This window comes from Methylomarinum sp. Ch1-1 (assembly GCF_030717995.2).
Taxonomy (GTDB): Bacteria; Pseudomonadota; Gammaproteobacteria; order Methylococcales; family Methylomonadaceae; genus Methylomarinum; species Methylomarinum roseum.
In genome coordinates this window covers 173014-286085 of the sequence record NZ_CP157743.1, presented here as the reverse complement: position 1 = coordinate 286085, position 113072 = coordinate 173014, and the positions used below count along the sequence as shown (strand labels likewise).

Annotated in this window: 116 protein-coding genes, 4 tRNA genes and 1 pseudogene (1 of these 121 running past the window's edge); 79 read left to right on the top strand and 42 right to left on the bottom strand. The window is 51.1% G+C overall.

What is annotated here, in order from left to right; all coding sequences use genetic code 11:
• From Q9L42_RS01715 to rplQ, 48 genes are all read left to right on the top strand, one after another.
• A protein-coding gene (locus tag Q9L42_RS01715; RefSeq protein ID WP_305906356.1) for a ribose-phosphate diphosphokinase crosses the window boundary here: on the top strand, nucleotides 1-621 show its 3' portion. Its footprint begins 333 nt before the window's first position; only the last 621 of its 954 coding nucleotides appear in the window; the start codon falls outside the window, past its left edge; its stop codon occupies nucleotides 619-621.
• Between the two features lie 43 nt (nucleotides 622-664).
• Nucleotides 665-1291, top strand: a complete 627-nt coding sequence (locus tag Q9L42_RS01710) for a 50S ribosomal protein L25/general stress protein Ctc (protein ID WP_305906357.1) — start codon at nucleotides 665-667, stop codon at nucleotides 1289-1291.
• A gap of 3 nt (nucleotides 1292-1294) precedes the next feature.
• A complete protein-coding gene (gene pth, locus Q9L42_RS01705; RefSeq protein ID WP_305906358.1) occupies nucleotides 1295-1855 on the top strand; it encodes an aminoacyl-tRNA hydrolase in 561 nt (186 codons plus the stop codon).
• A gap of 151 nt (nucleotides 1856-2006) precedes the next feature.
• Nucleotides 2007-2091, top strand: a tRNA-Tyr gene (locus tag Q9L42_RS01700).
• A gap of 18 nt (nucleotides 2092-2109) precedes the next feature.
• Nucleotides 2110-2183 (top strand) — tRNA-Gly (locus Q9L42_RS01695).
• A gap of 18 nt (nucleotides 2184-2201) precedes the next feature.
• Nucleotides 2202-2277, top strand: a tRNA-Thr gene (locus Q9L42_RS01690).
• A gap of 42 nt (nucleotides 2278-2319) precedes the next feature.
• The gene (gene tuf, locus Q9L42_RS01685; RefSeq protein WP_305906359.1) at nucleotides 2320-3510 is read left to right on the top strand and encodes an elongation factor Tu; all 1191 of its coding nucleotides are present in this window, start codon (nucleotides 2320-2322) and stop codon (nucleotides 3508-3510) included.
• A gap of 47 nt (nucleotides 3511-3557) precedes the next feature.
• Nucleotides 3558-3633 (top strand) — tRNA-Trp (locus tag Q9L42_RS01680).
• A 39-nt stretch (nucleotides 3634-3672) separates the two neighbouring features.
• Nucleotides 3673-4050 carry a preprotein translocase subunit SecE gene (secE, locus tag Q9L42_RS01675; protein ID WP_349431781.1) on the top strand — a complete coding sequence of 126 codons (378 nt, stop codon included), beginning with the start codon at nucleotides 3673-3675 and terminating at the stop codon, nucleotides 4048-4050.
• Nucleotides 4051-4053: 3 nt separating this feature from the next.
• Nucleotides 4054-4587, top strand: a complete 534-nt coding sequence (nusG, locus tag Q9L42_RS01670; RefSeq protein ID WP_305906361.1) for a transcription termination/antitermination protein NusG — start codon at nucleotides 4054-4056, stop codon at nucleotides 4585-4587.
• 102 nt (nucleotides 4588-4689) lie between these two features.
• Entirely contained in the window at nucleotides 4690-5121 is a 432-nt protein-coding gene (rplK, locus tag Q9L42_RS01665) for a 50S ribosomal protein L11 (RefSeq protein ID WP_349431780.1), read from the top strand.
• Complete coding sequence (gene rplA, locus Q9L42_RS01660) at nucleotides 5121-5816, top strand: 50S ribosomal protein L1 (RefSeq protein WP_305906363.1); 696 nt, start codon at nucleotides 5121-5123, stop codon at nucleotides 5814-5816. Before rplK ends, rplA begins: the two co-directional genes overlap by 1 nt.
• A 188-nt stretch (nucleotides 5817-6004) precedes the next feature.
• A complete protein-coding gene (gene rplJ, locus Q9L42_RS01655) occupies nucleotides 6005-6532 on the top strand; it encodes a 50S ribosomal protein L10 (RefSeq protein WP_305906364.1) in 528 nt (175 codons plus the stop codon).
• Between the two features lie 48 nt (nucleotides 6533-6580).
• On the top strand, nucleotides 6581-6958 hold the full coding sequence (gene rplL / locus Q9L42_RS01650) for a 50S ribosomal protein L7/L12 (RefSeq protein WP_349431779.1): 378 nt from the start codon (nucleotides 6581-6583) through the stop codon (nucleotides 6956-6958).
• Nucleotides 6959-7090: 132 nt separating this feature from the next.
• Nucleotides 7091-11167 carry a DNA-directed RNA polymerase subunit beta gene (gene rpoB, locus Q9L42_RS01645; protein ID WP_349431778.1) on the top strand — a complete coding sequence of 1359 codons (4077 nt, stop codon included), beginning with the start codon at nucleotides 7091-7093 and terminating at the stop codon, nucleotides 11165-11167.
• A gap of 73 nt (nucleotides 11168-11240) precedes the next feature.
• A complete protein-coding gene (rpoC, locus tag Q9L42_RS01640; RefSeq protein WP_432648888.1) occupies nucleotides 11241-15440 on the top strand; it encodes a DNA-directed RNA polymerase subunit beta' in 4200 nt (1399 codons plus the stop codon).
• A gap of 166 nt (nucleotides 15441-15606) precedes the next feature.
• Nucleotides 15607-15981 carry a 30S ribosomal protein S12 gene (gene rpsL / locus Q9L42_RS01635; RefSeq protein ID WP_305906366.1) on the top strand — a complete coding sequence of 125 codons (375 nt, stop codon included), beginning with the start codon at nucleotides 15607-15609 and terminating at the stop codon, nucleotides 15979-15981.
• Nucleotides 15982-15991: 10 nt separating this feature from the next.
• Nucleotides 15992-16462: a 30S ribosomal protein S7 gene (gene rpsG, locus Q9L42_RS01630; protein WP_305906367.1), complete on the top strand. Its 471-nt coding sequence runs from the start codon at nucleotides 15992-15994 to the stop codon at nucleotides 16460-16462.
• Between the two features lie 26 nt (nucleotides 16463-16488).
• The gene (gene fusA, locus Q9L42_RS01625) at nucleotides 16489-18585 is read left to right on the top strand and encodes an elongation factor G (RefSeq protein ID WP_305906368.1); all 2097 of its coding nucleotides are present in this window, start codon (nucleotides 16489-16491) and stop codon (nucleotides 18583-18585) included.
• 28 nt (nucleotides 18586-18613) lie between these two features.
• The gene (gene tuf, locus Q9L42_RS01620) at nucleotides 18614-19804 is read left to right on the top strand and encodes an elongation factor Tu (RefSeq protein ID WP_305906359.1); all 1191 of its coding nucleotides are present in this window, start codon (nucleotides 18614-18616) and stop codon (nucleotides 19802-19804) included.
• A 7-nt stretch (nucleotides 19805-19811) separates the two neighbouring features.
• On the top strand, nucleotides 19812-20123 hold the full coding sequence (gene rpsJ, locus Q9L42_RS01615) for a 30S ribosomal protein S10 (RefSeq protein ID WP_305906369.1): 312 nt from the start codon (nucleotides 19812-19814) through the stop codon (nucleotides 20121-20123).
• Between the two features lie 30 nt (nucleotides 20124-20153).
• Nucleotides 20154-20804, top strand: coding sequence for a 50S ribosomal protein L3 (gene rplC / locus Q9L42_RS01610; RefSeq protein ID WP_305906370.1), 651 nt, complete (start codon nucleotides 20154-20156; stop codon nucleotides 20802-20804).
• Nucleotides 20805-20807: 3 nt separating this feature from the next.
• Nucleotides 20808-21428, top strand: coding sequence for a 50S ribosomal protein L4 (rplD, locus tag Q9L42_RS01605; protein WP_305906371.1), 621 nt, complete (start codon nucleotides 20808-20810; stop codon nucleotides 21426-21428).
• Complete coding sequence (rplW, locus tag Q9L42_RS01600; protein WP_349431776.1) at nucleotides 21425-21724, top strand: 50S ribosomal protein L23; 300 nt, start codon at nucleotides 21425-21427, stop codon at nucleotides 21722-21724. Before rplD ends, rplW begins: the two co-directional genes overlap by 4 nt.
• Nucleotides 21725-21766: 42 nt before the next feature.
• A complete protein-coding gene (gene rplB / locus Q9L42_RS01595; RefSeq protein WP_349431775.1) occupies nucleotides 21767-22594 on the top strand; it encodes a 50S ribosomal protein L2 in 828 nt (275 codons plus the stop codon).
• A gap of 12 nt (nucleotides 22595-22606) precedes the next feature.
• The gene (gene rpsS, locus Q9L42_RS01590; RefSeq protein WP_305906372.1) at nucleotides 22607-22879 is read left to right on the top strand and encodes a 30S ribosomal protein S19; all 273 of its coding nucleotides are present in this window, start codon (nucleotides 22607-22609) and stop codon (nucleotides 22877-22879) included.
• 9 nt (nucleotides 22880-22888) lie between these two features.
• Nucleotides 22889-23224: a 50S ribosomal protein L22 gene (gene rplV / locus Q9L42_RS01585; RefSeq protein ID WP_305906373.1), complete on the top strand. Its 336-nt coding sequence runs from the start codon at nucleotides 22889-22891 to the stop codon at nucleotides 23222-23224.
• Between the two features lie 10 nt (nucleotides 23225-23234).
• Nucleotides 23235-23906, top strand: coding sequence for a 30S ribosomal protein S3 (gene rpsC, locus Q9L42_RS01580; protein ID WP_349431774.1), 672 nt, complete (start codon nucleotides 23235-23237; stop codon nucleotides 23904-23906).
• Nucleotides 23907-23922: 16 nt separating this feature from the next.
• Nucleotides 23923-24336: a 50S ribosomal protein L16 gene (gene rplP / locus Q9L42_RS01575; protein WP_305906374.1), complete on the top strand. Its 414-nt coding sequence runs from the start codon at nucleotides 23923-23925 to the stop codon at nucleotides 24334-24336.
• A complete protein-coding gene (gene rpmC / locus Q9L42_RS01570; RefSeq protein ID WP_305906375.1) occupies nucleotides 24336-24533 on the top strand; it encodes a 50S ribosomal protein L29 in 198 nt (65 codons plus the stop codon). Before rplP ends, rpmC begins: the two co-directional genes overlap by 1 nt.
• Nucleotides 24530-24790 carry a 30S ribosomal protein S17 gene (rpsQ, locus tag Q9L42_RS01565; protein WP_305906376.1) on the top strand — a complete coding sequence of 87 codons (261 nt, stop codon included), beginning with the start codon at nucleotides 24530-24532 and terminating at the stop codon, nucleotides 24788-24790. Before rpmC ends, rpsQ begins: the two co-directional genes overlap by 4 nt.
• Before the next feature lie 42 nt (nucleotides 24791-24832).
• Complete coding sequence (gene rplN / locus Q9L42_RS01560) at nucleotides 24833-25201, top strand: 50S ribosomal protein L14 (protein WP_305906377.1); 369 nt, start codon at nucleotides 24833-24835, stop codon at nucleotides 25199-25201.
• Nucleotides 25202-25215: 14 nt separating this feature from the next.
• Nucleotides 25216-25533, top strand: coding sequence for a 50S ribosomal protein L24 (gene rplX / locus Q9L42_RS01555; protein WP_305906378.1), 318 nt, complete (start codon nucleotides 25216-25218; stop codon nucleotides 25531-25533).
• Nucleotides 25534-25543: 10 nt separating this feature from the next.
• Nucleotides 25544-26083 carry a 50S ribosomal protein L5 gene (gene rplE, locus Q9L42_RS01550; RefSeq protein WP_305906379.1) on the top strand — a complete coding sequence of 180 codons (540 nt, stop codon included), beginning with the start codon at nucleotides 25544-25546 and terminating at the stop codon, nucleotides 26081-26083.
• A gap of 15 nt (nucleotides 26084-26098) precedes the next feature.
• Entirely contained in the window at nucleotides 26099-26404 is a 306-nt protein-coding gene (gene rpsN / locus Q9L42_RS01545; RefSeq protein WP_305906380.1) for a 30S ribosomal protein S14, read from the top strand.
• A 32-nt stretch (nucleotides 26405-26436) separates the two neighbouring features.
• Nucleotides 26437-26832 (top strand): 30S ribosomal protein S8, encoded by a 396-nt coding sequence (rpsH, locus tag Q9L42_RS01540; RefSeq protein WP_305906381.1) that lies wholly within the window; start codon nucleotides 26437-26439, stop codon nucleotides 26830-26832.
• Nucleotides 26833-26847: 15 nt separating this feature from the next.
• Nucleotides 26848-27381 (top strand): 50S ribosomal protein L6, encoded by a 534-nt coding sequence (rplF, locus tag Q9L42_RS01535; RefSeq protein WP_305906382.1) that lies wholly within the window; start codon nucleotides 26848-26850, stop codon nucleotides 27379-27381.
• A gap of 9 nt (nucleotides 27382-27390) precedes the next feature.
• Nucleotides 27391-27744, top strand: a complete 354-nt coding sequence (rplR, locus tag Q9L42_RS01530) for a 50S ribosomal protein L18 (RefSeq protein ID WP_305906383.1) — start codon at nucleotides 27391-27393, stop codon at nucleotides 27742-27744.
• Nucleotides 27745-27754: 10 nt separating this feature from the next.
• Nucleotides 27755-28261, top strand: a complete 507-nt coding sequence (gene rpsE, locus Q9L42_RS01525) for a 30S ribosomal protein S5 (protein ID WP_349431773.1) — start codon at nucleotides 27755-27757, stop codon at nucleotides 28259-28261.
• Nucleotides 28262-28266: 5 nt separating this feature from the next.
• Complete coding sequence (gene rpmD / locus Q9L42_RS01520; protein WP_349431772.1) at nucleotides 28267-28452, top strand: 50S ribosomal protein L30; 186 nt, start codon at nucleotides 28267-28269, stop codon at nucleotides 28450-28452.
• Nucleotides 28452-28886, top strand: a complete 435-nt coding sequence (gene rplO / locus Q9L42_RS01515; protein WP_349431771.1) for a 50S ribosomal protein L15 — start codon at nucleotides 28452-28454, stop codon at nucleotides 28884-28886. The genes rpmD and rplO overlap by 1 nt, the downstream gene beginning before the upstream one ends.
• Nucleotides 28887-28909: 23 nt before the next feature.
• Nucleotides 28910-30211 (top strand): preprotein translocase subunit SecY, encoded by a 1302-nt coding sequence (secY, locus tag Q9L42_RS01510; protein WP_305910120.1) that lies wholly within the window; start codon nucleotides 28910-28912, stop codon nucleotides 30209-30211.
• Nucleotides 30212-30235: 24 nt separating this feature from the next.
• Nucleotides 30236-30349 (top strand): 50S ribosomal protein L36, encoded by a 114-nt coding sequence (gene rpmJ, locus Q9L42_RS01505; protein ID WP_305906385.1) that lies wholly within the window; start codon nucleotides 30236-30238, stop codon nucleotides 30347-30349.
• A 75-nt stretch (nucleotides 30350-30424) separates the two neighbouring features.
• The gene (rpsM, locus tag Q9L42_RS01500; RefSeq protein WP_305906386.1) at nucleotides 30425-30781 is read left to right on the top strand and encodes a 30S ribosomal protein S13; all 357 of its coding nucleotides are present in this window, start codon (nucleotides 30425-30427) and stop codon (nucleotides 30779-30781) included.
• Nucleotides 30782-30803: 22 nt separating this feature from the next.
• Nucleotides 30804-31190 (top strand): 30S ribosomal protein S11, encoded by a 387-nt coding sequence (gene rpsK / locus Q9L42_RS01495; RefSeq protein ID WP_305906387.1) that lies wholly within the window; start codon nucleotides 30804-30806, stop codon nucleotides 31188-31190.
• A gap of 18 nt (nucleotides 31191-31208) precedes the next feature.
• Nucleotides 31209-31829 (top strand): 30S ribosomal protein S4, encoded by a 621-nt coding sequence (gene rpsD / locus Q9L42_RS01490; RefSeq protein ID WP_305906388.1) that lies wholly within the window; start codon nucleotides 31209-31211, stop codon nucleotides 31827-31829.
• Between the two features lie 19 nt (nucleotides 31830-31848).
• Nucleotides 31849-32856 carry a DNA-directed RNA polymerase subunit alpha gene (locus Q9L42_RS01485; protein ID WP_305906389.1) on the top strand — a complete coding sequence of 336 codons (1008 nt, stop codon included), beginning with the start codon at nucleotides 31849-31851 and terminating at the stop codon, nucleotides 32854-32856.
• Between the two features lie 22 nt (nucleotides 32857-32878).
• Nucleotides 32879-33265, top strand: coding sequence for a 50S ribosomal protein L17 (rplQ, locus tag Q9L42_RS01480; RefSeq protein ID WP_305906390.1), 387 nt, complete (start codon nucleotides 32879-32881; stop codon nucleotides 33263-33265).
• A gap of 633 nt (nucleotides 33266-33898) precedes the next feature.
• On the opposite strand, the gene fdxA is transcribed toward rplQ, so the two are convergent.
• From fdxA to Q9L42_RS01465, 3 genes are all read right to left on the bottom strand, one after another.
• Nucleotides 33899-34222: a ferredoxin FdxA gene (gene fdxA / locus Q9L42_RS01475; RefSeq protein WP_305906391.1), complete on the bottom strand. Its 324-nt coding sequence runs from the start codon at nucleotides 34220-34222 to the stop codon at nucleotides 33899-33901.
• 492 nt (nucleotides 34223-34714) lie between these two features.
• On the bottom strand, nucleotides 34715-35431 hold the full coding sequence (locus tag Q9L42_RS01470; protein ID WP_349431770.1) for a hypothetical protein: 717 nt from the start codon (nucleotides 35429-35431) through the stop codon (nucleotides 34715-34717).
• A 48-nt stretch (nucleotides 35432-35479) separates the two neighbouring features.
• Complete coding sequence (locus Q9L42_RS01465; RefSeq protein WP_305906393.1) at nucleotides 35480-35959, bottom strand: CYTH domain-containing protein; 480 nt, start codon at nucleotides 35957-35959, stop codon at nucleotides 35480-35482.
• 172 nt (nucleotides 35960-36131) lie between these two features.
• Here Q9L42_RS01465 and sodB point away from each other — a divergent pair, with 172 nt between their 5' ends.
• A complete protein-coding gene (sodB, locus tag Q9L42_RS01460) occupies nucleotides 36132-36713 on the top strand; it encodes a superoxide dismutase [Fe] (RefSeq protein WP_305906394.1) in 582 nt (193 codons plus the stop codon).
• A 112-nt stretch (nucleotides 36714-36825) separates the two neighbouring features.
• Here sodB and fusA (Q9L42_RS01455) read toward each other — a convergent pair whose 3' ends face one another.
• The 6 genes from fusA (Q9L42_RS01455) to arsC all read right to left on the bottom strand — a co-directional run bounded on the left by fusA (Q9L42_RS01455) (nucleotide 36826) and on the right by arsC (nucleotide 42207).
• Nucleotides 36826-38910, bottom strand: a complete 2085-nt coding sequence (gene fusA / locus Q9L42_RS01455; protein ID WP_305906395.1) for an elongation factor G — start codon at nucleotides 38908-38910, stop codon at nucleotides 36826-36828.
• A gap of 373 nt (nucleotides 38911-39283) precedes the next feature.
• A complete protein-coding gene (locus tag Q9L42_RS01450) occupies nucleotides 39284-40228 on the bottom strand; it encodes a ketopantoate reductase family protein (RefSeq protein WP_305906396.1) in 945 nt (314 codons plus the stop codon).
• On the bottom strand, nucleotides 40218-40922 hold the full coding sequence (hda, locus tag Q9L42_RS01445) for a DnaA regulatory inactivator Hda (RefSeq protein ID WP_305906397.1): 705 nt from the start codon (nucleotides 40920-40922) through the stop codon (nucleotides 40218-40220). Before hda ends, Q9L42_RS01450 begins: the two co-directional genes overlap by 11 nt.
• Before the next feature lie 5 nt (nucleotides 40923-40927).
• Nucleotides 40928-41272, bottom strand: coding sequence for a DUF2069 domain-containing protein (locus tag Q9L42_RS01440; protein WP_305906398.1), 345 nt, complete (start codon nucleotides 41270-41272; stop codon nucleotides 40928-40930).
• Nucleotides 41269-41856 (bottom strand): NAD(P)H:quinone oxidoreductase, encoded by a 588-nt coding sequence (gene wrbA, locus Q9L42_RS01435; protein ID WP_305906399.1) that lies wholly within the window; start codon nucleotides 41854-41856, stop codon nucleotides 41269-41271. Before wrbA ends, Q9L42_RS01440 begins: the two co-directional genes overlap by 4 nt.
• A gap of 3 nt (nucleotides 41857-41859) precedes the next feature.
• Nucleotides 41860-42207 carry an arsenate reductase (glutaredoxin) gene (arsC, locus tag Q9L42_RS01430; protein ID WP_305906400.1) on the bottom strand — a complete coding sequence of 116 codons (348 nt, stop codon included), beginning with the start codon at nucleotides 42205-42207 and terminating at the stop codon, nucleotides 41860-41862.
• Nucleotides 42208-42277: 70 nt separating this feature from the next.
• Between arsC and hldE the strand changes: the two genes are divergently transcribed.
• The 3 genes from hldE (at nucleotide 42278) to Q9L42_RS01415 (ending at nucleotide 47108) form a co-directional block, all read left to right on the top strand.
• Entirely contained in the window at nucleotides 42278-43699 is a 1422-nt protein-coding gene (gene hldE / locus Q9L42_RS01425; RefSeq protein ID WP_349431769.1) for a bifunctional D-glycero-beta-D-manno-heptose-7-phosphate kinase/D-glycero-beta-D-manno-heptose 1-phosphate adenylyltransferase HldE, read from the top strand.
• Between the two features lie 2 nt (nucleotides 43700-43701).
• Nucleotides 43702-44568 carry a 4-hydroxybenzoate octaprenyltransferase gene (gene ubiA, locus Q9L42_RS01420; protein ID WP_305906401.1) on the top strand — a complete coding sequence of 289 codons (867 nt, stop codon included), beginning with the start codon at nucleotides 43702-43704 and terminating at the stop codon, nucleotides 44566-44568.
• 275 nt (nucleotides 44569-44843) lie between these two features.
• Nucleotides 44844-47108 carry a multiheme c-type cytochrome gene (locus Q9L42_RS01415; protein ID WP_305906402.1) on the top strand — a complete coding sequence of 755 codons (2265 nt, stop codon included), beginning with the start codon at nucleotides 44844-44846 and terminating at the stop codon, nucleotides 47106-47108.
• Nucleotides 47109-47236: 128 nt separating this feature from the next.
• On the opposite strand, the gene Q9L42_RS01410 is transcribed toward Q9L42_RS01415, so the two are convergent.
• From Q9L42_RS01410 to Q9L42_RS01380, 7 genes are all read right to left on the bottom strand, one after another.
• Nucleotides 47237-49438 carry a putative bifunctional diguanylate cyclase/phosphodiesterase gene (locus Q9L42_RS01410; RefSeq protein WP_349431768.1) on the bottom strand — a complete coding sequence of 734 codons (2202 nt, stop codon included), beginning with the start codon at nucleotides 49436-49438 and terminating at the stop codon, nucleotides 47237-47239.
• A 177-nt stretch (nucleotides 49439-49615) separates the two neighbouring features.
• Complete coding sequence (locus tag Q9L42_RS01405; RefSeq protein ID WP_305906406.1) at nucleotides 49616-50245, bottom strand: response regulator; 630 nt, start codon at nucleotides 50243-50245, stop codon at nucleotides 49616-49618.
• 584 nt (nucleotides 50246-50829) lie between these two features.
• Entirely contained in the window at nucleotides 50830-50970 is a 141-nt protein-coding gene (locus tag Q9L42_RS01400) for a hypothetical protein (protein ID WP_305906407.1), read from the bottom strand.
• A gap of 97 nt (nucleotides 50971-51067) precedes the next feature.
• On the bottom strand, nucleotides 51068-51469 hold the full coding sequence (locus Q9L42_RS01395; RefSeq protein WP_305906408.1) for a VOC family protein: 402 nt from the start codon (nucleotides 51467-51469) through the stop codon (nucleotides 51068-51070).
• Nucleotides 51470-51503: 34 nt separating this feature from the next.
• Nucleotides 51504-52292, bottom strand: a complete 789-nt coding sequence (locus Q9L42_RS01390) for a hydroxypyruvate isomerase family protein (protein WP_305906409.1) — start codon at nucleotides 52290-52292, stop codon at nucleotides 51504-51506.
• Nucleotides 52292-53170, bottom strand: a complete 879-nt coding sequence (locus tag Q9L42_RS01385) for an NAD(P)-dependent oxidoreductase (protein WP_305906410.1) — start codon at nucleotides 53168-53170, stop codon at nucleotides 52292-52294. The genes Q9L42_RS01390 and Q9L42_RS01385 overlap by 1 nt, the downstream gene beginning before the upstream one ends.
• Nucleotides 53171-53410: 240 nt before the next feature.
• On the bottom strand, nucleotides 53411-54397 hold the full coding sequence (locus Q9L42_RS01380; protein ID WP_349431767.1) for a hypothetical protein: 987 nt from the start codon (nucleotides 54395-54397) through the stop codon (nucleotides 53411-53413).
• Nucleotides 54398-54626: 229 nt separating this feature from the next.
• On the opposite strand from Q9L42_RS01380, the gene ggt reads away from it, so the two are divergent.
• Both ggt and Q9L42_RS01370 read left to right on the top strand, forming a co-directional pair.
• Nucleotides 54627-56306: a gamma-glutamyltransferase gene (gene ggt, locus Q9L42_RS01375; protein ID WP_305906413.1), complete on the top strand. Its 1680-nt coding sequence runs from the start codon at nucleotides 54627-54629 to the stop codon at nucleotides 56304-56306.
• 11 nt (nucleotides 56307-56317) lie between these two features.
• Nucleotides 56318-57013 carry a 4'-phosphopantetheinyl transferase family protein gene (locus tag Q9L42_RS01370; protein ID WP_305906414.1) on the top strand — a complete coding sequence of 232 codons (696 nt, stop codon included), beginning with the start codon at nucleotides 56318-56320 and terminating at the stop codon, nucleotides 57011-57013.
• Between the two features lie 101 nt (nucleotides 57014-57114).
• On the opposite strand, the gene topA is transcribed toward Q9L42_RS01370, so the two are convergent.
• From topA to Q9L42_RS01350, 4 genes are all read right to left on the bottom strand, one after another.
• A complete protein-coding gene (topA, locus tag Q9L42_RS01365; protein WP_349431766.1) occupies nucleotides 57115-59442 on the bottom strand; it encodes a type I DNA topoisomerase in 2328 nt (775 codons plus the stop codon).
• Nucleotides 59443-59466: 24 nt separating this feature from the next.
• Complete coding sequence (locus tag Q9L42_RS01360; RefSeq protein ID WP_305906415.1) at nucleotides 59467-59934, bottom strand: DUF494 family protein; 468 nt, start codon at nucleotides 59932-59934, stop codon at nucleotides 59467-59469.
• A gap of 9 nt (nucleotides 59935-59943) precedes the next feature.
• Nucleotides 59944-60996, bottom strand: a complete 1053-nt coding sequence (gene dprA / locus Q9L42_RS01355; RefSeq protein ID WP_349432726.1) for a DNA-processing protein DprA — start codon at nucleotides 60994-60996, stop codon at nucleotides 59944-59946.
• Nucleotides 60997-61120: 124 nt separating this feature from the next.
• Complete coding sequence (locus Q9L42_RS01350) at nucleotides 61121-62146, bottom strand: LysM peptidoglycan-binding domain-containing protein (RefSeq protein ID WP_349431765.1); 1026 nt, start codon at nucleotides 62144-62146, stop codon at nucleotides 61121-61123.
• 104 nt (nucleotides 62147-62250) lie between these two features.
• On the opposite strand from Q9L42_RS01350, the gene def reads away from it, so the two are divergent.
• From def to Q9L42_RS01270, 16 genes are all read left to right on the top strand, one after another.
• Nucleotides 62251-62754 carry a peptide deformylase gene (gene def, locus Q9L42_RS01345; protein WP_305906416.1) on the top strand — a complete coding sequence of 168 codons (504 nt, stop codon included), beginning with the start codon at nucleotides 62251-62253 and terminating at the stop codon, nucleotides 62752-62754.
• 14 nt (nucleotides 62755-62768) lie between these two features.
• Nucleotides 62769-63695: a methionyl-tRNA formyltransferase gene (gene fmt / locus Q9L42_RS01340; protein WP_305906417.1), complete on the top strand. Its 927-nt coding sequence runs from the start codon at nucleotides 62769-62771 to the stop codon at nucleotides 63693-63695.
• Nucleotides 63692-64987, top strand: coding sequence for a 16S rRNA (cytosine(967)-C(5))-methyltransferase RsmB (rsmB, locus tag Q9L42_RS01335; RefSeq protein ID WP_305906418.1), 1296 nt, complete (start codon nucleotides 63692-63694; stop codon nucleotides 64985-64987). Before fmt ends, rsmB begins: the two co-directional genes overlap by 4 nt.
• A complete protein-coding gene (locus Q9L42_RS01330) occupies nucleotides 64962-65522 on the top strand; it encodes a DUF4390 domain-containing protein (RefSeq protein ID WP_305906419.1) in 561 nt (186 codons plus the stop codon). Before rsmB ends, Q9L42_RS01330 begins: the two co-directional genes overlap by 26 nt.
• Complete coding sequence (locus Q9L42_RS01325) at nucleotides 65504-67645, top strand: sensor histidine kinase (RefSeq protein ID WP_305910121.1); 2142 nt, start codon at nucleotides 65504-65506, stop codon at nucleotides 67643-67645. The genes Q9L42_RS01330 and Q9L42_RS01325 overlap by 19 nt, the downstream gene beginning before the upstream one ends.
• A gap of 18 nt (nucleotides 67646-67663) precedes the next feature.
• The gene (locus Q9L42_RS01320) at nucleotides 67664-69028 is read left to right on the top strand and encodes a sigma-54-dependent transcriptional regulator (protein ID WP_305906420.1); all 1365 of its coding nucleotides are present in this window, start codon (nucleotides 67664-67666) and stop codon (nucleotides 69026-69028) included.
• 76 nt (nucleotides 69029-69104) lie between these two features.
• Nucleotides 69105-69533: a 50S ribosomal protein L13 gene (rplM, locus tag Q9L42_RS01315; RefSeq protein ID WP_305906421.1), complete on the top strand. Its 429-nt coding sequence runs from the start codon at nucleotides 69105-69107 to the stop codon at nucleotides 69531-69533.
• A gap of 10 nt (nucleotides 69534-69543) precedes the next feature.
• A complete protein-coding gene (gene rpsI / locus Q9L42_RS01310; RefSeq protein WP_305910122.1) occupies nucleotides 69544-69936 on the top strand; it encodes a 30S ribosomal protein S9 in 393 nt (130 codons plus the stop codon).
• 253 nt (nucleotides 69937-70189) lie between these two features.
• Nucleotides 70190-70438 (top strand): hypothetical protein, encoded by a 249-nt coding sequence (locus Q9L42_RS01305; protein WP_305906422.1) that lies wholly within the window; start codon nucleotides 70190-70192, stop codon nucleotides 70436-70438.
• 77 nt (nucleotides 70439-70515) lie between these two features.
• Complete coding sequence (locus tag Q9L42_RS01300) at nucleotides 70516-70701, top strand: heavy metal translocating P-type ATPase metal-binding domain-containing protein (RefSeq protein ID WP_349431764.1); 186 nt, start codon at nucleotides 70516-70518, stop codon at nucleotides 70699-70701.
• A gap of 114 nt (nucleotides 70702-70815) precedes the next feature.
• Nucleotides 70816-71157 carry a hypothetical protein gene (locus Q9L42_RS01295; protein WP_305906424.1) on the top strand — a complete coding sequence of 114 codons (342 nt, stop codon included), beginning with the start codon at nucleotides 70816-70818 and terminating at the stop codon, nucleotides 71155-71157.
• 116 nt (nucleotides 71158-71273) lie between these two features.
• Entirely contained in the window at nucleotides 71274-71891 is a 618-nt protein-coding gene (locus tag Q9L42_RS01290) for a hypothetical protein (RefSeq protein WP_305906425.1), read from the top strand.
• Nucleotides 71892-71960: 69 nt separating this feature from the next.
• A complete protein-coding gene (locus Q9L42_RS01285) occupies nucleotides 71961-74411 on the top strand; it encodes a heavy metal translocating P-type ATPase (RefSeq protein ID WP_349431763.1) in 2451 nt (816 codons plus the stop codon).
• A gap of 8 nt (nucleotides 74412-74419) precedes the next feature.
• Nucleotides 74420-75250, top strand: coding sequence for a sulfite exporter TauE/SafE family protein (locus tag Q9L42_RS01280; RefSeq protein WP_305906426.1), 831 nt, complete (start codon nucleotides 74420-74422; stop codon nucleotides 75248-75250).
• Nucleotides 75250-76083 (top strand): EcsC family protein, encoded by an 834-nt coding sequence (locus Q9L42_RS01275; RefSeq protein ID WP_305906427.1) that lies wholly within the window; start codon nucleotides 75250-75252, stop codon nucleotides 76081-76083. Before Q9L42_RS01280 ends, Q9L42_RS01275 begins: the two co-directional genes overlap by 1 nt.
• Before the next feature lie 119 nt (nucleotides 76084-76202).
• Nucleotides 76203-76601 (top strand): glycine zipper 2TM domain-containing protein, encoded by a 399-nt coding sequence (locus Q9L42_RS01270; protein ID WP_305906428.1) that lies wholly within the window; start codon nucleotides 76203-76205, stop codon nucleotides 76599-76601.
• Between the two features lie 50 nt (nucleotides 76602-76651).
• On the opposite strand, the gene lpxD is transcribed toward Q9L42_RS01270, so the two are convergent.
• The 4 genes from lpxD to Q9L42_RS01250 all read right to left on the bottom strand — a co-directional run bounded on the left by lpxD (nucleotide 76652) and on the right by Q9L42_RS01250 (nucleotide 81226).
• Nucleotides 76652-77686 (bottom strand): UDP-3-O-(3-hydroxymyristoyl)glucosamine N-acyltransferase, encoded by a 1035-nt coding sequence (gene lpxD / locus Q9L42_RS01265; RefSeq protein ID WP_305906429.1) that lies wholly within the window; start codon nucleotides 77684-77686, stop codon nucleotides 76652-76654.
• Nucleotide 77687: 1 nt separating this feature from the next.
• Nucleotides 77688-79919 (bottom strand): fused MFS/spermidine synthase, encoded by a 2232-nt coding sequence (locus Q9L42_RS01260; RefSeq protein ID WP_349431762.1) that lies wholly within the window; start codon nucleotides 79917-79919, stop codon nucleotides 77688-77690.
• A 161-nt stretch (nucleotides 79920-80080) separates the two neighbouring features.
• Nucleotides 80081-80581, bottom strand: a complete 501-nt coding sequence (locus Q9L42_RS01255) for a hypothetical protein (protein ID WP_349431761.1) — start codon at nucleotides 80579-80581, stop codon at nucleotides 80081-80083.
• A gap of 75 nt (nucleotides 80582-80656) precedes the next feature.
• Complete coding sequence (locus Q9L42_RS01250) at nucleotides 80657-81226, bottom strand: c-type cytochrome (protein WP_305906433.1); 570 nt, start codon at nucleotides 81224-81226, stop codon at nucleotides 80657-80659.
• Nucleotides 81227-81302: 76 nt separating this feature from the next.
• Here Q9L42_RS01250 and Q9L42_RS01245 point away from each other — a divergent pair, with 76 nt between their 5' ends.
• Entirely contained in the window at nucleotides 81303-81800 is a 498-nt protein-coding gene (locus Q9L42_RS01245; protein ID WP_305906434.1) for an NUDIX hydrolase, read from the top strand.
• A gap of 4 nt (nucleotides 81801-81804) precedes the next feature.
• Here Q9L42_RS01245 and Q9L42_RS01240 read toward each other — a convergent pair whose 3' ends face one another.
• Nucleotides 81805-82272 (bottom strand): YiiD C-terminal domain-containing protein, encoded by a 468-nt coding sequence (locus Q9L42_RS01240; protein ID WP_305906435.1) that lies wholly within the window; start codon nucleotides 82270-82272, stop codon nucleotides 81805-81807.
• A gap of 404 nt (nucleotides 82273-82676) precedes the next feature.
• Between Q9L42_RS01240 and Q9L42_RS01235 the strand changes: the two genes are divergently transcribed.
• A complete protein-coding gene (locus Q9L42_RS01235; protein ID WP_305906436.1) occupies nucleotides 82677-84065 on the top strand; it encodes an IS4 family transposase in 1389 nt (462 codons plus the stop codon).
• A 154-nt stretch (nucleotides 84066-84219) separates the two neighbouring features.
• On the top strand, nucleotides 84220-85380 hold the full coding sequence (locus Q9L42_RS01230; RefSeq protein WP_349431760.1) for a DUF5610 domain-containing protein: 1161 nt from the start codon (nucleotides 84220-84222) through the stop codon (nucleotides 85378-85380).
• 4 nt (nucleotides 85381-85384) lie between these two features.
• Here Q9L42_RS01230 and Q9L42_RS01225 read toward each other — a convergent pair whose 3' ends face one another.
• From Q9L42_RS01225 to Q9L42_RS01185, 9 genes and pseudogenes are all read right to left on the bottom strand, one after another.
• A complete protein-coding gene (locus Q9L42_RS01225) occupies nucleotides 85385-85567 on the bottom strand; it encodes a hypothetical protein (protein ID WP_305906439.1) in 183 nt (60 codons plus the stop codon).
• Nucleotides 85568-85849: 282 nt separating this feature from the next.
• Complete coding sequence (locus Q9L42_RS01220; RefSeq protein WP_305906440.1) at nucleotides 85850-86440, bottom strand: electron transport complex protein RnfA; 591 nt, start codon at nucleotides 86438-86440, stop codon at nucleotides 85850-85852.
• A gap of 82 nt (nucleotides 86441-86522) precedes the next feature.
• Complete coding sequence (gene rsxE, locus Q9L42_RS01215) at nucleotides 86523-87197, bottom strand: electron transport complex subunit RsxE (protein WP_305906441.1); 675 nt, start codon at nucleotides 87195-87197, stop codon at nucleotides 86523-86525.
• 9 nt (nucleotides 87198-87206) lie between these two features.
• A complete protein-coding gene (locus Q9L42_RS01210; RefSeq protein ID WP_305906442.1) occupies nucleotides 87207-87899 on the bottom strand; it encodes an FMN-binding protein in 693 nt (230 codons plus the stop codon).
• 16 nt (nucleotides 87900-87915) lie between these two features.
• Nucleotides 87916-88953: an RnfABCDGE type electron transport complex subunit D gene (locus tag Q9L42_RS01205; RefSeq protein WP_305906443.1), complete on the bottom strand. Its 1038-nt coding sequence runs from the start codon at nucleotides 88951-88953 to the stop codon at nucleotides 87916-87918.
• A complete protein-coding gene (rsxC, locus tag Q9L42_RS01200; protein ID WP_349431759.1) occupies nucleotides 88946-90292 on the bottom strand; it encodes an electron transport complex subunit RsxC in 1347 nt (448 codons plus the stop codon). The genes Q9L42_RS01205 and rsxC overlap by 8 nt, the downstream gene beginning before the upstream one ends.
• A 152-nt stretch (nucleotides 90293-90444) precedes the next feature.
• The gene (locus tag Q9L42_RS01195) at nucleotides 90445-90624 is read right to left on the bottom strand and encodes a hypothetical protein (protein ID WP_349432725.1); all 180 of its coding nucleotides are present in this window, start codon (nucleotides 90622-90624) and stop codon (nucleotides 90445-90447) included.
• Between the two features lie 872 nt (nucleotides 90625-91496).
• A pseudogene (locus Q9L42_RS01190) lies at nucleotides 91497-95288 on the bottom strand (2-oxoacid:acceptor oxidoreductase family protein); the annotation flags it as partial.
• A 685-nt stretch (nucleotides 95289-95973) separates the two neighbouring features.
• Complete coding sequence (locus Q9L42_RS01185; protein ID WP_349431758.1) at nucleotides 95974-96858, bottom strand: RnfABCDGE type electron transport complex subunit B; 885 nt, start codon at nucleotides 96856-96858, stop codon at nucleotides 95974-95976.
• Nucleotides 96859-97096: 238 nt separating this feature from the next.
• Between Q9L42_RS01185 and Q9L42_RS01180 the strand changes: the two genes are divergently transcribed.
• The 3 genes from Q9L42_RS01180 (at nucleotide 97097) to Q9L42_RS01170 (ending at nucleotide 100762) form a co-directional block, all read left to right on the top strand.
• The gene (locus tag Q9L42_RS01180; protein ID WP_305906448.1) at nucleotides 97097-97333 is read left to right on the top strand and encodes an OadG family protein; all 237 of its coding nucleotides are present in this window, start codon (nucleotides 97097-97099) and stop codon (nucleotides 97331-97333) included.
• Between the two features lie 241 nt (nucleotides 97334-97574).
• Nucleotides 97575-99347, top strand: coding sequence for a sodium-extruding oxaloacetate decarboxylase subunit alpha (oadA, locus tag Q9L42_RS01175; RefSeq protein ID WP_305906449.1), 1773 nt, complete (start codon nucleotides 97575-97577; stop codon nucleotides 99345-99347).
• Between the two features lie 287 nt (nucleotides 99348-99634).
• Nucleotides 99635-100762 (top strand): sodium ion-translocating decarboxylase subunit beta, encoded by a 1128-nt coding sequence (locus Q9L42_RS01170; RefSeq protein ID WP_349431757.1) that lies wholly within the window; start codon nucleotides 99635-99637, stop codon nucleotides 100760-100762.
• 421 nt (nucleotides 100763-101183) lie between these two features.
• On the opposite strand, the gene Q9L42_RS01165 is transcribed toward Q9L42_RS01170, so the two are convergent.
• From Q9L42_RS01165 to Q9L42_RS01145, 5 genes are all read right to left on the bottom strand, one after another.
• Nucleotides 101184-101771 (bottom strand): hypothetical protein, encoded by a 588-nt coding sequence (locus Q9L42_RS01165; protein WP_349431756.1) that lies wholly within the window; start codon nucleotides 101769-101771, stop codon nucleotides 101184-101186.
• Between the two features lie 117 nt (nucleotides 101772-101888).
• Complete coding sequence (locus tag Q9L42_RS01160; protein ID WP_305906451.1) at nucleotides 101889-103562, bottom strand: formate--tetrahydrofolate ligase; 1674 nt, start codon at nucleotides 103560-103562, stop codon at nucleotides 101889-101891.
• Between the two features lie 101 nt (nucleotides 103563-103663).
• The gene (gene glyA / locus Q9L42_RS01155) at nucleotides 103664-104923 is read right to left on the bottom strand and encodes a serine hydroxymethyltransferase (protein ID WP_305906452.1); all 1260 of its coding nucleotides are present in this window, start codon (nucleotides 104921-104923) and stop codon (nucleotides 103664-103666) included.
• Between the two features lie 23 nt (nucleotides 104924-104946).
• Complete coding sequence (locus tag Q9L42_RS01150) at nucleotides 104947-106308, bottom strand: glycerate kinase type-2 family protein (protein WP_305906453.1); 1362 nt, start codon at nucleotides 106306-106308, stop codon at nucleotides 104947-104949.
• Between the two features lie 19 nt (nucleotides 106309-106327).
• Nucleotides 106328-107185 (bottom strand): NADP-dependent methylenetetrahydromethanopterin/methylenetetrahydrofolate dehydrogenase, encoded by an 858-nt coding sequence (locus Q9L42_RS01145; protein WP_305906454.1) that lies wholly within the window; start codon nucleotides 107183-107185, stop codon nucleotides 106328-106330.
• 415 nt (nucleotides 107186-107600) lie between these two features.
• Between Q9L42_RS01145 and Q9L42_RS01140 the strand changes: the two genes are divergently transcribed.
• A complete protein-coding gene (locus Q9L42_RS01140) occupies nucleotides 107601-108578 on the top strand; it encodes a malate dehydrogenase (protein ID WP_305906455.1) in 978 nt (325 codons plus the stop codon).
• 87 nt (nucleotides 108579-108665) lie between these two features.
• Here the strand turns inward: Q9L42_RS01140 and Q9L42_RS01135 are convergent, their stop codons facing one another.
• Nucleotides 108666-109637 (bottom strand): 2-hydroxyacid dehydrogenase, encoded by a 972-nt coding sequence (locus Q9L42_RS01135; protein ID WP_349431755.1) that lies wholly within the window; start codon nucleotides 109635-109637, stop codon nucleotides 108666-108668.
• 415 nt (nucleotides 109638-110052) lie between these two features.
• Complete coding sequence (locus Q9L42_RS01130; protein ID WP_305906456.1) at nucleotides 110053-110226, bottom strand: hypothetical protein; 174 nt, start codon at nucleotides 110224-110226, stop codon at nucleotides 110053-110055.
• A gap of 253 nt (nucleotides 110227-110479) precedes the next feature.
• On the opposite strand from Q9L42_RS01130, the gene Q9L42_RS01125 reads away from it, so the two are divergent.
• On the top strand, nucleotides 110480-110719 hold the full coding sequence (locus tag Q9L42_RS01125; protein WP_305906457.1) for a type II toxin-antitoxin system ParD family antitoxin: 240 nt from the start codon (nucleotides 110480-110482) through the stop codon (nucleotides 110717-110719).
• Nucleotides 110719-111021, top strand: coding sequence for a type II toxin-antitoxin system RelE/ParE family toxin (locus Q9L42_RS21415; protein WP_432648865.1), 303 nt, complete (start codon nucleotides 110719-110721; stop codon nucleotides 111019-111021). The genes Q9L42_RS01125 and Q9L42_RS21415 overlap by 1 nt, the downstream gene beginning before the upstream one ends.
• A gap of 611 nt (nucleotides 111022-111632) precedes the next feature.
• Here the strand turns inward: Q9L42_RS21415 and Q9L42_RS01120 are convergent.
• The gene (locus tag Q9L42_RS01120) at nucleotides 111633-112799 is read right to left on the bottom strand and encodes an aminotransferase class V-fold PLP-dependent enzyme (protein WP_349431754.1); all 1167 of its coding nucleotides are present in this window, start codon (nucleotides 112797-112799) and stop codon (nucleotides 111633-111635) included.
• Nucleotides 112800-113072 lie beyond the last annotated feature (273 nt).

Here is a 113072-nt window from a genome sequence, read left to right as displayed (position 1 = left end):
GCGAGATTGGTGGCGGATATGATCGCCAATGCGGGAGCCGATAGGGTGTTGACGGTTGATCTGCATGCTGATCAGATTCAAGGTTTTTTTGCGATACCGGTTGATAATGTTTATGCTTCGCCTATTTTATTGGGCGATGTATGGCGTCAAAAATATGATGATTTGATCGTGGTCTCTCCGGATGTTGGCGGGGTGGTCAGGGCTAGGGCTTTGGCGAAGCGGTTGGATGATGCGGATCTCGCGATCATAGATAAGCGTCGTCCTCGTGCTAATGTTTCTGAGATTATGCATATCATTGGCGATGTTGAGGGGCGGACCTGTGTCATGATCGATGACTTGGTCGATACGGCCGGGACATTGTGTCATGCGGCGGAGGCGTTGAAGGATCATGGCGCGCTTAGGGTTGTTGCCTACTGCACGCATCCGGTATTGTCCGGGGCGGCGGCGGATAACGTAAGCAGTTCGGTGTTGGATGAGTTGGTGGTAACCGACACGATACCGTTGACCGAAGAATTGCAGCAGATAGGTAAAATTAGGCAGTTAAGTATAGCCGAGATGTTGGCTGAAACGATTAGGCGAATAGCGGTCGGCGAATCTGTCAGTTCGCTGTATGTAGATTAACAAATGAAAGTAGCGCTTGTGGGAGCAAGCTTTGGAGAAAGAGATGTCTAACGTATTTGAATTTGTCGCAGAAACTCGCGATATGTCAGGTAAAAATGCAGCGAAAGCGGCTCGCCGTGAGGGCAAGGTGCCTGCGGTAATATACGGTGGAGAAAGTGCTCCTGAAATGTTGGTGTTGGAGCATAACGAGATTCTAAAGCATCTTGATCATGAGGCGGTTTACTCGCACATTCTCGATGTTAAGGTCGACGGTAAAACTCAAAAGGCGTTGTTGAAAGATATTCAGCGCCATCCGGCTAAGCCGCAAGTGTTGCATATGGATTTCATGAGAGTGGATGAATCTCATCAAGTTAAAATGCATGTGCCGCTGCATTTCATTAACGAAGAGACTTGTGTCGGCGTTAAGACGGGTGGCGTGGTGACTCATGCAATGGTGGATGTTGAGGTTTCTTGTATGCCGTCGGCATTGCCGGAATATCTTGAGGTCGATCTCGCTGATGTCGAGTTGGGTGCTGTTGTCCATATGTCTGATATCAAGTTGCCGGCTGGCGTGGAGATTCCAGAGCTGGCGCACGGCGAAGATCATGATCATCCGATTGCTCAGGTCGTGAAGACTCGTGGCGCCGGAGAAGAAGCTGAGGCTGCTGAAGAAGAAGGTGCGGCCGAATAATAAATGATCAGGTTGATCGTTGGTCTGGGTAATCCTGGCCGAAAATATGAGAAAACCCGGCATAACGTCGGGTTTTTGTTTTTGGAACGTTTGGCTGGGGTCGGCGTCTGGTCAAATGAGGCGAGGTTTCAGGGCTTGCTGGCTTCTTGCCGATTGGGTGCGCATCAGGTGGTGTTGTTGAAGCCACAAACCTATATGAATAATAGTGGCGCTTCCGTGGGTAAGGTGGCTCGCTATTATAAGATTGCGCCGGAAGAAATCCTGGTCGTGCATGATGAGTTGGATTTTGATGAGGGAGTCATCAGGGTCAAGAAGGGCGGCGGTCATGCCGGGCATAATGGTTTGCGCGATATTGTCGCTCATCTCGGTAGTCGCGATTTTATGCGCTTAAGGGTGGGGATAGGTCGTCCGCCCGTGGGGCAAGCGGTTTCTGATTATGTGTTGTCGAGGCCTACGTCAGAGGGTTGCGCCCGTATCGAGCGCGCATTCGATGAGGTTGAGAGCCTGATCGGCTCTGTCGTAGACGGCGACATCGACTTGGTTATGCGTGAGTTGCATGGCTGATGGCGATATTTGCAATATTGGCTTGCGCTAGTAAGTTCAATTCTGTATGATGATCAGCTCTGTCAGGGTTTGGCAGAGTTTGATGAGAAAAAATCAAAAAAAAGTTGACTATTATGTTTTTTGCCTTCATAATGGCCAGCTTTCCGGTTCAGGAGGGGTTCCCGAGTGGCCAAAGGGATCAGACTGTAAATCTGACGGTTCTACCTTCGGAGGTTCGAATCCTCCCCCCTCCACCATCCCCAATTTGGAATACCGCGGGTGTAGTTCAATGGTAGAACTCCAGCCTTCCAAGCTGATTACGTGGGTTCGATTCCCATCACCCGCTCCATTCGCAAATCCGGTTAAAGCTCATATAGCTCAGTAGGTAGAGCACTTCCTTGGTAAGGAAGAGGTCACCGGTTCAAATCCGGTTATGAGCTCCAGTTGTTAAGTATAGATAGTGTTTGCTAGTAAGGTTTTTTAAGATGGCTAAAGAAAAATTTGAAAGAACGAAACCGCACGTAAACGTAGGAACCATTGGCCACGTTGACCACGGTAAAACAACATTAACAGCGGCGTTAACTAAGGTAATGGCTGAATTGCGAGGCGGCGAAGCCAGAGCCTTCGATCAGATCGATAACGCACCGGAAGAACGTGAGCGCGGTATCACCATCGCGACGTCACACGTAGAATATGAGTCAGAAACGCGTCACTATGCGCACGTCGACTGCCCAGGTCACGCCGACTATGTTAAAAACATGATTACCGGTGCGGCGCAGATGGACGGCGCGATCCTGGTGTGTTCGGCGGCTGACGGTCCGATGCCACAAACTCGTGAGCACATCCTGCTGTCTAGACAGGTCGGCGTCCCATACATCGTTGTGTTTTTGAATAAAGCCGATATGGTCGATGATGAAGAATTGATCGAATTGGTGGAAATGGAAGTTCGTGAATTGCTGGATGCTTATGAATTCCCAGGCGACGATACGCCTATCATCGTGGGTTCTGCGCTGAAAGCGTTGGAAGGCGATACTAGCGAAATCGGTGTACCTGCCGTGGTGAAACTGGTTGAAGCGCTGGATAGTTACATTCCGGAGCCTAAACGTGCAGTAGACGGTCCATTCCTGATGCCTATCGAAGACGTGTTCTCGATCTCCGGTCGCGGCACCGTAGTCACGGGTCGTGTCGAGCGCGGCGTAATCAAGGTCGGTGAAGAAATCGAGATCGTCGGCATTAAGGAAACGACTAAAACCACGTGTACGGGCGTGGAAATGTTCCGCAAGCTGCTGGATCAAGGTGAAGCGGGCGACAACGTCGGTGTCCTGTTGCGCGGCACCAAGCGTGACGAAGTCGAGCGTGGTCAGGTATTGGCGCACGTTGGCACCATCACTCCACATACGCATTTCAAAGCAGAAATCTATGTACTGTCTAAAGACGAAGGCGGTCGCCATACGCCTTTCTTCAACGGTTACCGTCCGCAGTTCTACTTCAGAACGACTGACGTGACCGGTGCGGTTGAATTGCCGGAAGGCGTGGAAATGGTGATGCCGGGCGACAACGTGACCGTTGAAGTTAAACTGATTGCGCCAATTGCGATGAACGATGGTCTGCGTTTCGCGGTCCGTGAAGGTGGTCGTACCGTCGGTGCGGGTGTTGTTGCTTCAATTATTGAATAATTAAAAGGGCTGGTGTATAATCACCAGCTCAACCAGGTTTTCTGAATAGGTCAGTAGTTCAATTGGTAGAGCAGCGGTCTCCAAAACCGCAAGTTGGGGGTTCGAGTCCCTCCTGGCCTGCCATTCAGAGGATTGTCTTAAATACACTTCATGTTGGTCTAAATGAACGCACAGGCACAAGAAGCGACCTCGATAGTTGATATCGTCAAGCATTTCTTTTCGGTAGTCATTGTTATCGCCGGGATAACCGCTTTTTATCATTTCTCGGAATTTATGTTGCTTTATCGGGTGTTAGGCCTGGTTGCAATTGTTATAGTCGCTCTGGGTTTGCTTTTAACGACGGCGTTAGGGCGAAATGTGTGGGGCTTTGCGCTAGAGTCTAAGCAGGAAGTTAGAAAGGTTGTTTGGCCAACTCGTGAAGAGACGATACGGACGACTTTGCTGGTTTTTGGCATGGTGTTTGTCGTGGGTTTGGTGCTGTGGTTGCTCGACATGTTCTTGTTCTGGGGTGTTCGTCTCCTGACAGGTCAGGGGGGTTAGGGCATGGCGCTTCGTTGGTATGTGGTTCATGCTTATTCGAATTTCGAGAACAAGGTAAAGCAGGCTTTAGAAGAAAGGATAGAAAGGGAGGGTCTGCAGAAGTATTTTGGAAAAATACTGGTTCCAACCGAAGAGGTTGTTGAGATGCGGATGGGGCAACAACGGAAAAGCGAAAGAAAGTTTTTTCCCGGCTATGTTTTGGTTCAAATGGAGTTGACTGATGAAACTTGGCATTTGGTGCGAAATGTGCCAAGGGTTTTGGGTTTTATCGGTGGTACGTCGGATCGTCCGGCGCCTATATCGGAAAAAGAAGCTAATTCTATCCTGAATAGGGTGGAAGAGGGTGTTAACAAGCCTAGGCCTAAGGTGTTGTTTGAGGCGGGTGAGGTTGTCAGGATTATAGATGGGCCGTTTAAGGACTTTAACGGCAATATCGAAGAAGTCAATTACGAAAAGAGTCGCCTGAGGGTTTCGGTTCTGATTTTTGGTCGTTCGACCCCGGTGGAGCTGGAATTTGGTCAGGTTGAGAAAATATAAGATTGACTAAATTAAGTTTGTACGAATCCCTGTCCATAAGGTGGCGGGGATTTTTGTTTGTAAGGGGAGCTGAAATGCGTCTGAACCCAATTGGAGTAAATAATGGCAAAAAAAATTGAAGCGTATATTAAGCTGCAAATTAAAGCCGGCGAGGCAAATCCAAGTCCTCCGGTAGGTCCTGCGCTGGGTCAGCGCGGCGTCAACATCATGGAGTTTTGTAAGGCGTTTAACGCCAAGACACAGGATGTGGAAAAAGGCCTGCCGATTCCCGTCGTGATCACCGTTTATAATGATAAGAGCTTTACTTTTATCACTAAAACACCTCCTGCGTCAATCTTGTTGATGAAGGCGGCCGGGATTAAAAAAGGCAGCAGCACTCCGAATTCCGCTAAGGTTGGCAGCGTCACGCGTGCGCAGTTGGAAGAAATCGCTAACACCAAAATGGAAGACCTGAATGCTGCAGATTTAGAGGCGGCAGTCAGGATCATTGAGGGTAGTGCGAGAAGCATGGGGCTGACAGTGGAGGGAGCATAATGGCTAAATTAAGCAAGAAAGCTAAATTAATACAGGCGAAAGTCGACAAGACTCAGCAATACAGCATCTCTGAAGCCGTTGCCTTATTGAAGGAATTCGCCAATAGCAAGTTTGATGAAGCGATCGATGTCAGTGTGAACCTGGGGGTTGATCCAAGAAAATCAGACCAGAATGTGCGCGGCGCCTCGGTGCTGCCAAACGGAACCGGTAAAACGGTTCGTGTCGCTGTGTTTACCCAGGGACCTAATGCCGACGCCGCAAAAGAAGCGGGCGCCGATATCGTAGGCATGGAAGATCTGGCGGATCAGGTTAAGAAGGGTGAGATGGACTTTGATGTCGTCATTGCTTCTCCTGATGCGATGCGTGTCGTCGGTCAATTGGGTCAGATCTTGGGGCCTAGAGGCTTGATGCCTAACCCTAAAGTCGGCACGGTAACGCCTGATGTGGCGACTGCGGTCACCAATGCCAAGTCCGGTCAGGTCAGATATCGCGCAGATAAAGCCGGTATCGTGCATTGTTCCATCGGTAAGGTTTCGTTCGATGAAACTGCGCTTGTACAAAATCTGGAATATCTGGTCGCCGACTTGAAAAAAGCCAAGCCAGCAGCGGCAAAAGGCGTGTATTTTAAAAAGATTTCACTGTCATCAACCATGGGTCCAGGCCTGTGTATTGATCAGAACAGCATTCAAATCTGATTATCAAGAAACTTTGGGTTGCCGGTATTCTGGCAACCGTCAAAGACCGTAGGGGCAAATGCTTAATAGCCTACGCAGACGGAAGCTTTAACCGGCTTGACTGGTAAAGGGACCGTAAAAGGGGTATCCATCGGATACATATTGTTAATTCCGGAGCAGAGCTCTGGAACCATGCTCGGAGGTAAACTGTGGCATTAAGATTAGATGACAAAAAAACAGTCGTCGAAGAAGTTGCTGCAATCGCCGCTCAGGCTCACTCTGCTGTCGCAGCGGAATATCGTGGTTTAACGGTGACTGAATTAACTCAGTTGCGTAAGACTGCGAGAGAGACGGGCGTTTATCTGCGTGTGGTCAAAAACACATTGGCTAAGAAAGCTGTCGAAGGAACTGAATTTGAATGCATGCAAGAAGGGATGGTGGGTCCACTCATTCTTGCTTTTTCAATGGAAGATCCGGGTAGCGCAGCTCGACTGGTCAGTGATTTCTCCAAAGAACATGACAAGTTAGTCGCCAAGCTTGTTTCAATCGGTGGTCAACTCTATGACGCATCCGAATTGAAACGCCTGGCTTCTCTGCCGACTTACGATCAGTCCATCAGCATGCTGATGTCTGTGATGAAGGCGCCGGTCGAGAAATTTGTTCGTACTTTGGCGGAGCCTCACGCAAAATTGGTCCGCACAGTGGCTGCGATTAAAGACCAGAAAGAAGCGGCATAAGCTAACTTTTACACCAGTTTTAAACCTAATATTATAGAGGAAACAATAATGGCACTTTCACAAGAAGATATCTTGGAAGCGATCTCAAACATGAGCGTTATGGAGGTCGTTGATCTGATCTCTGCAATGGAAGAAAAATTCGGCGTTTCTGCAGCAGCCGCTGTTGCTGTTGCTGCGCCTGCTGCTGGCGGTGAAGCCGGCGCTGCGGCGGAACAAACTGAATTCGATGTTGTCATGACATCATTCGGTTCTAACAAAGTTGCCGTCATTAAAGCGGTGCGCGGCATGACAGGCCTGGGTCTGAAAGAAGCGAAAGAAGCCGTTGAAGGCGCGCCAACGACACTGAAAGAAGGTGTCAGCAAAGAAGATGCCGAAGCAGCTAAGAAAGAGCTGGAAGATGCAGGCGCTTCAGTCGAAATTAAATAACTATTTTGACTGACCGATCAGGCTGTAAAGCCTAATTAAACAGGGCTGGTGGCATTTCTGTCGCCGGCCTTTTGCTGTTTGCAATAGACAAGCAGTAGTAAATAATCTTTGACGAAAAGGTTTGGAAGCAATATGGCCTATTCTTTTACCGAAAAAAAGCGTATCCGTAACAACTTTGGGAAAGGTACTGAAGTACTGGAAGTTCCCTATCTTTTAGCAACACAAATCGATTCTTATGCTAATTTTTTGCAAGATGGCGTAGCTCCCGACAAAAGGGAAGATCGTGGTTTGCATGCGGCATTTTTAAGTGTTTTTCCAATTGTAAGTCATTCTGGGTATGCCGTCCTGGAATATGTTAAATATCGCTTAGGAGAGCCTACTTTCGATGTAAGAGAATGCCAGCAACGCGGTGCGACCTATGCGGCGCCGCTGAGGGTGTTGGTGCGCCTGGTCATCTATGATAAAGATGCGCCGGCCAATGCCAAAGTCGTCAAAGATATCAGGGAGCAAGAAGTCTACATGGGTGAATTACCCTTAATGACAGATAACGGCACATTTGTCATTAATGGTACGGAACGGGTCATCGTGTCCCAATTGCACCGGTCTCCGGGCGTATTTTTTGACCATGACAAGGGTAAGACTCACTCATCCGGTAAGCTGCTGTTCAATGCCCGTGTAATCCCTTATCGCGGCTCCTGGTTGGATTTCGAATTCGACCATAAGGATGCACTTTACGTCAGAATAGACAGACGCCGTAAAATTCCGGCTACGATCTTATTGAGAGCCTTGGGCTATGAAAACGAAGAGATGATCGATATCTTCTTCGAAACCAATAAGTTCAGTATCAGCCCTGATAAATTCCTCTACCATATCATCCCTGAGCGTCTGCGTGGTGAAATGGCGGTATTCGATATCAAGCATGACGGCAAGGTGCTGGTCGAAGAAGGACGAAGGATTACCGCGAAGCATATTCGCCAGATGAACAAGGCGAATGTCGATGTTATCGAGGTTCCGAGGGATTATTTATACGGTAAAATTCTTGGCCACAACATCATCGATGAGTCCACCGGTGAGCTGGTTGCCGAAGTCAATGCCGAACTGACCGAAGAATTGTTGCAAAAATTGATCGATGCCGGCATCACCGAAATTAATACGCTGTTTGTTAATGATTTGGACAAAGGTCCGTATATTTCCAACGCGATGTCGTTGGATACGACGACCAACCGTCTAGAAGCGTTGGTCGAAATTTACCGAATGATGCGTCCAGGCGAGCCGCCCACCAAGGAATCGGCTGAAAACTTGTTTGAAAATCTGTTCTTCACCGAAGAGCGCTACGATTTATCGGCAGTGGGACGGATGAAATTCAACCGTCGCTTAGGTCGCGAAGAAATTATCGGCTCCGGCACGTTGAGCAAAGAAGATATCATCGATGTGCTGAAAGAATTGATCGATATCCGCAACGGCAACGGCAATGTCGACGACATCGACCACCTCGGTAACCGTCGTGTCCGTTCGGTCGGCGAGATGATTGAAAACCAGTTCCGCGTGGGCTTGGTCAGAGTCGAGCGTGCGGTGAGAGAAAGATTGACGCTGGCCGATTCCGAAGGCTACATGCCACAGGAAATCATCAATGCCAAGCCAGTGTCGGCATCGGTCAAGGAATTTTTTGGTTCGAGTCAGTTGTCGCAGTTCATGGATCAAAACAACCCATTGTCACAGGTGACGCACAAGCGTCGTGTCTCCGCATTGGGCCCGGGCGGTCTGGCGAGAGAGCGCGCCGGCTTCGAGGTGCGAGACGTACATACCACTCATTACGGTCGTGTGTGTCCGATCGAAACACCCGAGGGTCCGAATATCGGTCTGATCAACTCCTTGTCGGTGTATGCGCGCACTAACTCCTACGGTTTCCTGGAAACCCCTTATCGTAGAGTGGTGGACGGCGTGGTGACCGACCAGGTCGATTATCTGTCGGCGATCGAAGAAGGCGAATACGTCATTGCGCAATCGAGTGTGGCCGTCGATGAAAACTTCAAGCTGATTGAAGGCTTGGTTTCTTGTCGCTATAAAGACGAATTCACGTTGGCCTCGTCGGATACCGTGCAATATATGGATGTTTCCTCGAAACAGATTGTTTCTGTGGCTGCATCGATTATTCCATTCCTGGAGCATGACGATGCTAACCGCGCGTTGATGGGGTCAAACATGCAGCGTCAAGCGGTGCCTACGTTGCGTGCGGAAAAACCCTTGGTCGGAACCGGCATGGAACGTGTCGTTGCTAAAGATTCGGGCGTCGCCGTGGTTGCGACGCGCGGAGGAAGCATCGAGGCAGTCGATGCGGCGCGTATCGTGGTGCGCGTCAATGACGAAGAAACTGTTTCCGGCGTACCCGGCGTGGATATTTACAACCTGACTAAATACACGCGTTCCAACCAGAATACCTGTATCAATCAGAAGCCACTGGTTAAACCGGGCGATAGCGTGCGGGCCGGCGATATATTAGCCGACGGACCGTCCACCGATATCGGCGAGTTGGCGTTAGGTCAAAACATGTTGATAGCGTTCATGCCGTGGAATGGTTATAACTTCGAGGACTCCATTCTGGTCTCGGAACGCGTAGTTAAAGAAGATCGCTTCACGACGATACATATCGAAGAAAAAACCTGTGTCGCTCGTGAAACCAAGCATAGTCCCGAAGAAATTACCGCCGATATTCCTAATGTCAGCGAAGAGGCGTTATCGAAACTGGATGAATCCGGTATCGTTTATGTCGGCGCCGAAGTCAAAGGCGGTGATATTTTGGTCGGCAAGGTCACGCCGAAAGGCGAGACCCAGCTGACGCCGGAAGAAAAGCTGCTGCGTGCTATTTTTGGCGAAAAAGCCGCCGATGTTAAAGATACCTCGTTGCGCGTTCCCGGCAATATCCGTGGTACTGTGATCGACGTACAGGTCTTCACTCGCGACGGCGTCAAGAAGGACAAGCGCGCCTTGGAAATCGAGGAAGCGGAAATCCAACGTTTTCGCAAAGACCTGGACGATCAATTGAAAATTTTGGAAAAGGATATTTTCAGTCGTGTGGCCAATCTGTTGATCGGGAAAAAAGCGGAGAAAGGTCCCGCCGGATTGAAAAAAGGCGCGGAAATCAGCCGAGAATATTTGGATGGTTTGAGACAATCCGAATGGTTGAAAATCAGAACTCAAGACGAGGATGTCAATGTTCAGTTGGAGAAGGTCGCTGAACAGATCGAGCAACAACGTAAGCAGTTCGATGAGCGTTTCGAACAAAAACGTAAAAAGATCACGATGGGTGACGATTTGGCCCCGGGTGTGCTGAAAATGGTCAAGGTCTATCTGGCGGTTAAGAAATGCATACAACCAGGTGACAAGATGGCGGGCCGTCACGGAAACAAGGGGGTCATCTCGCAAATCGTGCCGATCGAAGACATGCCGTACACAGCCGATGGTACGCCGGTCGATATCTTGCTGAATCCTCTAGGGGTGCCCTCTAGGATGAACGTCGGGCAGGTGCTGGAAACCCATTTGGGATGGGCTGCTAAGGGTCTGGGGATCAAGATCGGCAAGATGTTGGAAGCGCAGGCAAAAGTCGCCGAAATTCGACAGTTTTTGGAGAAAATCTACAACAGTAGCGGTAAGAAAGAGAATCTGGATGTGTTCTCCGATCAGGAAATTTTGGAAATGGCGGCTAATTTGGTCGGTGGTGTGCCGATGGCGACTCCGGTCTTCGATGGCGCCGGCGAAGATGAAATTCGTACAATGCTGAAATTGGCCGACTTGCCGGAACATGGTCAAACGAGGCTTTATGATGGCTTGACCGGTGAACCGTTTGAACGGGAAATCACCGTCGGCTATATGTATATGCTGAAACTGAATCACTTGGTGGATGACAAGATGCATGCGCGTTCGACCGGTCCATACAGTTTGGTCACCCAGCAACCGCTGGGCGGTAAGGCGCAGTTCGGTGGCCAGCGTTTCGGCGAGATGGAGGTTTGGGCGCTAGAAGCATACGGTGCGGCTTATACCTTGCAGGAAATGCTCACGGTTAAGTCTGATGACGTGACAGGTAGAACCCGTATGTATAAAAACATTGTTGATGGTAATCATACAATGGAAGCCGGTATGCCGGAATCATTCAACGTACTGATTAAAGAAATACGTTCGCTGGGTGTAAACATCGAATTGGAGCAGGAATAATCGCTCCACTCGGCCAGTCAGAATCCGGTAACTATCAGGTAGTAACAGAGAGGACAAGCTCTTGAAAGATTTAATGAATTTCCTAAAACGTCAAGGTCGGACAGACGACTTTGACTCAATTCGTATTGGTTTGGCATCGCCGGATATGATCCGTTCATGGTCTTATGGCGAAGTCAAGAAACCTGAAACCATCAACTATCGTACCTTTAAACCCGAGCGCGACGGTTTGTTTTGCGCGAAAATTTTCGGGCCAGTCAGCGATTATGAATGCTTGTGCGGCAAATACAAGCGGCTGAAGCATCGCGGGGTGATCTGTGAAAAATGCGGCGTTGAGGTAACACTGTCCAAAGTGCGCCGTGAAAGAATGGGGCATATCGATTTGGCCAGCCCCGTGGCGCATATCTGGTTCCTGAAGTCGTTGCCGTCCAGGATCGCCTTGTTGCTGGATATGACGCTGCGCGCGATCGAACGTGTATTGTATTTTGAATCCTTTGTCGTGCTCGATCCGGGCATGACGCCGATGGAGCGGGGACAGCTGCTAACCGACGATGAGTATCTCGATGCAGTGGAAGAATATGGCGATGACTTTGACGCCAAAATGGGTGCGGAAGCGATTTATGACTTACTGAAATCGATCGATTTGCAGGAAGAGGTCAAAATACTGCGCGAAGAGATCAATTCGACTAACTCGGAAACCAAGATCAAGAAGTTTTCGAAACGTCTGAAAGTCATCGATTCGCTGTTGGCGTCGAACAACCGTCCTGAATGGATGATCATGACGGTCCTGCCGGTCTTGCCACCGGAATTGCGCCCCTTAGTACCATTGGATGGCGGACGTTTCGCAACGTCGGATCTGAACGATCTATATCGTCGAGTCATCAACAGAAACAATCGCTTGAACCGTTTGTTGGACTTGAATGCGCCGGATATCATCGTGCGCAACGAAAAGCGTATGCTGCAGGAGTCGGTCGACGCGTTATTGGATAATGGACGCCGCGGTCGCGCGATTACCGGCACTAACAGAAGACCGCTGAAATCGCTGGCCGATATGATTAAAGGCAAGCAAGGTCGTTTCAGACAGAACTTGTTGGGTAAACGGGTCGATTATTCCGGTCGTTCGGTGATCGTCGTCGGTCCGACTCTGAGATTGCATCAATGCGGCTTGCCTAAGAAAATGGCGCTGGAGCTGTTCAAGCCCTTTATTTTCAGTAAATTGCAATTGCGCGGTTTGGCGACAACGATTAAAGCCGCCAAGAAAATGGTGGAGCGCGAAGGCGCCGAAGTCTGGGATATCCTCGAGGAAGTGATACGCGAGCACCCGGTATTGCTGAACCGTGCTCCGACTCTACATAGATTGGGTATTCAGGCCTTCGAGCCTATCTTGATCGAGGGTAAGGCGATTCAGCTGCACCCATTGGTTTGTAGCGCCTTCAACGCCGACTTCGATGGCGACCAAATGGCCGTGCATATTCCTTTGTCCATCGAGGCGCAATTGGAAGCGCGCACCTTGATGATGGCGACCAATAATATATTGTCTCCCGCAAACGGCGAGCCGGTGATCAATCCATCTCAGGACGTGGTTTTGGGCTTGTATTTCATCAGCCGTGAGAAAGTTAATGCTCGCGGTGAGGGCGGTATCTTTGCCGATGTCGAAGAAGTGTTCAAGGCGCTGGACAGCAGACAGGTTGAATTGCAGAGCAAAATTCAGGTGCGTGTGACCGAAAAAGTCACCAATGAAGATGGTGAGGTCGCAGAGAAAGTCAGTCGTAAAGAAACCACGGTCGGTCGGGCCTTGATTTGGGATATCGTCCCGGACGGCATGCCGTTTGATGTGGTCAATGTCGACATGACGAAAAAAAATATTTCCAAGCTGATCAACTACAGCTATCGTCATCTAGGGATCAAGGATACCGTTATTTTGGCCGATAAGCTGATGTATCTGGGCTTCAAATGGGCGACGCGTTCCGGCGTTTCATTTGGTATCGAAGACATGGAAATTCCGGCTAAAAAAGCCGAAATTATCAGCAATGCGGATATGGAAGTGAATGAAATCCAAAGTCAGTATGCCTCCGGCCTGGTGACCGACGGTGAACGCTATAACAAGGTCGTCGATATTTGGTCGCATGCCAACGATCAAGTCGCCAAGGTGATGATGGAAGGTCTAGGTCAGGATGAAGTCGTCAACGCCGACGGAGAAACGGTCTTGCAGAAATCGTTCAACTCGATCTTCATGATGGCGGAATCTGGGGCGCGGGGCTCCGCTGCGCAGATTCGTCAGTTAGCTGGGATGCGGGGGTTGATGGCGAAGCCGGATGGCTCGATTATCGAAACGCCGATTACCGCTAACTTCAGGGAAGGTTTGGACGTATTGCAATACTTTATTTCCACGCACGGTGCGCGTAAAGGCCTGGCCGACACCGCATTGAAAACTGCTAACTCCGGTTATTTGACCAGACGTTTAGTGGATGTGGCGCAGGATTTGGTTATTTCTGAAGATGATTGCGGCACCGAGAATGGCTTGACGTTGATGCCGATCATTGAGGGCGGTGATGTTGTCGAACCGTTGTCCGAACGAGTCTTGGGACGGGTCAATGCGCTGGATGTCACCGATCAATCCGGAGAAAAAGTACTGATTCCGGCCGGCACGATGATTGATGAGCACCTGGTTATGGTGCTGGAACAAAACGGTATCGATCAGTTGCTGGTGCGCTCGATCATCACTTGTGAAAGTCGTTATGGCGTGTGTTCTAAGTGTTACGGTCGAGATTTAGGCCGTGGCCATTTGGTCAATATCGGTGAGGCGGTCGGCGTCGTCGCGGCGCAATCGATTGGCGAGCCGGGCACGCAGTTAACGATGCGGACCTTCCATATTGGTGGTGCAGCGTCACGGTCGGCGGCGATCAGCAATGTACAGGTCAAGTCGGCTGGTATCGTTAAGCTGAGCAACCTGAAAACGGTTAAGAACCGTGAAGGTAACTTGGTGGCGGTATCGAGATCGGGCGAAGTCGGCATCGTCGATGATTACGGCAGGGAAAGAGAGCGCTATAAGATTCCTTATGGTGCGGTGCTGTCGGTCGAGGATGGTAGCGAAGTTAAGGGCGGCGATATAGTCGTCAACTGGGATCCGCATACTCATCCGGTCATCACCGAGGTTAACGGCTTTATCCAGCTGAAAGAGTTTATCGATGGCCTGAGTGTTCAAGAGCAATCGGATGAGGTAACTGGCTTGACCTCGCGCGTGGTGATCGATCCTAAACAGCGTAGTGCGGCTGGTAAGGAATTGCGGCCGATGGTAAGATTGGTCGATGAGCATGGCGAGTTGATCAACCTGCCGGGAACCGATATTCCGGCGCAATACTTCTTGCCGACCGGCGCGATCGCCAGTATCAAAGATGGCGGTGAAGTGATGGTCGGTGATGTCTTGGCTAGGATTCCTCAGGAATCCAGTAAAACCCGTGATATTACCGGGGGTCTGCCGCGTGTCGCCGACTTGTTCGAGGCTCGTAAAACCAAAGACCCTGCGATCTTGGCGGAAGCGACCGGTATGGTTTCTTTCGGTAAAGAGACCAAGGGTAAGCAGCGTATTATTATTACCGACTCCGAAGGCGAGCAACATGAAACGCTGATACCTAAATGGCGCCATATTACCGTGTTCGAAGGGGAATTTGTCGATAAAGGTGAAACGATTGCCGAAGGTGAGTTAACGCCGCATGATATTCTGCGTCTCAGAGGCATCGAAGATTTGGCCAATTACCTGGTTAAAGAGATCCAGGATGTTTACCGTCTGCAAGGGGTGAAAATCAATGATAAGCATATTGAGGCGATTATTCGTCAAATGCTGAGAAAAGTTGAAATTACCGCTTCCGGTGAAACCGACTTCGTCAAGGGCGAGCAAGTTGAGCGCACATTGGTCAATGCGATCAATATGCAGATGGAAAAAGAAGGAAAAATACCGGCGAGCTTTGAATCATTGCTGTTGGGCATCACCAAGGCATCGTTGGCTACGGAATCCTTCATTTCTGCAGCATCGTTCCAAGAAACGACACGGGTGTTGACGGATGCGGCAGTTAGAGGGATTAACGACGGTCTGAATGGGCTGAAGGAAAATGTCATCGTAGGGAGATTGATTCCTGCCGGGACCGGTTTGGCCTACCACGAGCAGCGCCGTAAAAAACGACAAGCCGAGATGGTCCCTGAGGTTGAGCCTCCAGTGCAAGCGGTCGATACCGATGAAGTCGAAGAAGCATTAAAACAGGCATTAAATACTGAATAATCAATAAGTTTAAATAATACTTGACCATGATTTTAAATGGGGTTACTATACTCTGCTCACATGAGTCAAGGGCTCAGGCTATGATTATTAAGAACCGCTATGCGTTTGTTTAGCGGTTCTTTTTCTTATCTGGCGGTTAAAATTTGTATATCGGAGTGATAAAGATATGGCCACGATCAATCAGTTGGTTCGTAAGCCTCGCGCTAAAAAAGTAGAAAAAAGCAATGTTCCTGCATTGGAAGCATGCCCTCAAAGAAGAGGTGTGTGTACACGTGTATACACGACGACGCCTAAAAAACCAAACTCGGCATTGAGAAAGGTTGCTAGGGTAAGGTTGACTAATGGCGCCGAAGTCAGTAGCTACATCGGCGGTGAGGGGCATAATCTGCAAGAGCACTCCGTGGTTTTGATCAGAGGTGGTCGTGTCAAGGATTTGCCTGGTGTTCGTTATCACGTCGTTCGTGGCAGCCTGGATACCTCAGGCGTAGATGGTAGAAAGTGTGGTCGTTCCAAATATGGTGCGAAGAAGCCAAAAGGTTAAGGGTTGAAAGATGTCTAGAAGAAGAGTAGCGGCAAAAAGAGATATAATTCCTGATCCTCGCTATGGTAGCGAGATGTTGTCCAAATTCATGAACATGATTATGGTGGACGGCAAGAAATCAATCGCCGAGAAAATCGTATATGGCGCCTTGAGTGTCATCGAAAGCAAAGGGCATGAGGAGTCTTTGGAAGTTTTGTCGAAGGCTTTGGAAAATGTTCAGCCGCGCGTCGAAGTGAAGTCTCGTCGTGTCGGCGGCGCGACTTATCAGGTTCCTGTCGAAGTGCGTCCTTCCAGAAGATTGGCGTTGTCGATGCGTTGGTTGATCGAGGCGGCGCGTAAGAGGAATGAAAGAACCATGGCGGCTAAGTTGGCTGGCGAGTTATTGGATGCTTTCGAAGGTCGTGGCGCGGCGGCGAAGAAACGTGAAGATACTCATAAAATGGCGGAAGCGAACAAGGCGTTCTCTCATTATCGCTGGTAATGCGGCATCTGGATTAGGACAAGTTTGTGGCTCGTAAAACACCAATAAGTCGCTATCGCAATATCGGTATCATGGCGCACATCGATGCCGGTAAGACGACGACGACCGAGCGCATACTTTACTATACCGGTGTTTCTCACAAGATCGGTGAGGTGCATGATGGGGCCGCAACCATGGATTGGATGGCGCAGGAGCAGGAGAGAGGGATTACTATCACCTCGGCTGCGACCACTTGTTTTTGGTCCGGCATGGGGAAGCAGTACCCCGAGCACCGTATCAATATCATCGATACGCCGGGGCACGTTGATTTTACGATCGAGGTGGAGCGCTCTCTGCGTGTGCTTGACGGTGCATGTGCGGTGTTTTGCGCAGTAGGCGGGGTTGAGCCCCAATCTGAAACGGTATGGCGACAGGCGAATAAATATCATGTCCCAAGAATGGCTTTTGTTAATAAAATGGATCGTTCTGGTGCTGATTTTCTGCGTGTGGTTGAACAGATTAAAGTAAGGCTAGGCAGTAATCCGGTTGCGATGCAATTGCCTATCGGCGCCGAAGATAGCTTTGTCGGGGTGGTTGATCTGGTCAAGATGAAGGCTATCTATTGGGAAGACGCTAACATGGGGATGGCGTTTGAGGAAAAGGAAATTCCACAGGACATGCAGGCGATCGCCGATGAATGGCGCGAGCATATGATCGAGGCGGCGGCCGAGGCATCGGATGACTTGATGGAAAAGTATCTGGAAGCGGGCGAGCTGAGCAACGAAGAAATTAAGCAAGGGATGCGACGATTGACATTGGCCAATCAGGCGGTGCCGGTATTTTGCGGTTCCGCGTTTAAAAACAAGGGCGTTCAAAGTCTGCTCGATGGCATCGTTGATTTTATGCCGTCGCCTGCTGAGGTGGAGGCGATCAAAGGGCATCTCGAAGGCTCTGAAGAAGAGGTCTCGAGGCCGGCCGATGATGAAGCGACTTTTTCTGCGTTAGCTTTTAAGATAGCGACTGACCCGTTCGTCGGGTCCTTGGCTTTCTTCAGGGTTTATTCAGGCGTGCTGAAGTCTGGGGACGCGGTGTTTAATTCCGTCAAGGGGAAAAAAGAGCGCATCGGAAGGTTGGTGCAAATGCATGCAAACAGCCGAGAAGAAGTTAAGGAAGTCAGGGCGGGAGATATCGCCGCGGCGATCGGCTTAAAAGATGTGACTACCGGGGATACTCTATGTCAAATAGGTGATTCTATCATCTTGGAAAGAATGGAGTTTCCAGAGCCGGTTATTGCGGTTGCGGTGGAGCCGAAAACTAAGGCGGATCAAGAGAAAATGGCTAATGCCTTGGGCAAGTTGGCGCAGGAAGATCCTTCGTTCAGGGTTAATACCGATGAGGAGTCGGGGCAGGTGATCATTTCCGGGATGGGAGAGTTGCATCTGGAGATTATCGTTGATCGCATGCAAAGAGAATTTAATGTGGAAGCAAATGTAGGTGCTCCACAAGTTGCTTACCGTGAGACGGTGAAGAAAACAGTTGAATGTGAAGGGAAGTTTGTAAGGCAGTCTGGTGGTCGAGGGCAATATGGTCATGTCTGGCTTAGGATAGAGCCTTTAGAGCAGGGAGCAGGGTATGAGTTTGTCAATGAGGTCGTCGGTGGCGTCGTTCCAAAGGAATATATCCCGGCGGTAGACAAAGGCATACAAGAACAGATGGAAAATGGTATACTAGCGGGTTTCCCGGTTGTTGATGTAAAGGTTAGTTTGTTCGATGGTTCATATCATGATGTCGATTCGAATGAAATGGCTTTCAAAATAGCAGGATCTATGGGTTTCAAGGAAGGGGCTAAGACTGCAAATCCTGTGTTGCTTGAACCTATTATGAAGGTTGAAGTGGTAACCCCGGAGGAATATATGGGGGATGTTGTCGGCGATATTAATAGACGTCGAGGAATGATCCATGGCATGGATGATTCTCCAGCCGGTAAATTGATTGAATGTGAAGTGCCGCTGGCTGAAATGTTTGGTTATGCAACTGATTTGCGTTCAGCGACTCAAGGTCGGGCAACATACAGTATGCAGTTTGATAAATATAATGAAGCACCTGCAAATATTGCGGAAGCGATTATTAAAAAAGTATCTTAACTCATTATTAATTATTAGGTATTGACTCATGGCTAAAGAAAAATTTGAAAGAACGAAACCGCACGTAAACGTAGGAACCATTGGCCACGTTGACCACGGTAAAACAACATTAACAGCGGCGTTAACTAAGGTAATGGCTGAATTGCGAGGCGGCGAAGCCAGAGCCTTCGATCAAATCGATAACGCACCGGAAGAACGTGAGCGCGGTATCACCATCGCGACGTCACACGTAGAATACGAGTCAGAAACGCGTCACTATGCGCACGTCGACTGCCCAGGTCACGCCGACTATGTTAAAAACATGATTACCGGTGCGGCGCAGATGGACGGCGCGATCCTGGTGTGTTCGGCGGCTGACGGTCCGATGCCTCAAACTCGTGAGCACATCCTACTGTCTAGACAGGTCGGCGTCCCATACATCGTTGTGTTTTTGAATAAAGCCGATATGGTCGATGATGAAGAATTGATCGAATTGGTGGAAATGGAAGTTCGTGAATTGCTGGATGCTTATGAATTCCCAGGCGACGATACGCCTATCATCGTGGGTTCTGCGCTGAAAGCGTTGGAAGGCGATACTAGCGAAATCGGTGTGCCTGCCGTGGTGAAACTGGTTGAAGCGCTGGATAGTTACATTCCGGAGCCTAAGCGTGCAGTAGACGGTCCATTCCTGATGCCTATCGAAGACGTGTTCTCGATCTCCGGTCGCGGCACCGTGGTCACGGGTCGTGTCGAGCGCGGCGTAATCAAGGTCGGTGAAGAAATCGAAATCGTCGGCATTAAGGAAACGACTAAAACCACGTGTACCGGCGTGGAAATGTTCCGCAAGCTGCTGGATCAAGGTGAAGCGGGCGACAACGTCGGTGTCCTGTTGCGCGGCACCAAGCGTGACGAAGTCGAGCGTGGTCAGGTATTGGCGCACGTTGGCACCATCACGCCACATACGCATTTCAAAGCAGAAATCTACGTTCTGTCTAAAGACGAAGGCGGTCGCCATACGCCTTTCTTCAACGGTTACCGTCCACAGTTCTACTTCAGAACGACTGATGTGACCGGTGCGGTTGAGTTGCCGGAAGGCGTGGAAATGGTGATGCCGGGCGACAACGTGACCGTCGAAGTTAAGCTGATTGCGCCAATTGCGATGAACGATGGTCTGCGTTTCGCGGTCCGTGAAGGTGGTCGTACCGTCGGTGCGGGTGTTGTTGCTTCAATTATTGAGTAAGTAAGAAATGTCAAATCAAACTATCAGAATCCGCTTAAAAGCATTCGATCATAAATTAATCGATCAGTCTGCTGGTGAGATAGTAGAAACTGCAAAAAGAACGGGCGCCCAAGTAAAGGGCCCCATTCCTTTGCCTACTAGAAAAGAGCGCTTTACTATATTGATTTCTCCGCACGTCAACAAAGACGCGCGGGATCAATATGAGTTGAGAACTTATAAGAGGTTGCTTGATATAGTCGAGCCAACAGATAAAACCGTTGACGCATTGATGAAGTTGGATCTTGCGGCTGGGGTAGATGTTCAAATTAAGCTGAAATAACAGCTAGATAGATAATAGAGGGATTGGCAGATGTCAATAGGTCTTATTGGTCGTAAAAGTGGTATGACCCGAGTTTTTTGTGAAGATGGTTCTTCAGTTCCAGTAACTGTTCTTCAAATAGACTCAAACAGAGTCATTCAGGTTAAGAGCTTGGAAAAAGATGGTTATCGCGCCGTGCAAATTACTGCAGGTGATAAAAAATCATCGAAAGTCAATAAAGCCATGGCGGGACATTATGCGGCGGCAAATGTAACCGCTGGCCGTGGTTTATGGGAATTCAGGCTGAACGACGGTGAGGGCGAAGACTTATCTGCCGGTGCCGAGCTTGGTCTGGATATTTTTTCGGAAGGTCAGATTGTCGACGTGCGTGGCACCAGTATAGGTAAAGGCTATCAAGGTGGCGTGAAGCGACACAACTTCAGAACTCAAGATGCGACTCACGGCAACTCGTTGTCTCACAGGGCGCCAGGTTCGAGCGGTATGTGTCAAACGCCGGGTCGTGTATTCAAAGGCAAGAAAATGGCTGGCCACATGGGGGCGGTTAAAACAACTGCACAGAATCTGACGATTCACGCCGTTGACACCGATAGAAATCTAATTTTAGTAAAAGGTGCAGTGCCTGGTGCTAAAGGTGGGGATGTTGTAATCACTCCTGCGGTTAAGAAGCAAAATAAGGGTTAAGATATGACATTGCAAGTACCTGCAATCAGTGACCAGGATTCAGCGGCTGCCGTCGAGGTGGCTGAGCAAGTCTTCGGTCAGGAATTCAATGAAACATTGGTGCATCAACTGGTTGTTAAATATCAGGCTGGTGCGCGTGCTGGAACAAAAGCGCAAAAAAATCGCTCCGCTGTCAGCGGCGGCGGTATTAAGCCGTTTAGACAAAAAGGGACAGGTCGTGCCAGATCTGGTACAATACGCAGTCCACTATGGCGCACCGGTGGCGTCACATTTGCTGCTCAGCCTCGCTCCTACACGCAAAAGCTGAATAAGAAAATGTATAAGGCGGGTATCCGCTCGATATTTTCTGAATTACTGCGCCAAGAACGGTTGGTAGTCAGTAACGATATTGTTCCAACGACAGTGAAAACTAAGGAATTTTTCGCAAAAATCAAAGGATTGGATGCAAAGCGCATATTGCTGGTCGCCGATGAAATCAATGAGAATCTGATTTTGGCAACTAGGAATATTCCTTATGTTGCGGTCGCGACCGCTGACTCTGTGGATCCTGTAGCTTTGGTTTCGGCGGATAAGGTCATAGCGACTTCAGCGGCGCTGAAGCAAATTGAGGAGCGTTTGTCATGAGTATTGAGCAAAGTCAATTAGCTAACGTATTGTTGGCGCCCATCGTGTCCGAAAAAAGCTCTCTTGCGGCGGAGCAAGACAACAGCTTCGTTTTCAAGGTGCAAAAATCGGCGACAAAATTACAGGTCAAAAAGGCTGTCGAATTGATGTTCGAGGTCGAAGTTGACTCCGTTCAAGTGTTGAACGTAAAGGGTAAGGTAAAGCGATTTGGTCGTACATTAGGCAAGCGATCCGACTGGAAAAAAGCTTATGTAAAGCTTAAAGCCGGACACGACATCGAATTCGCGGCAGCTTAATTTAGTTTTAGTTTTAAGAATCAATAGGAACGGTAGTAAAGCATGGCTATTCTAAAATCTAAGCCGACATCGCCAGGTTCTCGGTTTGTAGTACGTGTTAAAAATGATGAATTGCATAAAGGTAAGCCATTTGCACAGTTACTCGATAAAAAAAGCAAAAGCGGCGGTCGCAATAATCAAGGCAGAATTACAACACGTCATGTCGGTGGTGGTCATAAACAGCACTACCGTATCATTGATTTTAAGCGTAATAAGCTTGATATTCCCGCGGTCGTTGAGCGTATCGAGTATGATCCTAACAGGACGGCGAATATAGCGCTGTTGCTGTATAAAGATGGCGAACGCAGATATGTGATTGCGCCGAAAGGACTGGAAAAAGGTCAGGAAGTACTGACTGCAGAAGCGACTCCGGTTAAAGTGGGTAACTGCATGGTGTTGCGAAATGTGCCGCTGGGTACAACGATCCACTGTGTTGAGTTGAAGCCCGGTAAAGGCGCTCAATTGGCAAGAAGTGCGGGGGCTTCCGCGCAATTGGTGGCGAAGGAAGGCTCACATGTGACATTGCGTTTACGCTCCGGTGAAATGCGGAAGGTTATGGCTGACTGTAAGGCAGTCGTTGGCGAGGTTTCAAACTCCGAGCATAACCTGATTTCGCTAGGTAAGGCGGGTGCGTCACGTTGGCGAGGCGTAAGGCCGACTGTCAGAGGTGTGGCGATGAACCCTGTTGATCACCCCCATGGCGGTGGTGAAGGTAGAACCTCCGGTGGTAGACATCCTGTATCGCCTTGGGGTACTCCGACTAAGGGTTACAAAACTAGAAAAAACAAACGTACTGATAATGTGATTGTCAGACGCCGTAAGCAAAAATAAGAGGTATTAAGCGTGCCACGTTCAATTAAAAAAGGTCCATTTATTGATCATCATCTGCTGAAGAAAGTAGAAGAAGCAGCTAAGAGCAATAGCCGGAAACCGATTAAAACATGGTCAAGAAGGTCGATGATCAGCCCCGATATGCTGGGTTTGACAATTGCAGTACATAACGGCCGTCAACATGTGCCAGTACTGATCTCCGAAAATATGGTCGGACACAAGTTGGGTGAATTCGCCCCAACGCGTACATATAAAGGCCATATCGCAGACAAGAAATCAAGATAAGAGGGAAAGATGGAAGTATCAGCTAAATTAAGTAATGCCCCTTTATCTGCGCAAAAGGCGAGATTGGTAGGTGATCAAATACGTGGTTTGCCAGTTGAGAAAGCACTGAACACATTACAATTCAGTTCTAAGAAAGCTGCAGCAATCATCAAGAAAGTATTGGAATCTGCTATTGCAAATGCTGAGCACAATGAAAGTGCCGATATCGATGAGTTAGTCGTGTCGACAGTCTATGTCAATGAGGGTTCAACATTAAAGCGGGTTCGGGCCAGAGCAAAAGGTCGGGCAAACCACATCTTGAAAAGAACCTGTCATATCACAGTTAAAGTAGCAGAATACGAGTAGAGGCAAGAAAATGGGTCAAAAAGTACATCCAACGGGTATACGCCTTGGGATTGTTAAAGATTGGACTTCAAGATGGTATGCAAACAGCCAAAACTATCCGGTATTTCTGCTGCAGGACCTGAAGGTTCGCGAGTATATTAAGAAAAAGCTGTCGCATGCTTCTGTTAGTCGCATACAGATCAACCGTCCGGCGAACAATGCTCATATTACCGTATACACGGCTAGACCAGGCATCGTGATCGGTAAAAAAGGGGAAGATATCGACAGATTGAGACAAGAGATTTCTGCCATGATGGGCGTCCCTGTTCAACTTAATGTCGAAGAAATCAGGAAGCCTGAGTTGGACGCTAAGCTGGTAGCCGAGAGTATCGCTCAGCAGCTGGAAAAAAGGATTATGTATCGTCGCGCGATGAAGCGTGCGGTGACGAATACCATGCGTCTAGGCGCCGAAGGAATCAAAATCAACGTTGGCGGTCGTCTGAACGGTGCGGAAATCGCTCGTAGCGAGTGGTATAGAGAAGGTCGTGTGCCCTTGCATACACTGCGTGCCGATATCGATTACGGCACGGCCGAGGCGAACACCACCTATGGAATCATCGGCATCAAGGTGTGGATTTTCAAAGGTGAAGTATTCGAAATGGATGCTGATTCGGCATCTGTAAACACTGAAACTAAAAAATAGTTGAAGGGAAAAGAATATGCTTCAACCAAAAAGAACGAAATTTCGAAAGCAGCATAAAGGCAAAAACAACGGAACCGCATTACGAGGTTCTTCGGTAAGTTTTGGAGAGTATGGCCTTAAAGCCACTACTCGTGGTAGAATTACCGCCCGCCAAATTGAGGCTGCACGTAGAGCGATCACAAGACACGTAAAACGTGGCGGTAAGATTTGGATCAGAGTGTTCCCAGACAAGCCGATTACCAAAAAACCCTTAGAAGTTCGTATGGGTAAAGGTAAAGGTAGTGTAGAATTGTGGGTTGCACAAATTAAGCCAGGTACCATGTTATATGAGATTCAGGGGGTTCCTGAAGAATTAGCGCGTGAAGCTTTCAAGCTGGCCGCTGCTAAATTACCTGTCAGAACAACTTTTGCGGCGCGGACGATACTGTAATGAATGCAAGTGAATTACGTCAAAAGACGAAAGAAGAATTAGGCACAATGCTGCTTGAATTGTCTCGTGAACAATTCAACCTGAGAATGCAGAAGGGGACTGGACAGCTGTCTAGGCCCGATCAGGTTAAAAAAGTAAAACATGATATTGCACGTATTCATACTGTTTTAAATGAAATGGCGAGAGCACAAGCATGAGCGAAAATACAGAGAAATTGCGTACCCTAAGAGGTCGTGTCATCAGCAATAAAATGGATAAAACCATTTCTGTGCTTGTGGAAAGAAGGGTAAAGCACCCTGTATACGGCAAGATTGTCAGACGTTCGACAAAATTCCTGGTTCATGATGAGCAGAACCAATGTAACGAAGGCGATACCGTTTCAATCACTTCATGCAAGCCATTATCGAAAAACAAATCGTATAGAATGGTAGAGATACTTGAAAGACCTAACTAAGGTTTTTCAAAACATTAATAGACATATAGTTGGGATTTAGAAATGATTCAGATGCAAACTAACCTTGACGTCGCCGACAATAGCGGTGCAAAAAGGGTCATGTGTATCAAGGTTTTAGGCGGCTCGCACAGGCGCTACGCGGGAATTGGGGATGTGATCAAGGTAAGTGTTAAAGATGCAATACCTCGCGGCCGTGTAAAAAAAGGCGAAGTTTATAACGCGCTGGTAGTTAGAACACGCAAAGGTGTGCGCAGACCGGATGGATCAGTCATTCGCTTTGATGGTAACGCGGCTGTGATTTTGAACGCCAATCTTCAGCCATTGGGTACCCGTATTTTTGGACCGGTGACACGCGAGTTAAGAGGTGATAAATACATGAAAATCATTTCATTAGCTCCTGAAGTATTATAGGAATAGGTTCGAAAATGCAGAAAATAAAACAAGGCGATGAAGTTGTCGTGCTGACCGGTAAAGACAAAGGCAAGCAAGGCAAAGTAACAAAAATCCTGACTAACAATAAAGTGCTGGTTCAGGGCGTCAATCAGGTAAAGAAACATCAGCGCGGCAATCCAAATGCCGGCGTAGCGGGCGGTATCGTCGACAAGGAAATGCCGATCGCTATATCGAATGTTGGCTTGTACAATCCTGAGACTAAGAAGGCGGACCGAGTTGGCTTTAAGTTTCTAGAAGATGGAAAGAAAGTCAGATATTTTAAATCCACCAATGAAGTTGTTGATGCATAAGGTGTAGATCATGGCTAGACTAGAAACTGAATACAAAGAAAAAATAATCCCAGCACTGCAAGAGCAGTTTGGATACAAATCGGTTATGGAAGTGCCTCACTTGACCAAAATCACTCTCAATATGGGAGTGGGCGGCGCTGTCGTAGATAAAAAAGTATTGCAATCGGCAATTGCCGATATGGAGAAAATCGCCGGTCAAAAAGCCATCGTCACGTTGGCGAGAAAATCGATCGCCGGTTTCAAAATTCGTGATGATATGCCGATAGGCTGTAAGGTGACATTGCGTCGTGACAGAATGTATGAATTTCTGGATCGTTTAATTAATATTTCAATCCCTCGAATCCGCGATTTTCGCGGAATGAGCCCTAAAAGCTTTGATGGGCGTGGAAATTATTCAATGGGTGTCAAAGAGCAAATCATTTTCCCGGAAATTGATTATGACAAAATTGACACGATACGCGGTATGGATATTTCCATCACAACAACAGCGAAAACCGATGAAGAAGGTAAAGCGTTGTTAAAGCTTTTTAATTTTCCATTTAAGAACTAAAGGGCGATTTATAAAATGGCTAAAAAATCAATGATTGCGCGTGAAGAAAAGCGCGCAAAATTAGTCAGCAAATATGAAGCAAAAAGAAAGGCTCTGAAAGAAATTATCAGGGATCCTAATTCATCATTTGAAGACAAAGAAAATGCTCAAGTAAAGCTGCAAAAACTGCCGAGAGACTCCAGTACGGCAAGATTACGTAATCGTTGTAATCTGACTGGGAGACCTCACGGTTATTACAGAAAATTCGGACTTAGCCGTAACAAACTGAGAGAAGCGACCATGCGTGGCGATGTTCCTGGTTTGACGAAAGCTAGTTGGTAATTCTGATTAATAGGTTTTTGGAGAATTAGACAATGAGTATGACTGATCCAATTGCAGACATGTTGACCAGAATTAGAAATGGTCAGGCTGCAGGAAAGAAAAGCGTGAAATTACCTTCTTCTAAAGTTAAGGTTGCGATCGCAAAAGTATTAAAAGAAGAAGGCTATATAAATGACTACAGTACTGAAACTAAAGGTAGTCACACTGAGATGACAATCGAGTTGAAGTACTACAACGGCTTGCCGGTCATAGAGAAAGTTAAACGTGTCAGCAGACCTGGCTTACGCATCTATAAATCAAAAGATGAGCTGCCTAAGGTATTGGGCGGGTTAGGTATCGCTATCGTTTCAACATCCAGCGGTGTCATGACCGATCGTGCCGCACGTGCCATTGGGCATGGTGGCGAAGTCATTTGTACTGTCTGCTAAGAGGAGGGTAAGTTAATGTCTAGAATAGCGAATGCCCCAATTACGATTCCTTCCGGTGTGGACGTAAAGCTGGATGGAAGCAACATGACTGTCAAAGGAAAGGGTGGACAGTTATCTTATGATATTCATGACGGTGTCGATGTCGAAATCAACGATAACGTTATTCAAATAAAATGGGATGATTCGGTAAAAAATGCCAAAGCCCAGGCCGGAACTACGAGAGCTTCGATCAATAACATGGTTACTGGCGTATCGGCAGGCTTCGAAAAGAAACTGACTCTGATAGGTGTGGGCTATCGCGCCCAGGTTCAGGGCAGCAAGCTGACTTTATCATTGGGTTTTTCCAACCCTGTTATCTACGAAGTGCCTCAAGGCATCGCCGTAGAAGCGCCTAGTCAGACAGAATTAGTCGTCAAAGGCAGCAATAAACAACAGGTAGGTCAGGTGGCATCAGAAATCAGAGCTTTCCGTCCTCCAGAGCCTTACAAAGGTAAAGGGGTCCGATATGCTGATGAGTATGTTGCTAGAAAAGAAGCCAAGAAGAAGTAGGATAAAGTGATGGATAAAAAATCATCTCGATTAAAACGTGCGTTAAGGCAACGTAAAAAAATAAAACAGCTAGGTGTCAACAGGTTGACTGTACATAAGACATCGCAACATATCTATGCCCAGATTTTGAGTGCGGACGGTACGGCGACCGTAGCGAGTGCGGCGACGACACAAGCCGACGTGAAGGGTGTGGTAAACGGCACGGGCAATATAGCTGCGGCGACGGAAGTCGGTAAACAAGTTGCGCAGAAAGCGCTGGCGGCTGGCGTTACCGAAGTTGCATTCGATCGTTCAGGTTTTAAGTATCATGGTCGTGTTAAGGCATTAGCGGATGCTGCACGTGAAGCTGGATTGAAGTTCTAGGGGTATATTAATGGCAACAGCACCATCTCAAGGTAGTACAGACGGATTACAGGAAAAATTAGTTTCTGTTCGACGTGTAGCAAAGGTAGTCAAAGGCGGTAGAGTATTCGGTTTTACCGCGCTGACCGTGGTCGGTGATGGCGAGGGTCGTGTGGGATATGGCGTCTGTAAGGCGCGTGAAGTCCCTATCGCGATCCAAAAATCATTGGAGCAAGCGCGTAAAAACATGAAAAAAGTCGCTTTAAAAGGCGATACTTTGCAGTATTCCATCATGTCAAACACAGGCGCAGCAAAAGTCTATATGCAGCCCGCATCGGAAGGTACCGGTATTATCGCGGGGGGTGCGATGCGCGCGGTATTTGAAGTAGTTGGCGTACATAACGTATTGGCTAAATGCATCGGCACACAAAACCCTATCAATGTTGTTAGAGCGACGATCGATGGCCTTGCGGGTATGCACGATGCGAAATCCATTGCGGCTAAGCGTGGTTTAACCGTCGAAGAAATAACCGGATAATGATCATGGCTGAAAAAAAATTAAGCGTAACGATGACCAAGAGTAAAATTGGTCGATTAAAGAGTCATCAGGCCTGTTTAAAGGGTTTGGGCCTACGTAAAATTCGTCAAACAGTAGAAGTTATTGACACACCAGAGAATCGTGGGATGATCAATAAAGTTTCATACATGTTGAATGTTGAGGAAGTTTAATGTACTTAAATAGTATTCAGTCTGCCTACGGTTCACGTAAGAAGTCTAAAAGAGTCGGCCGCGGCATCGGTTCGACCCTGGGCAAAACCTGTGGTAGAGGGCACAAAGGCCAGAAATCACGCAGTGGTGGTTTTCATAAGGTCGGTTTTGAAGGTGGTCAGATGCCATTGCAACGCCGTTTGCCTAAAGTCGGCTTTACCTCCAGGATTAAGAAATATACTGCCGAAGTCAGATTAAATGAGCTGGATAAGTTGTCTGGCGATGTCATCGATCTAGCGGCATTGATCGAAGCGAACCTGATTCCGGCCATTTCAAAAAAAGCCAAGATCATTAAATCAGGCGAAGTGAGTAAGGCTGTTACCGTCAAGGGTCTGGCTGTAACTGCTGGCGCTAAGCAATCTATCGAAGCGGCAGGCGGCAAAGTAGAGGAATAATTGTGAGTACTTCAAGAGCTGAAATGGCGAATAGAATGGGCGGGTTTTCAGAACTTAGATCAAGATTGCTTTTTGTTCTTGGAGCTTTTTTCGTATATAGAGTGGGTGCTCATATTCCCGTGCCTGGGATCGATCCTAAGGCGCTGGCGATCATGTTCGAACAGCAGAGTGGTTCCATTCTGGATATGTTCAATATGTTCTCCGGTGGCGCCTTGATGAGGTTGAGTCTGTTCGCGCTAGGGATCATGCCATATATCTCCGCATCGATCATCATGCAGTTGATGACCGTTGTTATTCCGTCTCTTGAGCAAATTAAGAAAGAAGGCGAATCCGGTCGACGCAAAATTTCGCAATATACGCGTTATGGCACCGTGGTATTGGCTACCTTTCAGGCCATCGGTATCTCGATTGCCTTGCAAAATCAAACTGCGGGCGGCTTGCCAGTCGTCATTAATCCTGGTATCGGCTTCGTCATCATCACGACTGTGACTTTGGTGACCGGTACGATCTTCTTGATGTGGTTAGGCGAGCAGGTCACTGAGCGCGGCATCGGGAACGGGATTTCGCTGATTATTTTTGCCGGTATCGTGTCAGGGCTGCCTTCAGCGATTGGTGGAACTCTGGAATTAGCGAGGACCGGTGAGATGAACGCTGCGTTCATCATTCTTTTGTTCCTGATTGCGGTCGCGGTGACCGCGTTAGTGGTCTTTGTCGAGCGTGGACAGCGTAGAATCATCATCAATTACCCTAAACGCCAGCAAGGCCGAAGGATGTATGCCGGGCAAAGCAGTTTTCTGCCTTTGAAATTGAATATGGCGGGTGTGATCCCCCCAATTTTCGCCTCTAGCATCATTCTGTTTCCAGCGACGATTGCTGGATGGTTTGGTAATGCCGAAGGGTTTACTTGGTTGCAGGATGTTTCCACCGTGTTGTCTCCGGGGCAGCCGGTTTATGTGTTGTTCTATGCAACGGCCATCGTGTTCTTCTGCTTCTTTTACACCGCTCTCGTGTTCAATTCGAAAGAGACGGCGGATAACTTGAAGAAATCTGGCGCTTTCTTGCCAGGCATCAGGCCCGGTGCGCAAACGACGGCTTATATCGATAAGGTCATGACCCGACTGACGTTGATCGGTGCGTTTTATATTACTCTGGTTTGTTTATTGCCCGAGTTCTTGATTGTTTATTGGAACGTGCCTTTTTATTTTGGCGGGACTTCATTGTTGATTATTGTAGTTGTAGTGATGGACTTCATCTCGCAAATGCAAACTCATTTGATGTCACACCAGTATGATGGTCTGATGAAAAAGGCCAATCTTAAAAAGTAGTTTATTTTATCCAAGGGGATTGCTGTGAAAGTTCGCGCATCTGTTAAAAAAATTTGTAGAAGTTGTAAAGTTATTAAAAGAAATGGTGTTGTACGTGTCATCTGCAAAGATGGACGGCACAAGCAGCGTCAAGGATAAATTTTGTTGCGCTGGATTTGGTGGGATGCTATAATTTCGCGCTTAACTTTAGAGTACCGTAGTAGGAGTATCTAGATGGCACGTATTGCCGGAATAAACGTAGCAGATCATAAGCATGCAGAAATAGCTTTAACTGCAATTTATGGTGTAGGGCGTCAAACTGCAAAAGATATTTGCAAAGAAGTAGGTATTGAGCCTTCAGTGAAGATAAAAGATTTGGCTGAGGAGCAATTGGAGTCTATCCGTAAGGTGATATCTGGCATGACTGTTGAGGGGGATCTTCGTCGAGAGGTTTCCATGAACATAAAGCGACTGATGGATCTGGGCTGCTACCGTGGTATCAGGCACCGTAGAGGCTTGCCGTTAAGAGGACAGAGAAGCAGAACCAATGCTCGTACTCGTAAAGGTCCTCGTAAACCCATTAGAAAATAAGATATTCTTGAAAGGCTAAGTAATGGCAACTCAAAATCGTTCAAAAAAACGGATAAAAAAAGAAGTCGCTGACGGCATCGCGCACGTGCATGCTTCTTTTAATAACACTATCATCACAATTACCGACAGAAAAGGCAATGCTTTATCTTGGGCCACCTCAGGCGGCTCGGGTTTTCGTGGTTCACGGAAAAGCACTCCCTTCGCTGCTCAGGTGGCTGCTGAAAAAGCGGGTTCAGTTGCCCAGGAATACGGCATGAAAAATCTTGACGTCATGATCAAGGGGCCAGGACCTGGTCGTGAATCTGCTGTTCGTTCTTTGAACAATCTGGGTTTTAAAATTTCAAATATTATTGACGTGACTCCGATACCCCATAACGGATGTCGTCCCCCTAAAAAACGCCGCGTTTAAGATTCCGGAGTAGTAATAATGGCAAGATATCTTGGACCGACTTGTAAGTTAAGTCGTAGAGAAGGAACCGATTTATTTCTGAAAAGCAGAGGTAAGTCGTTAGAAGGCAAATGTAAGCTGGAGCAGCGACCAGGTCAACATGGTACCAAACGTACCCGCAGCTCTGATTACGCGTTACAGTTGCGTGCAAAACAAAGAATACGCAGAATCTACGGCGTTCTAGAAAAGCAATTCAGAAATTATTACCAGGCCGCCGACATGAAGAAGGGTGCGACTGGTCAAAATTTGCTTGATCTGCTGGAGAGTCGCCTTGATAACGTCGTTTACCGAATGGGTTATGCCAGCACGCGCGCTGAAGCTAGACAGTTGGTTTCGCATAAGGCAATTTTGGTTAACGAGCAAATCACCAATATTCCTTCCTATCAGGTTCAAGCGGGCGACGTAATCAAAATCAGAGAGAAAGCTAAAAAACAGCAACGCATCGTCGATTCATTGACTGTTACCGAGCAATATGGTTTTCCTAGCTGGGTTGAAGTCAATGTAAAAGAGATGAGCGGCACTTTTAAATCGTTGCCGGATCGTGCTGATCTGGGCGCCGATATAAATGAGCAGCTGGTCGTAGAGCTTTATTCTAAATAATTATTCTGAGATTTATACTATGCAGAATTCAATTGCTGGCTTATTAAAGCCTCAACTTGTTGAGGTGGTGAGTCAGACAGCAAATCATTCAAGAATTGTCATCGAGCCCTTAGAAAAAGGTTTTGGTCACTCCTTGGGGAATGCTTTAAGACGCGTTATGCTGTCATCTATTCCAGGTTGCGCAGTCACCGAGGTCGAGATAGAGGGCGTGTTGCATGAATACACGACCATGGAAGGTGTTCATGAAGACGTCATCGATGTTCTTCTTAATCTGAAGAAACTTGCTGTGATCCTGCATTCCAAGGATGAGGTGACGTTAAATTTGACGAAAAGCGGTCCGGGTCCGGTGACGGCAGGCGATATTACTCTTCCTCATGATGTTGATATCGTGAACAAAGACTTGGTCATCGCTCACCTGACTCAGGAAGGTAAAATCAATATCAATTTAAAAGTGGAGCGTGGCCGCGGCTATGTATCTGCAAATGTTAGAAAGGAACGCTTAGAGAGCATTCCTGTCGGCACATTGATGGTTGATGCCTCTTTTAGTCCGATCGAAAAAGTCGCTTATCAAGTCGACAGTACACGCGTCGAGCAGCGTACGAATCTCGATAAATTGATAATCGAATTAGAAACCAATGGCACCGTCGATCCTGAAGAGACGATTAAGCTAGCGGCAACGATATTGCATGATCAATTGTCTGTGTTTGTTGATTTCGAAAAAGTTAATGAGCAGGTGATTGAGGAAGAGCCGGTCAATGAGCCCGAATTCGACCCAATTTTGCTGCGTCCTGTCGATGATCTGGAGTTAACTGTCAGGTCTGCAAATTGTTTGAAAGCTGAAAATATTTTCTATATTGGAGATTTGATTCAGCGTACTGAAGTTGAGTTGTTAAAGACTCCAAACTTGGGAAAGAAATCTTTAACTGAAATTAAGGATATCCTTGCCATTAAAGGTCTGTCCTTAGGGATGCGTCTCGAGAATTGGCCGCCTGAGAACTTGGCAGATCAATCCCAAGCTGGAATGTAAATTAGTTATAGGACGTTGTGAAATGAGACATCGTAAATCTGGTAGACAGTTAAATAGAAATAGTAGTCATAGAAAAGCCATGTTCAGTAACATGGCGGTATCGTTAATCAGACATGAGCTGATCAAAACGACATTACCTAAGGCCAAAGAGCTGCGTAGCGTTGCTGAGCCTCTGATTACCTTATCCAAGCAAGATACCGTCGCTAAAAGACGTCAAGCTTTCTCCAAGCTTCGTGATCGCGAGGTGGTAACTAAGCTTTTCAATGAATTAGGGCCTAGATACCAAGACAGACCGGGTGGTTATATGAGAATCATCAAATGCGGTTATCGAGCCGGCGATGATGCGCCTATGGCCTATGTCGAATTAGTCGACAGACCGGAAGTTGAAGAGCTCTCCGAAGAAGAATAAAAAAAAGCCGGTTTTTAAACCGGCTTTTTTTTGTCTGCTTGTTAGCGATCTGCATTAAGTACAACGATTCCCATCAGTTTGAGCATTTTTGCTGTGTTTAGAGGTTTGTCGAGGAGCCCAGCACCTAAATTATGCTGGAATGCAAAATTATAGTCCAGTGGCCATGGAGTTTAGGTGCTGGGGGGGGCTTGACGGCAGCATCCTTGCTGCCGACATCCTCGCCAAACACACCCCATGCCCTTTTTGAACTCCAAAATTGGGAATTGCTGCATTAAGTATTGGCGGTCACATAATTTCAGGCTTGGCGGTAAATTAGCCGTCTTGTTTTTAGCCTAAGGTGGGCAAGAAACTGGCGTTTTAGCGCCTTGTCGTGCTGTTTGCCAATCTGTCGAGATAAAAGCGGGTTGCCGCACGCGCAGAGCGGTGCGGTATACGTCTTCGATTCAGCAATTCCCACTTTGGCCAAAAAGAGGGCTTGTGAGGTGTTTGATGAGGGTGCCGGTGGCTGAAATGCCGCCGTCAAGCCCCGTGGATGGATTTCAGACACTTTCTCCAAGCCCTAAACATCGCTCAAACTGGGAGTTGCTGTCGAAGATCGGCCATTTGCAGGAAATGACGAGGCTATGCTGGCTATTAGCGTTCGAGTAGCTCGGCTTTGCCCGGTTTCCCATTCCATTCGTCGGCATCGGGCAGCGCGTCCTTGACTTCGGTGATGGTCGGCCATTCTTGCGCTAATTCGGCGTTTAATGCAGTGAATTTTTCCTGGTCGGCAGGAATTTCATCTTCGGCAAAAATCGCATTGGCAGGGCACTCAGGCTCGCACAATGTACAGTCGATGCACTCCTCCGGGTCGATGACTAAGAAGTTTGGTCCTTCGTGAAAACAATCGACCGGACATACGTCGACGCAATCGGTAAATTTACATTTGATACAATTTTCAGTGACTACAAAGGTCATAACGATTTCCGATAGTTAAAAGGAATTAGTTTCGCTATATTAGCAGAAACAGAAGGATTAAAAAATAATGTTGGCGCTATTCATTGGCCGCAATGTAGTCTGCATTACTGCTGTGTAATGAGAGGACAATTTGAATCTGAGCTTTGATGAGTTGTTCGTCCGTTGATGTGGCTTTAGTGGTACTAGTATTTAGTCATGTTAGATATGACGGGTACTCGGCAGGCGTCAGCAATGCCCGGTCGGAACAAAAATCGGCCATGCCGCGCACACTGCTTCCAGAGCTACCTGTACAGGCTTAACCCTTTTTGAACGCCAACCCCGAAATTGCTGCGGTAAGTGCGAATTTATTCGCAGTGCGTGGCTAAATCTGCACATACATTCACAATTGCCGACAGAATAATATTGACTATGTGCTGGTTGCCTCTAATCAAACAAAGAAAATAATGCAGTTATTTTCGGCTATGTGCTCACGTAGTTCTTTGTGGTTGTTCATTAATGCGCTTTTCTTTCTTTGTTTGCAGAATTGTAACTCGCTGATGAAAACAGCGATAGAAACTTGTTCTTACCTTGGCTTAATCGGCGCTTTCGAGCTTTTTTAAGCGCGATGTTAGCGTCGTTTTGTAGCTCGGTGTCAGCTAGCCTTTGTTCTTGGCGAATCGGTGCTGAGCTAGCCGTTTTGAAATATTCTTCAGCTTTAGCGATCTTGTCCTGGGAAAGCAGGTAGTCACCGTAAAAGTAATTGCTGTCGATGCCGTCAGGATTGATTTCAAGGGCTTTTTTCAGCATTTTTTCGGCGGCTTGCTTGTCGCCGAATGAGACCGGCCATCCTGGAACCATATAATAGAGAGAGCCAAGCGTCACATAGGCCGAGCCTTCAAGCGCTTGTGGGTCGATTTCAATCGCCTTTTCCAGTAGCGACTTCGCTTTGTCCAGCGATTCTAGCGCGCTGAAGGGGGATTGAAAAGTGGCGTTAGCCGACAGCAAGATGGCTTGCCAGATCTTCGGTTCTGCGGCCTTGGGGAAGCGTTGTTCGATATCAACAGTCCGTTGTAGCAGCCTTGGGTAGTTGATTTTTTGCTGTTCGGGGGTGTTTCGATAATAGACCGTGGCCCAATCGGATTCGAGCTTATCGATTGAATCCGATAAAGGCGAACAGTAAGCATTCGAGGATGCGAGTAGTAAAAAAGCAACAATAGTCGTTTTATTCATACAGAAAATATAGTGCATAATCGACTATATTTCAATATTTATTTAAAATTAGGGTGTTACACCCCAGTCTTTGTAAGGTGATTTGCAAAGATTGTTGTTGTAATAACGCAAATCGTGGGTGACTTCTTGGCCGACCCAGCTGGGTTTTTTAAATGTTTCATCTAAGTCGGACAATTCGATTTCGGCGACAATCAGGCCAGCATTCTCTCCCATGAATTCGTCTATTTCCCACAGATGTTTGTCGTAGTGGACAAAATGACGTTTCTTTTCGATCAGCGGCTTATGGCACAGCTCATCAAGCATTTCATTGGCTTCCTGCAGCGGGATTTCGTATTCATATTCATGTCGATGCGTGCCTATTACTGCACTTTTGATGTTAATCCATGCTTGCTGGTCGGAAACTCTAATCCTGATTGAGTTCTGTTTGGTGCTGCTCAGATAACCTTGTTTGTAATGGACGGATTTTTCAATCTGCTGCCGCCAGTCGTCATTGAGCAATAAAAATTTATGTTCGATTTCAAGGGGCATAAGTAGTTATATTAGTGAAGAGATAAAAATAATGGATAGACTATTTTAAAGGCGAAGGGGGGTAGGCAATTGCAGTTTGTCATGTTAAATTAATAAATCTTTATTATAATACTTGGTATTTAGGTGAGGGCCTAGCCGCTTTCATATTCGTTTTTTGTTTTGGAGAATAAAAATGACTTTTGAATTACCCGCATTACCTTTCGCTAAAGATGCATTGGCGCCCCATATTTCTGAAGAAACTCTCGAGTTTCATTATGGAAAACACCATCAAACCTATGTGACTAACCTGAACAACCTGGTGCCCGGCACCGAATTCGAAGGGCTGTCTCTGGAAGAAATCATCAAGAAATCTTCAGGCGGTATTTTTAACAATGCCGCGCAAGTGTGGAATCACACGTTCTATTGGAACAGCTTGTCTCCGAATGGGGGAGGCGAGCCTAGCGGTGAATTGGCCGCTGCGATTAACAGAACTTTCGGTTCTTTCGAGGAGTTCAAAGATGCATTCACTAAATGCGCGGTCACGACTTTTGGTTCTGGTTGGGCGTGGTTGGTTAAAAATGCCAACGGTAGTCTGGAATTGGTCAGCACCAGCAACGCCGGTTGTCCTTTGACGCAGGGACAGACGCCGTTGTTGACCTGCGATGTATGGGAGCATGCTTATTACATCGATTATCGTAATGCAAGACCCAAATATCTGGAAGCCTTCTGGAACCTGGTTAATTGGGATTTTGCCAGCGCCAACTACGCAGCTTAATTAAAGCGAATCAGTAAAAAAGCCCGCTGAACCAATCGTTCAGCGGGCTTTTTTTTTGTCCATCAGAAGCAAGCAAAAGACGGGCCCGCGGCTTGCGCAGGCCCAGGTTTCTTTACTTGTTCTTGTTGCGCTCTTGGACTTCCTTGATCACTTCTTCGGCCACGTTTTTAGGGCATGGCATGTAGTGTGAGAATTCCATCGAGAATTGTCCGCGACCGGAAGTCATCGTGCGTAAATCACCGATATAGCCGAACATTTCGCTCAGCGGAGCGTCGGCTTTAATGCGGACGCCGGTAACACCAGCTTCCTGAGACTTAATCATGCCGCGACGACGGTTTAAGTCGCCGATCACGTCGCCGACATGGTCCTCAGGAGTATAAACGTCAATCTTCATAATCGGCTCGATCAGTTGTGGACCGGCTTTCGGAATGGATTGCCGATAAGCGGCCTTAGCGGCAATTTCGAAAGCGATTGCGGAGGAGTCTACCGCGTGGAAGGCGCCGTCCGTCAAGTTGACTTTGAAGTCCAGGCATGGGAAGCCGGCCAATACGCCTTGCCCCATGCTGTTTTCAAAGCCTTTCTCTACAGCTGGCCAGTATTCTCTGGGCACGTTACCGCCGGTCACGGTTGATTCGAACTGGAAGCCGCTGCCTGGTTCGCCCGGCTCGATGATGTAATCGATTTTAGCGTATTGACCAGAACCGCCGGATTGTTTCTTATGGGTGTAGCTGTCTTCGATGCGCTGGGTAATGGTTTCGCGATAAGCAACCTGTGGCTTGCCGACTTCGACATCGATGCCGTAAGTACGTTTCAGAATATCGACTTTAATGTCCAGGTGCAGCTCGCCCATGCCTTTCAGGATGGTTTCGCCACTGTCCTCGTCGGTTTCGACGCGGAATGAAGGATCTTCCTGAACCATTTTGCCGATTGCGATACCCATTTTTTCGGCGCCGGCTTTGTCTTTAGGAGCGACGGCAAGTGAAATGACGGGATCGGGGAAGACCATGGGCTCAAGTGTTGCCGGGTTTTTCGGGTCGCACAGGGTATGGCCGGTTTGCACGTTCTTCATGCCGATGACGGCGACGATGTCGCCTGCTTGCGCGGCATTGATTTCCTGGCGCGAGTCGGCGTGCATCTCAACGATGCGGCCGATACGCTCGGTCTTGCCGGTGAAGGTGTTCAACACGGTCGTGCCTTTTTCCAGCTTTCCGGAGTAGATGCGGACAAAGGTCAGTGCGCCGAAGCGGTCATCCATGATTTTGAATGCCAGGGCGCGCAATGGATTGTTAGCGTCAACAGTTGCAAAATTGCCTGTTTCGTTGCCTTCCAGGTCGACTTCCGGTTGAGGTTTGACTTCGGTTGGGTTTGGCAAGTAATCGACGACCGCATCCAATACCAATTGCACGCCCTTGTTTTTGAACGAAGAGCCGCAATATGTTGGAAAGAAAGCCAGGTCGATCGTGCCTTTGCGGATGCAGTTTTTGATGGTGTCCATGTCGGGCTCTTCGCCGTCCAGGTATTGTTCCATCGCGTCGTCGTCTTGTTCGACTGCCGTTTCGATCAGTTTTTCGCGCCATTCTTCGACATCGTCAGCCATGTCGGCTGGCACGTCTTGAATTTCATATTTCAATGGGTCGCCGGATTCGTCCCAGATCCACGCTTTACGAGTCAGCAGATCGACTACGCCTTTGAAATCATCTTCGCGACCGATCGGCAGGGTCATGACCAGCGGATTGGCGCCCAGCACGTCTTCGACCTGTTTGACGACGCGATAGAAATCGGCGCCCAAACGGTCGAGTTTGTTGATGTAGATAATGCGGGATACTTCCGACTCGTTGGCGTAGCGCCAGTTGGTCTCTGATTGCGGTTCAACGCCGCCTGAGCCGCAGAATACGCCGATACCGCCGTCCAGGACTTTCAATGAACGATAAACTTCGATGGTGAAGTCGACGTGTCCCGGGGTGTCGATGATGTTGAAGCGATGGTCTTTCCAGAAGCAGGTGGTTGCCGCCGACTGAATGGTAATGCCACGCTCCTGTTCCTGTTCCATGAAGTCTGTAGTCGCTGCACCGTCATGTACTTCACCGATTTTATGGATTTTACCTGTCAGCTTAAGGATACGCTCGGTGGTGGTCGTTTTACCGGCATCCACGTGTGCGAATATGCCGATGTTTCTGTATAGCGATAGATCTGTCATGTTTGTACTCTAAAAAATGGACATAAAAAACTATTAACACTCCGACCGTCAGGCCGAAGAAGGTAGCGGATTGATAAGCTTTAGTTTAACCAGGCGGACATGCCGATTAATGAAGCGAATATTTACCGTTGCTAAAACCGCGTTCCAACGATTTTAAAAAACTTCCTATTCTAACCTAAAAAATTGAAAAAACAGAATAAATCGAGTAAACATGTATCGCAGGAAAAAGGTCGTTGTTGCTCTGAGTCGCTGTCAAAGTCAGTAGATATCGATCCTGCAAGCGAGATTGTCGCCAAGCATGTTGGCGGTTCGGCAAGAATGGCGGGGGTAAACGGGGCGTTTCTCCGGACATTTTGCCGGCAGAGATTGCGGCCTAGCGCTTATCCTGTCGCTTCGATTCGGCGATTTTCAATTCCCTTAGCTTCATTAATGCATATAGCGCTTTCAGATTCGGACACGCTATGTGCTCACGCTCGCCGGCGCGGACGGCGTTGCCTAAAATGACTTCGGTTTCCATCGGCTGGCCATTTTCAAAATCCAGCAGCATGCTGGTCCTATAGGGCGGCATCTTGTAGGTGCTTTGAATGTTCAGGTCGACGACATTCTCTGCTAATGGATGCCCGCAGGCGGCGGCGATCGCGCAGACTTCGTGCATGATGGCGCGTATAAAGCTTTCCTGGCTGCGAACAATATCCTGCGTCGCCAAGCCTCCCGATAATACCGACAGAGGATTAAAGGGGGCGTTCCAGACGCATTTAGTCCAGCGTCCGGTGATGATATCGTCCATGGCGACGCAGTCGATACCCGACTGATTAAATAGCTCGGCCAGATGGCGAGTTTTGTCGCCGATGCCGGCCGGCAGCTGGCCCAGCGTCAATTTGCCGTAGGCCAGGTGCGAGATCTGGCCCGGTTGCAAGCGATTACAGCAGATGAACGCCAAACCGCTGACGATTTCATTGTCAGGAAAAGCGTCCAGCAATTCCTGTTCCGTTTCCACGCCATTCTGAATGAAGACGATGGTCGTTTGCGGCGAGACCGCCGCCCGAATGATCTCGGCCCGGTCGATATCGGCCGTCATCTTAGTGCATAGGATCAGGTAATCGGCCTGTCCCTGATAATCATCGGTTGTTTTGACGACTTGGCTGGGCAGGAAAGTCCAGTCCCCTAAGCTTGCGCTGATGATTTGATAGCCTTGTCGCTTGACGATTTGGTAATCGGAACGACATGCCACGGCGACTTCGGCGCCTGCCTTGGCCAGTAAGGCGCCGTAAAACGCGCCGATCGCGCCGGCTCCGACAATTAAAACCTTATCTTGCATCGTGATCGGTCATGATTTGTTTTAAAAACGGAATGGTTAATTTACGTTTCGCCGCCAGTGTCGCCTGATCAATTTTTTCCAGCAAACGCCATAAGGCGGGCAAGTCTCGGGCATAGTGAGACAATAGGAAGCGTCCCACTTTTTCCGTCATGTCGAAACCCATGCATTTAGCCTTATGGCTGAGCGCCTGTATGGTTTGCTCGTCGCTTAAGGCTTGCAGCTTCAGGGTCAGGCCCCAGCTCATTCGGGTCTTCAGGTCGGGCAATAGCAAAGGCAGGGCGCTTGGAGGACAATTGGCGGTGATCAAGAGCTGATTGTCATGGTCGCGATGGCGATTGTAAAAATTGAACAGTGCATGCTCCCAGACTTGGTCGCCGGCAATCTGCTCGATGTTGTCCAGGCAGACGATGGGCAGATTTTCCAAGCCATCGAGCAGGCCCGGGTCCGGCAGTTTGTCGGCATGGAAGCTCAAGTAAAAGGCGTTTTTGGCTTGTTCCCTGGCGCTTTGACAGCAGGCTTGCAATAAATGGGTTTTGCCCAGTCCCGATTCTCCCCAGAGAAAGATCTGCTGCTCTTTATTCTCTGAGACGAAGTCATGCAGATGCTTAATGACTTCTGCATTGTTGCCAGGAAAGAAGCTGGCAAAATTCTGGTTGGTTTGGAATTCAAACTGTAGCGGTAACTGTTCGGCCATGCGGGTCAGTGTTTGTCTGCCTTGTAAACATATAAGCCGGCTCCGAAGCAGAGCAGCAGGCTAAGAGCGATCTCGGCCAAGGCGTAATAACGCTCGGCCGGGTTGGCGTAGGCTTCGGCGACGCCGTGAGTGAAGTAGAGCAAGCTGACATAGCTCATCCAAGTGCAGCTTTTCAGCTTGCCGTGCAACAATCCTTGCATCGGCAGCAGCAATGGAGTGACGGCAACCAGCAGCACGAGCGCCACCGGAAAGCGTGTGGATGGAGCCAGAACGGTGTTCCATGCCATCAACAAGATAAACAAGCCGAAAAAACCGGTGACGGCGGCGTAATAGTAATAAATACGTTTCATTGCGATAATTTGAGCGCGGTCGTCGCCAGACGTTTACCTAAGGCTAGGCAAATGCTTTTTTCATGTTCGGTCAGCGTTTTGCCGTTGTTGGCCAGGTGGCTAGGACCATAGGGCGTGCCGCCGCTTTCGGTTTCCTTCAGCGCGATTTCATTACAGGGAATGCTGGTGATCAGCATGCCATGGTGCATCAGTGGCTGCATCATCGCCAACAAGGTGCTTTCCTGGCCGCCGTGCAGACTGCCGGTGGAGGTGAATACGCCGGCTGGCTTGCCGGACAAGGCGGCGGAAAACCATAGCTCGGTGGTGCCGTCGAGAAAATGCTTTAACGGCGCGGCCATGTTGCCGAAATAGGCCGGGCTACCCAATGCCATGCCGGCGCAGCGCTTCAAGTCGTCCAGCGTCGCGTAAGGGGCGCCGCGTTCCGGAATTTCGGCGGCGGTTTGCTCGCAAACGACGGAAATGTCGGGTACCGTTCGCAGCACCGCTTCGACGCCGTCGACCGACTCTATGCCTCTGGCGACCTGACGGGCCATGTTTTCCGTGCTGCCGTCACGGCTATAGAACAGAACCAGTATGTTCAGCATCGGTTACAGGATCGCCAGCACGTTTTCAGGAGGGCGACCGACGGTGGCCTTGTCATTGACCAGGACAATCGGGCGCTCGATCAGTTTCGGCGTATTCACCATGCCCTTGATTAAGGCGTCGCGATTCAGGCTTTCATCGTCCATCCCGGTTTGCTTGTATTCTTTTTCCTTTTTGCGCATCAGGTCACGCGGCTGCATGTCCAGTTTATCGAGGATGTCGCTTAATTCCGCCTCAGTCGGCGGAGTTTTCAAATATTCGATAATTTCCGGCTCTATGCCCTGTTCTCTGATTAACTGCAGCGTTTGTCTGGATTTGCTGCAACGGGGATTGTGATAAATTTTTACGCTCATCGTTTGACCACTTCATTATGAAGATAAAACGTTATAATAACATTTTGTTTTATAAACTGCGTTCAAAGCTATGCAATTACCCAATTATTCCGCGGCCCGAGTTCTGGTGGTCGGTGATTTGATGCTGGATCGCTATTGGCACGGTGCGACCTCGCGCATTTCACCGGAAGCGCCGGTGCCAGTGGTGCATGTCAATGATGATGAACAAAGACCCGGCGGAGCCGGCAACGTGGCGCTGAATATCGCGGCGCTGGGCAGCAAGGTTTCATTGCTCGGCTTCACCGGCATCGATGAAGCGGCGGAGTCCTTGCGGCAGTCGCTGCAACAGGCTGGCGTTTTGTGTTTGTTTGAGGCGCTGAAAGATTATCCGACCATCGCCAAGCTGCGAGTGATGAGCCGGCATCAACAGTTGATACGCTTGGATTTCGAGGGGGGCTTTCAGCAGGCCGACAGCGATCGCCTGTTGCACCAATATCACGCCGAAATGGCTCAGGCTCAGGTGATTATCCTGTCGGACTATGGCAAAGGCACTTTAAGCCGGGTCGAGCAATTCATCGAGCTGGCCCGACTGATGAAAAAACCGGTTTTGGTCGATCCGAAAGGCCATGATTTTTCGATTTACCGCAATGCCACGCTGATCACTCCGAACCTGAACGAGTTCGAAGGGGTCGTCGGGGCGTGTCGCGATGAACAGCAGATCGTCGAACGCGGCATGAATCTGTTGACCGAACTGAACTTGGAAGCTTTGCTGATTACCCGAGGCGAACAGGGCATGACCTTGCTCGCCAGCGAACAAAATCCCTTACATCTGCCGACTCATGCCCGGGAAGTATTCGATGTCACCGGCGCCGGCGACACCGTGATCTCGGTGTTGGGGGCCAGCCTGGCGGCTAAGAAATCCTTAGCCGATGCGACGATGTTGGCCAATATCGGCGCCGGCATCGTGGTCGGTAAGATGGGAACCGCAACGGTCAACACCGAAGAATTGCAATATGCATTGCGGGGACAGCGCGCCCATCGCCGCGGCGTCGTATCGGTGAGCGAATTGAAGGATGCGATGCATTCTGCGCGTAGGGAAGGCGAGAAGATCGTCTTGACCAATGGCTGTTTCGATATTTTGCATCCGGGACATGTGCGTTATTTGCAGCAGGCCAGGACGCTGGGTGAACGGTTGGTGGTCTTGGTCAACAGCGACAATTCGGTCAGCCGCTTGAAAGGGCCGGAGCGACCGGTCAATAAATTGGAGCAGCGCATGGAAATGTTGGCCGCACTGGAATGCGTCGACTGGGTAGTGCCGTTTGACAGCGATACGCCGAAGGAGCTAATCGACGAATTGTTGCCCGATATCTTGGTCAAAGGCGGTGATTACAGCGATATCACTGAAATCGCTGGACACGAAAGCGTGTTGGCCAACGGCGGCGAAGTGAAAGTTCTGTCGTTTATCGAGGGTCATTCGACGACATCAATCATCAAAACCATCAGAGGAGAATAAGCATGGATACAGCGCGGCTAATGGATAGAGCGCAACAGTATTGGCTATTGTGTCGATTCAACAGACCGATCGGAACGTTGATTCTATTATGGCCGACCTTGTGGGCCTTGTGGTTGGCCGGCGAGGGGCGGCCCGATCCGTTGGTGTTAGTCGTCTTTTGTGTCGGCGTCGTATCGATGCGGGCGGCCGGTTGCGTGATCAACGATTATGCCGACCGTAAGATCGATCCGCATGTCGAACGCACGAAATCGCGGCCGATGGCGGCGGGAAAAGTAAGCGCCAAGGAAGCGCTGAGTTTGTTTGTGGTCTTGTGTCTGTTGTCTTTTTGCCTGGTGTTGTTGCTCAATCTTTATACGATCCTGCTGTCTTTTGTCGCGGCTTTCCTGGCCGCCAGTTACCCGTTCATGAAGCGTTATACGCATTTGCCGCAAGCCTATTTAGGAATGGCCTTCGGCTTCGCGGTGCCGATGGCTTTTTCCGCGCAGACCAATCATATTCCTTTGGTTGCTTGGGTGCTGTATTTGGCGGTGCTGCTGTGGGCGCTGGTCTACGACACGATGTATGCGATGGTCGATAAGGACGATGATTTGAAAATTGGCGTCAAGTCGACGGCCATTTTGTTCGGAGACCGTGAGCGGGAGATCATGGCTGGATTACAGGTGATTATTATCGGCTTGCTGGTCTGGGTCGGGCAAATGCAGCAGTTGGGGTTTTTCTATTATGCCGGGTTGACGGTTGCGGCAGGCCTGTTTGTATACCAGCAGAAGTTGATTTTTTATCGCGTTAAGGCCGATTGTTTCAAGGCGTTTTTGAACAGCAACTGGTTTGGTTTGGCTGTGTTTGTTGGTCTAGTGTTCGAGTATTTATGATTCGTATCATTAAACTATGTTATCTAGCTTTTTGATGACGGTATTTAACATAGTTATTTTTCCAATAATGTTCTAATTATATTTTTAAAACCTTAAATTTTGATTAAAGAGTGGGGTTTATTGAGAAGATTTTTACGTCTTTGTAATGATAGGGCTATGGATTAAAAGTGAAGGCGAAGTTTTTTTGAATTAATTTAAACGCTAATCATTCTTACTGTGGTATGGATTTTGCGTTTCTCCTGGCTTTGGAAAAATTATAACAACAGGAGAAAAGCATGTTTGCTTGGCGGCAGAATTTATTTCATTTCTTTCTGATCGGGGTCACGGCCCTGTCTTATCAGTCATCGGCCTGGGCCGGCAGAAACGGCATGCGTTGGGACAAAACTCCCGACGCCTTTCAATTTGTCGATCAGACCGATGCGCCCTTGTCGACGCTGGTCAACGCCAATACCATCATCGTCAATGGTATCAATACCTCGATCTCGATATCGATCAGCGGCGGTGAATATTCGGTCAATGGCGGCGCCTTTAGCAGTGGATCGGGTAAGGTAAATAACGGCGACAGCATCGCGGTCCGCCAGGCCTCTTCCAGTCAATATGCGACGACGACCCATGCCGTCCTGGATCTGAACGGCGTCAGCGATAGCTTCGACGTCACGACGCTGGTCAATAGCAGCGACACGACGCCGGACGCCTTCAGCTTCATCGACCAAGCCGATGTCGCATTGAATTCGCTGATCGAGTCTAATATGATCACGATCAGTGGCATCAATAGTGCGACGGCGATCGGCATCAGCGGCGGAGAATATGCGGTCAACGGCGCCGCCTATACCACAGTCGGCGGCAGCGTCGTCAACGGTGATCAAGTCAAGGTCAGACTTCAGTCGTCAACCGATTATCAAACCACGGCTGATGCCACGCTGATAGTCGGCGGCGTCAGCGACACCTTCAGCGTCACGACGCAAGCCGATTCGGCGCTGACCTTTCAATTAGCGCCACAATCGCCCGGTAACGCCAGTTTCACCAGTGAGCATTTTGCCGGCTCCGATAACTGCACGATGTGTCATAACGGGCTGAGCGACAATCAAGGCCAGGATGTGTCGATCGAAACCGATTGGTCGGCGACGATGATGGCCAATTCCGCGCGCGATCCGTTTTGGAAGGCCAAGGTGCGCACCGAACTGAACCGCAATCCGCAATTGGCCGATGTCATCAATGACAAATGTACCCGTTGCCATGCGTCGATGGCTAATTTCGAAGCGAAAAGCAACAACGAAACGATCGTCGTGTTGGACAGCGGTTTCCTGGACGCCAACCATCCGCGTCATGACGAGGCGATGAACGGCGTCGGCTGCACCTTATGTCACCAAATTCAGGATGCGCCGACCCTGGGCACGCTGGACGGCTTCACCGGCCATTATGAAATCGGCAACAACAAGGAAATCTACGGACCTTATGATAATTTGTTTCCGAATCCAATGATCATGAATACCGGTTACACGCCGATGTACAGCATCCATACCCAGGAATCGGAGTTGTGTTCGACCTGTCATAACCTGAAAACACCTTATGTCGATGAGGCGGGTAATGTCTTGAGCACGACGCCGGAATCGGAATTTCCTGAACAAATGCCGTATTCGGAGTGGCTGCATAGCGATTACGCCGGCACGCAAAGCTGTCAGCAATGCCATATGGCGCGCGCCAACGGCGTGCCGATTTCCAACCGTCCGATGTGGCTGTCCGGACGCGACAACTTCGCGATTCACGAGTTTGTCGGCGCCAACAAACTGATGCTGAATATATTGAACGACAACAAGCAGCAACTGGGCGTGACGTCGAACAACTTCATCGACATCCTGGCGGCGACCGAAGTGATGCTGCAAAGCTCTGCGAATATCGAGCTGGTCAGTCAGGCGTTGAATGCCGGTCAATTGGATTTCACGCTGCAGATCAACAGCCAGACCGGACACAAACTGCCCAGCGCCTACCCGTCGCGTCGCGCGATCGTGCATGTCACCGTGACCGATGCGCAGAACAATGTCGTGTTCGAATCCGGCAAGGTCAATGCCGACGGCAGCGTGCAAGGCGTCGATGCCGATGTCGATGCGGCGGCCTTCGAGCCGCATTACAATCTGATCACGTCTCCGGATCAGGTGCAGGTCTATGAGGCGATCATGGGCGACAACAACAACGAGGTCACCTACACCTTGTTGCGTGGCATGAGCTATTTGAAAGACAACCGCCTGTTGCCGAACGGCTTCGACAAGGCGACGGCGCCGGATGATGTCGCGGTGGCTGGCGCGGCCTTCGACGATGCCGACTTTATCGGCGGCAGCGATCGCATCAGTTATCGCATCGCCGATTTGCCGGCGGGCAGTTATACCGTCAAAGCCGAGCTGGTTTATCAAACCCTGGCCTACGGTTTTGCCCGCGACTTGTTCGAAGATAGCTCGGCGGAGGTCAACGACTTCAAGAAGATGTATCACGAGTCGGCCGACAAGGCGACGGTGCTGACTACGTTGCAATTCGCCGTACAGTGATCGGAAGCCGCCGGGAGCTTCGCTCATCATGGCGGAGATCCCGGCACTTTCAGTACTACGCCATCGGCAAGCGCTGAGAAATCCAGGGATGGATTTATTCGGCGTTATCCCTAGAATCCCCAATCGACTCAGACTTGCGCCAGATACTCACCGAATTGTTCGGCGGGAAGCGGCCTTCCCATCAAATAGCCTTGCACCTCATTGCAACCATGCATGCGCAAGAAACTGAGTTGTTCATCGGTTTCGACGCCTTCGGCGATGACTTTCAAGTCCATACAGCGGGCCATTGATATGATCGCGGCGACGAGCGCGGCATCGTTAGGGGTCCGGTCTATGTCGGCGATAAAGGATTGGTCGATTTTCAAACGATCGATGGGGAACTGTTTTAGATAATTCAGCGAGGAATAGCCGGTGCCAAAATCGTCTATCGACATGTTGACGCCGGTTTGCTTTAACGCATGCATTGTTTTCAATGAAGTCTCCACATGCTGCATTGCGGCGCTTTCTGTTAATTCTAATTCTAAGTGTTCGGGTTCAAGATTGAATTCATTCAAGACAGTGCTAATGTTATGGTTTAAATTGGTGCAGGAAAATTGCCGAGCCGAGAGATTGGCGGCAATACGCAATGGCTTCAAGCCTTTTTTCAGCCAGGCGCGGGATTGAGTGCAGATCTCGTTCAGGACCCATTCGCCGATAGGCATGATCATGCCGGTCTCCTCGGCCAGCGGAATGAACTGAAGGGGTGACACCAAGCCAATGCCGGGACGCCGCCAACGCAGCAAGGCTTCGCTGCCGATCAGCTGACCGCTATGTAGGTCGAACTGAGGCTGGTAATGAAGTTCAAATTCGCCGTTTTCCACGGCATTTCTCAATAAATTTTCCATTTCGATACGCTGGCTGGCGTATCCGTCCATGCCCGATTGAAAAAAATTCAATTGCTTGCGGCCATTATGTTTGGCGGAATACATCGCGGTATCGGCATGTTTCATCAGATCGGTGGCGTTATCGCCGTCCTCGGGATAAAAACTGGCCCCTATGCTGGCGGACAGATACACTTCGTGGTTTTCAAAACAGACCGGCTCCTCGATACAGCGGAGAATGCGGTCGGCCGCCTGACGGACATCGCTATGGTTGTCGAAATCCTGTAGGATGATGGTGAATTCATCGCCGCCTATGCGCGCCAGCGTGTCGTTTTGACGGAGACAGGACTGCATTTTCAACGCGATTTTTTGTAAGACCAGGTCGCCCTGGGTATGACCAAAAGTATCGTTGATGTATTTGAAATGATCCAAATCGATGAAAAAAACTGCGACTTCCTGCAAATTGCGTTTGGCCTGCAAGATCGCCATATTCAGGCGGTCTAGGAACAGTTCTCGGTTCGGCAGGTCGGTTAATTTGTCATGATAGGCTTGATGGAGCAGTTGCTTTTCCGCCGCCTTTTGTTTGCTGATATCGATGAAGATGCCGATGTAGTTTTGCACCTTGCCTTGGCTGTCTCTGACCGCCGAAATACTCAACCATTCCGGATAAACTTCGCCGTTTTTACGTTGATTCCAAATTTCGCCTTTCCACTCGTTCTTGGTCGTGATTTGACGCCACAAGTCTCGATAGAATTCCTCGTCGTGGCGGTCGGATTTGAAGGCGCGCGGATTCTTTCCCACTAATTCTGCTTTCGAATAACCGGTGATTCGGCTTACGGCGTCATTAGCCGCCAGAATCGCGCCGTCAGTATCGGTAATAATAATGCCTTCCAGAGAATGATTGAAGACCGCTGCGGCCAATTTCAGCTCTTGCGGTGGCGGTTGATGAGATAAAAAGCTGTGTAGGGCCCCCAATGCGAAGCCGGCATGATGGGAGATGAGTTGCACTAAATCGGCTGCCGAGTCATATTCCAGGATTGGGTTTTCCAGGGCGAGAATCCCCACGCATTGTTGATCTGTCGATAAAGGGTAAAGTTTTAACGGTAAAGACTGTATAGCCTCTGGCAAATGGGAAAAAGAGCGCTCACAAATTTCTTTCAGTCCATCGTTAAGATAGACGGGTTGTTGCCGATTAATACAATGTGCAATCGGATCCGCATCGTTTTTTGCGAATTGCAGCTTGATGCCTTGAATGTTTTTTTTATATTTACCGCTGACGCTGGTCAGTTGCAATTGGTTAGACTGTGTTAGCAGGCCTCCCCAGACGAGCTCGCGGGAAAGCGAGTGCGCTAGCTTATCGCAGATTTGCTGTAATTTACTGGCTTCATCAGCCGACGGCGTCAGCAGGATTTGATGAATCTCCGGCAGAACGGCATTTTTCAGCAATCTTAGCCTTAACGTATTTTGCATGTCCTTCTCCTTAAATATACGGCTTAAGTATGATCGAATACCGAGAGAATGAAATCAGTGCAATGCGTTAGCTGCCGTCGGATGATTCACTATTTTGCTGTAGGATAAAACCGTCCAAACGCACTTGTTCGTTTCATCTTTGCGCTCTATTATTGCGCCAGAGAGGGCCGCATTCGATCAAATCAACTGATTGGCGATGGCGTAACGGATGAGGTCGGCGTTATTTTTCATCTGCATTTTTTTTAATATTCGCGCTCGATAGGTGCTGACCGTTTTCGGGCTGAGCGCCATTTTATCAGCGGTTTCGGTAATACCCTGACCGCAGGCAATGGCGCAAAAAACCTGGAATTCGCGGTCGGTCAATAAATTATGATGGCTGATCGCGGATTGTGGTTGCAATTCGATGACCAGTTTTTCCGATAAGGCGGGACTGATATATTTGCCGCCTTGGGTCAGTTTGCGGATTGCGGTTACTAATTGTTCGGGAGCGCTTTCCTTGCAAAGATAGCCGTCGGCGCCGGCGCGCAACATTCTGATCGCGTACTGATCTTCCGAATACATGCTCAGAACTAAGATAGGCAAGTGGGGGGCCTGATTCTTGGCCAGCTTGATAAGCTCTAATACATTTTTCCCCGGCATCGAAATATCCAACAGCAGAATATCCCAGCTGTTTTCCCGGATCATTTTCATCGCTTCATCGCCGTTAGCGGCCTCGCGAAACACGTTGATATCGGGGATGGTGCTGAGAATTTGTTTCAATCCTTCTCTGACCAGCGCGTGGTCGTCGGCTATCAATACATTAATCATATTACCTCAATCTGGACTAAGAATGTGGAGCATTCGTTTCATTTACCTATTGCTACGGTCCCATCAAAGATTAAGCTGCTGGTTTAATCTGTTTGTCAAGCTTGTAAAGTCAGTTGCCGGAGCTAGTCACTAACATAATGGGCGGATATGCGCCGACGGAGTCGTCAGCGCTCATGCGCATTGTTCGCCATTTTCGCTAGAATTTGAGTATAGCTTATTATCGGGTGACTATTTAGTATAAAATATTTTCTCAGTATTAAGCTGAATAGTTACATTATCGGACGCTCATTTGTCAAGACAATAACAGTCATGGGGTAGGGCTCCCTCATTAAAAGATACCTGAACCAACACATTGGCTAATATCGCGTCATCCCACTGGGCGGGGCGGGTTAAATAACCCGCCCCAAGCGTTTAACTTACTCTAGTCACGGTTGAACTGTTCAGGACCTCGTTGACCCGCATTTCGCATAGCGACATGCGGACTACTGCCAAGGGCGACGCTCCTACGTCACTTTACCTTTGTGGATGTACTGAACTGCGTGAAGCGCATCAAAAACCGGTGCGCTTCCTATCGTCAGCACACCCTATTCGAATCGTAGGGCGGCTTCGCGAAGCAAGCCGCCAAAAACCGCCACCAGGGCAAAATTGGCCGTTGTGCGTATCCCCAGGCGGCGAATCCACCCTACGGTTGCGATGCCTTTGTTGTTAATTTTCTGTTTTGCCACTCATTCATTTAATGAGGTAGCCCTGCGTGTCATGGCGGGAGGCTGCTTGCACGCGCCATGACTGTTATTGCCGCGCAGGGCGGATATTCGGCCGAAACTATGCGGCAGGCATGTTGGCTAGCTCCGCTTCGGCGATGATTTCGATGGCGTTGCCGTCAGGGTCTCGGCAGAACAAGGCCTGTCTGCCGGAAATACTCAACGTGTATGCGATGTTGGCTTTTTCCAGCGAGTCTTTGACCGGAGCGATATCCTTCACCGTCAAGGCTACATGGCGGTCGCGTCCGCCGTGTTTGGGGCGGCCGGTGGTCGGGTCCGGGTTGTCCAGTTCCAACAAGTGGATTTGTTGTTGCGCACCGATTTTCAACCAGGCGCCGGGAAAGGGCAGATTGGGGCGCGGAACCTGCTGCATGCCCAGGACATTGGCATAGAAATGCAAAGATTGCTGGGTGTCGGAAACGATAAGACTGGCGTGATGCAGGGTATATTCGATATGGCTCATTTCACTGTGTGGTTTTGCGATGATGATGCGATGATTATAACGCGCTTAGGCGGTAACGCCTAAGCCAGTCTAGGCTGTCTTCGGTTGTGCCGGAAGGTTTGTATTCGGCGCCGGTCCAGCCGCGATAATCTGATTGGGCGATGATGTCGAAGAGGCGGTCGAAGTCAGTTTGCCCTGTACAGGGTTCACCGCGCCCCGGACAATCGGCAAACTGGATGTGGCCGATCTGAGCGAGATGTTCGCACAGGAATTCGTCGCAGTCTTCGCCCATTCTGTGCATATGATAGAGGTCATATTGCATTGCCAGATTCGGATGCTTTAATTCGGTTAGGATGTCGAGCATTTGCTGACCGCTGTGTATCATGAAACCGGGCATATCCACGGTGTTGACGGCTTCGAATACAGTTTTGACGCCGATACGTTCGAAAGCGTTGGCGGCATGGCGAAGGTTGTCTTTAAAGGTAGTTAAATATTCGGGTAAACGTTCGTTGTTTATACAGCGTCCCGGCAGCACGTTAATCACTTCTGGGTTTAATAGCCGGGCATATTCCAATGCCTGTCCGACGGCCTCGCGGAATTGGGCTTGTTTTTCCGGTACGCCCGCCAAGCCTTCGCCGCCTTGCAATAAGGTGTCGGCGTCGACATTGAACAAAACCAATTTCAAGTGATGGCGCTGCAATTGCTGTTGAATCTGATCGATATTCAGCTCATAGGGGAACTGAATCTCGACCGCCTTGAAACCCGCCTCGGCGGCGGCTTGAAAACGTTCCAATAACGGGACTTCGGTGAACAACAGGCTTAGATTGGCGGTGAATCGCAACATCAGTTTTTCTGGTAGAGCTTGATTAATGTGGCAGGGTCTTGTTCCAGGAAACCGTGTTGGCCATGCAGCTGCATTAGTTGGGCGGCCAGACCCGACATCGGTATCGCATCGCCTTGTTGCTGCGCCAAACCGACCGCCATGTTCAAGTCTTTCAATAGCGTCTTGACCCGCCATTTGACTGGTTCGAAAGTTTCGGTCGCCATTTCAGGGCCGACGATTTGTAGCGGTTTGGAATCGGCGAAGCCGCCGGCCAGCGCCTGGGGAATTTTCTCCGCATCGACTCCGGCTTGTTTCGCCAACGCCATCATTTCTGCGATCACCAGCACGTTGCAACTGACGATCATCTGATTGCAGATTTTCGTGGTTTGCCCGCTGCCGACCGGCCCCATGTGCGTCAATCGTTGATACAAAGGCCGTAATATGTCTCGGGCAATGGCTATGTCTTCTGCCTCGCCGCCAGCCATGATCGCCAATGTGCCGTGTTCGGCGCCGGCGGTGCCGCCCGATAGCGGCGCATCGACCCAGCGCATACCGCAAATTGTCTTTAATTTACCGGCGAGCTGCCGGGTTACTTCAGGGTCGATACTGGACAGATCAATCAACAATTTGCCGGCCGCGCCATTGGGCAAGATTTCGTTTTCTATGATCGAAGCGACGACGGCGCTATCGGCCAAACATAACAAGATGATATCGGAATTCTTGACCAATTCGGCGATCGCATGACAGGCGTTCGCGCCGGCATCGGTTACGGCGCGGAGTTTGTCGGCGCTACGATTCCAGACATTGACCTTGAAGCCAGCTTGCAACAGTCGCAACGTCATCGGTCGGCCCATCAGGCCGATGCCGATGAAGCCGAGCGTATAGGAGTTATCGGGCATTTTGTTATTCGGTGATCGTAGAGTATGGTTTAATCATAACATTTCAGACGAAAGACGAAAGACGAAAGACGAAAGACGAAAGACGAAAGACGAAAGACGAAAGACGAAAGACGAAAGACGAAAGACGAAAGACGAAAGACGAAAGACGAAAGACGAAAGACGAAAGACGAAAGACGAAAGACGAAAGATTTAATTTTACTCAGACTCCAGTTATGCCAAGATCGGTGGGGCTGGAGAAGGTTAAAAGGTAAACAATTCGGTCATGGATGGACTGATACTGCCGACCACCATGGGCGCTAGGATCGAGGCAAGCTGGGGTATTTTTTCAGCGATGGATTGCACGCCTTGGGTGTCGATCAGCCACGAGGGCAGTGCCTTAGGCTTGTCCGCTACGGTCAACTGATCATGGATGGCTAGCGCCCGGTTGCGCAGATAAGCCGAACTGGGGATATATAAAGCGGCTATCGTCAGGGTATAGGAGATGCCCCAATATTGGATCACCGCCATGATGATTTCCTTCAGCGGCTTGATGTCGTTATGAGACGGAATCAGGTTCAATGGCCAGCTCAACCATAACTGCATGTGAATGATACCGATGATCATGACCGCCGATGCGAATTCGGTTAGTTTCTTCAACCATTCAAATCGGATACCGAGCTGATCGATCTGTGATGCCGGCTGGCAAAGAAAACAACAACTGGTGACGATGGCCAACGGAGCGATGATGATCGAGAGAAAGTTAATCACCCCCAACGCATATTGAATAAATAATAGATATGTCGAACTCAATAGTGACGATGCGGCCAAGGCGTCGAACGTGAAATGGAACAGTGTCTTGATCGGACTATGAGTCGAATCGGTATGCAATATATAAAAGAATTCCACACAAGATAATAGCACCACTATCGTAATGGGCGGCCATGGCTTTCCGGCTGCCGTTTTTTTCAGAGTGTTCGACAGAAAGACAACAAAACCGATGCTGAGGCAGAGATAAAGCAATACGCTGGTCAACCAGAGCAGGCGGGCTTTTGTTTCAAGTAAGGCAGCCGATGGGGGGAGTTGATCGTGCTGCATGAGGAAATAGCCGGCCACGCGCGTACCTAGATTAGGGAAATCGAAGGCCAGCAATTCGAACAAAAATTTACCGGCTACAATCGCGAAGATTGGCGGTAAGGCGAACCGTAGCGGAAGTAAAGCTTGGCGGGACAATAAGAAATCAATTTTCATCGTCGATCTCCCTCGGTTGGATTTATTCCCTTCGTTATTTGCGGTACTGTCCGTTATCCACGAATTCGACGTCGGATTAAACCGTTGTTAGTGATAAAACATGGAATCTTTCGTCGAGAAGCTATTTAAACATAAACACGGCAATTGGCGAACCTGATTAGCTGTTAGTTGAATTGCGTCGCTTTATCGGTGAAGATTGTTCCAATTTATGAATGACAAGGCTCATGACATGACGGCACAGATACGGCGCTTGATCGGCGTTAGTTCGATTATATTGATTTTCAGCTTAACGCCTGCCTGGGCGTCTGACGATAAGGCGGCGATCGCTAGTGCGCATCCGCTGGCGACGCTGGCCGGTTTCGAAATCCTCGGCCAAGGCGGCAACGCCTTTGATGCGGCGGTTGCGGTCAGCGCGGCGCTGGCTGTCGTCGAGCCGGCCGGCTCCGGCCTCGGCGGAGGCGGGTTCTGGTTGCTGCATCGGGAGCGGGACGGATTCGAGACGATGATCGATGGTCGGGAAAAAGCCCCATCGGCGGCCGATAAGAATATGTACCTGGATGAGCAGGGCGAGGTAATTGCCGGCTTGTCCAGAAACGGCGTATTAGCGGCCGGCATACCAGGCATGCCGGCCGCGCTGGTGCATTTGGCGGAAAACTATGGCTCATTGCCCTTGCGGCAGCTGTTGCAGCCGGCGATACGCTATGCCCAGTTAGGATTCTCAATCGGCGAGCGGCACCGGAAATTGCTGGCATTCAGGTTTAACGAGTTAAGTAAAGATGCCGAGGCCGCCAGCGTATTGTTGCCGGACGGAAAAATACCCGCGCTCGGCAGCATACTGCGTCAACCGGATCTGGCCAAGACTCTGATGAGGCTGGCCGAAAACGGGCGTGAAGGGTTCTACGGCGGTGAGGTGGCGGAAAAACTGCTGTCGACCGTGCGTCAAGGCGGCGGCATTTGGCGCCAACAGGACCTGGAGCAATATCGGGTGATCGAAAGACAACCGCTGCGCGGCCAATATCATGGGGTCAGCATCACCAGCGCGGCGCCGCCTTCATCGGGAGGGATCGTCATGCTGCAGGCCTTGAATATTTTGTCGGCTTATCCGCTGTCCGGGTTGGACGAAATCGGCCGCAAACACCTGATCGCAGAAGCGATGCGCCGGGCCTATCACGACCGCGCCATGTATCTGGGCGATGCCGACTTTGTCGAGATTCCTGTCGAGCGGCTGTTGAGCCAAGACTACGCCGCCGGTTTGCGGCGTTCGATCCGCCAGGACAGGGCCATGCCCAGCGCCTGGCTGGCCGGCGAAATGACGGCAAATCCGGGCGGCAGGCATACCACGCATTTCTCCATCATCGATAGCGAAGGCAATCGGGTGGCGGCGACCTTGAGCATTAACTTTCCGTTTGGCGCAGCGGTGATGGCCGAAGGCACCGGCGTTTTGCTGAACGATGAAATGGATGACTTCGTCAGCAAGGCCGGCTCGATGAATGGCTACGGCTTGGTGGGCGGCGTCGCCAATGCCATCGAGCCCGGCAAGCGTATGTTGTCCAGTATGTCGCCGACCTTTCTCGAAGATGATCAGCGGGTCGCCGTGTTGGGAACACCGGGCGGCAGCCGAATCATTTCGATGGTGTTGCTGGCGGTGCTTGATTTCGCCGAGGGCCGCGGCCCCGATTCCTGGGTCAATGTGCCACGATTTCATCACCAGTATCTCCCGGATGTCATTCAATACGAGAAGGGTGGGTTGACCGACGATGAAACCAGCGGTTTATCGGCGCTGGGACATCAACTGAAAGAGGTGCGCTACCGCTACGGCAATATGCAGGCGGTGCAACAGCATAAACAAACGGGCGAGTTGTCGGCGGCCAGCGATCCCAGGGGCGAGGGCTTGGCGTTAATTCGTTAAGTCGACGGACGATGTTGCAACAGGGATATATCGAGCTATGGCATGGCGTCTTATCTTTGAGCGAACGTGACGATGAGGCTTATTATGCGTTGTTGGATCAACAAGAACGGCGCGTCGCCGATTCGATGCATAGACCTTCGGTTCGCGACCGCTATCTAGAAACGCGCGCCCGCCTGCGTTTGAAGCTGGCCGATTATGTCGGCCAGCTTCCGGAAGCGCTTGCGATTGCCAGGAGCGAGCATGGCAAACCATATTTGCCCGATTATCCCGAATTGAGTTTCAACCTGTCTCATTCCGGAGATCAGTTGTTGCTGGCGGTCACGGCAGGCAGCCGGCTCGGTGTCGATGTCGAAACGGTCAGGCCACGGTCCGGGATGGAAGGTCTCGCGCGTAAGTGTTTCGCCGCCTCGGAGTTGCGCGATTGGAAAGCTTTGCCCCAGGAACAACAAACGATCGCTTTTTATCGCTATTGGACCGCGAAGGAGGCCTTTGTCAAGGCGACCGGCCGGGGAATCGGCTTGGGACTGAATAAGGTCGTCGTGGCTAGAGCAGCGCCGCTCAGACTGGTGGAAATTCCGATGCAATACGGCGATGCCGGACAATGGCGACTTGCTGCGATTGCCTTAGATGAAGGCTTGTCTGCGACTGTTTGCATCGACAGCCCTGTGCTAAAAGGTATTGATCTCTATCCCTGGGATGCAACGTAGTCAGGGTGGATAAGCGCAGCGTCAGCCGTCGATCTAAGGATATATCGGATTAAGCGTCTGAGGAAAAGTCATCAAGGCGGAATGAGGTTCCGCCTTGGGATTTAAGCCGATTGTTTTTCCTTCGGGCCGTTGACGTCTTCAGGATCGCCTTCATAAGGCGTCGCGTATTTACATTCCTTCTGCGGGCAAACCTTTTCGGGGCCGCGACGTTTGGTGGTTTTCAGGGTCAGTATCGGCCAATCGCATTCCGGACAGCTTTCCTTGACCGGAGGGTTCCACAAGGCATAATTGCATTTGGGATATTCCGAACAGGAATAGAAGATTTTGCCGTAGCGTGATTTACGCTTCAGTATCGCGCCCTTGTGGCATTGCGGACATTCGACGCCGGTATCGAGCGGTTTTTCCAATGGCTCGATGTGCTTGCAGTTCGGGTAATTGCTACAACCGATAAACTTGCCATAGCGCCCGGTTTTGATGACCAAGGCTGAGTCGCACTTCGGACAAGTGCGGCCTTCGACGACTTCCGGCTCGGCGGATTGGCTGCCGTCGTCATTCAGATTGCGGGTATAGGAACATTCCGGATAGTTGGTGCAGCCGATGAAGCGGCCGTTGCGACCCAATCGTATCGATAACGGACTACCGCATTCCGGACATTTTTCGTCGATCTGTTCCTGAGTGACGTCTTTGCGCTGGACGCTTTGTTCTTTTTCGGTAATCAATTTAATAAATGGCTGCCAGAAGTCGTTCATCAACGGAATCCAGTCTTTTTCACCGCGAGCGACGGCGTCTAGGTCATCTTCGAGGTTCGCGGTGAAGCTGTAATCGACGTATTTGGTAAAGTGTTCGGTCAGGAACTTATTGACGATACGACCCACGTCGGTCGGATAAAAACGCTTGCTTTCCAAGATGACATATTCCCGGTTTTGCAGCGTAGAAATGATCGTCGCATAGGTCGATGGGCGGCCGATGCCGTGTTCTTCCAGCGCCTTGACCAGGCTGGCCTCGCTATAGCGCGGCGGCGGCTCGGTAAAGTGCTGGGCCGCGACGATGTCGTTCAAATCGACCGGACGGCCTTCTTCCATCGGCGGCAGGAAGCTTTCCTTGTCGTCGCTTTCCTTGTTGTCGTCCAGGCCCTCCAGATACACCGCCATGAAGCCCGGTTTGGCGATCGTGGAGCCGGTGGCGCGAAAAACGTTCTTGTCGCTGCCGCAGTTTAAGTCGACGGCGACCAGGTTCAAGGTCGCGTGTATCATCTGGCAGGCGACGGTGCGTTTCCAGATCAAATCATAGAGCTTGAATTGTTCGGCGCTCAGCCTGTTTTTTACCTGTTCCGGCAGGCGTCTGGCAGAGGTGGGACGGATGGCCTCGTGCGCCTCTTGCGCATTTTTGGATTTGGTCTTAAAGGAACGGGGATCTTTAGGCACGTTTTCGGCGCCATATTTTTCCGCGATCAATTCGCGAATTTCGCTAATCGCCTCTTCCGCGAGATTGACCGAGTCGGTACGCATATAGGTGATCAAGCCGGCCGTTTCTCCGCCCAGGTCGATGCCTTCGTAGAGTTGTTGCGCCACCATCATCGTGCGCTTGGTGGTGAAGCCCAGTTTCCTGGCCGCCTCCTGCTGCAGCGTCGAGGTGATGAAGGGCGCGGCAGGGTTGCGGCGACGTTGTTTTTTTTCCAGCTTGGCGACAATCAATTTGCCGTCGGCGGCGTCGAGCAGAGTTTGCTTGACAGCGGTCGCACGCGCCTCGTCGGTGATGCTGAATTGATCGAGTTTGACGCCGTCGAAATGAGTCAGCTTGGCCTTGAAGGGTTGGCCCTCGGCTCTGACATCGGCGGTGTGAGTCCAGTATTCGCGGCTTTTAAAGGCTTCGATTTCCTGTTCTCGCTCCACGATCATGCGTAGAGCCGGGCTCTGTACACGGCCGGCCGACAAGCCGCGGCGGATTTTTTTCCAAAGTAACGGTGATAGATTAAAACCGACCAGATAATCCAGCGCTCGGCGAGCCTGTTGGGCGTTAACCATCGTCGTGGACAGCTCGGTGGGATGCTCGATGGCTTCGGTCACCGCTTTCTTGGTGATTTCATGAAAGACCACGCGTTTGACCTCTTTGTCTTTCAGCAGCTTTTTTTCCTTCAAATGTTCAAACACATGCCAGGAAATTGCCTCTCCTTCTCTATCCGGGTCGGTCGCCAGGTACAAGGTATCGGCCTTCTTCATGGCTTTGCCGATTTCCTGTAAATGGCGCAGGTTGCGTTCGATGACCTGGTATTTCATGGCAAAGTTATTGTTAGGATCGACCGCGCCCTCCTTGGGCACCAGGTCCCTGACATGACCGTAAGACGCCAATACCTGGTAGTCTTTGCCCAGGTATTTCTCAATGGTTTTACATTTTGCGGGAGATTCTACAATAACTAAGTTTTTACTCATGACCGGTGAAAAAAGGAGAGGGAATTAGTGCAATGATGCGGGGATCAGGCCGTAGACGATATCTTCCATTCTGGAAAAAGCGACGACATCGTCTGGCTGGCTGAGCAGAATCATTAACACCAGCCATTTCAATTTGTCCAAGTTGATGTTTTCGTTTTTCAGCGCCATGGCCCGATCGATGACGATTTCACGACTGATGGGAGTTAAGATTTGACTGTGCTCCAAAAACATTAAGAAATTTCTGCACTCAAGGTCCAGCGCCGCTTTCTCCTGGTCGCTGAAGATCCGGAAAGCCGATGATACGGCCGGCGTAATGGTGCTTTCTTCGGTCAGCGATTCCAGCCAGTCAAAGGCCTTGCTGACTTCGGGTTGTTCAAAGCCTGCATCGATCAATTCCGTGGCGATCGCATCGGCGTCGCCGAACATCTCGATCTCATTGTCGAGATAGTTTTCAAACAAATAGATCAATACATCAAAAATATCTTCTTTCATTATGGCTGTTTATTTAATTCGAATGTAGCTGCCGCCTGCTGCCGAGGCGATATAGCCTTGTAGTTCTAGCACCAACAACATGGATGATATGATTTCAACGGAAAGTCCGCTTTGTTGAACCAGATCATCGATGGAAGTGGGGCTGAATTGGACCAATTTCAATAGATTTTGCTGTTCCAGGTCAAGCTCTGATTGTTTTTTTTCCGGAACGTTCACTTCATGTCGTTGATTGTATTCACCTAACTCCTCAAGAATATCGTCGGTCGTTTCGACCAATTTTGCCCCTTCTCTGATCAAGGCATTGCAGCCGCGCGCCAGCGGATTATGAATCGAACCGGGAATGGCGAAAACCTCGCGGTTTTGTTCCAGCGCCAGGCGGGCGGAGATCAGCGAACCGCTCTGCCGGGCGGCTTCGACAACCAGCAAACCGATGCACAGACCGCTGATGATGCGGTTGCGACGGGGAAAATGGTTGGCTTGGGCGGAGGTGCCGGGAGGGAATTCCGAGATCAGCGCACCCCGTTTGCTGATTTCACTGGCCAGTTCTTTATGCCGGGCCGGGTAGACCCTGTCCAGGCCGGTGCCGGCGACCGCGATGGTGTGCCCCGTCGCCTTCAGGGCGCCCTGGTGGCTGGCCGCGTCGATGCCGAGCGCCAGGCCGCTGGTAATCGTGAAGCCGAAGCGAGCCAGCGTTTCGGCAAAATCCATTGCCGTTTGCCGGCCTTGCGCGGACGGATTGCGACTGCCGACGATGGCGATTTGCGGCTGATGCAGCAGGTCGATATTGCCGCGTACAAACAGGACGGGCGGCGGTCCGACGATTTCCAGCAATTGCCTGGGGTAGCGTTCATCGAGCAGCGTCAAGGCATGGTGGTTGGGGTTGTCCAGCCAGGCAAGGTCATGTTCTATGCGGGACCAGTCGGGCTGTTTTAGGGCGTCGATGGTGGCGTTAGTCAAACCCAGTTCGTTCAGTTCTGTGCGTGGTGCGCTAAACAGCCGAGCAGGTTCAAGATGTTCGAGAACGTGACGAATGGTTTGGCTACCCATGCCTGGCGTGCGCAACATGGCTAGCCAGTATTTGAGGTGTCGGGCTTGGGGCTCTGGAGGTGTGTTCAACGGCGTTGAAAAACAAAATAGTTGATAGATGGCGCCCGGTTAACGCGCGCCATTCTAAGCCGTCCGTTAATCAAGGCGTTTTAACTTTATCCAACACATGAATGGCCGCGGTGGCTTCCATGACTAAGGCGTAGCTGACTTTTTCAAAGGGTCGGAAAACCATCAACACGCCGGCAATTTCGTCGGGCAATTGCACGGTGACGGTTTCACCGGGGATTTGATAGTTGTCGTTGACGATGCGTCCGCGCTGATAGATGTCGAACACATGACCGGTCTCTACGCCGTCGGCGGAGCCCCGGTCGATCACGATGATGTTATGTTGACCGATTTGGGACACGCCGTTAAGCACGCTGATGATGCTGCCGCTGATTTCATCTTTCGGCGGATGGGGGAAGTAATTCAGCGCCAGTTCGCCGGCGGCGCTGACCATCAGGCGGTCGCCGATACGGATTTCACTGTCGGATTTATTGATCAACAGTGTAGCGGGGTCGCCAGTCGTTTGCAATGTGGTGTCGGCGATATAGTTAGCCTCGTAGCCGAGGATTTCATCGGTGCCCGGTCTGATGTAGGCTTCGCCTTGACGGTAAACGGTATAACTGAGGCTTTCCGGATCGGTGATGGCGCGGACATAGATTCGGTCGCCGGCCCCGGCGACCAGATGTTCGCCGGCAAAGTCGATGACATAGGGGGAGTTGGCCAGGTCTTTTTCGTTGACCACTTTGGGCGAGGCCAGAAATTGGCTGATGGCGTCGGTCGGAATTAATTTAACGGCTTCCTCTAGCGAAGACTCGCGGATGGTCGGGCTGAGCTTGACAGTTTTGGACAGGGTTAAACGAGGTTCGCCGTCGACATAAGAAAAACTCAGTCGATCGCCGGGATAGATCAGATGCGGGTTTTCAATATGAGGATTTTTTTTCCATAATTGCGGCCATTGCCAGGGATGCTGTAGGAACTTACCGGAAATATCCCACAAGGTATCGCCTTTGACTACGATGTATTGTTCCGGGTGGGCCGGGTTGATTTTCAGTGTGTCGGCCATGATTGCGGCGCTGAAAAACAATGGGATAAATGCCCCGAAGATTGCACGAAAAGCCATATTTTAATCCTGAAACTTTATTTATAAGGTTCTGTCTGAATTCAAAGTTTAGATGAATTCGGATAGAATTCTAGTATTGAAATATTATTTAAGTGGAGTGTTGGGTGACTATTCTGAATATTCTGGAATTTCCCGATAAAAGATTGAGAACGAAGGCGCAGCCGGTCGAAACGGTTGATGACGGCATCAGAACGCTGGTCGATGACATGTTGGAGACCATGTATCAGGCTAAAGGCGTAGGCTTAGCGGCCACTCAGGTCAATGTTCATAAGCGCGTCATCGTCATCGATGTCAGTGAGGAAAAGCACGATCCGCTGTATTTGATCAATCCCGAGATTATCGAAAAAGACGGTGTCGAGGAGTCGGAGGAGGGCTGTCTTTCGGTGCCGGGCTTCTATGAAAAGGTTAAGCGCGCCGAACACATCAAGGTCAAGGCTTTGAACAAGCACGGAGAAAGTTATGAAATGGAGGCGAGAGATTTGCTGGCGGTGTGCATACAGCATGAAATGGATCATTTGGAAGGTAAATTGTTCGTCGACTACTTGTCGGCGCTGAAAAGAAAGCGGATTCAGTCTAAGTTGGAAAAGATTCATCGACTGCAGCGCTAATAACAAGGAATGATATGAAAATAATTTTTGCCGGGACGCCGGATTTCGCGGTCCCGACCTTGCAGATGCTGATCGATTCGGAACATCAGGTCTGCGCCGTCTATACTCAACCCGACCGGCCGGCCGGTCGGGGACGCAAGCTGAAGCCCGGCCCGGTCAAACAACTGGCTCAGGCTGCCGGCATTCCCGTGCATCAGCCGGAAACCTTGAAAACAGACCGGGACTTGCTGCAGCTGCGTTCATTCGACGCCGATTTGATGGTCGTGGTCGCCTACGGCATCATTCTGCCTCAGTCGGTGTTGGAGACGCCTAAGCTGGGCTGCATCAATGTACACGGCTCGCTGTTGCCGCGCTGGAGAGGCGCCGCGCCGATTCATCGGGCGCTGCTGGCCGGCGACCGGGAAACCGGGATCACTATCATGCAGGTCGTTAAGAAGTTGGATGCCGGCGATATGTTGCATAAAGAAGTCTGCGAGATTACCGCGCAGGATACTTCCGGCGATTTGCATGACCGCCTGGCCGCATTGGGCGCCATCGGCTTGCAAAAGGTGTTGGTGCAACTGGAGCAGGGAGCGGTGGTCGCCGAGAAACAGGATGAGAACCTCGTTACCTATGCGGAAAAACTGCAGAAAAGCGAAGCGCAATTGGACTGGAATCAGAGCGCCATTGAACTGGACAGGAAAGTACGAGGACTGAATCCGTGGCCGGTGGCGCAGACCTCATACCAAGGCAAGGCCTTGCGTATCTGGAAGGCCGAGGTCATCGACGGCGAAGCAGGATTGCCGGCGGGCACGGTCAGCTGCCATGACAAGCAGGTCGATGTGGCGACCGGCGATGGCTGGCTAAGGCTGCTGGAAGTGCAATTGCCGGGCGGTAAACGGATGGATGTGCAGGCCTTTATGAATGCGCATGCGGTAGACGGGGTCAGACTCGGACAATGAATCTGCGCAATCTGGCCGCACAGATTCTATTGCGGGTATTCAAAGACGGTCAGTCTTTAACGGCGGCTTTGGAGTCACAGCTGGACAAAGTTCCGGACGGCAAGGATAGGGCGTTTGTTCAAGCCATTTGCTACGGGGTCTGTAGAGATTATTACCGACTCGATTTCATGTTGCGACAGCTGTTAAGCAAGCCGCTCAGGAACAAGGATCGGGATATCCATATGCTGCTGCTGCTGGGGATATATCAACTGCATGCGATGCGGGTCCAGCAGCATGCCGCCGTTTCTGAGACGGTGGCGGCGGCGAAGAAGAAATCCTGGGCCAAATCATTGATCAATGGCGTGCTGCGCCAATATATCCGCGATCAAGAGGCGCTTGTGCATCGACTCGAAGCCGACCGGCAGGCGCGTTTTTCCCACCCTGAATGGATGATAGAGCAATTCCAGCGCGATTGGCCGGCGCAGGCGGAGGCCATGCTGCAGGCGAATAATCAGCCGGCGCCGATGGCGCTGAGGGTAAACCTGCGCCAAGGCAGTCGGGAGGATTATCTGCGTCAACTGGCGGCGGAGCAGATAGAGGTTCGAGCCGGCGATTTTTGTGAGACGACGATCGTATTGGAGCGCCCCGTCAATGTGGACAGCTTGCCCGGATTTGCGGACGGTCGGGTTTCGGTGCAGGATGGCGCCGCCCAGCTCGCCGCTCAATTATTGGATCTGCAGGCCGGGCAGGCGGTGCTGGATATGTGCGCGGCGCCGGGCGGAAAGACGGCGGCGATACTGGAGCGGGAGCCGGCGCTGAAAACGTTGTTGGCGGTCGATATCGATCAGAACCGGCTGAGCAAGGTTGAAGAGAATCTTCAGCGCCTGCAATTGCGAGCGGAACTGTGCGTTGCCGATGCCGCTCAACCTGAGCAATGGGCGCAGGGGCGTAGCTTCGATCGTATTTTGTTGGATGCGCCCTGTTCGGCATTAGGCGTAATCAGGCGGCATCCGGACATCAAATGGCTCAGACGCGAATCCGATATCGACAAATTGCAGCGACTGCAGGCGAAGATCCTCAATGCCGCCTGGAGCTTGTTGAAACCGGGTGGGGTGCTGTTGTATGCAACCTGTTCGGTATTGAAACGGGAAAATGAAGCGCAGATCGAGTCTTTTCTGGCGCGGCATGATGAGGCAGCGGAACTGAAAATAGTCGCGGACTGGGGCCAGGCGCGACCGTTTGGTCGGCAGATCATCTCCGGCAGCGAGCAAATGGACGGTTTTTACTATGCCAAGCTTGGCAAGCGTCACTAAAGCCGCAGGGGTTGCGCTGCTGGCGTTGCTGCCGGCGTTGCTGTGGGCCGATGACTATGCCGCCAGAGTCGAGAACGTTGAAGTGCTCAACGTGGACGACGGCTATGAGCTGAATGCCCATATCGTCTATGTGCTCAGTCCGACGGCAAAAGCGGCGATCTATAAAGGCGTGCCGTTGTCGTGGAAGTTGTTGGTCAAAGTGCAGCGGGAAGGCTTGTTGTGGAACAGAACCCTTTATCAGCAACAGCTTCCCTTTGTCATCCAGCATCAGGCCTTGTTGAATCAGTATATGGTTAAAAACCTGAGTGACGATCGGGTTGAAATGTTTGCTTCGTTAAAGCTGGCATTGGCTTATATGGGCTCGATTCGACTGCCCTTGATGGGGCTGAGGCGCAGCGATGGACACGACTATCGGCTGGCTATCAAAATTCAATTCGACCGCGAGTTTTTGCCGGTTCCTCTACGTCCCGAATCTTATTTTGACTCGCAATGGGACTTGTCCAGCGATTGGTTTATATGGCATTTGCAAAAATAAAACGTCCGGCCAGCGCCTCCGTCCTGGTCTTGCTCGGTCTCATTCTGTTGTCTCTGCAATTGATGAGTTCGGCGACCCAAGAATCGTCAAAACTGAGCGAAATGTATTCCTGGCTATTGGTGATCAATACGCTGGGCTCGATCATTTTGTTTTGCTTGATCGTGATCAATCTGTATTCGCTGGCGCGGCAGTTGAAAAAGAAGGAAGCCGGTTCCAGGTTGACCACACGGATGTTGGTGCTGTTCGTGTTGCAGGCGCTGACGCCGGCGGCGATCGTGTTTTATTTTTCGATGCAATTTCTGCATCAAGGCATAGACAGCTGGTTTAATGTAGAGATCGATCGGGCCATGGATGATGCGCTGGAGCTCAGTCAGGCATCGCTCGATCAGCGCATGCGCTGGCATATCAAACAAACGCGGCTGGTCGCGAGCAGTCTCGCCGATAAGTCGAACACCCTGACGGCGCTGGAAATCGGGCCCTGGCGGGAAGCGGCGGAAGCGGTGGAAATGGCGGTTTTTTCCGGACAGGGTCGGGTGATTGCATCCAGCAGTGTCAATCCGAGTGATATTCTACCGAACCTGCCGGAGGATAATGTCTGGTTGCAGTTGAAGCAGAACAAACAATACTTCGCGATCGAGTCGGAGCGCGATGATGGCATGCTGATTCGGATTATCGTTTCGATAGACAACGATGAACCCCGGTTTCTGCAGGCCTTGTTTTCCGTGCCGGTGCGCATCGCCGATCTGGCCGATTCGATCGAGTTTGCCTTTGTCCGCTATCAGGAAATGACTTTTTTGCGTAATTCGTTGAAAACCAGTTTCTCGTTGGCTTTGTCGTTGGTTTTGTTGTTGAGTCTATTGGCGGCGATCTGGCTGGCCTTCATCAGCATTCGCAATATCGTCGCACCGGTCAAGGAATTGGTCAAAGGCACTCAGGCGGTCGCCGAAGGCCATTATCGGCAACAGTTGCCGGTCATGGCCCAGGATGATCTGGGGTTTTTGGTGGAGTCGTTCAACTTGATGACGCGGCGCATATCCCAGTCCAGGGACGAGGCCCGGTCGGCCAGTCTGGAGGTGGAAAGTCAGCGAGCCTATCTGGAAACCATCCTGGCCAATCTGACGGCCGGCGTGATCAGCTTCGATGTGACTTTCTATATTCGCACCGCCAACCAGGCGGCCTATCGGATTTTACATGTACCGGTCAGTCATTTTGTCGGCCATAATCTGAACAGTCTGGCGGAAGCCCATGCCGAGTTGGCGGAGTTGCTGAAGACGATACAGGATTTGCTGGAAAAAGCCGATGAAATTTGGGAACAGCGTATTGCTTTTTTAGGCCCTAGCGGACGCCAGGAGTTGTTGTGTCGCGGCACGCCGCTGTTTACTCAAAGCGGTAGCCGGGTCGGGGCGATTGTCGTTTTCGATGATGTCACCGACTTGATACAGGCGCAGAAAAACGCCGCCTGGGGAGAAGTCGCAAGGCGTCTGGCCCATGAAATCAAAAATCCGTTGACGCCGATACAATTGTCGGCCGAACGTTTGCAGCATAAGTTGTCTAAGGAATTACCGCCCAATTCGGCCGACATCTTGCAGCGCGCGACCCGAACCATCGTGCAACAGGTCGAGGCGATGAAGAGGATGGTCGATGATTTCGCCGAATATGCCAGGCCTTCCAAAAAACAAGTCAAAAAAATCAATCTGATCGAGCTGATTCAGGAAGTGCTGAATTTGTATACCCTGCAGGCGGCCACCGAAATCGCGACGTCATTTGCCGTGGACAGCGTCATCGTGGAGGTCGACCCGGACAGCATGCGTCAGGTGTTGCATAATCTGATTAAAAACGCTCAAGAGGCGATGGCCGGCGAAGGCCGGATTGATATCAACGTCACCAAGGTGTTGCGCAATAACGCCAATTATGTGGAGTTGGCGTTGTATGATATCGGGAATGGCCTGGACGAGGCGCAAATGCAAACCGTTTTTGAACCCTATGTGACGACTAAGGCCAAGGGGACAGGGTTGGGTTTGGCCATCGTCAAAAAAATTGTCGAAGAGCATGGTGGCATCATTTGGGTTGATGCGGCCTATAATAAGGGCGCGGGATTTATTATTCAGCTGCCTTGCATTTAATTCAGGAATTAATACGTAATGAGTAAACAGGAACCCTATATATTGGTTGTCGATGATGAACAGGATATTCGTCAGTTAGTGTCGGAAATTCTCGAAGACGAGGGCTATCAGGTGGCGATGGCTGAAAACGCCACGGTGGCCAGGGCGCTGAAACAGGAATGTCAGCCTTGTCTGATCCTGCTGGATATTTGGATGCCGGATAGCGATGGGATCACCTTGCTGAAAGAATGGGTGGCCGAGGACGACGCCTTATGTCCTGTGATCATGATGTCTGGCCATGCCTCGGTGGAATCGGCAGTGGAGGCGACTCGGCTGGGAGCCTATGACTTTCTGGAAAAGCCCCTGTCATTGGCGAAATTGTTGTTGACGGTCGAACGGGCCTTGGAAGCCAGTCATTTGCAGCAAGAAAACGCCGGTCTCAAACAGCAATTGATGCTGGGCGTCGAACCGATCGGTAAGAGCGCCGTCGTCGAAAGAGCCAAGGATCAGATCAAACGCCTGGCTCAGCATGATGCCCGGGTATTGTTTGTCGGCGAGGCAGGCGTGGGCAAGGAGATGTATGCCCGCTATCTGCATAATAACAGCGCACGCCGCGATGGCCCGTTTGTCGATGTCTCGGTCGGCAGTATCGCACCGGAAAATTCGGCGGTCGAATTTTTCGGTCGCGAGGATGGTGGCGGTAAAATTTATCGCGGTCTGCTGGAGCAGGCCCATGGCGGAACGCTGTTTTTAGGCGAAATATCCGGCATGGATCAGGAAACACAGGCAAGACTGTTGAGCGCGCTGGAATCCAGCTCCTTTTTGCGCGTCGGCGGCAGTGAGTCGGTGCGCGTCGACGTACGGGTGTTATCGTCGACCCGGATGAGTCTGGAAGAAGAGGTGAGCAGTGGCCGGTTCAGGCAGGATCTGTATTATCTGCTCAATGTCGTCACCCTGGAAATTCAGCCGTTGCGTGAACATAGCGAGGACGTACCGGGCTTGCTGAATTACTATGTCGACCATTTTGTCGCCCAGGAAAAGTTGCCGTTCAGAAAATTTTCGATGGCCGCGCAAAACTATCTGCGCAATTACAGTTGGCCGGGAAATGTGCGTGAATTGAAGAATCTGGTGCAGCGTTTGATGATCTTGGGTGCCGGCGACGACATCGAGCTGGACGAGGTCAAGGATGCGCTGGGCTCTTTTGCCGAAGAGCCTGTATTGACCGGCGTGGTGCCGGAATTTTTTAACTTGCCGTTAAAGGAAGCCAGGGAGCATTTTGAAAAATCCTATCTGGAATATCATTTCGAAAAAAATGGCGGCAGCGTCGCCAAATTGGCCGCGGCGATAGGCATGGAGCGTACGCATTTATATCGTAAGCTCCATGCATTGAAGATCAAATTGTAAATAAACTTGAAGTAGTGAAAATAATTTAGTAAAATTCCCGCTCTTTTAGATAGCCTTAACAGATTACTAAGTAACGATGAAAACATTTAGTGCAAAGCCCGCAGAAGTTAAGCGCGATTGGTACGTAATTGATGCAGAAGGAAAGACATTGGGTCGCCTTGCTACTGAAATTGCACGACGTCTTCGCGGAAAACATAAACCAGAATATACGCCTCATGTCGATACAGGTGATTACATTATCGTCGTGAATGCCGAGAAAGTTGCCGTGACCGGTAACAAAGAAAATGGCAAGATGTACCATCATCACACAGGTTATGTCGGTAACTTGAAATCCGTTAGTCTGGGTAAATTAAGAAAAACTTTCCCTGATCGCATTATCATGACTGCCGTTAAGGGGATGTTGCCAAGCAATCCTCTAGGACGTGCGATGTTCAAGAAACTGAAAGTTTATGCGGGTCCTGAACACAATCATCAGGCCCAACAACCGAAAGCGTTAGAAATATAGGCGGGTAAGAATTATGGCAGCTCAATATTATGGAACAGGTCGTCGTAAAAGCGCCGTTGCGCGTGTTTACGCCACTACCGGTTCGGGTAAATTCACGATCAATAGCAAACCAGTAGATCAGTATTTCGGTCGTAAAACCGATGAGATGGTCGCAAAACAACCTCTGGAATTGCTGGAAAAAAGCGGCGACTTCGATGTCAATGTCATCGTTAAAGGCAGCGGACCTTCTGGACAGGCTGGCGCGATTCGTCACGGTCTGGCCCGGGCGCTGATGGAATTCGATGAGACGTTGAGATCTCCGTTGAGAAAAGCCGGTTATGTGACTCGCGACGCGCGTATTGTCGAACGTAAAAAAGTGGGTTTGCACAAAGCGAGAAAACGTCCTCAATACTCGAAACGTTAATCGAGTCTGGCGGGCTGATTTATCGTCGGTTAAGGAAAAGGCTGTGGCTGAAAAGCTACGGCCTTTTTTGTGCGCGTTGTTTTTTAAATTATTAAACTATGTTAAATACCGTAAGAATAGTGTGGCAAACTCCTTAATTTTTATTTTTTGCTAAGATGTAATTTTTAGATTACATGTAAAATCAATGGCTTACAAGTTGGCATTATTACTGCATTAATTATGGTGTTTTTAACTTTGTCTAATGAGGTATGTTATGGCGCAAGAACTAACGAAACCAGTCAGTGAGCAGGCGCAACAAGGCGCCGATACCGGTGCATTATTGCTGGGCACTGGCCTGGCGGTCGCGTCAATGATTTTAGTGCCGGCCGTGGCGATGCGTCTGGGCTTGGGAGCGAGCGTCACCGGAGCGTTAAGGATCGCTTTGATGAAGGCGTCCAGCCGGGCTTCTTTCGGCGCCAGAGATGATTCGGGCGCATCCTCTTCCGGATTTAGCTGTCATTGATGGGAAATATCATTAGCTTGAACGGTAGGTTTTTTTTATAATAGCCACTTTGAACGAAAGTAGTATAGAGCGGGCTCATGAGTGATGAAAAAGCTGTATGTGATTTGTGCGGTTTGGCCATAGAAACGCCAGGTTTTTCTCTGAAAACGACGGCGGGCGAAAAAAAATTCTGCTGCGAGGGATGCAAGGGAATTTATCAGATGTTGCATGAAGGCGATATCTTGGAAGATGAAGAGGTTGAAGAAAACGCTTCGTCCGATTAATCGGCGCGAAACCCAACAATCTGCGGTATCCCGGTTGCTTTTTATCCGCACACTGTGTATCTTCCCCGGCCTTAGAATTTGCCTAAGTCAGATATTACCAATAAGGAAAAAGACATGAAACATTCACATGGCAGTCACGCAATGCATAACATGAAGCCTCATGAAATGAGCCATGGGGCGCACAGCCATCACGGTGCTCATTCCATGGGGAAACAGGTCGCGATCGGTTCGGTGGCGTCTGCAACCGCTAATACCGGAGGAAAGCTAATGAGTAAAATTGCAAAACACCCCGTGCTGGTTTTTGGACTCGGTGTCGTAGCCGGATATTTTGTTTATAAATACAGAAAGGAAATCATCTCTAGCACCAATAAGGCGGTCGATGCCGGCAAGGATTTTGTCTTGAATCAAAAAGAAAATCTGGAAGACATCGTGGCGGAAAGCAAAGAAGAAAGTTAATTTGTGTTTTGTGCTGTCATGTTAGTTCATGAGCAGTCAATTTAAGAGTGTCATTCAATACGGGCGATTTCCTGATGCAGGTGTCGCCCGTTTTCTTTTCTTGTTCGGGTTTTGCTATGTCTATCCAAAAACAGTTTATCGTTCGCTACCGAGCCGAAGGGCATGTGCGCTTTCAGGGGCCGGAACAGCTGTCTGATGTCGAACTGGCGCAACAGTTGACGAATAAAATATCGGCGATTGATGGCGTCTATGGCGTCACCGTTTTTCGGCGCCAGAGGAAATTGTCAATACGCTATCAGGAAGCGGCGATTGATTTTGTCGCCCTGGCCAAGCGACTTTTTCAGCTGATTGCAGAGTTGGATAAACAAGGTGATTTCGAGCGCAAGGCCGTGCAGAAAGTCGAACCGGCGCTGAAAAGCCGTTTGCAGCAGAAGTTTAAAAACCTAAAAGTCAGCCGCTGGGCCAATGAAAAATATGGCGAGGCCAAAGAGACGGTGCAAGCGGCAAAGGTGATCACCAAGCTCGGCTTGAAAAAACCGAACGCCTTGGTCAAGGATCCGGAAAAGGCGATTATCGATTTTTTTAATGACATCCTGGTGCTTTACTTGATCAAGTTGCACTGGACGCGGATCACTCAGGAATGGATTCCCAGGCCGATTGTCCATCGCTACGAATGGATGGCGGTTTTTTATATGTTTTACTTGTTGATTCGTTCCAGAAGACCGAAGAAATAACTTGAAAATGTCTTGTTACATGCGGTGACGAGGCATTTTTCTGAATCCAGTCATAGCATCGACATTCTTATGGACGCCATCCCTCCCAATTATCAAAACTTTCGTCTTGTTCATCAGCTGAAAAGACGTATCCGCATCGTTTCACCGATATTAAAAAATGATCTCGAGCGAGGCTATATTTTTGAAATTTTGTTGAAAAAAAGGCCGGAAATCAAAAAAGTGCGCTCGGTTTTCGCCATCGGCTCGGTGGTGATCGAATTCGACGCCGACCGCTTGCCGAAGAAAAATCTGTTGATACTGTTGGAGGCGGTGCTGGGCAATATCGCGCAAAAAAACAGCGCCAGCATCAAGAGTGGAAAAAAGGTCTTGTCTGGCCCGGTGCAGGAAATCGACTTGGCGGTCGAGGGCATGAGTTGCGCTTCATGCGCCTTGTTGATCGAAATGATGCTGAATCGCGACGAAAGGATCAAGTCGGCCAGCGTCAATTTCGCCACCGAAACGGTGACCGTGCATGGACAGTTGAACAAGGAGGATGTGGCGGCGCGGATCGAATGCTTAGGTTATGGCGCGTTCTCGATGGATTCCTTGTCGCAGCGTAAGAGCCTGATCGTCAAGGAGCAGCGTAGAATCGAGGCGGCCCGAAAACGAGTCATCTGGTCTGGAATCTTGAGTCTGCCGGTCGTCGCGATTGCGATGACGATGAGCAAATCGCGCTGGACGCACTGGCTGCAATTTTTGCTGACCACGCCGGTGGTGTTCGGCGCCGGCAAACAATTTTTCGTCAAGGCAGGGAAGCTGGCCAAGCAGCGGGCGGCTAACATGGACTCCTTGATCGCGCTAGGCGTCGGTTCGGCCTATGGTTATAGTCTGCCGGCCTTGCTGCGCCGTCGCGGCCATCTTTATTTCGAGGCCGCCGCCGCGATTATCACCTTCGTATTGCTGGGACGCTACTTGGAAGAGCGGGCCAGAGGCAAAGCCGGCGAAGCGATCCGCAAACTGGTCGATTTGCAGCCGCAAACCGCGACGTTATTGCGCGACGGCGAGGAGATCGATGTCGATGTCGATGAGGTTCAGGTCGATGATGTGTTGCTGATCAGGCCGGGGGAAAAAATCCCCACCGACGGCGTTGTGATTTTCGGCGTATCCACCGTCGATGAGGCGATGGTGACCGGCGAAAGCCTGCCGGTGGTCAAGGAAAGCGGTCATCAGGTCATCGGCGGCTGTGTCAACGGTAATGGCGTTCTGCAGATCAGGGCGACCGCGGTCGGCATGGATACGGTACTGGCCGGGATCGTTCATATGGTTGATCAGGCCCAGGCGACCAAGTTGCCGATACAGAAGCAGGTCGATAGAATTTCCGCGGTATTCGTGCCGTCGGTGATGGCGGTGTCGGGCTTGACGTTTGCCGGATGGGGCTTGGCCGGCGCGCCGTTCGCAACGGCCTTCGGCAATGCGATCACCGTGTTGTTGATCGCCTGCCCCTGTGCGTTGGGTTTGGCTACGCCGGCTGCGATCATGGTCGGCACCGGCCAGGCGGCGAAGAAGGGCGTTTATATCCGCAACGGCGAAAGCCTGGAAGTGGCGACCAAGCTGGACGCCATCGTTTTCGATAAAACCGGAACGATTACCGAAGGCAAGCCGAAGGTCAGCGATCTATTGAAAGTATCGCGTCTGGGCGAGGAAAAAATCATCATGCTGGCGGCCTCGGCGGAACATAATTCCGAACACTTTCTGGCCAGAGCCATCGTCGATTATGCCCGTGATCGTGAGATCAGGTTGAAAGAGAGCAGCCATTTTTACAGCGAAACCGGGCGCGGCATCGAAGCCGAAGTGGATGGTCGAAAGCTGTTGCTGGGAAATCTGACCTGGATGGAAGACCGGCAGATCGATGTTGGCGCATTGCTGGAGCGGGCCGGACATTTTTCCGAGCAGGGTAAAACGCCGGTGTTCATGGCCGTCAACGGCAAACAGGCGGCGGTGTTCGGCATCGCCGACAAGCCTAGGGTGGAGGCGGTCGATGCGATCGGGCGTCTGCATAAACTGGGTGTCGAGACGCTGATGGTGACCGGCGATACCGAAAAAACGGCGCATTATATTGCCGCGAAAGTCGGCATCGATCAGGTGGTCGCCAATGCCAAGCCTGATGAAAAACTGGCCATCATTCGCTCGTTGCAACAGCAAGGAAAAAAGGTCGGTATGATCGGTGACGGCATCAACGATGCGCCGGCGCTGGCCGCTGCCGATGTCGGCTTCGCCATCGGCAGCGGAACTGACATCGCCATCGAATCGGCCGACCTGACGCTGGTGCAAGGCGATATATCCCGGGTCACCGACACCATCGCACTCAGCGCCGACACGATCAACATTATCAAGCAGAACCTGTTTTGGGCGTTCGGCTACAATACCGTCGCGATACCGGTCGCGGCGATGGGGCGCTTGAACCCGATGGTGGCTTCGGCGGCGATGGCGCTCAGTTCGGTTTCTGTCATCGTCAATTCATTAAGATTAAGTAAAAAATAGGTCATTTAATGGATCATACTACGCATGACATGCATGCCATGCACGATATGGCGTCCGCCGCCGGATTCGATTATACGCTGGCATTCGTCGCCGGCGTTTTGGGCAGCGGGCATTGTCTGGGGATGTGCGGGGCATTGGTTTCCGGCTATTTCATGAATGTCGGCAAGACTCGCTCCTATCTTCCTTATTTTGCCTATCAACTGACCCGCATTTTTGTTTATACGATGATAGGTTTCGCGGCTGCGGCCTTAGGTTTCGTGCTGGTGTCCAGCGGCATGTTCGGTAAAATCCAAAGTATTCTGCAAATGGTGATCGGCACCGTCGTCATCATCCTGGCGCTGGGTATTTTGGGTTGGATTCCATGGCAAGGCTCGTTTAGGTTGATTCCGATGAATATGCTGCGCAAAGGCTATGCTTCCGCGCGCAACAAGGGGCCGGTGCTGGGCGCGATGATCGCCGGCTTTCTGAATGGCTTGATGCCTTGTCCGCTGACCTTTGCGATGGCGGTCAAGGCGACCTCGGCGTTAAGCGTCGTTGAAGGCGGGGCATTGATGTTGGCTTTCGGCGCCGGAACCTTGCCCACGATGTTGCTGGTCAGTGTGGCCTTTGGTAAGTTGGGGGCGAAGGTTCGCGGCATCATGCTGAAGTGCGCGGCCTTGATCATGATTTTTATGGGGCTGAATACCTTTTATAGCGGTCTCAGCTTTTATACCGAAGAAGATTTTAAACATCGCACCTTTTTGCATGCGCTGAAGGAGTCTATCGATGAAAGCATTGTTTTTCTTGGCGAAATGATCGACTATATTAACTCGATGATGAGTAATATTCAGGGGATGTAATGCAACGGGCCGATCTTGTTGAATTGGCTGTGGCGGCGCAGCGGCTGGAGTCGACAAATATCGCGACCCGCATCAGCCATTTTATGGGCATACCGATCGAAAAAGCGCTGGCCGCCTTGCCGGGGCATTGGTCTACCGTGGTCTCCAGAATCACCCGCACCGCGCTGGAAAAAGCCCTGGACGGCGCCTTGTATTCGCTGAAACCGCTTCCGAGAAAGCCGGCTAATAAAACCCATAAGCTGATAGCCGGCGTCAGCGGCGCAATCGGCGGTTCGTTCGGCATTACCGCGCTGGCGGTGGAACTGCCGATCTCGGCCACGCTGATGCTGCGGTCCATTGCCGACATCGCCCGCAGTCACGGTGAAGATCTGGCCGACCTGGACACGAAAATGGCTTGTTTGACGGTTTTCGCCCTCAGCGGCGGCTCCGCAAATAATCAGGAAAGCGCCGATACCAGCTATTATGCGGTGCGCTCCTTTCTCAGCAAGGCGATAGGTGACACCACCAATCACATCGCGGTGCACGGCTTTTCCAAAGAGGGCGCACCGGCGCTGGTGAAGCTGGTCAATGCCGTCGCCAGTCGTTTCAGCATCCCGGTCTCGGAAAAATTGGCCGCCCAGACCTTGCCGGCTATCGGTGCGGTTGGCGGCGCATCGGTCAATTTGCTGTTCATGGAGCATTACCAGCAAATGGCCAAGGCGCATTTTAGCGTGCGCCGGCTGGAAAAACGCTATGGCAAGGATATCGTAAAGGACATGTATATCCGCATCGTCAAGGAAAACGTCAGCCGTCAGCGGAAAAAATGGTCGACCGCAGAATTGGCTGCACCTTGACGTAGCATCGCCGTTAAGCCGTGATTAAGTTACGGTGTGGAAAATGGTTCTCAAATTGAAAGCGCTGATGCGCCGACAACGATTTGAAGGTACGAATTTTCTATGTAAGGAGAACGGCAATGACTCAATTAATCTCGATTATCATCATGGCTTTTGCATTTTCTGCGCCAGTGGCCGCATCCGGTGGTTACGATCATCCGGGGCGCGGATACGCCCATGGTCATTACAAGCAGAGACATCACGGTCACAGACATCCTAAGCGTCACCATCATCATTATCGTCGTCCTGTGGAGCGCGTTTATGTCAGAGAGGAAGTCAGATATGTTCCGCAACCGCCGGTTCGCTATTATCAAGCGCCGGCGCCTCGTTACCACAGATATGATCGGAGAACGGTTGAAGGCTTGATCGGCGGTGCATTCGGCAGCGCCATCGGCTATGAAATCGGCAACGGCGATCCGTTGGCGGCGGGCATAGGGGCCGCGGCGGGGTCATTAATCGGCAATCAAATACGCCGTTAACATCGAGGGGCGAAGGCGGCCGGAATGGCGGCCTTCATTCCGACAGGCAGTCAGTTTTCCAACTTCTCCACCCGGCTTTGTAACTCCTTAAATTTCTTAAGCAACTCCGGCAATTTGCTTAGCGCCGCCAGCTCTTTCCAAGCTGTTTTTCGGTCTTTGGCCGGGCTGCCCCAGACCTGGGCGCCGGCTTTGATATCCTGGGAGACGCCGGAACGGGCCATGACCACTGCCTGCTGGCCGATCTTGACATGATCGGCGATGCCGGAACTGCCGGCCAGAATGGCGCCGTCCTCGATCGTACAGGAGCCGGAAATGCCAGATTGGCCGCATATGATGACGTTTCTGCCGACCTTGTTGTTATGACCCAGTTGCACCAAGTTGTCGATTTTGCTGCCGGCGCCTATCGTGGTCGATCCCAATGCGCCGCGGTCGATGCAGGTATTGGCGCCGATCTCGACATTGTCGGCGATGACGACATTGCCGACATGGGGTACTTTGATATGTTGATTGTTACGGTATTTATAACCGAAACCGTCCGCGGCGACGATGGCGCCGGAATGGATGATGACGTTATCGCCGATCACGGTGTTATCGTAAATCACTGCATTGGAATAGATCTTACAGTGCTTGCCGATGCTGACGTTATTGCCGATATGGACGCCGGCGTAAATATCACTGTCGTCGCCGATGCGGCTATGCTGACCGATCGTGGAAAAAGGGCCGATATTGATGTTGTCGCCCAGGGTCGAGTTTTCGGCGATGACCGCTTGCGGGGAAATCTGTTTTTCGATCTTCGCAGTCGGGTGCAGCGTGCCGACCGCACTCAGAAAGCAGATTTCGGGGTCGTCACAGCGCAGCAGCGTCAACCCCGCCGGGACCTCATCGATGTTGAATGTGTTGGCAATAAAACAGGCCGATGCTTGGGTGTCCTTCAGGTATTTTTTATATTTGTTGTCGCTCAATACCGTGACTTGGCCTGCTTCGGCAGACATGATGTCGGCGGCTGAATGAACGGTTAGCGAGGGATCGCCGCCTTGAGGTTGGGCGTCGCAAGCTTGAGCGAGTTCCTGAATAGTAAGCGTCATATTATTTCCAAATTCCAATTATGTTAGTGAAGTCATCGGTCCATGGCTTCATGTCAAAATACAAGGGGAGTTTTTGCCAGTTACCCAGACGGCTTTGCTGCAAGGGCCGCAGCAAAGCTTCTTTTCTAGCCAACACCACCCAATCGGTGGCGACCACCAGCGGAATGGATTGCTGCGGTTTGAATTCCTGTATCAGCGCCGCCAATTGCAGATGTCTCGTATGGTCGGCCAGGACTTTTTTCAAAGCCAGGTGGCGGTTGGTGATATGAAATGCCAACAAACCGTTAGGTTTCAGTTTAGCAAAATATAACTGGATTGCTTCCCGGGTCAGTAAATGCGTCGGCACGGAATCGGAGCTGAAGGCATCCAAAATCAGCAAATCGAATTTTTGATCGGCCTCGTCGGTCAGCGATAAGCGGGCATCGCCCACCACCATATCGGCATCGGGTGCGCAGCGTTGCAAATAAGTGAAATAATCCGGATTTTGCGCGATTTTAATGACCAGCGGGTCGATTTCGTAAAAGCTCCAATGTTGCTGGGGTTCGGCATAGCAAGCCATCGCGCCGGCGCCCAAACCGATCGATCCGATCACCCAATGATCATTCTGGCCATCAAAGACCTTGAACAGCTGGCCCATAGGACCGGGGCGGCTGTAGTAAGTCAGCGGCGTCGTAACTTTTTCGGGAACCAGGCGTTGGGCGCCGTGTTTGGTCGTGCCATGGAATAACTCGTGATATTTTTCCGGGCGGCCGTTTTCATCGGTCAATACGCTTTCCCGGACCGAAAATACCCCGAAGAAACTGCGTTCCTGATAGAGGGTGTTGGACAGCAAACTGTGTAGACCGCTGGTGAAGAATAAGATAATTCCGCTTAACAGCGCGAGGCTGAGCGGCCGTTTACGGAACGAATAGGTTAAGCCGGCCAGCAGTATCAGACCGGCGCCGATGCTGTCCAGGTAGTGGGCCAGGTTGTCGGCCAGCGCATACACTGTCAGCCCCGCCAACAATAACAAAGCGGGGAAAGCGGCCTGCAAAGTCCATTTTTGGCTGAAAAAGCCGGGGCGCAACATTAACGCGGCGACGATCATCAGCGGATATTCATATACCGCGTCGAAGATAAAGGGCGCGACAAAGGTGTTGAACATGCCGCCGAGCATGCCGGCAAACGACATGATCAGGTAAAAATCGGTCAGGTGATGGGTGTGCGGACGCATCCTAGCCAGTTCACCGTGACAGACCATGACCGCCAGAAAAAAGGCCAGCAAATGCAGAGTCAGGTCCAGCCAATAGGGAAGTACCGCCGGATTGATGAAGGAGTAAGCGATAAACGGCAATAGCACGATCGGCTGCAGGGAGACCATCAGCGGATGAATCTTATCTGCCCATTTGGAAAATACCAGGACAAAAGACAACAGATACAACGTTAACGGGATGATCCATAACAAGGGCACCGAGGCGATGTCTGTGCTGATGAAATTAGTCAGGCCCAACAACAGACTGGAGGGGACGAAGGCCAGTACTAGCCAATGCAGTTTGGTGCTGAGTTTGAGATTGGCAATATCGATTTCGTCGTCGACGAGCGGATTCGCCATGGCTTGCTGATGACTGCGCCACAGCATAAAAGCACAGGCGCCGATCAAGACGGCGAGCAAAACGTAGCCGGCGCTCCAGAGCAAGCGTTGCTCCGCCAGACCGATATTGGGCTCCAGGATGAACGGGTAGCTCAGCAATGCCAATAGGCTGCCGGCATTGCTGGCGGCATAGAGAAAATAAGGGTCATGGCTGGTATGGTGGCCGACCTGGGCGAACCATTTTTGCAGCAAGGGGGCGGTTGCCGAGACGACAAAAAAGGGCAGGCCGATGGCAATAAACAGCGTCCAGATCAGCCAGGGCGTCGGGTTGCTTTCGGTCGGCGGCGTGGCGCCTTCCGGTAAGGCGACGGGCAGGGCGATGAAGCTGATCAGCAAAACGACGGTATGAATCAGTATCTGTCGATGTTTTTCCTGCTTGACGCCCAGATAATGGGCATACAGGTAACCGAGAAACAGCAGAATCTGGTAAAAAACCATACAGGTATTCCAAACCGCCGGCGTGCCGCCGAGCAACGGCAATAATAACTTGCCGAACATCGGTTGCACGACAAACATCAGCGTGGCGCTGATAAACAGGGTTCCGGCAAACAGCAAGATGAGGGAAAGACTACGGTCTGATCGAGATTCTGCGGTTTTATTCATTATTGTTATAAAGGCGTCATAAGCTTTTTTATTCGTCGCCTATGATAATGCATTTACCGCGATTTTGTGACTGTGCAATAAAAAAAGGCGGGGTTGCCGCCTTTTGGAGTGGGCGTCCTTGCCCTTAGGGAGGAGTAAAACTAATTAAGTAGGAAGGATTGTCATTGACGGTTACGTCTATCTATATCGGTAAACTCGCGGGTTTTGTTATCGATCCCCTCGATCGTTCGGCGATGCAGTTCATCGACTCTCGATTTGGCGTCATCGATATTTCTATCGATGACGGTGTCGACCGGGTTTTGTCGATAACTTTGTTGGTCATAACGGCGGTATTCGCGGCGATCCAGACCATTGCGCTCTTCCTCATATTGGCGTCGGTAACGGTCTTTTTTATCGTCATAATCTCTGCGGCGTCTTTTGTCGTCGTCACGGTATTTTTGCTTTTTTTCCTTGAATTTCTTCTTGTATTCCTTTCGTTTTTTCTGTTCGTGGCGCTCCTCGGCGCGTTCGGGACCACGACGGCTGTATTCGCCTGATTGTTTGTTACTGTTTTTCCCGCGAGTGTCCGGTCCATTTTCATGGGGGTTGCCTTTAGCCATCAGCGGAGTCGAAAGCGTTAACGACAATGCGGTAAAAGAAATGCAAAAAAGTTTAGCGATCATATCAATTCCTGTTTCGGTCGATGCTTGAAGCTATCCTAACCGTATAAACTTAATAAAGGCTGAATGAAGCGGGGTTCATAGCGATCCAAGATAAGCGCTAATTTCCTTGATATCTTGAGCGGATAGGTTCTTGCTCATTGCTCCCATCGGTCCGCCGGTGCGCTCGCCTTGTTTGAATGCGTTCAGCTGTTTGGCTAAATATTGTGGGTGCTGGCCGGCCAATCTTGGAAATTGTCCGCGTCCTTGGGCATCGTTGCCATGGCAACCCAGGCACATAGCGACCTTCTCCTTTCCTTGTTTGGCGAGATCGGCATCACCGCCGGCGCTTTTCGCGGGCAGGCTGGCAAAATAAGCGGCTAAATTTTTCATATCCTCATCACTAAGGCCCGCCGCCATGCCCTGCATCATTGGACTCGTTCGGGCGCCGGACTTAAAGGCCTTCAGTTGATTTTCGAGATACATCGCGCTTTGTCCGGCCAGCCTCGGAAACATCGGGTTGTTGCTAGCTCCATCGAGGCCGTGACAACCGGCGCACATCGATGCCTTGTTTTTGCCGGCTTCGATATCGGCCGCGCCGACATGCGGAGTAAAAAAACCGAGTAAAACGGAGAAAACAGCGATTTGTTGAACTCTGAAAGTAGACATGGTTGCTCCCTGATGATAACTACAACGGTATAATTTTCAGTGACTGTGTTTTATGCCAATAATTCAATAATAGACGATGCAGAACAGTAAGCCAACAATTCCCACGCCGACAATCGGCGTTAGTGCCGTTGTTTTCAATCAACAGGGCCAGATATTATTGATCAAGCGAGACAAGCCGCCGGCTCTGGGGCTCTGGTCGATTCCGGGCGGTAAACAGGAACCTGGCGAATCGATCGGTGAGGCTTGCCGGCGTGAGGTGCTGGAAGAAACCGGGTTGGATGTGGAAGTGAAAAATATCATTGCCTTGGTGGAAAGAAGGCTGGAAGGTTTTCATTACATCATCATCGATTTTTTTGCCGAATATCACGGGGATAGGAGTGATCCGGTCGCCCAAAGCGATGTCAGCGAAGCGCGCTGGGTTTCCGTCGATGACTTGTCGCAGTTCAGCATGGTGGAAGGCTTGGACGCTATATTACAAACCGCGAGCGAACAGTTTCACAGGGGAGGCGAACAAGGCTTGGTCAATGTCGATGGCAACGGCACCGATTTTATTATAGGCTCGACTATTCTATAAGCGATTAGGGAACTTGAGCGTCTTCACGCATGGGGCTAAACGCCACAAACTCGCCAGTGAACTTTCCTGCAGCTTGTCCAGCGTGCTTTAGTACGGAAGTGACGGTTATTCTTGCCTTCCCCCTACGAGCCAGCGTGCGTATGAACTTCGTCCAGTCTTCCGCCTGTTTCAGCGATGATCGAGCGATAAACTCGCCAGAGATAGGTCTTTCGTATTCCATCGTATTGCGTTGAATTACCAAGCGGCCATCGGTGCCTTGTTCACGCAAGCGGCTATGCAATAGCGACCATGCTGCAAGAATTGCCAGCGCAGACGCGCTGCCGCCAAACACGGTTTCGAGGTGATTGATATTCGGCGCCAGCGGCGCCCGCAAAATGACGGCATCCGCATCGATAGACACGACAGATACTTCCATCGCCTTCGACAGCGGTATGTTGATATGCAGGTATTGCTCAAGTTCAGTTGGCGACATATATTCTCCCTCTCTAGAACGGTAGGGCGTTTTCGCGGCAGCAAAACGCCGGGTATTGATAATGACTTTATTGTATAAAAATTATGCAGCCCATAATAATCTATTAAATTCAGTTTGTTAGAAGGTTTATAACGGCTTATCCACAGGTTTGTCCGCAGAAATTGTGTAGAACTGTGGAATGACCCGCTAGTGAACGATATCATCCGATCAGCGCCGTAGCGCGTTTTTGCGATAGCAAAACGCCAGTTCACGAATCCGCGAGCTCCAATCCAGATTAAAAAAAGTAGCCTGTCCCGAATGGCACTTACTTAAGCGATAACTAGTTGAAAGTATTAAAAAAGGCAGAAGAAGTGATAAACTTATTGTGACGAAACAAAGAAGCAATCACCAAGCCCCCTGCCTTAATGTTCATTAATAACAAACTTATTCACGCCCAGCAACAAAGAATTCAGAAGTACAGAAAAGAAACTCATTCGTATAGTTTTTTTAATCTTCTAACCAGTCCGGAATTATTATCCTCAATTGAAGGGTTGCTGCCCGAACATCGGGAAAGACTTTATCCTCCGACAGAAACACTTTCCATGTTTTTGGCTCAAGGGATGAACCAAGACCGCTCGTGTCAAAAGGCCGTTAATGATGCCGCCATACAACGAATTGCAGCAGGTTTGCCCGCGATAAGCACAACGACGGGCGGCTATTGTCGAGCAAGACAGCGACTACCATTAGCCATGATCTCTGAATTAGTTTGTCGAACAGGCGAACTTATTGATAAGGAAGTGCCTACTCAATGGCGTTGGCGAGGAAAGCGTGTTCATCTAATAGATGGAACGACTGTTACGATGCCTGACACAGCAGAAAACCAGGCCGTTTATCCCCAGCAAAGTTGTCAGAAGCCTGGGCTTGGTTTTCCTATCTGCCGTCTTGTAGGTGTCATCTGTCTGGCGAGTGGAGCCGTTTTAAATGCGTCTATCGGACCTTTCAAAGGGAAAGGAGGCGATGAACAAAGTCTACTTCGTAACATGCTGGGAACCTTTAATACCGGAGACCTTGTTCTAGGAGATGCCTATTATGGCACTTATTTTTTGTTGGCATCGCTACAGGAGAAAGGTGTTGATGCCGTATTTGAACAAATGGGAGCACGTAAACGGACAACAGATTTCAGTAAAGGCAAACAGTTAGGTGACGAAGACCACCTGGTGACACTCAAAAAACCAAAGAAAAAACCTGACTGGATGGAGCAAAGCCAATATGATGATGCGCCTGAGACACTCCTTATTCGCGAGGTAAGCGTAAAAGGAAAATTACTTATAACCACACTCCTTTCACCTAAAGAGGCTTCTAAATCTGAGTTAAAAGCGTTATATAAAAAACGCTGGCAAATTGAAGTTGATTTTCGCAATATAAAAACAACCATGGGAATGGAAACTTTAAGCTGTAAAACGCCCGAAATGACTGAGAAAGAAATATGGGTTTATTTTTTAGCGTATAACTTAATACGGCTATTGATGGCTCAGTCCGCATTATTAGCCGATATATTGCCTCGCCAGCTGAGTTTTAAACATACATTACAATGCTGGTTAGCCTGGAATCAACAAAGTGTTTTTATTGATATCGGAACAAGTGAAGAGCTGTTATTCATATTAATTGCTCAAAGACGAATTGGAAATCGTTCGGGACGAATAGAGCCCCGTGCAGTAAAAAGGAGGCCAAAACAGTTCTCTTTACTAACAAAACCTAGAAATGAAGCAAGAGCAGATATTAGAAAGAATGGCCACCCAAAGAAAGTAAAATAAGTGGTTGTTATTAAAAGAGTTATGGGCTTAAGTAAGTGCCATTCTAGCCTGTCCCCTTTTTTCTCCTTTTTCCTTTTTCTTTTTCTCTTAAATTAAAGTTTAGCGCTGTGATGCCGATTACATCAACAATGCTGTATTGACCCATGGTGTTTTTATGTTTACTTCCGCACTGAATTCATCGCTTCCTTTTACCAACGCCAATTTTTCCGGTTTCGACCGTGCCCGCGTGCACGGGCAAGAGAATTATCCATTGCGGAAGAACGCGGTTTCGCCGCAAAAAATTGTCGATTTGAAGGTCGTCGATACGCTGGAGAAGACGTTAAATCAACAAGGTCTGAGTTTGCGCGGATTGGAGGTCGAGGATTTTACGCCGCAGAACGTCGCGGACCGCATCCTGTCGTCGGTGCGCCAGGCCTATGGTCAATTCAAGCATGAGCAAGCCGGCGGCGAGGATGATGAATTTTTTGCCCAAATCAGGGCCGGATTGGAGCAGGGGTTTGCCGAGGGCAAAGACATTCTGCAGAACTTGGGCGTGTTACAAGGGCAGATCGCCGCCGATGTCGAAGAGACCATAGGGTTGACGATGCGGGGCATCGATCAATTGCAATCTCCGCAAGCGCTCACCGAAATGGCGTACCAAAGCGTATCGATGCAATCCAGCCGCACCGCCGAGCTGGAGCTGGAAACCAGGGAGGGCGATAAGGTCACGATCAGTTTCGGTCAATTCGCCTCCACCAGTTCCGACGCCTTGTCTGTTTCTCAGTCTGGTGCAAGCTTAAGCGCTTTTAGGTATGACGAGACCTTCGGTAGTGAATTGACGATCAGCATCGAAGGGGATTTGAATCGGGACGAACAAAAGGCCGTGCGTCATTTGCTGCAGGACATGAATAAGATCGGCAACGCTTTTTTTCACGGCAATGATAAGGCCGCGCTGAAACACGCGATCAAGGCCGGTTTCGATCACGAACAGATTGCCGGTTTTTCGCTGGATTTGAGCATGCAGAAATCGCTGCAGGCGGTGACGGCTTACCGGCAAGCGGCGGCGCCTGAACAAACGCTCGATAGTCGGCTGTTAAGGCAGGCCGGAGATTTTTTAAACAATGCCAAGGCGATGTTGGTCGACGTTCAGAGTCATTTACAGTCACTGGCGGAGCCGCGGCGGACTTTTGAGGACTTATTCGCGGAAATCGGTCTGTTGAATAAGGGTTATGACGGAGAATCTGAACGGCTGGATGACAACGCGTTATTCGCCGGCGTCATCGATCATATCGGCCAGGCGCTTTTTGCCGAAGCAGCGGAGCATCAGGCCGCCTGACCAATCATTGCTCCTTGTCGCAGCTGCCGCCCTGGCAGCCACAGTTTTTGCCGCAGCCTAGGCCTTCTTCCTTGGCCGGGCCGAATTGGGGATATTTGGCGGCGAATTTTCGCGCCGCTTGCTGAATGAGTATCCAGCCCATCATCAGCGAAAAAATGGCGCCCATCGCGATCAGGAAATTAATCATTTTTCACCTCGTTTCGTTGTGTTAGCAATTATGTAACTATTCAGTATAAAAATGCTCTTACTATCAGTTGCTTGCTCCAGAAGACGCCGTTCACCCAGCACCTAAATAAATGAAGATGATTTATCGCAGCCATTAGCCTATGGAATTTAGGTGCTGGGTGAATATATCCCTATAGGCTTGGATGCGACATCCCTGTCGCATACACTTCTTCCACAAGCAATTGATAGTAAAAGGAATATTTTTTCAGTATCAAGCTGAATAGTTACGCAATTATCAGCATGATCAGGCGTTCGAGCCGCCCAGTCCGGCAAAGCCCATGAAGGTCATCGACAGTATGCCCGCCAACATCATACTGAGCGCGGCGGCTTGGGTAATGCTGGGCAGGTTGGACAGCTCCAGTTTTTCGCGGATTCCGGCCATCAGTACGATCGCCAACGCGAAACCGGCGCCGGCGCCCAGGCTGAAGGCGACCGACTGCAGGAAATTATAGCCACGCGCAGTTTGGAACAAGGCCACGCCGAGTATTGCACAATTGGTCGTGATCAGCGGCAGGAAAATCCCTAAGGCCCGGAATAAGGCGGGGCTGAACTTTTTCAACACCATTTCCACCAGCTGCACCGCCGAGGCGATGATTGCGATATAGCTGATCAGACGGAGGAATTCCAGGTCGTATTTTGTCAAGATCGTGTTGATGGCATAGGCGCACACCGAACTGACGAACATCACGAAGGTGGTCGCCAGTCCCATGTTGAAGGCGGTGTCGCGTTTGGCCGAAACGCCGACGAACGGACACAAGCCCAGGAATAGAGCCAATACGAAGTTGTTGATCAAAAAGGCGCTGAGAAAGATAAAACTGAGTGATTCCGGGTTCATTGTATTTCTCTTAAATCAGGTGGATATAGCCTAAAGGGTAAAAAACGACAACGCTTTTGCCCTGCGGGAATGAGCGAACAGATCAATGCTGTTGCGGCACGGTGCAGTGAGAAGCCGCGTCGGCTTCCGTCACCTTGCCGGTCCGGCGTTGTTCGATATACGCGATCAGCAACAGCCAGCATCCGAGCACGATGAATCCGCCCGGCGGTAAGATCATCACCACCCAGGGTTCGAAATGAGTGCTGAAAACTTGCATACCCAATAATTGACCGGTGCCTAATAATTCGCGCACGCTGCCCAGCATCACCAGCGCCAGGCTGAAACCCAATCCCATGCCCAAGGCGCTGATCAGGGCATTGCCGAAGGAGTTCTTGGAGGCATAGGCTTCCGCCCGTCCCAGGATCAGGCAGTTGACGACGATCAACTGGATAAAGGCGCCCAGTTGATTATACAAATCCAGGCTGATGGCCTGGATCAGATAGTCGACCAGCGTGACAAAGGTCGCGATGATGACGATATAAGTCGTGATCCGTACCTGTCTGGGAATAAAGTTTCTTAATGCCGAGATCAACGCATTGGAGCAGACCAGGACGAAGATTGTCGCTGCGCCCATGCCCAGCGAATTTTCCACGGTGTTGGTGACGGCCAGAGTCGGGCATAAACCCAGCATCATCACGAACACCGGGTTTTCCTTCCATAGCCCGGCGGTAAAAACCTCCAGCGTTATCGGCGTGTCTTGTTTATTGCTTTGGGCCATAAAATCACCTCATTCGGTTGAGTTGGCGCCAGCCTGTCGCAGCATAGTCAGGTTTCTGGCAATGATCGGGTGTAGGTGTTGGCCGCTTTGGTTCAGCATGCGGCCGACGGCATTGGACGTAATCGTCGATCCGGAAATGGCGTCAATTTCCCAAGGATTTTGCTTGCTGCCATGGCGTACGGTTTTGATGGCATGGATCAGCGCCGATTGCTCTTCGTTGACTTTGGCGTCTAGACAAGCAAAATTGGCCAAAAAATCCTCGTTGCTCGATATTTGCGTGCCGAAGCCCGGCGTTTCGGTGCTTTTTAGCACATCGAAGCCGGTGATGCAGCCGCTGACCGGATCGTAACCATATAACAGCTTGACGATATCCTGATAACCCTGGGCGGCCGCATGCAGGGCGATGCCGACCAGCGTATTGTCTTTGTCATAACCGGCATAGAGTAGTTCCCCGTCGGCCTTGTCGTCGCTAGCAATCAGTTTATCGCCCTCGACCCGGAAGGTGAGACGGCTGACCGCATCGGGCAGTACCTTAAAAATCGCGCGCTCTGTGGCGATGCGCTGATTTTCGGCGATAATCGGTTTGGTGTATTCATAAACCAGCACGATCAGTAAACCGGACAGCATTGCCACGACGGTCAACGTGATAATCAGCGATGAGCTCGATGGCAGGGACGGAACCTGTTGCTCTGGTTCACTCATGAGGCGTATTCCTTATTTAACGGGCGCCATAAATGCGCGGTTGTGTGTACAATTCGATGATCGGGGTGGCGGCGTTGGCGAACAGAATCGCGTACATCACCGACTCGGTCAAGGCGCCGAATAAGCGGATCACCACCGTTAAAAAACCGACCAGCAGACCGAATATCAATATGCCCAACGGCGTGACCGGCGAAGCCACCATGTCGCTGGCCATGAATACCGCGCCGAACATCAAGCCGCCGGACAGCAGCATGAACGTCGGCGTCGGGTATTGGCTAGGGTCGATCAGGTAAAATAAGTCCGCCGAAATCGCCGTGCCTAGGATCACCGCCGCCGGAATGCGCCAGTCCAGCATTCTTCGCATAGCCAGATAGGCGCCGCCCAGCAGGATCAGCAAGGCCGAAGTTTCGCCGGCGGAGCCGGCCGTCAGGCCTAGGAACAAGTCGTAGCTGTCGGTCATCAGGGCTTGGAATTTCATCAGCGCCAGCGGCGTCGCGCCGGTAAAGCCGTCGATCGCCACCGTGTTAGTCCACTCGGCGGTCTCCGCCGGTTTCATGAACGGCAACGCCAGCGTGGACGGGATAAATTCGATGAAGCGATCGCCGGCCATCGCCGGCGTCCAGGTCGTGATCGAAACCGGGAAAGCCGCTTGCACGAAAGCCCGTCCGACCAAGGCCGGGTTGAAGACATTGAAGCCCAGGCCGCCAAATAGGGTTTTGCCCATAGCGATCGCGACAAACCCGCCGACCGCTCCCATCCACAACGGAAATCCGGGAGGCAGCGTCATCGCCAGCAGCAGACCTGTGATGACGGCGCTGGCGTCGCCGATCGTGGTTTTTTTATCCGCTAACCTGCAGAACAGATGTTCGGTCAGCACGCTGGACAGCGTAGTCGCGAGCATCAGCGCCAGCGCGCTGATGCCGAAACGATAGACCGAAAAGGCGGCGATCGGTAACAGCGCATAAACCACATTGCGCATGATCTGGGGTACGGTCGGTGCGTTGCGGATATAAGGCGAGGTCCGAATATCGATTTTCAGATTGATCTTAGCCATTTTGTATGTGCCTTTCTCGATTCATGACTTTGGCGATTCTGAAATATTGTACCAATGGAATATTGGACGGACAGACATAGCTGCAGCAGCCGCATTCGAAACAATCGTTCAGGTGATATTTTTCTTCCATGATGTCATAACGTCTTTTCGCCGCCAGTTGTCCCAGTTCCGAAGGGTTGAGGTTGATCGGGCAGGCTTGCAGGCACAGCGAGCACTTGATGCAAGGCTGGATATCGTCGCGTTTGGTGGCGCGTTTATCCAGCACCAGCACCGCTCCGGTGCCTTTGGTGACCGGTGTGTCCAACGACGCCGCCGGCAGCCCCATCATCGGCCCGCCGAGAATCAGTTCGGCTTCTTCGCCGGTAAAGCCGGCATAATCGAGGATATGGCTCAATGGCGTGCCGATCGGGACGATATAATTGCCCGGTTTTTTTAGGTCGTCGCCGGTGACGGTGATGATGCGTTCGATCAAGCCTTGGCGGTTCGGCAGCAACACGCCGAGTTCCGCCATCGTCGCGACATTGAACACGACCAGACCGATCTCCGAGGGCAGGCCGCGCGAGGGGATTTCCAGACCCAGCAACGACTTGACCAGCATTTTTTCCGCACCCTGGGGATATTTGGTTTCCACCGCCTCGATAGATATGCGGCCGTCCGTCGGCAAATGCGGTTTGATTGCGTCCAGCACGTCGAGCTTGTTGTTTTCGATGCCGATGATCGCCTTTGGCGCCGAGACGGCCTTCATGACGATACGGATGCCGGTGATCATGTCATTGATTTTTTCCAGCATGATGCGATGGTCGGTGGTCAGGAACGGTTCGCATTCGCAGCCGTTGATCACGACGGTATGGATATCCCGATCTTTCGGGATCATCATCTTCGCGTAACTGGGGAATCCGGCGCCGCCCAAGCCGACCAGGCCGGTTTCCTTGACCGCGGCGATGATCTGCTTGCGATCCATCCGGGTGTAATCCTGCGCAGCGCCATGGATCGGGATCTGCGGCGAGCTGGGTGCGGTCTCGATTATGATCGACAAGGTTTTCGGTCCCTTGGCGCTGGGCATTAAGTCGATATCCTTAACGGTGCCGCTGACGCTGGCATGAATCGGCACAGACAAGCCGTTTTCCGCCGCTTCCGCGACCAATTCGCCGCGCTCCACGTATTGCCCCTTGCGCACCACCGGTATCGCCGATGCGCCGATATGCTGAGATAAAGGCAACACGATTTCCGACGAAAATGGCAGACGGATGGTTTTTTTTCGACTGGTTTCCTCTTTATATTCAGGCGGGTGTATGCCGTGCGGAAAGGTCTTTTTGCCAAAAAGTTTTAATAAGCCCATGGATATGTTTTGTCTTGTCGGCCCATTTAGGCGGCTACTCGATGTTGAATCCCCTTAGCGATCAGGGTTTTATCGTTCCTGTGAACCACAAAGAGCACCAAGGCCTGCGCCCGGGTGCTCTTTGTGATCAACGTCAGCCGGCCCAGCGGGCATTATTGAAATTTTTCCGCCCGTTTGATCAGCTTATCCAGATTCGGTTCATCCGGATTCCACGGTTTTCCCGGGTGTATGATTACCGCGGTGCATTTTTCCGCCGCCCGGACAATGTCTTCGTAGGTTCCCGCAGTCGGGTCGACGACGATCGCCTTTTTATCGCTATTGTACTGGAAAATTTTCGGATTGATGTCGACGCATTCATCGCAGGTCGTACAATCCGGCGTATCGATCCAGACCGGTTCGAAACCGCTGTCCGCCTTGCCTTCGCTTGCTTCCGAGGCCGGCGCGGCAGGGCTGGCGGCAGCAGGCGCCGGCGCTGCGGCCGCTTGGCGGCGGGCGCGACCTGAGCGGAGGTGATCGCTTTCAGCAGATCCTCGGCGGAACCGCCGGTGGCCAGATTCATCAGCCCGGACACCAGCGTTTGCGCCGCCTCGGCCTTGGCCTGGTCGGCGATCGCCTGCGGATCGATCTTCTCGTCTTCGCCGACCAGGCCTTTCAGCAGACGCCAGTATTCGCGGCGCTCGATCGTAGACTGCACGATCTCATCGGCGACCAGCACCCTGATCAGGGTATTGTCCTGCGGATTGATCGCCCAGATATAGGGGAAAAGTCCATCGCGGCCGTCTTCGTCCAGATCGATGAATTCATGCAGCAAGACCATGTCGTCATTCCATTTTTCCTGCGGCGCGATTTTGAAATGCTTGCGGAAACGACCTTCGGTCAGCGCCCAATCGGCGAAGGTCAACGGCAGCTCCATGCTCTCCTTGTTGCCGTATTCATCGGTGTAATGGAGGGTATAGGTGCTCCAGTCCTTGTCCATATCCGGGTTGTTTCTCAATGACAGGCATTGTTTCCAGGTCGTTCCCTTGTCGGGATCGTAACTGGCCAGCGGATAGGCGCGCGACTCGACCGCCAACTTGCTTTGCCGGGTCGCCATGTCATCGCCGACGCCGTGTTCCGGTTGGCAGACCGAATAGATATTCCAGATCGCCGGGCCGCGATAGTTGAGGCCGTCGATATAGCCTTCCAGCAAGTGGTTCAGATGCGATTGGGCGCTCTGCAGCACATAGCTGGTGCGGTGCGCCATCGAAATCAGGCTCATTTCCTTGCGTTTTTCCTGTTTGCCTTTCTTGTGTTGGCCGTACGGCGCCATGTCGGCCACCTGGCCGAGAAATCCCGAGGTGCAGGCTTGGCCGCCGGTGTTGGAATAAACCTGGGTGTCGAGCACCAACACCTTGATCGGGGTGCCGGACATCAGCGCGCGGGACAGGTTTTGGAAGCCGATGTCGTACATCGCGCCGTCGCCGCCGATGCAAACCACTGGCGGACAGAGCTTGTATTCTTCCTCGCTGAACTGTCGCCAATCGAAATAGGTGAAGAATTTGTCGTGCTCGTCCTTGTCGTATTTGCCGGCGACTTCCAGTTCGGCCATTCGTATCGCCTTGAAGCCCTCGGCCATCTTGATCATATGCCCTTCGAACAAGCCCATCGCCACCGACGGCGAATCCTGGAACAAATGATTGGTCCACGGGAACGGATAGGGGTTGAACGGGAAGGTCGAGCCCCAGACACTGGTGCAGCCGGTGCTGTTGCTGATGCCCATCGCCGCGCGGCCGTCGCCGGTGATGCCTTCGACATACTGCCATTTCAAATGCTTCAGTTTGGCGATCAGCTGTGTCGCCCATTTCAGCCATTTCTTGTCGATCGGCTGACTGGGTTTGCCGTCATCGAGCACGATGCTGAGTTTGGACAGGGTCAGGTCGACGCTTTGGTTCTGCTCGATCGCCGCCTCGATCGCATCGACGTCGCCGATATCGAGGTTTTCCGCCAGTTTCAGACGGATGTGCTGTTCCATTCCGCTGATCAGTTGCTCGATGCGGGCGACCTGTTTCTTGACCCGCGGCTGCATCATCGCGGTCACGGTCGAGGTGAACAGGTGGATCACCGTTTTTTCCCCGCAGCCTGGGCAGGCGCCGTCGCCGCACGGCATCGATAGATAATTGGTCTTGTCCTGCATCAGCGTGTGCAGGGCGCCGATTTTCTCGTCGAGATCGTCGATGCGATCGAACTTCGGATTCGAGGTCGGCAGGTCCAGCCAGTAATCCCACTCCGTACGCAGCTTTTCGACGGTTTCAGGGGTTTGCGTCTGCGCTTCCAGCGCGCCGTCTTCACATTCCTTGACGCATTCCATGCAGCCCTTACAGGCATAAGGGTTGATCGTGATCGAATAGAGGCCGCCGCTGTTGGCTTGGCGCTTGTTCATCGCGTCATGGTAGGGTTTGACCAGGGCGAACTTGAAGTCGCCGACGGCCTCTTTGAACCATTCGAATTCCTGCGTCACTTCGGCGCGGTCCGTTTCCGGATATTCCTTGATCGTTTCGCCGATGGCTTTTGCGAATATCGGCTTCAGGTCGTCGCCTTCCGATTTGCTGGCGGTCAACGCGTGGTATTTTCGTTCCACGCTGCGCACGGCGCGGCGCAGATGCTTGACGCTGTGACCTTGTTTTTCCACCCGTTTGATGTTGGTTTCGAAGACTTCGCCGACCGTGTTGATCAAGCCGGGGATCGCGGTGTCCGGACACAGAGAAAAGCAGTCGCCGCAGGCGGTGCAGTTTTCCGGAATCCACACCGGGTGTTCGTGACGGATGCTGGTCATGTCGCGAAAGATGCCGGTCGCGGCAGGGATCGCGCTGGTGGCCATAAACGGGTCGGCCAGATTGTCAGAACCTTGGCCGTTGATATAGGAATAGCCGGTTTGATCCCAGAAACGGTGCACATCAGTCAACGGATCGTCGTTGGCGGGGCGTCTGCGCAGCATCACCGGTGTCGACAGCGGTTTAGTTTCGGCGGTGCTGTTGACGTCGCCGACCGTCATCGACGCGACATCCAGCTCGCGAGTTTCGTCGAAGCCGCGTTTGACCGTGCGGAAGTTGTCTTCCACCGCCTGTTCGCCCTTGTGGCCGAATTTGGCTTGCAGCGTTTGATGGACCGCGTCGAGAATCTCCTCATGGCTCTTGCCGGCATTTTCGGCGATCGGCGACGCTTCGAAAAAGGCGCCCTGAAAGGCGATGCCTTGCATGCGGAACTGCAGGTCCGGGTCGCTCGCTTCCTCGCGGGCGATCTTGAACGCGTCGACATAGTACACCTTGATGTTTTTGTCGACGATATATTGTTGAGCGGCCCTCGGAAACGAACGCCAGAGTTCCTCATCGGAGCCCAGGCTGCTTTGGATGATGAAGGTGCCGCCTTCGTCCAGGCCGAACAGCGGGTTGGCGTGGGTGAATACGTTGGGGTCCGGAGACAGCACTACGTCAACATGATGATATTCGCAATTGAGCTGAATCGGTTCCGGCGCCACCGACAAATAATAAGTCGTGGGCTGGCCTTTTTTCTCGGAGCCGTATTTCGGATTGGCCTTGATGTCGAAACCGAGCAGATCGAACAGCGTCATCGCCAGGTTTTTGCCGGTGGTGATCGCTCCCCAGCCGCCGACCGAATGCATGCGCACGGTCAGGCTGTTTTTCGGCAGCAGGTTCGGGTTTTCGGCGCGTTTCAGGGCCAGGTCGCGGATGCCCGGGTAAGCCTCTTCGACTTGTTGTATCTGTATTTCCTGTTTGGGCGAGTAAGCGGTCTCGCGGGTAAACTCGATGCCCAGATAGAAGAATTTTTTCTTTTTGCCGTCCGGCAACATGTTTTCGACCGCCGCGATCAAATCGCCCGGCTGCAGGTCGCGGCTGCCGAGGCCAAACGAGCCGGAAAACAAATCGGGCGCATCGTCGGCTTTTTTATAGCTTTCGTAGTTCGGATAGGGTTTGTCGCTTTTGCTGCGGCCGTTTTCCTGGCATTTGCCGATCGTCGCACGGATTTCGCGGATCAACGGCAGATCTTCGGCCAGCGGCTGGTCGGTGCGTTCCAGCACCAAGACGCCTTTGCGGCCTTTGACGAGCTTGCCGATCAGGTCGCCGGGGAAGGGGCGGAACATCGTCATGTCGGCGACGCTGACTTTCAGGCCGCGGCTTTCCAGCAGGTATTTAGCGACCGTGGCGGCGGTCATGGTCACGCTGCCCTGGCCGACAATCAGGTAGTCGCCGTTTTCATGGCCGCTTAAACCGACGCGCTGGTAGCGCCGGCCGGTCAATTGATACCATTCGTCCATGCATTGATCGGTGAAGTCGGCGACATGATCGAAGAAATAGGGACGCTGCGCGGCCGTGGATTGCATGTAGGCGTCCTGATTGGTCACCGTGCCGGTCATCAACGGCCGGTCTACGTCCCAGTTGATTGGGATTCGACGTCGGGTCTCGCCGTAGAGGATGCGTTGCGCCGGCGTCGGCGTCGGGATGATGTCGTCGGGCAGGCCCAGATACTCTTCGATCAGCTCGCGTTCCGGGACGTTCAAGGGTTCGATCAGGTGCGAGGTCAAGAAACCGTCTTGGGCGACGGCGATCGGGTTCAGGCTTAATTCGGCGATCTTGCGGCCGATGATGTTCAGGTCGGCGACGGCCTGGGCGCTGTTGGCAAACATCTGGATGAAGCCGGTATCGTCGATGCAGTGGTAATCGTCATGGCCACAATGGACATTCAGCGAAGATTTGGTGATAGCCCGCGAGGCGATATTCAATACATAGGGCAGCCTTTTTCCGACCGCGGCATACAGCGATTCGTGCATGTAGGCGATGCCTTGCGACGCGGAAAAGTTGCTGGCGCGCAGGCCGCTCAAGGACAGACCGGCGGTCATGCCGGCGGCGGCATGTTCGCCTTCGGGCTGGATGAAAATCAATGGCCGATTGGAAACATTCAAATGCCCGTTGTTGACGGCTTCCGCCCAATACTCCCCCATATCGGAGGCTGGCGTGATCGGGAAAGCGCCGGCGGCATCGCTGGATTCACGTTCGCACATGATCACCGCCGAGTTGCCGTCCATCGCCATGCGCAGGCCCGGGTATTTAAATGTTTTCTGTTCTTTCGATTTGCCAAAAATAGCCATAAGATTCCCCTATGTATTTTGCCGATTCAACTGACAAGGATTGAATCGCAGATAATTTGTTTTCATTTTCAATGACTGGGTGCGCTTGAAAATGCCCGGCGCTAAGGAATATGCACAAAATAACTTCCCGAAACAGTAGGCTTTGTGGAGGTTCGGTAACTCGCTTGACAGGACGCCGTTCACCCAGCACCTAAATAAACGAAGATGATTTATCGCAGCCATTATCCTATGGAATTTAGGTGCTGGGTGGCAGCTAACAGCTCCTGCTTACCGCTGCACTTACACGTCCTTGTGCGGCGGCCGCTTCCGATTTCCTATCTCACGCGGCACTTGCACATCCTTGTGCGGCGTAGGCTTGACGGCGGCTGTCCCTGCCGCCGACACCTGTCAATCGAGCCACCGATTCCTCTTCCGACATTTGGAGAAGTTATTTCATACTCGTTCCTAAGCTGTTCCGAGCGGCGTCCGGAGTGATTGGATAAGCTTCGGAGACTTTATCTATCAATGCGTGTTTTAATGGGTTCGATGCGGGCGATGCTTAGCCGACCGGCAGCGATTCGTTACGATTCGATCTTTTTGCTTCCCTGCCCACGCTAGAGCGGGTCGTGCCCAGCTTGCTGTCTATCCAGACGATGGCGCCGGTGGGGCAACGTTCGATCGGAGTTCGGTCGACCTCTATTTCGTCATATTTTTTGTAATCGATCACGGCCAGGTTATTTTTGATTTCTATCAGTCCCTCGGGGGCGTCAACCACGCATTTTTCACAGGCGGTGCAAGCCACCTCGCATTCGTGTTGCGCCTCGTCGCCCTCATCCAGGCTCTTGCAGGCGACAAACAGTTTATGACTGACCGGTTGCAGGGAAAAAAGATCTTTCGGGCATACGACGACACAATCGTTGCAGGCGGTGCATTTGTCTTCGATGACGATCGGCAGCCCGTGTTCGTCCATGAAAATAGCGTCAAAATCACAGACTTCTTCGCAGTCTCCTAAACCCAGGCAGCCCCAATTGCAGCCTTTGCCGCCGCCTGAAACCACGGTAGCCGCCTGACAGGTTTTCATGCCTTCGTATTTCGCGCGGGTGTAGGCGACATGGGTGCCGCCGGCGCAAGCCAAGCGTGCGACCACTTTTTCCTTGGACTGCATGTCGACCCCCAGATAGGCCGCGATTTTGGCATTGCCTTCCGGCGTGTTTACCGTGCAGTCCGAGGGGTTTTTTTGTCCGGATACCACCGCCTCGGCAAAAGGTCGACAGCCGGGGACGCCGCAGGCGCCGCATTGCGCTTGCGGCAGCATTTCGTCGACCTCTTCGATGCGAGGATCTTCGTAGACAAACAATTTTTTATTGGCGATGGCCAAAATGACCGCCAACGTGACGCCCAAAGCAACCATGAAAAGGGCGGCGGTAACTATACTCGAAATCATTTATCGTCTCTAACTGTGAAACCGCAAATCCATGTGGAGCATAGGGTTTGCGTGTGTTCGGCATGGTTTAGGGAACAGAGTACTTTACACGAAAACGGCTGCATATGGCAAAACTATCTCCGCATATAAGTAGCTGTTTATAGGGTGTTGTATGACTTCATTGCATTTATCCAATATTGTTTAATGGTCTGGATTTGGGCATAATGCCCGAATATTACAATATTTATGGTTTGATAACATGAACGAGATGATGAACCAGGGGCTTGAGCTGATGTTGACCGGAATGGGCATCGTGTTTGTTTTTTTGGCGGCGCTGATTGTCGCGGTCAACCTGATGTCTTCGGCGATACAACGCTTTTTTCCGTCCCAACAGCTAGTGAAATCTGTTCCCCCTGTTGCCTCGGGCGCAGTCGATCAAAGTGTTATCGCTGCGATCACGGCGGCTGTTACTCAATATCGTCGCAAACATCACTAAGACTCTATCTGCGGCCGTTATTTCACCGTCAATTATAATGACAGCGCAACGGATGGGATGTTCATGTATTTCATGGCTGTGAACATGCAGGTTGCTGGAGCGGCCAGGAGGCTGGGCGGCGAGTCTCCTAAGCACTCAATAGCAAACCTGTGCATAGTCAGATAACTTTATACCCTTTAAATAGATTATTACCCACAAGGTAAAATTACAGCTTGACCCAAAAAGGTCCGGGAGAACAATAATGGCAAAACCGTTAGGTATCACTGAAGTCGTTCTACGCGACGCTCACCAATCGATACTGGCCACGCGCCTGCGTATCGAAGACATGTTACCGATCTGCGAACAACTGGATCAAATCGGCTACTGGTCGATGGAGTCCTGGGGAGGGGCGACATTTGATGCCTGTATACGCTATCTGGGCGAAGACCCCTGGGAAAGGCTGCGTTTACTGAAGGCCGCGATGCCCAATACGCCGCAGCAAATGCTGTTTCGCGGTCAGAACATTCTCGGTTATCGTCATTATGCCGATGATGTGGTCGATAAGTTTGTCGAGCGTTGTGCCGTCAACGGTATCGATGTATTCCGGATTTTTGACGCGATGAACGACATGCGCAATATCGAACGCGCAGTCAAGGCCGTGTTGAACACCGATGCGCACGCACAGGGCACGATTTCTTATACCACCAGCCCGGTGCATACCATCGACAAATGGGTCGAGCAAGGACGCGTCATCGAAGATATGGGCGCACATTCGATCTGTATCAAGGATATGGCCGGATTGCTGACGCCTTATGCCGCCTATGAACTGATCGGCAAGCTGAAACAAGCGGTCGATATTCCTATTCATATGCAATGCCACGCCACTACCGGTTTGAGCGTAGGAACCTATATCAAGGCGATCGAGGCCGGCATCGATAATGTCGATACCGCGATCTCGTCATTGAGCATGACTTATGGTCATAGCCCGACCGAAACCATCGTCGCCAGTCTGCAAGGGCAGGAGAGAGATACCGGCTTAGATTTGCTCAAACTGGAAAAAATCGCCGCCTATTTTCGCGGCATCCGTAAAAAATACGCCCAGTTCGAAGGCAGCCTGAAGGGCGTCGATGGCCGTATTCTGGTGTCTCAGGTGCCCGGAGGCATGTTGACCAATATGGAAAGTCAGCTGAAAGAGCAGGGCGCCGGAGACAAGTTTGATGAAGTATTGAAAGAGATTCCTAGGGTCAGAGAAGATCTGGGTTACATTCCGTTGGTTACGCCGACTTCGCAGATTGTCGGCACCCAGGCGGTGATGAATGTGCTGGCCGGCGAGCGCTATAAAACCATCAGCAAGGAAACCGCCGGCGTGTTGAAAGGCGAGTACGGCGCCACACCGGCCGAAGTGAACAAAGAACTGCAGGCCCGCGTGCTGGATGGCGGGGAGCCGATCACCTGTCGTCCGGCCGATTTATTGGAGCCGGAAATGGACAAGTTGGTCGCCGAAGTCAAGGAAAAAGCCGCCGTCGAAGGGGTCAAGCTGGCCGATAATGTCGAGGAAGATGCGCTGATTAACGGCTTGTTTGCCCAGGTCGGCTGGAAGTTTCTCGCTAATCGAGGCAATCCCGATGCTTTCGAGCCGGCGCCCAATCCGGAAGCCCATGCCGCCGTTCAGCCCGAGAAAGGCAAAAGCGGCGCTGCGGTGGAGTCTTACTCGGTCAATGTCGATGGGCGCACTTATAACGTCGTCGTGGGGCCCGGCGGTTCCGATGTCAATGTTCAGCCTGCCGGCGAAACCGCTGCGCCGGCGCCGGCTGAGTCCGGAGGTGGCGCGGCCATCGAGTCGCCGATGGCCGGAAATATTTTGAAAGTCAAAGTAAAAGTAGGAGATAACGTTGCCGCCGGTGACGTGGTTGTGATCATGGAAGCGATGAAAATGGAAACGGAAGTTCGAGCCAAAGTCGCCGGCGTGGTCAGCGCCATCAATGTAAAAGAGGGTGATGCTGTGGCTGTAGGTGATGCCTTAATTACCTTGTAATCAAGTTTACATGGTAACTGCTCGCCCCACTTATCGAACGAAGCAGGGCATGTAGGGTGGATAAGCCTGAAGAGCGCATCCGCCAAAGATGCCGAACCGGTGGATGCGCCCCGCTTATCCACCCTACGAATGAGGGTGAGTAGTTACTTTAAATGTTTTATTGCAGCCTGCGGTATCGTGTCTTGATGGCCGGCTTGCCGTTTCGACAGAGGCGTTCCTGTCGAAAGCCGGCGGGGTTCAGGCTGCTTGCTTTTAGTTATCACAAATAGTTATTACAGAGACCTTTCATGGAAAATCTCACACTTTTATGGGAAAGCACAGGCCTGTACAATTTCAGCGGATCACAAGCCATCATGATGGCGGTCGGTTTCCTGTTATTGTTTTTGGCGATCAAAAAGGGCTTCGAGCCTTTATTACTGCTGCCGATCGGCTTTGGCGCCATTCTCAGCAATATTCCGATCGCCGGAATCGCCGAGGAAGGCGGTATCTTATATTATCTCTATGGCGGCATTAAAACCGGGGTTTTCCCGCTGTTGATCTTCATGGGGGTCGGCGCAATGACCGATTTCGGCCCGATGCTGGCTAATCCCAAGACCCTTTTTCTGGGGGCGGCTGCTCAGTTTGGTATCTTTGCGACCTTACTCGGCGCGTTGGCGTTGAACGCCGTTCCGGGGCTTGAGTTCTCGTTTAAGGATGCGGCCGCTATTGCGATTATCGGGGGGGCGGATGGTCCGACTGCAATCTATGTCGCTTCCAAGTTGGCGCCGGAGCTGCTAGGCGCGATTGCCGTCGCCGCCTATTCCTATATGGCGTTGGTTCCGCTGATTCAGCCGCCGATCATGCGGGCGTTGACCACTGAGCAGGAACGCGCCATTGAAATGCAGCAATTGAGACCGGTCAGCAGTACCGAGAAAATCGTTTTTCCATTGCTGTTACTGCTGCTATGCGCCTTATTGTTGCCGTCGGCCGCTCCGCTGGTCGGTATGTTTTGTCTGGGTAATCTGATGAATGCCTGCGGCGTCGTCGAGCGCTTGAGCAAAGCCTCGCAAAACGAACTAATCAATATCGTCACGATCTTTTTGGGACTGGCGGTCGGTTCAAAGCTAAGCGCCGATGCGTTTTTGAAAATAGAAACATTGGGTATTTTGCTGTTGGGCGCGGTTGCCTTTTGCATCGGCACCGCCAGCGGCGTGTTGATGGCTAAGACCATGAACAAGTTCAGCAAAACGCCGATTAATCCATTGATAGGCGCCGCCGGCGTCTCCGCGGTGCCGATGGCGGCCCGTGTCGCCAATAAAGTGGGATTGGAAACCAATCCGCATAACTTCCTGTTAATGCATGCGATGGGGCCGAATGTGGCCGGAGTGATCGGCTCGGCGGTTGCCGCCGGTGTGCTGTTGAGTCTGGTGCAGTAGCCATAGTTGACGAGCATTCTTGCAGGATGCGCCGAACAATCTTCGCTTTCGCTCAGCGCATCCTATGGCCCTAAGAAATACCTGATGTAACTATTCAGTATCTTTCGGGTTTTAGGCAGTAGGTCATTGATTTCTCGGGACGCGTTCACCCAGCACCTAAATTCCATAGGCTAATGGCTGCGATTAATCATCTTCCTTTATTTAGGTGCTGGGTAAATATATCCCTATAAGCTTGGGTTCGGCATCTGACCGCCAGGGATGGTGGAAATGCAGATTTTGCAAGGAGCAAAAATCTGTCATGCCTCACGCACTTGCAGAACAAGCCACCGAACACTCGCCAAGTAGCTGAGAGTTATAAGTAATCAAGAAGAAATATAAAAGTCTTGGGAGTTATCGAAACTTCCGAGACCGTCTTGCTGCTTTATCCTAAATCCTCAAAATCTCTGCGTATGATTTCCTTTTTATCCCGATAAGACTTTGCATCGCCGTAATCGATAAATTTCTGGTAGCGGTGATGCAGGGCGCTGATGCGTCGTGCGTGTTTGATCGGACACCAGAACTGCTCCGTGCGGACGGCAATTTCCTGGCTATAGGCCAGCAAGCCGTTGAAATAACTGCAATAGGCGCAATTGATCTTTTCGATGAAGTTCAGGTAATTCAGGTATTGGCGGTCGAACACAATGTAGTCGGAACGCTTGACCATGGGAATCTGATAAATCGGGAAGCAGATGACATGATATAGGCTGACTATCACATCCAGCATCATTGCGGCCGGCAGCACCGACCAAATGACCGGCGTGCTGAGTATGTGTTTCAGTGGCGCCTTGCGCAAATAATCCCATAACTGCTGCAGATAGCGTTTGTGTTGGATGATCGCCTGTGGGTCAAAGAGTACGCGATTATTGCGTATTTTGTAGGCGAAATCCTGATGTTGATTTTGTATTTCTTCGATCAACTCCTGTTCCAGAATTTTAATCTTGTCGAGTAACGCATCGATGCTTGCATTCATGTAATATTCCGGAAGCAAGTATGTTTCCTGATTGTAAACAATCAGGCATGAAAAAGCCTCAATTCTTTTCAGGAATTGAGGCTAGGGTGGCGCTTGAGGCGAAAGACCGGTTTTTTGTTAAAACAGGCCGGTAATCACGCCGTCATCGCTGATATCGATGCGTTCGGCGGCCGGTACTTTAGGCAGGCCGGGCATCGTCATCATATCGCCGGCGATGGCGACGATGAAGCCGGCGCCGTTGGCCAATCTGACTTCTCGGATTTCGATGGTGTGACCGGAGGGTGCGCCTTTGGCGGTCGGATCTGTGGAAAAAGACATTTGCGTCTTCGCCATGCAGATCGGGAAATGGCCGTATTTTTCCTGCAGCGCATTGATTTCGGTCTTGACCTTGGGGCTGGCCGTGATGCCGGCGGCGCCGTACAGCTTGGTGGAAATCGTTTCGATCTTATCCCACAGCGGCAGGTCGGCGTCATAAACATAGTTGAAGTCCGGTTCGCGGTGATCGACGATGTCCAAGACTTCGCGGGCCAGTTCCTCGGCGCCGGCGCCGCCTTCGGCCCAATGCTTGGCGACCACGCACTTGACGCCGAGAGCGGCGCATTTCTCTTGCAATAAGGCGATTTCGGCTTCGCTGTCGAAGGTGAAATGGTTGATGCTGACCACGCAAGGCAAGCCGTAATTGACCGTGACATTGTGCAGATGACGTTCCAGGTTGGCGAAGCCTTTTTGCAGGGCTTCCAGGTTTTCGTTGTTCAAATCTTCCCGGGCGACGCCGCCGTGGAATTTCAATGCCCTGACCGTCGCGACCAGCACCACGGCTGAAGGTTTCAGGCCGGACATGCGACATTTGATGTCGAGAAATTTCTCCGCCCCCAAGTCGGCGCCGAAGCCGGCTTCGGTGATGGCGTAATCGGCCAGTTTCAATGCTGTCTTAGTGGCGGTGACGGTGTTGCAACCATGAGCGATGTTGGCGAAGGGGCCGCCATGAATGATGGCGATGTTGTTTTCCAGTGTTTGCACCAGATTGGGCTTGATTGCCTCCTTCAATAAGGCGGCCATCGCGCCGTGGGCATTCAGGTCTCTGGCGTAAATCGGAGTGACGCGGTCGGCTTTGTAAGCGACGACGATGCGTCCCAGGCGCTCTTTCAAGTCGGCGTGGCTGGTCGCCAGACACAGGATCGCCATGATTTCGGAGGCCACGACGATGTCGTAACCGTCTTCACGCAGATAGCCGTTGGCGGGGCCGCCCTGGCCGACGGTGATCTTGCGCAGGGCGCGATCATTCATGTCGACGACGCGTTTCCAGGTGATGCGTCTGGAGTCGATGCCCAGCTCGTTGCCGTGGTTGATATGGTTGTCGATCATCGCCGACAACAGATTGTGGGCGACGCCAATGGCGTGAAAGTCGCCGGTGAAATGCAGGTTGATGTCTTCCATCGGCACGACTTGGGCATAACCGCCACCGGCTGCGCCGCCCTTCATGCCGAAGCAGGGTCCCAGCGACGGCTCGCGTAAACACATGATGGTTTTTTTGCCCAGACGGTTCATGGCGTCGCCCAAGCCGACTGTCGTCGTGGTCTTGCCTTCGCCGGCCGGCGTCGGGCTGATCGCCGTGACCAGGATCAGCTTGCCGTCTTCTTGATCGGTCAATGAATTCAGGTATTCCAGTGAGACCTTGGCTTTGTAATGACCGTATGGATCGAGATGTTCAGCAGGAATGCCCAGTTTTTCTTCAGCAAGTCCAATGATCGGTTTCATTGTGGCTTGTTGAGCGATTTCAATATCAGACATTCGAGTCTCCTTATCAATAAATGGGTTGTTTCTAAAAAACAGAAAGCCTGGACTGTAAAGATACAGCGCAGGCTATCTTGTTTTAATCGTTTTGAAAGCGATTAATCGGCGCGATAGACAGGAAAGCGCGCGCACAGGATTTTCACTTTTTCGCGGACTGACGAAATCACGTTTTCGTCGTCGATGTTTTCCATAACGTCGCACATCAGGTCAGCGATTTCACGCATCTGGTCTTCCTTAAAGCCGCGCGTCGTCGGCGCCGGCGTGCCGACGCGTATGCCGCTGGTGACGAAGGGCGATTCGGGGTCGTTCGGCACCGCATTTTTATTGACGGTGATATGGGCGCGGCCCAAGGCCTCGTCGGCCGCTTTGCCGGTGATGCCCTTAGGAATCAAGGAGACCAGCATCAGATGATTGTCGGTGCCGCCGGAAACGACCTCAAAACCGCGCTTGATGAAGACTTCGGCCATCGCCTGGGCGTTTTTGATCACCTGTTGCTGATAGACCTTGAATTCCGGTGTCATCGCTTCCTTGAAGGCTACCGCCTTGGCGGCGATCACATGCATCAACGGGCCGCCTTGTATGCCAGGAAAGATATTGGAATTGAATTTCTTCTCCAGGTCGGGATTGCTTTTGCACAGAATTAGGCCGCCGCGCGGACCGCGCAATGATTTATGGGTCGTGCTGGTGACGACGTCGGCGATCGGCACCGGATTCGGATACAATCCGGCCGCAACCAGGCCGGCCACATGGGCCATGTCGACAAACAGGTAAGCGCCGACCTTGTCGGCGATGTCGCGGAAACGCTGCCAGTCCCAGATACGAGAATAGGCGGAAAAGCCGGCGACGATCACTTTAGGCTTGTGCTCGATGGCCAGGGCTTCAACCTGATCATAGTCGATTTCGCCGGTTTTCGGATGCAGGCCGTATTGCACCGCGTTGTAGATCTTGCCGGAGAAGTTGGGTTTGGCGCCGTGCGTCAGGTGGCCGCCGTCAGCCAGGCTCAGCCCCAAGATGGTGTCGCCGGGCTGGATCAGAGCCATGAATACCGCCATGTTGGCCTGCGAGCCGGAATGCGGTTGCACGTTGGCGTAATCGGCGCCGAACAATTCCTTGGCGCGATCGATCGCCAGTTGTTCGGCTTTGTCGACGAATTCACAACCGCCATAATAGCGTTTGCCGGGATAGCCTTCCGCATATTTGTTGGTCAGCAGCGAGCCCTGTGCTTCCATGACCCGCGGGCTGGTATAGTTTTCCGACGCAATCAGTTCAATATGGTCTTCCTGGCGTTGACGCTCTTCTTCGATTGCCTGGTAGAGTTCATCATCAAAACCGGCAATTGACATGGATTGTTTAAACATTGACTTCTCCTGATTTGGAATTTTTATCTTGAGTCTGTTGGTAGGATAAGCAATACCTGCAAGTCGGCGACATTGGTGCCGGTTGCGCCAGTATCCAGTAAATCCTGTGATTGTTTCAAGGCGTTGTAAGCGTCATTATTGTCGAGCAAGGCCGCTGCGCCGGCGATGAGTTTTACCGTGGCGGGATCGACCAGGCCGCCGGCCGCATCGGTGGGGCCGTCGCGGCCATCGGTGCCGCCGCTTAAAAAGACCCAATCGCCGTTCAGGCCATGCCGTTCCGCGGCCAGCGCAAAAGCCAGCGCCATTTCTTGATTGCGTCCACCTTTACCACTGCCTGTCAGCGTGACGGTGGTCTCGCCGCCGGCCAATAGCGCAGTCGCCTTATGCAGTCCCTGGCGCTGCCGCTGTTTGGCCGCCAACACCAGCTTCTCCGCCTCGCCACGCGCTTCGCCGCACAGATGATCGTCATAGAGTATGGTTTCATAACCCAGGCGTTGTGCGGCTTGCAAGGTGGCGTTGACGCTGATGCGGTTGCTGCCGAGCAGAGTGTGGCCGGTGTGGGCGAACAAAGGGTCGCCGCTTTTCGGCGTTTCTGCTATCTCGCCGCGGCAGCCTTTTTCCAGATGGACGCGTACCGTTTGCGGTATTTTGTCCCATAGCGCCTTGTCATGCAAAACAGCCACGGCATCGGCGTAACGGCTGTCGTCGGCGACCGTCGGTCCGCTGGCGATCGAGCTCAAATCGTCGCCCAGCACATCGGATAGGATCAGCGCGTGCAGATCGGCCGGCGCCGCCAGTTTCGCCAGGCCGCCGCCTTTCAGTTTCGACAAGTGTTTACGCACACAGTTGATTTGATTGATCGTCGCACCGCTGGCCAGTAACAGGTCGGTCGTTTTGATCTTGTCTTGCAGGCTGACGCCGTCGGTCGGATAGGGCAGCAGCGCCGAGCCGCCGCCGGACACCAGCACCAATACCAGTTCCTGGGGTTGGGCCTGTGCGACCGTTGCCGCTACTTGTTTGGCGGCATCGAGGCCGGCGTCGTCGGGCAGTGGATGACCGGCGGCGAAGACCCGAATGTTGTCGACAGCGGATGCATTTTCGTAGTTAGTGACGGCGATGCCGGGCTTAGCCTGGCAATCGGTCGGGATGATTTGTTGCGCCGCATCGGCCATCGCGCAGGCGGCTTTGCCAAAGGCGATCAGATGCACTTTTGACCACTGGCCGACTCTTTTCTGCTCAGGATGCTCCAGGTCCAACGCAATTTCTAGTTGATGGGCGTCGGCTTTCAGGCTACGGGCGACCGCTTGAAAAGGATCGGCTGCGTCGATTCCGGCCCGAAAAATGTTTGCCGCATCACGACGTAGGGACTGGATGGTATCGTTCATCAGGTTTGCAGACGTCCGCTCAGGCCATTTTCTTGGCCAATTCGAAAATCAGTTCGGCATCGAAGATCTGTTTGTTGTCCTCGAATAACTTGGCGATACAGGCGCGGTGCAGGGCCAGCTTCAACGTGCCGAAGCCGATCGCTCCCCAAACGATTTTGCCGTCACGGTCGATGCCTTTGTCCATCATGTCGGTGCCGCCTATCCCCAAAGGAGGGGTTGCATTGGCGTCGGCGATCATTTCGATATTGGGGTTGTCCCGCCAGTGTTCCGCTTTCAGCAGCTCTATGCCGGCTGCGCCGGTGGCGAAGACGATGTTGGCGTCTTTGACGGCCTCGGCGCGGGCATCCATATCGGCCGCCTCAACCGGCGTCAAATCCACGCCGAAGCGTTCCTTCATCGCAAAACAGGCTTGTTCGGCATTAAAGATATGACGTGACGTGATGGACACTTCGGCGCCTTCTTGAGCCAGCATCACCGCGGCGCGCTGGCCGACCGGTCCGGTGCCGGCCAGGATCACCGCTTTCTTGCCTTGCAAAGGGCCGCTCTTCGCCAGCTTGGCGATCGCCGCGGCGGCGGTGGTATTGCTGCCGTTGCTGTCCAACATGACCGAGACCTGAAAACCCTGGAAAAAATGCCGCTGCACGGCATTAAATAATTGTTGGCCGGCGGCCATGTCGCTGCCGCCGACAAAAATTGCGGTATTCTTCTTGTCTTTCGGCGCGCGGGTAAAAATTGTTCCTTCCACCAGGGGTTGCACGTTGTCCGGGGTCACGCCGCCGAAGCCGATCACATGATCCGCGCCGCCATCATAAGCCACCACGCTATCGAAACTGGAGGGATGGCTGTCGGTGTCAAACTGGAATAACAATTTTTTCATTAACTTACCTGTGAAATGAATACTTAGGCTAAAGTCGCCAGAATTTCAAACCTATATATTATACAGAATATTAGCGCAGCCGCTTTATTTAAGGCGGCGGTTAAAAATATCTTTCCCAAGAGTAAATTATCTTGGCTGTATTCGGCTGAGTGATTTAGAAATTACCGTCTATATCCCGACAGCAACTCAGAACTTAAGCGAGCAGATGTGCAAAAAAAAGGCGCTATTTTCGACAATAGACTAAGCTTTTTCTCAGGCAATTAGTTATTGTCTGCTCCAGGCTAATGTGTCATATTGTTTAATCGAATTGACAAAGCATAGTGTTGGCCATGTTGAAGGAATGGGGTGGGTTGTTTTCTGATGCAGGGCTGAGTTGAAGAATTAGGTAGCAGAGATAAATGGATAAGGATCACAAATGAAAATACCGGTTGATATTGCTGTAACAGGGGCGGCTGGTCAGATTAGTTACTCGTTGCTGTTTCGTCTGGCGGGCGGCGCGTTTTTAGGCCCTGATCAACCTTTTGTGCTGCGTCTGCTGGAGGTCCCGGCGGCTATGGACGCCTTGAAAGGCGTGCTGATGGAGTTGAATGACTGCGCCTATCCGCTGTTGCAGAAAGTGATTACCACCTCCGATCCTAAGGTCGCCTTTGACAATGTCGATTACGCCTTTTTGATCGGCGCCAAGCCTCGCGGACCGGGCATGGAGCGCCGCGATTTGCTGGAATGTAACGCCGAAATCTTCTCCGTTCAGGGCAAGGCGTTGAACGAAGTCGCCAGCAGAAACGTCAAGGTTTTAGTTACCGGCAATCCGGCCAACACCAATGCGCTGATCGCGATGAGCAACGCCCCTGACCTGCGTCCCGAATGTTTCACCGCGATGACGATGCTGGATCACAATCGAGCCATCAGCCAACTGGCGGAAAAATGCGGCGTGCGATCAAGAGAAATTAAAAATGTCGCGATCTGGGGCAATCATTCCGCCACCCAGTATCCCGATTTGCATCACGCCAAAGTGAAAGGTCAGGATGCCTTGTCGTTGGTCGGAGAGGATTGGTTCGTCGATGACTTTATTCCCACGGTGCAGCAGCGTGGCGCCGCGATCATCAAGGCCAGAGGGCAATCCAGCGCCGCCTCGGCCGCCAATGCCGCGATCGGTCACATGAAGGCCTGGGCTAGGGGGACGGAAGAAGGGGACTGGGTCAGTATGGCGATTCCTTCCGATGGCAGTTACGGCATCGAAGAGGGATTGGTTTACTCTTATCCGGTGACGGTCAATGGCGGCGAGATCAGCATCGTTCACGGTCTCGATATCAATGCCTTTAGCCGCAAAAGAATGGATATCACCGAAACCGAGTTAAAAGAGGAAAGGGACGCCGTCAGACATTTGTTATAAGCGAGAACCCATTCAATATCTTTACCAAGCGCGCTGCGGGAGATATCGAACAGGTTCTGAACAGGCGGGAGAGGGCTCTTGATTCGTTTATACCACCCGATCCGGTAACGGCTGCCCGGAAAAAAACGCCGTCAGGTTGTTCAGCACTTTTCCCCCCATCGCCGTTCGGGTGGCGATCGTGGCGCTGCCCAGATGCGGCAGCAAAGACACGTTGTCCAGAGCCAGAAAGCCCTCGTCGACATTCGGCTCTCCTTCGTAAACATCCAGGCCGGCGCCGGCAATGGTTTTTTCCTGCAAGGCCTTGATCAGGGCTTGGCTGTCCACCACGTCGCCGCGAGCCGTGTTGATTAAATGCGCGGTCGGTTTCATCAATTTCAGCCTGGCTTCGTTGATCAAGTGCCGGGTCGTCTCTCCGCCCGGGCAATGCAGAGAAACGTAATCCGAATGTTGCAGCAATTCCTCGATGTTGTCGCAACGCGTCGCATTGAGGTTTTCTACAATTTCCGGATCGGCAGGGCTGGGTTTGAAATACAAGATCTTCATGCCGAAGCCGTGATGAGCCTTTCTGGCCATCGCCTGGGCGATCCGGCCGAAGCCGATCAGACCTAAGGTGGCGCCGGTGACATCGCTGCTCATCATATGGGTCGGACACCAGCCTCGCCATTGTTTCGCCCGCACCAGACGGTCGCCTTCGGCGCCGCGTCGCGCCGACATCAATAACAAGGTCATTGCGATATCGGCCGTGCTTTCAGTCAACACGCCCGGCGTGTTAGTGACGATCAAGGCCTGCTGTTTGGCTGCCTCGATATCGATATGATTATAACCGACGCCGAAATTGGCCAGGATTTTACAGCGCTTGTTGTCGATATTGATCACATCGGCCGGCAGCGAATCGCACACTGCGGGGCAGACGGCGTCATAATGCTGCAAGGCGTCTCTGAGTTCGTCGGCCGTCATTGGATGGTCGTCTTCGTTCAGGGTGACGTCGTAAAGCATTTGCAGCTTTTTTTCGACCGAGACTGGCCATTTTCGGGTGATTAAAACCTTGGGTGTGCTCATCGATTGCTCTCGCTGTTCGCATCATTCAATGGCTGCGAATATAGCATTTTTAAGACACAAGACGAAAGACGATGTGCTTTAACAGCAATTCTTGATTTGGATAACAAAGCATCGTAGGGCGGCTTCGCGAAGCAAGCCGCCAAAAACCTGCACGCGGGGCGAGTTATTTAACACATCCTAAACGTTTAACTTACTTTAGCTTTAGGCGTATTTGTTGTTAATTTTCTGTTTTGCCTCTCATTCATTTAATGAGGTAGCCCTGCTTAATGCAGCAATTCCCGATTTGGATAACAAAGAGAGCTTAGGGGAGTGTTTGGCGAGAATGTCGGCGGCAGGGCGCCCGCCGCCAAGCCCCAGGATGGGGCACGGCGGACACTCCCCAGGGGCCCTATACTGCTAAAACGCTCAAACTGGTTTAATGCATTCTGCCGCCCATTCCGCCGATCACTGTCATGAATATCGATGCAATGAAACCCAGAATCAAGAACGCCGGTATCGATGCGATCACCCATTTGACCATGAACACCACCATCGACATGAATGGCATGCGGATGTCGGTTACCACTACTTCTCGCTTATCGTCGCTCATTGTATTCCCCTTTGTTAGTGTAAATCAGGTCATATCTAGCCAGGTTCTGAGACGACGCCGGCGTAAGACCATTTCTAGTCACTTCCTGGAAGTGACGGCGTGCTGGCTATTATCCAGAGGTGGTTTTCATATATTACTCATTCTCAAGCGAATTTGACCCTTTTGGCTCGCGCCGCCAGGCGTCAGGTTGACACTTTTGCTATGAATTTATACCATATTTAGGTATTTATTGGTGCCTACAAGGATACCCAAAATGGCTAAAAACACTAGTATAACGCTGGGGAAGCACTTTGACGGCTTTATTGCCCAGCAAATTAAAGAAGGCCGATATGCCTCCGCCAGCGAGGTTGTAAGAGCCGCCCTTAGACTGCTAGAAGACAGCGAGCGTAAAGTTGCAGCCCTTAGAAAACTCATAGATGAAGGTGAAGCGAGCGGCACTGCCACCTATAACTACGATTCTTTTATGGACGAACTGGATGATGAATTAGATTAATGAATTCATTTATGCTGACTAGGAAGGCTAAATCAGACTTAAGGTCAATCGCACTCCACTCCGAGAAGAAATGGGGTAGAGAACAGCGCTATACCTACATTAAGCAATTTGACGACACTTTCCAATTACTAGCCAACAAACCAAGTATCGGTCAGAGCTGCGATTACATAAAAAAAGGTTATAGAAAATTTCCTAACTCTAGCCACTTAATATTTTATCGTTGTATTTCCAATGCTCAAATTGAGATCGTAAGAATTTTACACAAGAGAATGGATGTGCGAGTTCAGCTGACTGATTCATAACGCCGGGCTCACGCACCGGTTTGTAGCCGTGAAGCGGCGGAAAATCAGTCGCTGTGCGAAAATGGGGACAGATTTATTTATCGGCCTGATTTTCTCCAGAAAATAAATCTGTCCCCTTTTCCTGTCCTAAGCCCTAGAAATTCAAGAGAATATTCCGCAGGTGATCTTGTAAATCTAACAGAAAGGGCGTGTCTTTTTCTGTGCCAAAATTGTTTAAGTTTTCCGTTTATCATTTTTTTCATTGGAACACCATACAAAAAACTATGGAATATAGTAAGAAATAACAAGTGATTACCCCGATCCGCATATCTTATATCCTAAACACTGCTAATCATGGTAATTTTGTCTTGAAAGCCCTGTCGTTCTAAACGGGATAACATGCATTATTTTCATGTTAAACGGGTCTGAATCGCTTCAATGTTTAAGCTGTCTTACGACTAATCCGAGCGGCTTAATCGTTGGTCGTTAGGTCTCTAGTTTTCGTCAACCTGAACTATCAAAGACTAAGAATGCAGAGACGTAAAGAACAAAGGTATCGCCGTGGGTAACGACGATGCCTTTGATTTTTCTCCCGTAGCAGATCGTGCGTTAGGAGGAAACTGGTTGGCTTATTAGGACGCGGTTGAGCGGTAGTACTCGATCGCTGCGGCAACACCGCTGCCGGGTTTGATGTCGAAACCGTTGTCCAGCATGGCCATTTCGACACCGGCGATAGCGCCCAGCATGGAAACGTCGTTCATGTCGCCGATGTGGCCGATGCGGAAGACTTTGCCGGCGACTTCGGTTAAGCCGGCGCCTAGGGAAATGTTGTATTTATGATAGGCGGTGCTGATGACGTCGCGGGCATCCTTGTCTTCCGGCACAACGACCGCGGAAACGGTGTCGGACTCGAAGCCGGGCTGGGCGCACAATTTCAGTCCCCAGGCGGCGATGGCGCGACGCGTGCCTTCGGCCAGACGGTGATGACGGGCATAGATGTTTTCCATGCCTTCTTCCAGCAACATGTCCAGCGCCTTACGTAATCCGTGTATCATCGGTGTCGATGGCGTGTAAGGGGTGTAGCCGTCTTTATTGGCGTTGGCCATGTCTTTCAGGTCCAGGAAGCAGCGAGGGAATTTCGCTGTTTCGGTCGCTTGCAGCGCTTTTTGGCTGAACGCGACGATGGCCAGGCCGGCCGGCAGCATGAAGCCTTTTTGCGAGCCGCTGATGGCGCCGTCGACGCCCCAGTCGTCCATGCGGAATTCGATGCTGGCAATCGAGCTGACGCCGTCGACGAATAACAGAGCCGGGTGGTTGGCTGCGTCCATCGCCTTGCGTACGCCGCCGATGTCGCTGGTTACGCCGGTGGCGGTTTCGTTATGAGTCGCCAGTACCGCCTTGATTTCATGGCTGCTGTCTTCTTTCAGGCGCGCTTCCAACGCATCCAATGGAATGCCTTTGCCCCATTCGACTTCATGGAACTCCACGTCCAGACCCAGGCGTTGCGCCATGTTGATCCACAGGTGGCTGAATTGGCCGAAACGATAGATCAAAACCTTGTCGCCAGGGCTTAATGTGTTAGTCAGGGCAATTTCCCAGCCGGCTGTTCCGGTGGCGGGGTAGACGAAGGCTTGTCCGCTTTCGGTGCGAAAGATTTTTTTCAGATCTTCCAGGACCGGTTTCATCAATTTAGGGAAGTCCGGCGAGCGGTGATCTTCCATCGGGACGTGCATTGCGCTTAGAACTTCGTGGGGGGTATTGGTTGGGCCAGGAATAAATAAGTGGTTGCGACCAGCCATTGATATGCCTCTGAATAATTGAAAATGGATGAAAAGGCTTCGCGTGGTAGGAGTGATGAAGCCATAAAAATCGGTAAATGTTGCCATATTTTAGCGGGATCGGCAAGTTGTTTGCGATGAGAGGATGTCTGCAAAGTTGCCGACGTAGCGTTTAAATTACGCTATTTTCGCAACAAAAGAGAGGTAAATCAGAGAGTTTAACAATTGACATTAATTGCTCCGGAAGTAAAATGGTGGGTTAATTAAATTTCCAGTTTAGACGGGAAATAATCG

Excerpts from the sequence above, each read along its gene's own strand:
- Q9L42_RS01710 (WP_305906357.1), top strand. The coding sequence starts at position 665 with ATGTCTAACGTATTTGAATTTGTCGCAGAAACTCGCGATATGTCAGGT.
- pth (WP_305906358.1), top strand. The coding sequence starts at position 1,295 with ATGATCAGGTTGATCGTTGGTCTGGGTAATCCTGGCCGAAAATATGAG.
- tuf (WP_305906359.1), top strand. The coding sequence starts at position 2,320 with ATGGCTAAAGAAAAATTTGAAAGAACGAAACCGCACGTAAACGTAGGA.
- secE (WP_349431781.1), top strand. The coding sequence starts at position 3,673 with ATGAACGCACAGGCACAAGAAGCGACCTCGATAGTTGATATCGTCAAG.
- nusG (WP_305906361.1), top strand. The coding sequence starts at position 4,054 with ATGGCGCTTCGTTGGTATGTGGTTCATGCTTATTCGAATTTCGAGAAC.
- rplK (WP_349431780.1), top strand. The coding sequence starts at position 4,690 with ATGGCAAAAAAAATTGAAGCGTATATTAAGCTGCAAATTAAAGCCGGC.
- rplA (WP_305906363.1), top strand. The coding sequence starts at position 5,121 with ATGGCTAAATTAAGCAAGAAAGCTAAATTAATACAGGCGAAAGTCGAC.
- rplL (WP_349431779.1), top strand. The coding sequence starts at position 6,581 with ATGGCACTTTCACAAGAAGATATCTTGGAAGCGATCTCAAACATGAGC.
- rpoB (WP_349431778.1), top strand. The coding sequence starts at position 7,091 with ATGGCCTATTCTTTTACCGAAAAAAAGCGTATCCGTAACAACTTTGGG.
- rpoC (WP_432648888.1), top strand. The coding sequence starts at position 11,241 with ATGAATTTCCTAAAACGTCAAGGTCGGACAGACGACTTTGACTCAATT.
- rpsL (WP_305906366.1), top strand. The coding sequence starts at position 15,607 with ATGGCCACGATCAATCAGTTGGTTCGTAAGCCTCGCGCTAAAAAAGTA.
- rpsG (WP_305906367.1), top strand. The coding sequence starts at position 15,992 with ATGTCTAGAAGAAGAGTAGCGGCAAAAAGAGATATAATTCCTGATCCT.
- tuf (WP_305906359.1), top strand. The coding sequence starts at position 18,614 with ATGGCTAAAGAAAAATTTGAAAGAACGAAACCGCACGTAAACGTAGGA.
- rpsJ (WP_305906369.1), top strand. The coding sequence starts at position 19,812 with ATGTCAAATCAAACTATCAGAATCCGCTTAAAAGCATTCGATCATAAA.
- rplC (WP_305906370.1), top strand. The coding sequence starts at position 20,154 with ATGTCAATAGGTCTTATTGGTCGTAAAAGTGGTATGACCCGAGTTTTT.
- rplD (WP_305906371.1), top strand. The coding sequence starts at position 20,808 with ATGACATTGCAAGTACCTGCAATCAGTGACCAGGATTCAGCGGCTGCC.
- rplW (WP_349431776.1), top strand. The coding sequence starts at position 21,425 with ATGAGTATTGAGCAAAGTCAATTAGCTAACGTATTGTTGGCGCCCATC.
- rplB (WP_349431775.1), top strand. The coding sequence starts at position 21,767 with ATGGCTATTCTAAAATCTAAGCCGACATCGCCAGGTTCTCGGTTTGTA.
- rplV (WP_305906373.1), top strand. The coding sequence starts at position 22,889 with ATGGAAGTATCAGCTAAATTAAGTAATGCCCCTTTATCTGCGCAAAAG.
- rpsC (WP_349431774.1), top strand. The coding sequence starts at position 23,235 with ATGGGTCAAAAAGTACATCCAACGGGTATACGCCTTGGGATTGTTAAA.
- rplP (WP_305906374.1), top strand. The coding sequence starts at position 23,923 with ATGCTTCAACCAAAAAGAACGAAATTTCGAAAGCAGCATAAAGGCAAA.
- rpmC (WP_305906375.1), top strand. The coding sequence starts at position 24,336 with ATGAATGCAAGTGAATTACGTCAAAAGACGAAAGAAGAATTAGGCACA.
- rpsQ (WP_305906376.1), top strand. The coding sequence starts at position 24,530 with ATGAGCGAAAATACAGAGAAATTGCGTACCCTAAGAGGTCGTGTCATC.
- rplN (WP_305906377.1), top strand. The coding sequence starts at position 24,833 with ATGATTCAGATGCAAACTAACCTTGACGTCGCCGACAATAGCGGTGCA.
- rplX (WP_305906378.1), top strand. The coding sequence starts at position 25,216 with ATGCAGAAAATAAAACAAGGCGATGAAGTTGTCGTGCTGACCGGTAAA.
- rplE (WP_305906379.1), top strand. The coding sequence starts at position 25,544 with ATGGCTAGACTAGAAACTGAATACAAAGAAAAAATAATCCCAGCACTG.
- rpsN (WP_305906380.1), top strand. The coding sequence starts at position 26,099 with ATGGCTAAAAAATCAATGATTGCGCGTGAAGAAAAGCGCGCAAAATTA.
- rpsH (WP_305906381.1), top strand. The coding sequence starts at position 26,437 with ATGAGTATGACTGATCCAATTGCAGACATGTTGACCAGAATTAGAAAT.
- rplF (WP_305906382.1), top strand. The coding sequence starts at position 26,848 with ATGTCTAGAATAGCGAATGCCCCAATTACGATTCCTTCCGGTGTGGAC.
- rplR (WP_305906383.1), top strand. The coding sequence starts at position 27,391 with ATGGATAAAAAATCATCTCGATTAAAACGTGCGTTAAGGCAACGTAAA.
- rpsE (WP_349431773.1), top strand. The coding sequence starts at position 27,755 with ATGGCAACAGCACCATCTCAAGGTAGTACAGACGGATTACAGGAAAAA.
- rpmD (WP_349431772.1), top strand. The coding sequence starts at position 28,267 with ATGGCTGAAAAAAAATTAAGCGTAACGATGACCAAGAGTAAAATTGGT.
- rplO (WP_349431771.1), top strand. The coding sequence starts at position 28,452 with ATGTACTTAAATAGTATTCAGTCTGCCTACGGTTCACGTAAGAAGTCT.
- secY (WP_305910120.1), top strand. The coding sequence starts at position 28,910 with ATGGCGAATAGAATGGGCGGGTTTTCAGAACTTAGATCAAGATTGCTT.
- rpsM (WP_305906386.1), top strand. The coding sequence starts at position 30,425 with ATGGCACGTATTGCCGGAATAAACGTAGCAGATCATAAGCATGCAGAA.
- rpsK (WP_305906387.1), top strand. The coding sequence starts at position 30,804 with ATGGCAACTCAAAATCGTTCAAAAAAACGGATAAAAAAAGAAGTCGCT.
- rpsD (WP_305906388.1), top strand. The coding sequence starts at position 31,209 with ATGGCAAGATATCTTGGACCGACTTGTAAGTTAAGTCGTAGAGAAGGA.
- Q9L42_RS01485 (WP_305906389.1), top strand. The coding sequence starts at position 31,849 with ATGCAGAATTCAATTGCTGGCTTATTAAAGCCTCAACTTGTTGAGGTG.
- rplQ (WP_305906390.1), top strand. The coding sequence starts at position 32,879 with ATGAGACATCGTAAATCTGGTAGACAGTTAAATAGAAATAGTAGTCAT.
- fdxA (WP_305906391.1), bottom strand. The coding sequence starts at position 34,222 with ATGACCTTTGTAGTCACTGAAAATTGTATCAAATGTAAATTTACCGAT.
- Q9L42_RS01470 (WP_349431770.1), bottom strand. The coding sequence starts at position 35,431 with ATGAATAAAACGACTATTGTTGCTTTTTTACTACTCGCATCCTCGAAT.
- Q9L42_RS01465 (WP_305906393.1), bottom strand. The coding sequence starts at position 35,959 with ATGCCCCTTGAAATCGAACATAAATTTTTATTGCTCAATGACGACTGG.
- sodB (WP_305906394.1), top strand. The coding sequence starts at position 36,132 with ATGACTTTTGAATTACCCGCATTACCTTTCGCTAAAGATGCATTGGCG.
- fusA (WP_305906395.1), bottom strand. The coding sequence starts at position 38,910 with ATGACAGATCTATCGCTATACAGAAACATCGGCATATTCGCACACGTG.
- Q9L42_RS01450 (WP_305906396.1), bottom strand. The coding sequence starts at position 40,228 with ATGCAAGATAAGGTTTTAATTGTCGGAGCCGGCGCGATCGGCGCGTTT.
- hda (WP_305906397.1), bottom strand. The coding sequence starts at position 40,922 with ATGGCCGAACAGTTACCGCTACAGTTTGAATTCCAAACCAACCAGAAT.
- Q9L42_RS01440 (WP_305906398.1), bottom strand. The coding sequence starts at position 41,272 with ATGAAACGTATTTATTACTATTACGCCGCCGTCACCGGTTTTTTCGGC.
- wrbA (WP_305906399.1), bottom strand. The coding sequence starts at position 41,856 with ATGCTGAACATACTGGTTCTGTTCTATAGCCGTGACGGCAGCACGGAA.
- arsC (WP_305906400.1), bottom strand. The coding sequence starts at position 42,207 with ATGAGCGTAAAAATTTATCACAATCCCCGTTGCAGCAAATCCAGACAA.
- hldE (WP_349431769.1), top strand. The coding sequence starts at position 42,278 with ATGCAATTACCCAATTATTCCGCGGCCCGAGTTCTGGTGGTCGGTGAT.
- ubiA (WP_305906401.1), top strand. The coding sequence starts at position 43,702 with ATGGATACAGCGCGGCTAATGGATAGAGCGCAACAGTATTGGCTATTG.
- Q9L42_RS01415 (WP_305906402.1), top strand. The coding sequence starts at position 44,844 with ATGTTTGCTTGGCGGCAGAATTTATTTCATTTCTTTCTGATCGGGGTC.
- Q9L42_RS01410 (WP_349431768.1), bottom strand. The coding sequence starts at position 49,438 with ATGCAAAATACGTTAAGGCTAAGATTGCTGAAAAATGCCGTTCTGCCG.
- Q9L42_RS01405 (WP_305906406.1), bottom strand. The coding sequence starts at position 50,245 with ATGATTAATGTATTGATAGCCGACGACCACGCGCTGGTCAGAGAAGGA.
- Q9L42_RS01395 (WP_305906408.1), bottom strand. The coding sequence starts at position 51,469 with ATGAGCCATATCGAATATACCCTGCATCACGCCAGTCTTATCGTTTCC.
- Q9L42_RS01390 (WP_305906409.1), bottom strand. The coding sequence starts at position 52,292 with ATGTTGCGATTCACCGCCAATCTAAGCCTGTTGTTCACCGAAGTCCCG.
- Q9L42_RS01385 (WP_305906410.1), bottom strand. The coding sequence starts at position 53,170 with ATGCCCGATAACTCCTATACGCTCGGCTTCATCGGCATCGGCCTGATG.
- Q9L42_RS01380 (WP_349431767.1), bottom strand. The coding sequence starts at position 54,397 with ATGAAAATTGATTTCTTATTGTCCCGCCAAGCTTTACTTCCGCTACGG.
- ggt (WP_305906413.1), top strand. The coding sequence starts at position 54,627 with ATGACGGCACAGATACGGCGCTTGATCGGCGTTAGTTCGATTATATTG.
- Q9L42_RS01370 (WP_305906414.1), top strand. The coding sequence starts at position 56,318 with ATGTTGCAACAGGGATATATCGAGCTATGGCATGGCGTCTTATCTTTG.
- topA (WP_349431766.1), bottom strand. The coding sequence starts at position 59,442 with ATGAGTAAAAACTTAGTTATTGTAGAATCTCCCGCAAAATGTAAAACC.
- Q9L42_RS01360 (WP_305906415.1), bottom strand. The coding sequence starts at position 59,934 with ATGAAAGAAGATATTTTTGATGTATTGATCTATTTGTTTGAAAACTAT.
- Q9L42_RS01350 (WP_349431765.1), bottom strand. The coding sequence starts at position 62,146 with ATGGCTTTTCGTGCAATCTTCGGGGCATTTATCCCATTGTTTTTCAGC.
- fmt (WP_305906417.1), top strand. The coding sequence starts at position 62,769 with ATGAAAATAATTTTTGCCGGGACGCCGGATTTCGCGGTCCCGACCTTG.
- rsmB (WP_305906418.1), top strand. The coding sequence starts at position 63,692 with ATGAATCTGCGCAATCTGGCCGCACAGATTCTATTGCGGGTATTCAAA.
- Q9L42_RS01330 (WP_305906419.1), top strand. The coding sequence starts at position 64,962 with ATGCCAAGCTTGGCAAGCGTCACTAAAGCCGCAGGGGTTGCGCTGCTG.
- Q9L42_RS01325 (WP_305910121.1), top strand. The coding sequence starts at position 65,504 with ATGGCATTTGCAAAAATAAAACGTCCGGCCAGCGCCTCCGTCCTGGTC.
- Q9L42_RS01320 (WP_305906420.1), top strand. The coding sequence starts at position 67,664 with ATGAGTAAACAGGAACCCTATATATTGGTTGTCGATGATGAACAGGAT.
- rplM (WP_305906421.1), top strand. The coding sequence starts at position 69,105 with ATGAAAACATTTAGTGCAAAGCCCGCAGAAGTTAAGCGCGATTGGTAC.
- Q9L42_RS01305 (WP_305906422.1), top strand. The coding sequence starts at position 70,190 with ATGGCGCAAGAACTAACGAAACCAGTCAGTGAGCAGGCGCAACAAGGC.
- Q9L42_RS01300 (WP_349431764.1), top strand. The coding sequence starts at position 70,516 with ATGAGTGATGAAAAAGCTGTATGTGATTTGTGCGGTTTGGCCATAGAA.
- Q9L42_RS01295 (WP_305906424.1), top strand. The coding sequence starts at position 70,816 with ATGAAACATTCACATGGCAGTCACGCAATGCATAACATGAAGCCTCAT.
- Q9L42_RS01290 (WP_305906425.1), top strand. The coding sequence starts at position 71,274 with ATGTCTATCCAAAAACAGTTTATCGTTCGCTACCGAGCCGAAGGGCAT.
- Q9L42_RS01285 (WP_349431763.1), top strand. The coding sequence starts at position 71,961 with ATGGACGCCATCCCTCCCAATTATCAAAACTTTCGTCTTGTTCATCAG.
- Q9L42_RS01280 (WP_305906426.1), top strand. The coding sequence starts at position 74,420 with ATGGATCATACTACGCATGACATGCATGCCATGCACGATATGGCGTCC.
- Q9L42_RS01275 (WP_305906427.1), top strand. The coding sequence starts at position 75,250 with ATGCAACGGGCCGATCTTGTTGAATTGGCTGTGGCGGCGCAGCGGCTG.
- Q9L42_RS01270 (WP_305906428.1), top strand. The coding sequence starts at position 76,203 with ATGACTCAATTAATCTCGATTATCATCATGGCTTTTGCATTTTCTGCG.
- lpxD (WP_305906429.1), bottom strand. The coding sequence starts at position 77,686 with ATGACGCTTACTATTCAGGAACTCGCTCAAGCTTGCGACGCCCAACCT.
- Q9L42_RS01260 (WP_349431762.1), bottom strand. The coding sequence starts at position 79,919 with ATGAATAAAACCGCAGAATCTCGATCAGACCGTAGTCTTTCCCTCATC.
- Q9L42_RS01255 (WP_349431761.1), bottom strand. The coding sequence starts at position 80,581 with ATGATCGCTAAACTTTTTTGCATTTCTTTTACCGCATTGTCGTTAACG.
- Q9L42_RS01250 (WP_305906433.1), bottom strand. The coding sequence starts at position 81,226 with ATGTCTACTTTCAGAGTTCAACAAATCGCTGTTTTCTCCGTTTTACTC.
- Q9L42_RS01245 (WP_305906434.1), top strand. The coding sequence starts at position 81,303 with ATGCAGAACAGTAAGCCAACAATTCCCACGCCGACAATCGGCGTTAGT.
- Q9L42_RS01240 (WP_305906435.1), bottom strand. The coding sequence starts at position 82,272 with ATGTCGCCAACTGAACTTGAGCAATACCTGCATATCAACATACCGCTG.
- Q9L42_RS01235 (WP_305906436.1), top strand. The coding sequence starts at position 82,677 with ATGTTCATTAATAACAAACTTATTCACGCCCAGCAACAAAGAATTCAG.
- Q9L42_RS01230 (WP_349431760.1), top strand. The coding sequence starts at position 84,220 with ATGTTTACTTCCGCACTGAATTCATCGCTTCCTTTTACCAACGCCAAT.
- Q9L42_RS01225 (WP_305906439.1), bottom strand. The coding sequence starts at position 85,567 with ATGATTAATTTCCTGATCGCGATGGGCGCCATTTTTTCGCTGATGATG.
- Q9L42_RS01220 (WP_305906440.1), bottom strand. The coding sequence starts at position 86,440 with ATGAACCCGGAATCACTCAGTTTTATCTTTCTCAGCGCCTTTTTGATC.
- rsxE (WP_305906441.1), bottom strand. The coding sequence starts at position 87,197 with ATGGCCCAAAGCAATAAACAAGACACGCCGATAACGCTGGAGGTTTTT.
- Q9L42_RS01210 (WP_305906442.1), bottom strand. The coding sequence starts at position 87,899 with ATGAGTGAACCAGAGCAACAGGTTCCGTCCCTGCCATCGAGCTCATCG.
- Q9L42_RS01205 (WP_305906443.1), bottom strand. The coding sequence starts at position 88,953 with ATGGCTAAGATCAATCTGAAAATCGATATTCGGACCTCGCCTTATATC.
- rsxC (WP_349431759.1), bottom strand. The coding sequence starts at position 90,292 with ATGGGCTTATTAAAACTTTTTGGCAAAAAGACCTTTCCGCACGGCATA.
- Q9L42_RS01185 (WP_349431758.1), bottom strand. The coding sequence starts at position 96,858 with ATGATTTCGAGTATAGTTACCGCCGCCCTTTTCATGGTTGCTTTGGGC.
- Q9L42_RS01180 (WP_305906448.1), top strand. The coding sequence starts at position 97,097 with ATGAACGAGATGATGAACCAGGGGCTTGAGCTGATGTTGACCGGAATG.
- oadA (WP_305906449.1), top strand. The coding sequence starts at position 97,575 with ATGGCAAAACCGTTAGGTATCACTGAAGTCGTTCTACGCGACGCTCAC.
- Q9L42_RS01170 (WP_349431757.1), top strand. The coding sequence starts at position 99,635 with ATGGAAAATCTCACACTTTTATGGGAAAGCACAGGCCTGTACAATTTC.
- Q9L42_RS01165 (WP_349431756.1), bottom strand. The coding sequence starts at position 101,771 with ATGAATGCAAGCATCGATGCGTTACTCGACAAGATTAAAATTCTGGAA.
- Q9L42_RS01160 (WP_305906451.1), bottom strand. The coding sequence starts at position 103,562 with ATGTCTGATATTGAAATCGCTCAACAAGCCACAATGAAACCGATCATT.
- glyA (WP_305906452.1), bottom strand. The coding sequence starts at position 104,923 with ATGTTTAAACAATCCATGTCAATTGCCGGTTTTGATGATGAACTCTAC.
- Q9L42_RS01150 (WP_305906453.1), bottom strand. The coding sequence starts at position 106,308 with ATGAACGATACCATCCAGTCCCTACGTCGTGATGCGGCAAACATTTTT.
- Q9L42_RS01145 (WP_305906454.1), bottom strand. The coding sequence starts at position 107,185 with ATGAAAAAATTGTTATTCCAGTTTGACACCGACAGCCATCCCTCCAGT.
- Q9L42_RS01140 (WP_305906455.1), top strand. The coding sequence starts at position 107,601 with ATGAAAATACCGGTTGATATTGCTGTAACAGGGGCGGCTGGTCAGATT.
- Q9L42_RS01135 (WP_349431755.1), bottom strand. The coding sequence starts at position 109,637 with ATGAGCACACCCAAGGTTTTAATCACCCGAAAATGGCCAGTCTCGGTC.
- Q9L42_RS01130 (WP_305906456.1), bottom strand. The coding sequence starts at position 110,226 with ATGAGCGACGATAAGCGAGAAGTAGTGGTAACCGACATCCGCATGCCA.
- Q9L42_RS01125 (WP_305906457.1), top strand. The coding sequence starts at position 110,480 with ATGGCTAAAAACACTAGTATAACGCTGGGGAAGCACTTTGACGGCTTT.
- Q9L42_RS21415 (WP_432648865.1), top strand. The coding sequence starts at position 110,719 with ATGAATTCATTTATGCTGACTAGGAAGGCTAAATCAGACTTAAGGTCA.
- Q9L42_RS01120 (WP_349431754.1), bottom strand. The coding sequence starts at position 112,799 with ATGGCTGGTCGCAACCACTTATTTATTCCTGGCCCAACCAATACCCCC.